The 113093-nt window shown below is 71.0% G+C and carries 95 protein-coding genes (1 of these 95 cut by a window edge); 41 read left to right on the top strand and 54 right to left on the bottom strand.

Features of this window, described 5'->3' with window-relative positions; genetic code table 11:
- Positions 1-770, bottom strand: the start of a protein-coding gene (locus BKK81_RS31325) for an NAD(P)H dependent flavin oxidoreductase family protein (protein ID WP_071021130.1). Its footprint begins 976 nt before the window's first position; 770 of the gene's 1746 nt are visible here — the first part of the coding sequence; its start codon is at positions 768-770; its stop codon lies off the left edge, out of view.
- 120 nt (positions 771-890) lie between these two features.
- Here BKK81_RS31325 and pdxR (BKK81_RS31320) point away from each other — a divergent pair, with 120 nt between their 5' ends.
- Entirely contained in the window at positions 891-2318 is a 1428-nt protein-coding gene (pdxR, locus tag BKK81_RS31320) for a MocR-like pyridoxine biosynthesis transcription factor PdxR (RefSeq protein ID WP_231908151.1), read from the top strand.
- Between the two features lie 38 nt (positions 2319-2356).
- Here pdxR (BKK81_RS31320) and BKK81_RS31315 read toward each other — a convergent pair whose 3' ends face one another.
- The 3 genes from BKK81_RS31315 to BKK81_RS31305 all read right to left on the bottom strand — a co-directional run bounded on the left by BKK81_RS31315 (position 2357) and on the right by BKK81_RS31305 (position 5298).
- Entirely contained in the window at positions 2357-2785 is a 429-nt protein-coding gene (locus BKK81_RS31315; protein ID WP_071021125.1) for a TOBE domain-containing protein, read from the bottom strand.
- 82 nt (positions 2786-2867) lie between these two features.
- The gene (locus tag BKK81_RS31310) at positions 2868-3884 is read right to left on the bottom strand and encodes a serine hydrolase domain-containing protein (protein WP_071021122.1); all 1017 of its coding nucleotides are present in this window, start codon (positions 3882-3884) and stop codon (positions 2868-2870) included.
- Between the two features lie 139 nt (positions 3885-4023).
- The gene (locus BKK81_RS31305) at positions 4024-5298 is read right to left on the bottom strand and encodes a cytochrome P450 (protein ID WP_071021119.1); all 1275 of its coding nucleotides are present in this window, start codon (positions 5296-5298) and stop codon (positions 4024-4026) included.
- A gap of 504 nt (positions 5299-5802) precedes the next feature.
- Here BKK81_RS31305 and BKK81_RS31300 point away from each other — a divergent pair.
- On the top strand, positions 5803-7344 hold the full coding sequence (locus BKK81_RS31300; protein ID WP_071021117.1) for a methyl-accepting chemotaxis protein: 1542 nt from the start codon (positions 5803-5805) through the stop codon (positions 7342-7344).
- Positions 7345-7395: 51 nt separating this feature from the next.
- Here BKK81_RS31300 and BKK81_RS31295 read toward each other — a convergent pair whose 3' ends face one another.
- The 3 genes from BKK81_RS31295 to vapB all read right to left on the bottom strand — a co-directional run bounded on the left by BKK81_RS31295 (position 7396) and on the right by vapB (position 8510).
- On the bottom strand, positions 7396-7764 hold the full coding sequence (locus tag BKK81_RS31295) for a c-type cytochrome (RefSeq protein ID WP_071021114.1): 369 nt from the start codon (positions 7762-7764) through the stop codon (positions 7396-7398).
- Positions 7765-7872: 108 nt separating this feature from the next.
- Positions 7873-8274 (bottom strand): type II toxin-antitoxin system VapC family toxin, encoded by a 402-nt coding sequence (locus BKK81_RS31290; RefSeq protein WP_071021112.1) that lies wholly within the window; start codon positions 8272-8274, stop codon positions 7873-7875.
- Positions 8274-8510, bottom strand: a complete 237-nt coding sequence (vapB, locus tag BKK81_RS31285; RefSeq protein ID WP_071021111.1) for a type II toxin-antitoxin system VapB family antitoxin — start codon at positions 8508-8510, stop codon at positions 8274-8276. The genes BKK81_RS31290 and vapB overlap by 1 nt, the downstream gene beginning before the upstream one ends.
- 241 nt (positions 8511-8751) lie before the next feature.
- Between vapB and imuA the strand changes: the two genes are divergently transcribed.
- The 6 genes from imuA to BKK81_RS31255 all read left to right on the top strand — a co-directional run bounded on the left by imuA (position 8752) and on the right by BKK81_RS31255 (position 15932).
- Positions 8752-9639: a translesion DNA synthesis-associated protein ImuA gene (gene imuA, locus BKK81_RS31280; protein WP_442873406.1), complete on the top strand. Its 888-nt coding sequence runs from the start codon at positions 8752-8754 to the stop codon at positions 9637-9639.
- A gap of 28 nt (positions 9640-9667) precedes the next feature.
- Positions 9668-11215 (top strand): Y-family DNA polymerase, encoded by a 1548-nt coding sequence (locus BKK81_RS36185; RefSeq protein ID WP_071022739.1) that lies wholly within the window; start codon positions 9668-9670, stop codon positions 11213-11215.
- Entirely contained in the window at positions 11212-14583 is a 3372-nt protein-coding gene (locus BKK81_RS31270; protein ID WP_083384625.1) for an error-prone DNA polymerase, read from the top strand. Before BKK81_RS36185 ends, BKK81_RS31270 begins: the two co-directional genes overlap by 4 nt.
- A 176-nt stretch (positions 14584-14759) precedes the next feature.
- A complete protein-coding gene (locus BKK81_RS31265; protein ID WP_071021105.1) occupies positions 14760-15074 on the top strand; it encodes a hypothetical protein in 315 nt (104 codons plus the stop codon).
- 100 nt (positions 15075-15174) lie between these two features.
- Complete coding sequence (locus BKK81_RS31260; RefSeq protein ID WP_071021103.1) at positions 15175-15423, top strand: GlsB/YeaQ/YmgE family stress response membrane protein; 249 nt, start codon at positions 15175-15177, stop codon at positions 15421-15423.
- A gap of 14 nt (positions 15424-15437) precedes the next feature.
- A complete protein-coding gene (locus BKK81_RS31255; protein ID WP_071021100.1) occupies positions 15438-15932 on the top strand; it encodes a hypothetical protein in 495 nt (164 codons plus the stop codon).
- Between the two features lie 117 nt (positions 15933-16049).
- Here BKK81_RS31255 and BKK81_RS31250 read toward each other — a convergent pair whose 3' ends face one another.
- A complete protein-coding gene (locus BKK81_RS31250; protein WP_071021098.1) occupies positions 16050-17060 on the bottom strand; it encodes an AraC family transcriptional regulator in 1011 nt (336 codons plus the stop codon).
- A 152-nt stretch (positions 17061-17212) separates the two neighbouring features.
- Here BKK81_RS31250 and BKK81_RS31245 point away from each other — a divergent pair, with 152 nt between their 5' ends.
- The 3 genes from BKK81_RS31245 to BKK81_RS31235 all read left to right on the top strand — a co-directional run bounded on the left by BKK81_RS31245 (position 17213) and on the right by BKK81_RS31235 (position 20811).
- Positions 17213-18682, top strand: a complete 1470-nt coding sequence (locus BKK81_RS31245; protein ID WP_071021095.1) for an aldehyde dehydrogenase family protein — start codon at positions 17213-17215, stop codon at positions 18680-18682.
- Between the two features lie 89 nt (positions 18683-18771).
- Positions 18772-19908 carry an NAD(P)-dependent alcohol dehydrogenase gene (locus BKK81_RS31240; protein ID WP_071021092.1) on the top strand — a complete coding sequence of 379 codons (1137 nt, stop codon included), beginning with the start codon at positions 18772-18774 and terminating at the stop codon, positions 19906-19908.
- 72 nt (positions 19909-19980) lie between these two features.
- Complete coding sequence (locus tag BKK81_RS31235) at positions 19981-20811, top strand: alpha/beta hydrolase (RefSeq protein WP_071021089.1); 831 nt, start codon at positions 19981-19983, stop codon at positions 20809-20811.
- 700 nt (positions 20812-21511) lie between these two features.
- Here BKK81_RS31235 and BKK81_RS31230 read toward each other — a convergent pair.
- A complete protein-coding gene (locus BKK81_RS31230) occupies positions 21512-22030 on the bottom strand; it encodes a MarR family winged helix-turn-helix transcriptional regulator (protein WP_071021086.1) in 519 nt (172 codons plus the stop codon).
- A 148-nt stretch (positions 22031-22178) separates the two neighbouring features.
- Between BKK81_RS31230 and badH the strand changes: the two genes are divergently transcribed.
- The 4 genes from badH to aliA all read left to right on the top strand — a co-directional run bounded on the left by badH (position 22179) and on the right by aliA (position 26908).
- Positions 22179-22946: a 2-hydroxycyclohexanecarboxyl-CoA dehydrogenase gene (gene badH, locus BKK81_RS31225; protein ID WP_071021083.1), complete on the top strand. Its 768-nt coding sequence runs from the start codon at positions 22179-22181 to the stop codon at positions 22944-22946.
- Between the two features lie 117 nt (positions 22947-23063).
- The gene (gene badI, locus BKK81_RS31220) at positions 23064-23846 is read left to right on the top strand and encodes a 2-ketocyclohexanecarboxyl-CoA hydrolase (protein ID WP_071022734.1); all 783 of its coding nucleotides are present in this window, start codon (positions 23064-23066) and stop codon (positions 23844-23846) included.
- Between the two features lie 138 nt (positions 23847-23984).
- Entirely contained in the window at positions 23985-25136 is a 1152-nt protein-coding gene (gene aliB, locus BKK81_RS31215) for a cyclohexanecarboxyl-CoA dehydrogenase (protein ID WP_071021081.1), read from the top strand.
- Between the two features lie 101 nt (positions 25137-25237).
- Complete coding sequence (gene aliA / locus BKK81_RS31210; protein ID WP_071021078.1) at positions 25238-26908, top strand: cyclohexanecarboxylate-CoA ligase; 1671 nt, start codon at positions 25238-25240, stop codon at positions 26906-26908.
- A gap of 81 nt (positions 26909-26989) precedes the next feature.
- Here the strand turns inward: aliA and BKK81_RS31205 are convergent, their stop codons facing one another.
- The 4 genes from BKK81_RS31205 to BKK81_RS31190 all read right to left on the bottom strand — a co-directional run bounded on the left by BKK81_RS31205 (position 26990) and on the right by BKK81_RS31190 (position 30274).
- Positions 26990-27319, bottom strand: coding sequence for a non-heme iron oxygenase ferredoxin subunit (locus tag BKK81_RS31205; RefSeq protein ID WP_071021075.1), 330 nt, complete (start codon positions 27317-27319; stop codon positions 26990-26992).
- A 111-nt stretch (positions 27320-27430) separates the two neighbouring features.
- The gene (locus BKK81_RS31200; RefSeq protein WP_071021073.1) at positions 27431-27904 is read right to left on the bottom strand and encodes an aromatic-ring-hydroxylating dioxygenase subunit beta; all 474 of its coding nucleotides are present in this window, start codon (positions 27902-27904) and stop codon (positions 27431-27433) included.
- A 1-nt stretch (position 27905) separates the two neighbouring features.
- Complete coding sequence (locus BKK81_RS31195; protein ID WP_071021070.1) at positions 27906-29162, bottom strand: aromatic ring-hydroxylating dioxygenase subunit alpha; 1257 nt, start codon at positions 29160-29162, stop codon at positions 27906-27908.
- Positions 29163-29281: 119 nt separating this feature from the next.
- Complete coding sequence (locus BKK81_RS31190) at positions 29282-30274, bottom strand: FAD-binding oxidoreductase (protein WP_071021068.1); 993 nt, start codon at positions 30272-30274, stop codon at positions 29282-29284.
- A 256-nt stretch (positions 30275-30530) separates the two neighbouring features.
- On the opposite strand from BKK81_RS31190, the gene BKK81_RS31185 reads away from it, so the two are divergent.
- Positions 30531-31433: a LysR family transcriptional regulator gene (locus BKK81_RS31185; protein ID WP_071021065.1), complete on the top strand. Its 903-nt coding sequence runs from the start codon at positions 30531-30533 to the stop codon at positions 31431-31433.
- Positions 31434-31454: 21 nt separating this feature from the next.
- Here BKK81_RS31185 and pdxR (BKK81_RS31180) read toward each other — a convergent pair whose 3' ends face one another.
- Positions 31455-32930, bottom strand: a complete 1476-nt coding sequence (gene pdxR, locus BKK81_RS31180; RefSeq protein ID WP_071021063.1) for a MocR-like pyridoxine biosynthesis transcription factor PdxR — start codon at positions 32928-32930, stop codon at positions 31455-31457.
- Positions 32931-33056: 126 nt separating this feature from the next.
- On the opposite strand from pdxR (BKK81_RS31180), the gene BKK81_RS31175 reads away from it, so the two are divergent.
- Both BKK81_RS31175 and BKK81_RS31170 read left to right on the top strand, forming a co-directional pair.
- A complete protein-coding gene (locus tag BKK81_RS31175; protein ID WP_071021060.1) occupies positions 33057-33710 on the top strand; it encodes an FMN-binding negative transcriptional regulator in 654 nt (217 codons plus the stop codon).
- 255 nt (positions 33711-33965) lie between these two features.
- Positions 33966-36419, top strand: coding sequence for a penicillin-binding protein 1A (locus BKK81_RS31170; RefSeq protein ID WP_071021057.1), 2454 nt, complete (start codon positions 33966-33968; stop codon positions 36417-36419).
- 133 nt (positions 36420-36552) lie between these two features.
- Here the strand turns inward: BKK81_RS31170 and BKK81_RS31165 are convergent, their stop codons facing one another.
- Both BKK81_RS31165 and BKK81_RS31160 read right to left on the bottom strand, forming a co-directional pair.
- Positions 36553-37434, bottom strand: coding sequence for a MurR/RpiR family transcriptional regulator (locus BKK81_RS31165; RefSeq protein ID WP_071021053.1), 882 nt, complete (start codon positions 37432-37434; stop codon positions 36553-36555).
- Positions 37435-37460: 26 nt separating this feature from the next.
- Positions 37461-38810 (bottom strand): aspartate aminotransferase family protein, encoded by a 1350-nt coding sequence (locus BKK81_RS31160; RefSeq protein ID WP_071021050.1) that lies wholly within the window; start codon positions 38808-38810, stop codon positions 37461-37463.
- 186 nt (positions 38811-38996) lie between these two features.
- On the opposite strand from BKK81_RS31160, the gene BKK81_RS31155 reads away from it, so the two are divergent.
- On the top strand, positions 38997-40022 hold the full coding sequence (locus tag BKK81_RS31155; RefSeq protein ID WP_083384623.1) for a Bug family tripartite tricarboxylate transporter substrate binding protein: 1026 nt from the start codon (positions 38997-38999) through the stop codon (positions 40020-40022).
- Between the two features lie 19 nt (positions 40023-40041).
- A complete protein-coding gene (locus BKK81_RS31150; RefSeq protein ID WP_071021047.1) occupies positions 40042-41544 on the top strand; it encodes a M81 family metallopeptidase in 1503 nt (500 codons plus the stop codon).
- Between the two features lie 45 nt (positions 41545-41589).
- Here the strand turns inward: BKK81_RS31150 and BKK81_RS31145 are convergent, their stop codons facing one another.
- From BKK81_RS31145 to BKK81_RS31135, 3 genes are all read right to left on the bottom strand, one after another.
- The gene (locus BKK81_RS31145) at positions 41590-43131 is read right to left on the bottom strand and encodes a PepSY-associated TM helix domain-containing protein (protein WP_156811508.1); all 1542 of its coding nucleotides are present in this window, start codon (positions 43129-43131) and stop codon (positions 41590-41592) included.
- Between the two features lie 125 nt (positions 43132-43256).
- Positions 43257-45716 (bottom strand): TonB-dependent receptor, encoded by a 2460-nt coding sequence (locus tag BKK81_RS31140; RefSeq protein WP_071021041.1) that lies wholly within the window; start codon positions 45714-45716, stop codon positions 43257-43259.
- A 90-nt stretch (positions 45717-45806) separates the two neighbouring features.
- On the bottom strand, positions 45807-46193 hold the full coding sequence (locus BKK81_RS31135; RefSeq protein ID WP_071021039.1) for a DUF2946 domain-containing protein: 387 nt from the start codon (positions 46191-46193) through the stop codon (positions 45807-45809).
- A gap of 411 nt (positions 46194-46604) precedes the next feature.
- On the opposite strand from BKK81_RS31135, the gene BKK81_RS31130 reads away from it, so the two are divergent.
- Positions 46605-47234 (top strand): superoxide dismutase, encoded by a 630-nt coding sequence (locus BKK81_RS31130; RefSeq protein WP_071021036.1) that lies wholly within the window; start codon positions 46605-46607, stop codon positions 47232-47234.
- Between the two features lie 43 nt (positions 47235-47277).
- Here the strand turns inward: BKK81_RS31130 and BKK81_RS31125 are convergent, their stop codons facing one another.
- Together BKK81_RS31125 and BKK81_RS31120 are read right to left on the bottom strand one after the other, a co-directional pair.
- Entirely contained in the window at positions 47278-48033 is a 756-nt protein-coding gene (locus BKK81_RS31125; protein WP_071021034.1) for a GntR family transcriptional regulator, read from the bottom strand.
- Positions 48034-48048: 15 nt separating this feature from the next.
- Positions 48049-49038, bottom strand: a complete 990-nt coding sequence (locus tag BKK81_RS31120) for a tripartite tricarboxylate transporter substrate binding protein (RefSeq protein ID WP_071021031.1) — start codon at positions 49036-49038, stop codon at positions 48049-48051.
- 122 nt (positions 49039-49160) lie between these two features.
- Between BKK81_RS31120 and BKK81_RS31115 the strand changes: the two genes are divergently transcribed.
- From BKK81_RS31115 to BKK81_RS31100, 4 genes are all read left to right on the top strand, one after another.
- Positions 49161-50054 (top strand): isocitrate lyase/PEP mutase family protein, encoded by an 894-nt coding sequence (locus BKK81_RS31115; RefSeq protein WP_071021029.1) that lies wholly within the window; start codon positions 49161-49163, stop codon positions 50052-50054.
- 47 nt (positions 50055-50101) lie between these two features.
- Positions 50102-51508, top strand: a complete 1407-nt coding sequence (locus BKK81_RS31110; protein ID WP_071021026.1) for a 3-isopropylmalate dehydratase large subunit — start codon at positions 50102-50104, stop codon at positions 51506-51508.
- A gap of 9 nt (positions 51509-51517) precedes the next feature.
- Positions 51518-52156, top strand: coding sequence for a 3-isopropylmalate dehydratase small subunit (leuD, locus tag BKK81_RS31105; RefSeq protein WP_071021023.1), 639 nt, complete (start codon positions 51518-51520; stop codon positions 52154-52156).
- A gap of 507 nt (positions 52157-52663) precedes the next feature.
- Positions 52664-53221 (top strand): PadR family transcriptional regulator, encoded by a 558-nt coding sequence (locus tag BKK81_RS31100; protein WP_071022729.1) that lies wholly within the window; start codon positions 52664-52666, stop codon positions 53219-53221.
- A 187-nt stretch (positions 53222-53408) separates the two neighbouring features.
- Here the strand turns inward: BKK81_RS31100 and BKK81_RS31095 are convergent, their stop codons facing one another.
- The 5 genes from BKK81_RS31095 to BKK81_RS31080 all read right to left on the bottom strand — a co-directional run bounded on the left by BKK81_RS31095 (position 53409) and on the right by BKK81_RS31080 (position 58013).
- Positions 53409-54419 (bottom strand): NAD(P)H-dependent flavin oxidoreductase, encoded by a 1011-nt coding sequence (locus tag BKK81_RS31095; protein ID WP_071021020.1) that lies wholly within the window; start codon positions 54417-54419, stop codon positions 53409-53411.
- A 143-nt stretch (positions 54420-54562) separates the two neighbouring features.
- Positions 54563-55006: a nuclear transport factor 2 family protein gene (locus BKK81_RS31090; RefSeq protein WP_071021016.1), complete on the bottom strand. Its 444-nt coding sequence runs from the start codon at positions 55004-55006 to the stop codon at positions 54563-54565.
- A gap of 388 nt (positions 55007-55394) precedes the next feature.
- Entirely contained in the window at positions 55395-55550 is a 156-nt protein-coding gene (locus BKK81_RS35795; RefSeq protein ID WP_156811507.1) for a DUF2474 family protein, read from the bottom strand.
- Positions 55551-55573: 23 nt separating this feature from the next.
- Positions 55574-56578 (bottom strand): cytochrome d ubiquinol oxidase subunit II, encoded by a 1005-nt coding sequence (gene cydB / locus BKK81_RS31085; protein WP_071021014.1) that lies wholly within the window; start codon positions 56576-56578, stop codon positions 55574-55576.
- A complete protein-coding gene (locus tag BKK81_RS31080) occupies positions 56571-58013 on the bottom strand; it encodes a cytochrome ubiquinol oxidase subunit I (protein ID WP_071021011.1) in 1443 nt (480 codons plus the stop codon). Before BKK81_RS31080 ends, cydB begins: the two co-directional genes overlap by 8 nt.
- A 479-nt stretch (positions 58014-58492) precedes the next feature.
- On the opposite strand from BKK81_RS31080, the gene BKK81_RS31075 reads away from it, so the two are divergent.
- From BKK81_RS31075 to BKK81_RS31065, 3 genes are all read left to right on the top strand, one after another.
- Positions 58493-58723, top strand: coding sequence for a DUF3311 domain-containing protein (locus BKK81_RS31075; protein WP_071021008.1), 231 nt, complete (start codon positions 58493-58495; stop codon positions 58721-58723).
- Positions 58720-60270: a monocarboxylate uptake permease MctP gene (gene mctP / locus BKK81_RS31070; RefSeq protein ID WP_071021005.1), complete on the top strand. Its 1551-nt coding sequence runs from the start codon at positions 58720-58722 to the stop codon at positions 60268-60270. Before BKK81_RS31075 ends, mctP begins: the two co-directional genes overlap by 4 nt.
- Positions 60271-60799: 529 nt before the next feature.
- Positions 60800-62437 (top strand): EAL domain-containing protein, encoded by a 1638-nt coding sequence (locus BKK81_RS31065; protein ID WP_156811506.1) that lies wholly within the window; start codon positions 60800-60802, stop codon positions 62435-62437.
- 46 nt (positions 62438-62483) lie between these two features.
- Here the strand turns inward: BKK81_RS31065 and BKK81_RS31060 are convergent, their stop codons facing one another.
- Positions 62484-63416, bottom strand: a complete 933-nt coding sequence (locus tag BKK81_RS31060; RefSeq protein ID WP_071021000.1) for a LysR family transcriptional regulator — start codon at positions 63414-63416, stop codon at positions 62484-62486.
- A gap of 176 nt (positions 63417-63592) precedes the next feature.
- Between BKK81_RS31060 and BKK81_RS31055 the strand changes: the two genes are divergently transcribed.
- Entirely contained in the window at positions 63593-64564 is a 972-nt protein-coding gene (locus BKK81_RS31055; protein ID WP_071020999.1) for a 3-hydroxyacyl-CoA dehydrogenase family protein, read from the top strand.
- Positions 64561-65430 (top strand): 3-keto-5-aminohexanoate cleavage protein, encoded by an 870-nt coding sequence (locus BKK81_RS31050; protein ID WP_071020996.1) that lies wholly within the window; start codon positions 64561-64563, stop codon positions 65428-65430. Before BKK81_RS31055 ends, BKK81_RS31050 begins: the two co-directional genes overlap by 4 nt.
- A gap of 75 nt (positions 65431-65505) precedes the next feature.
- Here BKK81_RS31050 and BKK81_RS31045 read toward each other — a convergent pair whose 3' ends face one another.
- The 7 genes from BKK81_RS31045 to BKK81_RS31015 all read right to left on the bottom strand — a co-directional run bounded on the left by BKK81_RS31045 (position 65506) and on the right by BKK81_RS31015 (position 75085).
- Positions 65506-67104, bottom strand: a complete 1599-nt coding sequence (locus tag BKK81_RS31045) for a TerC family protein (protein ID WP_071020993.1) — start codon at positions 67102-67104, stop codon at positions 65506-65508.
- A 323-nt stretch (positions 67105-67427) separates the two neighbouring features.
- The gene (locus BKK81_RS31040; RefSeq protein WP_071022726.1) at positions 67428-68591 is read right to left on the bottom strand and encodes an enoyl-CoA hydratase/isomerase family protein; all 1164 of its coding nucleotides are present in this window, start codon (positions 68589-68591) and stop codon (positions 67428-67430) included.
- Between the two features lie 52 nt (positions 68592-68643).
- Positions 68644-69414: an enoyl-CoA hydratase gene (locus tag BKK81_RS31035; protein WP_071022724.1), complete on the bottom strand. Its 771-nt coding sequence runs from the start codon at positions 69412-69414 to the stop codon at positions 68644-68646.
- The gene (gene mmsB / locus BKK81_RS31030) at positions 69414-70304 is read right to left on the bottom strand and encodes a 3-hydroxyisobutyrate dehydrogenase (protein ID WP_071020990.1); all 891 of its coding nucleotides are present in this window, start codon (positions 70302-70304) and stop codon (positions 69414-69416) included. The genes BKK81_RS31035 and mmsB overlap by 1 nt, the downstream gene beginning before the upstream one ends.
- A 165-nt stretch (positions 70305-70469) precedes the next feature.
- Positions 70470-71999, bottom strand: coding sequence for a CoA-acylating methylmalonate-semialdehyde dehydrogenase (locus tag BKK81_RS31025; RefSeq protein ID WP_071020989.1), 1530 nt, complete (start codon positions 71997-71999; stop codon positions 70470-70472).
- 113 nt (positions 72000-72112) lie between these two features.
- Positions 72113-73816, bottom strand: coding sequence for an AMP-binding protein (locus BKK81_RS31020; protein WP_071020986.1), 1704 nt, complete (start codon positions 73814-73816; stop codon positions 72113-72115).
- 135 nt (positions 73817-73951) lie between these two features.
- Entirely contained in the window at positions 73952-75085 is a 1134-nt protein-coding gene (locus tag BKK81_RS31015) for an acyl-CoA dehydrogenase family protein (RefSeq protein ID WP_071022721.1), read from the bottom strand.
- Between the two features lie 176 nt (positions 75086-75261).
- Here BKK81_RS31015 and BKK81_RS31010 point away from each other — a divergent pair, with 176 nt between their 5' ends.
- The gene (locus BKK81_RS31010; protein WP_071020984.1) at positions 75262-76275 is read left to right on the top strand and encodes an AraC family transcriptional regulator; all 1014 of its coding nucleotides are present in this window, start codon (positions 75262-75264) and stop codon (positions 76273-76275) included.
- Positions 76276-76308: 33 nt separating this feature from the next.
- On the opposite strand, the gene BKK81_RS31005 is transcribed toward BKK81_RS31010, so the two are convergent.
- The 5 genes from BKK81_RS31005 to BKK81_RS30985 form a co-directional block, all read right to left on the bottom strand.
- Positions 76309-77664 carry a mechanosensitive ion channel family protein gene (locus BKK81_RS31005; protein WP_071020981.1) on the bottom strand — a complete coding sequence of 452 codons (1356 nt, stop codon included), beginning with the start codon at positions 77662-77664 and terminating at the stop codon, positions 76309-76311.
- Positions 77665-77809: 145 nt separating this feature from the next.
- Positions 77810-79027 (bottom strand): GGDEF domain-containing protein, encoded by a 1218-nt coding sequence (locus BKK81_RS31000; RefSeq protein ID WP_071020978.1) that lies wholly within the window; start codon positions 79025-79027, stop codon positions 77810-77812.
- A 254-nt stretch (positions 79028-79281) separates the two neighbouring features.
- Complete coding sequence (locus BKK81_RS30995; RefSeq protein WP_071020975.1) at positions 79282-81702, bottom strand: TonB-dependent siderophore receptor; 2421 nt, start codon at positions 81700-81702, stop codon at positions 79282-79284.
- A gap of 179 nt (positions 81703-81881) precedes the next feature.
- On the bottom strand, positions 81882-82757 hold the full coding sequence (locus BKK81_RS30990; RefSeq protein ID WP_071020973.1) for a FecR family protein: 876 nt from the start codon (positions 82755-82757) through the stop codon (positions 81882-81884).
- 2 nt (positions 82758-82759) lie between these two features.
- Positions 82760-83284, bottom strand: a complete 525-nt coding sequence (locus BKK81_RS30985; RefSeq protein WP_071020970.1) for an RNA polymerase sigma factor — start codon at positions 83282-83284, stop codon at positions 82760-82762.
- Positions 83285-83664: 380 nt separating this feature from the next.
- Between BKK81_RS30985 and BKK81_RS35790 the strand changes: the two genes are divergently transcribed.
- The 7 genes from BKK81_RS35790 (at position 83665) to BKK81_RS30955 (ending at position 94994) form a co-directional block, all read left to right on the top strand.
- Positions 83665-84273, top strand: coding sequence for a hypothetical protein (locus BKK81_RS35790; protein ID WP_156811505.1), 609 nt, complete (start codon positions 83665-83667; stop codon positions 84271-84273).
- Between the two features lie 214 nt (positions 84274-84487).
- On the top strand, positions 84488-86737 hold the full coding sequence (locus BKK81_RS30980; RefSeq protein WP_197524007.1) for a WG repeat-containing protein: 2250 nt from the start codon (positions 84488-84490) through the stop codon (positions 86735-86737).
- A gap of 376 nt (positions 86738-87113) precedes the next feature.
- Entirely contained in the window at positions 87114-87983 is an 870-nt protein-coding gene (locus tag BKK81_RS30975; RefSeq protein ID WP_156811504.1) for a hypothetical protein, read from the top strand.
- Positions 87984-88301: 318 nt separating this feature from the next.
- Complete coding sequence (locus BKK81_RS30970; RefSeq protein WP_071020962.1) at positions 88302-89567, top strand: hypothetical protein; 1266 nt, start codon at positions 88302-88304, stop codon at positions 89565-89567.
- Positions 89568-89738: 171 nt separating this feature from the next.
- A complete protein-coding gene (locus BKK81_RS30965; RefSeq protein ID WP_071020959.1) occupies positions 89739-92726 on the top strand; it encodes a WG repeat-containing protein in 2988 nt (995 codons plus the stop codon).
- An 88-nt stretch (positions 92727-92814) separates the two neighbouring features.
- Positions 92815-93645, top strand: a complete 831-nt coding sequence (locus tag BKK81_RS30960; protein ID WP_071020956.1) for a VanW family protein — start codon at positions 92815-92817, stop codon at positions 93643-93645.
- Positions 93646-94190: 545 nt separating this feature from the next.
- Positions 94191-94994, top strand: a complete 804-nt coding sequence (locus BKK81_RS30955) for a substrate-binding domain-containing protein (RefSeq protein ID WP_071022720.1) — start codon at positions 94191-94193, stop codon at positions 94992-94994.
- Between the two features lie 44 nt (positions 94995-95038).
- Here BKK81_RS30955 and BKK81_RS30950 read toward each other — a convergent pair whose 3' ends face one another.
- The 6 genes from BKK81_RS30950 to BKK81_RS30925 form a co-directional block, all read right to left on the bottom strand.
- The gene (locus tag BKK81_RS30950; protein ID WP_071020954.1) at positions 95039-96472 is read right to left on the bottom strand and encodes an FAD/NAD(P)-binding protein; all 1434 of its coding nucleotides are present in this window, start codon (positions 96470-96472) and stop codon (positions 95039-95041) included.
- A gap of 83 nt (positions 96473-96555) precedes the next feature.
- Positions 96556-97824, bottom strand: a complete 1269-nt coding sequence (locus BKK81_RS30945) for an acyl-CoA dehydrogenase family protein (protein ID WP_083384609.1) — start codon at positions 97822-97824, stop codon at positions 96556-96558.
- Between the two features lie 53 nt (positions 97825-97877).
- Positions 97878-98858 carry an ABC transporter substrate-binding protein gene (locus tag BKK81_RS30940; protein WP_156811503.1) on the bottom strand — a complete coding sequence of 327 codons (981 nt, stop codon included), beginning with the start codon at positions 98856-98858 and terminating at the stop codon, positions 97878-97880.
- A complete protein-coding gene (locus tag BKK81_RS30935; RefSeq protein ID WP_071020949.1) occupies positions 98855-99667 on the bottom strand; it encodes an ABC transporter ATP-binding protein in 813 nt (270 codons plus the stop codon). Before BKK81_RS30935 ends, BKK81_RS30940 begins: the two co-directional genes overlap by 4 nt.
- A complete protein-coding gene (locus tag BKK81_RS30930) occupies positions 99661-100707 on the bottom strand; it encodes an ABC transporter permease (protein WP_083384607.1) in 1047 nt (348 codons plus the stop codon). The genes BKK81_RS30935 and BKK81_RS30930 overlap by 7 nt, the downstream gene beginning before the upstream one ends.
- Positions 100688-101737: an ABC transporter substrate-binding protein gene (locus BKK81_RS30925; RefSeq protein WP_071020947.1), complete on the bottom strand. Its 1050-nt coding sequence runs from the start codon at positions 101735-101737 to the stop codon at positions 100688-100690. Before BKK81_RS30925 ends, BKK81_RS30930 begins: the two co-directional genes overlap by 20 nt.
- Positions 101738-101999: 262 nt before the next feature.
- On the opposite strand from BKK81_RS30925, the gene BKK81_RS30920 reads away from it, so the two are divergent.
- The gene (locus tag BKK81_RS30920) at positions 102000-102995 is read left to right on the top strand and encodes a GlxA family transcriptional regulator (protein ID WP_071020944.1); all 996 of its coding nucleotides are present in this window, start codon (positions 102000-102002) and stop codon (positions 102993-102995) included.
- A gap of 257 nt (positions 102996-103252) precedes the next feature.
- On the opposite strand, the gene BKK81_RS30915 is transcribed toward BKK81_RS30920, so the two are convergent.
- Positions 103253-104314 carry an AraC family transcriptional regulator gene (locus BKK81_RS30915; protein ID WP_071020941.1) on the bottom strand — a complete coding sequence of 354 codons (1062 nt, stop codon included), beginning with the start codon at positions 104312-104314 and terminating at the stop codon, positions 103253-103255.
- Between the two features lie 132 nt (positions 104315-104446).
- On the opposite strand from BKK81_RS30915, the gene BKK81_RS30910 reads away from it, so the two are divergent.
- Positions 104447-105937: a flavin-containing monooxygenase gene (locus BKK81_RS30910; RefSeq protein WP_071020938.1), complete on the top strand. Its 1491-nt coding sequence runs from the start codon at positions 104447-104449 to the stop codon at positions 105935-105937.
- A 61-nt stretch (positions 105938-105998) separates the two neighbouring features.
- Positions 105999-106940 carry an alpha/beta hydrolase gene (locus BKK81_RS30905; protein ID WP_071022715.1) on the top strand — a complete coding sequence of 314 codons (942 nt, stop codon included), beginning with the start codon at positions 105999-106001 and terminating at the stop codon, positions 106938-106940.
- A 315-nt stretch (positions 106941-107255) separates the two neighbouring features.
- On the opposite strand, the gene BKK81_RS35785 is transcribed toward BKK81_RS30905, so the two are convergent.
- The 8 genes from BKK81_RS35785 to BKK81_RS30875 all read right to left on the bottom strand — a co-directional run bounded on the left by BKK81_RS35785 (position 107256) and on the right by BKK81_RS30875 (position 113036).
- Entirely contained in the window at positions 107256-107408 is a 153-nt protein-coding gene (locus BKK81_RS35785; RefSeq protein ID WP_162287350.1) for a hypothetical protein, read from the bottom strand.
- 32 nt (positions 107409-107440) lie between these two features.
- Positions 107441-107590: a hypothetical protein gene (locus BKK81_RS35780; protein ID WP_156811501.1), complete on the bottom strand. Its 150-nt coding sequence runs from the start codon at positions 107588-107590 to the stop codon at positions 107441-107443.
- 123 nt (positions 107591-107713) lie between these two features.
- Entirely contained in the window at positions 107714-108568 is an 855-nt protein-coding gene (gene fghA / locus BKK81_RS30900) for an S-formylglutathione hydrolase (RefSeq protein WP_071022713.1), read from the bottom strand.
- A 16-nt stretch (positions 108569-108584) separates the two neighbouring features.
- Complete coding sequence (locus BKK81_RS30895) at positions 108585-109691, bottom strand: S-(hydroxymethyl)glutathione dehydrogenase/class III alcohol dehydrogenase (protein ID WP_071020936.1); 1107 nt, start codon at positions 109689-109691, stop codon at positions 108585-108587.
- Positions 109692-109864: 173 nt separating this feature from the next.
- Positions 109865-111118 (bottom strand): esterase-like activity of phytase family protein, encoded by a 1254-nt coding sequence (locus tag BKK81_RS30890; RefSeq protein ID WP_083384605.1) that lies wholly within the window; start codon positions 111116-111118, stop codon positions 109865-109867.
- 2 nt (positions 111119-111120) lie between these two features.
- Positions 111121-111768 (bottom strand): LysE family translocator, encoded by a 648-nt coding sequence (locus BKK81_RS30885; RefSeq protein ID WP_071020933.1) that lies wholly within the window; start codon positions 111766-111768, stop codon positions 111121-111123.
- A 133-nt stretch (positions 111769-111901) separates the two neighbouring features.
- A complete protein-coding gene (locus BKK81_RS30880; RefSeq protein ID WP_071020930.1) occupies positions 111902-112465 on the bottom strand; it encodes an FUSC family protein in 564 nt (187 codons plus the stop codon).
- A 76-nt stretch (positions 112466-112541) separates the two neighbouring features.
- Entirely contained in the window at positions 112542-113036 is a 495-nt protein-coding gene (locus tag BKK81_RS30875) for an Lrp/AsnC family transcriptional regulator (RefSeq protein ID WP_071020927.1), read from the bottom strand.
- Between the last annotated feature and the right edge of the window lie 57 nt (positions 113037-113093).

Raw genomic sequence — 113093 nt, 5'->3', positions numbered from 1 at the left:
GCGGTCAGCAGGATGGGGCGCACGCCCGCGAAGCCGGTGCCGGTGGCGAGCAGGACGAGGTCTTGCCCGGCGTCGGCGCCATTCCTGGCTTCCCTGTCCGCCGCCTGCGGGGCAGGCCAGACGCAGTCGCCCTCGGGGCCTTCGAGGTGCAGCGTGTCGCCGGGCGCCAGCGTGCCGAGCGCGCGGTCGGTGAAGGCCCCGCCGGGAAGGCGGCGGATGTGGAATTCCAGTCGGCGCTTGCCTGCCGGTTCGCCAGCCGACTCACTCGCCGACTCACTCGCCGGTTCGCCCGGCACGTTGGCGATGGAAAAGCAGCGCAGGCTGCCGGGTTCCAGGCCGAGCCGCACATGCTGGCCGGCCTGCCAGTCGAACGGCGTCCCGCCCTGCACCTCGACCACCAGCCGCGCGATGGTGCGCGCCACGTACTCCAGCGAGACGACGCGGGCCGTGCGCGGAGCAGCCGCTGCGGCCGGCGCCTGCCAGTGCGGGAAGCGCAGCGTCAGGTCGCTGAGCGCGCGGCACTGGCACAGCAGCAGTTCCTGCTCCTGCACCGGATACGCGTACTCCGAGGGCGGGGCGATCCGTTCGTGCTGTCCGGCCATGACCTGCGCGCGGCACGAGCCGCATTCGCCGCGGCGGCAGGAGAAGGGCACGGCGAGGCCGGCGGCCAGCGCGGCATCCAGCAGGCTGGACTGGCTGTCGGCCGGGAAGCGGCGCGCGTCGGGCGCCAGGGTGCAGAGGAAGGCAGGACGGGTTGGCGAGTTGGCCATGCTTGACTCCGGTGGGGTTCGCGATGGCGCTCAATGTAGGGATAATGTGGACTTGTCAGAAGATCCATATTACAGAAATTGACCAGTCCACTTTCCCGGCGGACGCGCGGTGTCTCCAGCGTGGACCTCGCCACTGACGGGCCGCATCCGGGCGAGGTGAAGCAAGCCTGGGTCTACCGGCAGATCCGTGACGGCATCCTCGGCGGCGCGCTGCCGGCGGGCGCGCGCCTGCCGTCCACGCGCAGTCTCGCCGAGCGCTGGCAGCTGGCACGCATGACGGTCGAGGCGGCCTACGACCAGCTGCGCGGCGAGGGCTACCTGGTCAGCGCGGTCGGTTCGGGCACCTATGTGAGCGCGACGCTGCCGGACCGCTTCGTCACAGCCGCCGCCGCGTGCCCGCCGGCGCGCAGCGGCACGGCCGCTCCCGCTCCCGCTTCCGCCGCAGAGGCGCCGCGCGCGGCGCCGTTCGGCGCGCGGCTGGCGGATGCCGCCCTGTTCCCGCTGGACGAATGGCGCCGCCTGCTGGCCGGCTGCGCGCGCCGCATCACGCCAGCGCAGCTGTCGGCCGACGAGCCGCTCGGTGCCTGGCCGCTGCGCGAGCAGATCGCGCACTACCTGGGCACGGCGCGCGGCATCGCCTGCGACGCCGGGCAGGTGATCGTGCTCAGCGGCATCCGCCATGCGCTGGACCTGAGCGCGCGCCTGCTGCTGTCGGCGGGCGACCAGGTGCTGATCGAGGATCCCGCCTACATGAACGCCGAGCCGATCTTCCGCCAGTACGCCGCGCGCGTGGTGCCGCTGCCGGTCGACCAGGACGGCTTCGCGCCCGCCGCGGCGCGGCGCTACCGGCGCGCGCGCCTGGCCTACGTGACGCCGGCCCACCAGTCGCCGCTGGGCATGGCCATGCCCGCGGCGCGCCGCATGGCGCTGCTCGACTGGGCCGGGCAGAACGACTGCTGGATCCTGGAGGACGACTACGACAGCGAGTTCAACTACGAACGCCTGCCGCTGCCGGCGCTGAAGTCACTGGACGAGGGCGATCGCGTGATCCACTGCGGCAGCTTCAACAAGACGCTGTTCGCCGCGCTGCGCATCGGCTATGCGGTGCTGCCACGCCGGCTGGTGCCGGCCTTCTCGGAGCTGCGCCGCATCACCGGGCGCTCGAACAGCGTGATCGAGCAGCTGGCCCTGGCCGAGTTCCTGCGCAGCGGGGCCTTCGCGCGCCACCTGCGCCGCGCCCGCGCGGCCTACCAGCAGCGGCGCGACCGCGTGCTGCAGTGCCTGCGCGAGGCGGTGGGCGAGGCGGCCTTGCGTGTCAGCGGCGAGCAGGCCGGCTTCCATTTCGTCTGGTGGCTGCCGCCGGGCCTCGACGAGGCGGCCGTGCTGGCCGCCGCGCGGGCGCACGGCCTGCGTCTCGAGTCCCTGTCCGCCTTGTGCCACCGCGTGTCCCTGCCGCCCGGCGTGCTGGTCGGCTTCAGCGCATGGCAGGACGAGGAGGTGGTGGTCCGCCTGGGCGAGATGCTGCGCGGCTTGCTGCGCCGGCGCTGAGGTTCCGACCGGCCGGGCGGGAATTTCCCGGGCGCGGATCAGGTCCGCACCGCCAGCAGGACGCTGGAGGCCTTGAAGATGGCCACGGCGGCGCTGCCGGCGGCCAGGCCCAGGCTGGCTACGCTGTCGTTGGTGATGATGGCGACGACCTCGCCGCCCTGGGGCAGGGCGATGCGCACCTCGCTGTTGACCGCTCCGGTGGCGACATGGCTGACGGTGCCGGCGAGCTGGTTGCGGGCCGACAGCAGCATGCCCGGATCGGGCACGCCGACGATCACCGACGATGCTTTGACCAGGGCCACCACGTCCTTGCCCGTGGCCAGCCCGAGGCGCTCGGTGCTGCTGCGGGTGATGGTGGCGACGATGCGCGCGCCGCCGGGGATCTCGACCTCGATCTCGTCGTGGACCGCGCCCTGGTGCAAGGCGGCGACCTTGCCGTCCCACTGGTTTCTTGCGCTGGTTTTCATCTGGCTTGTCTCCGCAGGGTAGGGGCGCCGCATGGCGCGGCACGGTCAACGATAGCAGAGGAGGGGGGTGGCACCGCCACGTTCATTCGCTGACGCAGGCCTGCAGCCAGCGCACCGCCGCATGCTCGCCGGGCAGTATCCATTGCGCTGCATCGTGCATCAGGCGCAGTCCGCGGTTACTGTTGCTCAGCAGCACCACGGCACGCCGCTCGGCCGGGCTGCCCATGACGAAGGCGCGCACGCCCGGCATCTTGCCCCACTGGAAGAAGGCGCCGCGCGCTGTCTCGATGCCCCAGCCCAGCCCCCAGCCGATGCCGGAGCCGGCAGTGGGCGCCGCTTCCGTCTCGAGCGACAGCACGCTGTCGCGCGGCGCCGGCAGGACCGGCTCCAGCCATTGCCGGTGCATGGCCGGGCGCAGGCGCTCGCCACGCAGCACCGCCTGCGCGAAGCGCGCATAGTCGTGCGCCGTGGTGTGCAGCGAGTACGAGGCATGCGCGCCCGGCGGGTAGTGCTTGGCGGTGCGCTCGTCGTGCTCGTGCGGATGGACGAAGTTGCCGGCGAAGCGCGGCTGCCATTCCAGGCTGGACGAAGCCATGCCGAGCGGGCCGAATACCAGGCGCCGCGCCAGGGCTTCGAGCGGTTCGCCGGTGACGGCTTCGAGCGCGGACTGCAGGTAGCCGAAGCCGACGCTGGAATAGCTGAAGCGCTCGCCCGGGGCGAAATAGGTGCGCAGCGGCTCGCTGCCGCGCAGGTTGGGCAGGCCGCCGGTGTGGCTCAGCACGTGGCGGGCGGTGATGGCCGCGGCGCGCGCATCGCCGGCGACCAGCGGGGGCGTGAAGGCCGCCAGCGGTGCATCGAGGTCCAGCACCCCGGCGTCGGCCAGCTGCAGCACCGCGTAGGACACCAGGGGCTTGGTCAGCGAGGCCACGTCGAACACGGTGCCGGCATCGACCGGCGTGCCGTCGTTGCGGTCGCGCACGCCGCCGCAGGCCAGCAGGATGTCGTCGTCGCGGATGCAGGACAGCGCGGCGCCGGCCACGCCGGTCTCGTGCAGACGGTGGTGCAGGCGGTCCTGCAGGACGGTGGCGGTGAGGGTCATCGGGAGGGGACGGGAACGTGGTGCGGGGCGGCCAGGGCGTGGCGGATAGCGGGACGGAAGCCTGCGGCGGGCCGGGGCGGCCGCCGCCGAAGGCTGGCATGGGACGCGGCGGCAGGGCGCTGGCGCGCCCCGTGCCGGCTCAGCCCGGGATCCGCACCGGCAGGTGCGAGAAGCCGTGCACGAAGGACGAGCGCACCCGCGTCGGCGGGCCCATCACCTCGATCACCGGGAAGCGCGGCAGCAGTTCTTCCCACAGGACCTTGAGCTGCAGCTCGGCGATGCGGCTGCCCACGCAGCGGTGGATGCCGAAGCCGAAGGACAGGTGCTGGCGGGCCCGCTCGCGGTCGACCAGGAAGCGGTCGGGCTCGGCGATCATGCTGTCGTCGCGGTTGGCCGACAGGTACCACATGGCCAGCTTGTCGCCCTTGCGGATGGTCTTGCCGCCCAGCTCGGTGTCCTCGGTGGCGGTGCGGCGCATATAGGCCAGCGGCGTCTGCCAGCGGATGATCTCGGGCACCAGGCTGTCCACCAGGTTGGGATCGGCGCGCAGCTTGGCCATTTCCTGCGGGTTCTGGTGCAGGGCCAGCAGGCCGCCGGTCATGGAGTTGCGCGTGGTGTCGTTGCCGCCGACGATCAGCAGCGCCAGGTTGCCCATGAATTCCATCGGGCCCATCGCGCGCGTGGCCGGGCTGTGGGCCAGCATCGATATCAGGTTCATGCTGGGCGGCGCGTTGACGCGCTCGTTCCACAGGCGCGTGAAATAGGCCAGCATCTTGTGCAGCTCGGCCATGCGCACCTCGGGATCGGGCGCATCGGGGTTGGTGCGCTTGTTGGAAGTGATCATGTCCGACCAGTGCGTCAGCAGGCGGCGGTCCTCCAGCGGGAAGTCGAACAGGGTGGCCAGCATCAGCGTGGTCAGCTCGACCGAGACCCGCTCCACCCAGTTGAAGGTTTCATTGCGCGGCAGGCTGTCCAGCACGCGGCAGGTGCGCTCGCGGATCAGGCTTTCCCAGGCGCCCAGGTTGCCCGGCGAGGCGATCGGGCTGACCACCTTGCGTTCTTCGTCGTGCTTGGGCGGGTCCATGGCGATGAACATCTGCAGGCGCTCCTCGCCCGGCGGGAAATCCATCAGCGTGATGCCGCCGCGTGTCCAGTCGGACGAGAACAGCTCGTGGTGGGTTTCCACGTGCATGATGTCGCGGTAGCGCGTCACCGACCAGTAGTGGCCGATGCCCTCGATCGGGCTGCAGGAGCGGTGGACCGGATCCTCGCGGCGCAGGCGCGCGAAGATGTCGCCGATGGTGTCGTCCACGAACCATTGCGGATCGGCCGGATCGATGCCGTCGAGCGGCATGGTTGCGATGTGCGCGCGTGCATCCTGCGCGGCGGGGTCGGACAGCAGGTTTCCCGTCATGGGCTGGTTCCTCGTGTCAACCTGGATCGATGGCTCCCCCGCTGCAGGATGGTCGAGCCGAAGCCTGGCCGGGAGCCGCCTTGTGCTGCGCCTGCAATTGCGATGGCCGGAGGCGACGCGCGCCGTTCCTGTCCGCCGTTGTTGTCCGTTCTGGTCGATGGCAGGGATGCGCGGGGGCCGGACCGCCAGCCAGAATCTTCCGGCCCGCATCTCTTGTCAAGGCGGGCAAGTGCGGACGGGGGCCGCCTGCCGGCATCGGCAGGCGGCGCGTCGCGCTGCGTCCAGGCGGCTGATTTCGTTAGGCTTCCCGCACTTTGTGCATACATTTTCAGCAATATATCGGGGCTAACCCCTAAGGTATTCCCCGGATTCGTCGTTAACCCTGATGCGCCGTAGGCACGCCCATGAGACTGCCTGCCGCGGCCGGGGGAACGGGCGGAAGGCGGCCTCGCCGATCTTCGCAGCCCGTCGCTGTCAATGTTCGGGTAAGAAGGTAAGAAGAAAATGAAGAATCTTGGAATAGGCGTGCGTCTCGGTATCGGCTTCGGTGTCGTCCTGCTGTTGTCGATGCTGATGACCGGCCTGGGCATCTTCCGACTGCACCAGGTGGCACGGCACACGGAAGAGATGATGCAGGTGCCGCTCGCCAAGGAGCGCATCGTCAGCGACTGGTACCGGCTGATGTACGCCAGCGTGCGCCGCACCACCGCGGTGGCGCGCAGTTCCGACCCGGCGCTGGGCGCGTTCTTCGCCGACGAGACGAAGTTCTCCGCCGACTCCATGGCCAAGCTGCGCGACCAGCTGGGGCCGATGCTGTCGACGGACGATGAGAAGGCCGCACTGGCCAGGATCGTCGAAGTGCGCAATCCCTACAACGCTTCGCGCGACAAGATCACCAAGCTGAAGGAAGCGGGCCAGGCCGACGCCGCCAACGAAGTGCTCGCCAAGGAATTCGTGCCGGCCGGCGAGGCCTACCTGGGCGCGCTGGAAAAGCTGCTGGACATCCAGCGCCGCAGCATCGACGCGACCGCGCGCGACATCAACGGCATCTACGAGTCGGCGCGCAACGGCCTGATCGTGCTGGGCGTCTTCGTGCTGGCCATCGGCGCCGCGCTCTCGGCCTGGCTGACGCGCGGCATCGTGCGGCCGCTGCATCGCGCGGTCGGCGTGGCGCGCACCGTGGCCGCGGGCGACCTGACCAGCCGCATCGAAGCCGAAGGCAAGGACGAGACCGCCCAGCTGCTGCACGCGCTCGGCGACATGAACGAGAACCTGCTGCGCATCGTGCATCAGGTGCGCAGCTGCACGGACTCGATCGCCACCGGCACCGGCCAGATCGCCGCCGGCAATACCGACCTGTCGCAGCGCACCGAGGAGCAGGCCTCGTCGCTGCAGCAGACCGCCGCCAGCATGGAAGAGCTGACCGGCATCGTGCGCCAGAACGCCGACAACGCGCGCCAGGCCAGCGGCCTCGCCGTCAATGCCTCGCAGATCGCCGTGCGCGGCGGCGAGGTGGTGGGCGAGGTGGTCGACACCATGGACCAGATCAACGGCGCCTCGAAGAAGGTGGTGGACATCATCGCCGTGATCGAGGGCATTGCCTTCCAGACCAATATCCTGGCGCTGAACGCGGCGGTGGAAGCGGCGCGCGCGGGCGAGCAGGGCCGCGGCTTCGCCGTGGTGGCGGGCGAGGTGCGCAGCCTGGCCCAGCGCAGCGCCACCGCGGCCAAGGAGATCAAGGCCCTGATCGGCGATTCGGCCGAGCGCGTGGAAAAGGGTTCGCAGCTGGTGGCGCAGGCCGGCCAGACCATGGCCGGTATCGTCGACGCGGTCAAGCGCGTGACCGACATCATGGGCGAGATCAGCGCCGCCTCGCATGAGCAGAGCGCCGGCATCGAGCAGGTCAACCAGGCCGTCACGCAGATGGACACCGTCACCCAGCAGAACGCCGCGCTGGTGGAGCAGGCCGCCGCGGCCGCGGGCTCGCTCGAAGAGCAGGCCAGCCGGCTGACCCAGGCCGTATCGTCGTTCCGCCTGGCCGCCTGAGGCCGGGGCAGGCAGGGCGGGCCGCCCGCAGCGCGTGCCCGCCCGCCAGGGCTAGCGGAAGGTCCGCAGGTAGGCCAGCAGGTTCTCGATCTGCTGCGCGTTGCCGATGCCCCAGAAACGCATGCGCGTGCCCGGCACCACCTTGTCCGGCGACTGGATGAACGCGCTCAGCGTGGCATCCGTCCACACGATGCCCGAGGCCTTCATGGCCGCCGAGTACTGGTAGTCGGTGGTCGAGCCCGCATGCCGGCCGAACAGGCCGTTGAGCTGCGGGCCGAAGGCGCCGCGCGCCGAAGGGCCCACGCTGTGGCAGGAGGCGCAGCGGGTGGTGAACAGGGCTTTGCCGGCCAGCGCGTCGCCGGCGGCGTGCGCGGCGGGCGGCAGGGCCAGGATCAGGGCGCAGAGGAGCGCGTGTCTCATGTGACGGAGAGGAGGAAGGCAGGGGATCACGCGCCGTATTGTAGACGGGCGTGGCCGGGCGGCTTCCCGTCGCCATCCCCGTCGCCATCTCCGTCGCTATCTCCGTCGCTATCCCTGCAGCCAGTTCTCCAGCCGCAGGCCCGGATAGTGCGCGAAGTCTCTTTCGTTGTTGGTGACCAGGACCAGGTCCAGTGCCAGCGCATGGGCTGCGATCAGCTTGTCCAGATGGTCCTTCCTGCGCTCGCGCGTCGCCTGCCGGACGGGGCCGTAGGCCCGCGCCGCGGCCGCCTCGAAGGGCATCACCGGAATGTCCTCGACCAGCGAGGCGAGGTGCAGGCGTTCCCGGGCGGGGTCGGCCGACACGGCGACGCCGTATTCCAGTTCGGCATAGGTGATGGCAGACATCACCACGTCACCGACATAGCATTGCGCAAAGCGTCTCGCCACCTGCTCGGGCTGGTCCCGCATCAGGTAGATGCACATATTGGTGTCGAGCATGAAGCGCGGCATCAGAGGGCCTCGCGCTCGTCCTGGCCGTGCTCGTCGCGGCCCTCGGCCATGAAGTCCGGGCCGAATTTCGCGAACTTCTCCAGAACCCCGGCCAGCGGCCGGCGCGCCGGGCGGATGCGGATCTCGTCGCCGATGCGCTCGATCTCCAGTTCCACGTCGGTGCGGTCGTAGGCCAGGTCGGCCGGAATACGCACGGCCTGCGAGTTGCCGTTCTTGAAGAGGCGTGTGGTGTGCATGGGATGCCTGCTCACGGATGTGCGGTGGATGTACTGGATGTACTATAGGCCGCCGCCTGCCTGATGTAAATCCATGTGTGTACATTGAGGCGGCCGAGCCGGCAGGGACGACGGGCGAACGACGAGCATGCGCGCGTGAGCCCGGCCTGGCCCCCGCTTGCCTCTATCCAGAAATACTGTATAAATATACAGTATCGGATTTTTCCAGCCACCGGCATCAGACAGGTGGCGCACAGCAGACATGATTTCGCCATCGCACGCCATGCCGGCCACCGCCGTCCCCACGCCGGCGCCGGCGCAGGAGGACTGGCTCTCCGCGCCGCCACGGCCATCGCTCCCGTCGCTCCCGTCGCTTTCCCCGGCGCAGCGGATGCAGGCGCTGGACGCGCTGGAACGGCGCTATCCCGGCCTGTGGCGGGCCGGGCAGCTCGGCCAGGCCGCCCGCCTGCCGGTCTGCCCCTGCGGCCATGCCGCGCTGGCGGCCGAGCTGCCCGGTGGCGGCTGGCCGCTCGGTGCCTTGAGCGAGTTGCTGCTGGCCGAGAGCGGGGTGGGGGAACTGCGCCTGCTGCGGCCGGCGCTGCAGGCGCTGGCGGCGCAAGGACGCGCGCTGGCGCTGGTGGGGGCGCCGCACGTGCCCAATGCGGCCGGGCTGGCAGCCTGGGGCCTGCCGGCGCAGCGCCTGTACTGGGTGCGCGCCGGGCGCGGCGCCGACCTGACCTGGGCGGCCGAGCAGATCCTGCGCAGCCAGGCTTTCGGCGGCGTGCTGCTGTGGTTGCCCGGCGCGCGGCCCGAGACCATCCGCCGGCTGCAGGTGCTGGCGCAGGCGGGCGATGCGGCGGTGTGGGTGATGCGGCCGGCCGCGGCACAGCGCGAATCGTCGCCGGCGGTGCTGCGGCTGCTGCTGTCGCCGCTGCCGGGCAATGCCTTGTCGATCGCCTTCCACAAGCGGCGGGGACCGTTGCGCGAGGCGCCGCTGGTGCTGCCGCTGGGCGGCATGGAGGCGGTGCCGTCCGGGCTCGCCGCGGCGCTCGCGGAGGCCGCGCCGGGCCAGCCGGAGGCAGCGGCCGAGCCGGGCGCGCCGGCGCCGGCTGTCGTGCGGCAGGGGGCGGTGCCGGCCGCGGTCGCGTGAGAGCCGGTCGATGTCGCCGATGTCGTCGATGCCGTTCTGGATCGCGGTGCACCTGCCGCGCCTGCCCCTGGATGCCTTGCAGCCGGCCTGGCCCGGCGCGCAGGCGCGGGCCTTGCCCGGCCTGCTGGAGCAGGCCGCGCCGGTGGCCGTGCTGGAGCAGGAGCGGGTCGTGCTGGCCAACGCCGCGGCCATGGCGCTGGGCGTGCGCTACGGCATGCGGCGCGGCGGCGTGCAGGCGCTGTCGGCCGAGGTCGTGCAGCTCGAGCGCGAGCCGGCCGCCGAAGCCGAGCTGATGGCGGCGGCGGCGCTGGCGCTGCTGCGCTTCACGCCGCAGGTGGCCTGCGATGACGAGGGCGCCACCCTGATGCTCGACGTCAGCGCCAGCCTGCGCCTGTTCGGCGGCCATCGCGCGCTGTGCCGCGCGGTGCGGGCCTGCGTGCGGCGGCTGGGCGCGGTGCCCCAGCTCGGCTGCGGCAGCAGCGCGCGGGGCGCGGCCTGGCTGGCCGCGCAGCCGCTGCGGCGCGGCCGGCACGGCGTCGTGGTGCGGCCGCCGCGGCGCGCGCTGCGTCCCGCCCGCATGGCGCGGCTGCTGGACCGGCTGCCGGTCGAGGCCCTGTACCGGCTGGCCGATCCCGCCTGGCTCGACGGCATCGGCTGCCGCACCGTGGGCGAGGTGCGCGCGCTGCCACGCGCCGCGCTCAAGCGGCGCGTGGGGCCGGGCCTGCTGGAGGGGCTGGACCAGGCGTATGGCGAGGCGCCGGACAGCCTGCCCTGGTTCGTCGCGCCGCCGGTCTTCGCCCGCCGCATGGACCTGCCGGGCCGCATCGAAGGTGCCGAGGGCGTGCTGGCCGGCGCGCAGCGGCTGCTGCTGGCGATGGCCGGCTGGCTGGCCGGGCAGCAGGCGGGCGCGACCCGTTTCGTGCTGGTGCTGGAGCACGAGCGCTACCGCGCCGGCGAGGCGCCGCAGGGCACGCCGGTGGAGGTGGCGCTGGCCCAGCCCAGCCGCGATCCCGAACACCTGTCGAAGCTGCTGCAGGAGCGCCTGGGCCAGTTGCGCTTCGGTGCGCCGGTGGTCGGCCTGGGTCTGAAGGTGGAAGCGATGCAGGAGAGCCTGCCGCGCAGCGCCTCGCTGTTCCCCGAGCCCGGCGCCGAGGCGGCCGCGCTGGGGCGTGTGCTCGACACGCTGGTGGCGCGGCTGGGCCGCGACGGCGTGCTGCAGCCGCGGCCGCTGGCCGACCACCGTCCCGAACGCGCCAGCCGCTGGTGCGCGCTGGACGAGGACGCGCCGGGGCCGGCGCTGCCGGCCGGCATCCCGCTGCCCGAGCGGCCGCTGTGGCTGCTGGCCGAGCCGGTGCCGCTGGCGGCGCGGCAGGAGCGGCCCTGCCATGGCGGTCCGATGCGGCTGCTGACCCGCCCCGAGCGCATCGAGTCCGGCTGGTGGGACGGCGCGCTGGCCTCGCGCGACTACTACATCGCCGAGCGTAGCGACGGCGTGCGCTGCTGGGTCTATTGCGTGTACCTCGGCCACGGCGCGGATGTCACCGCGCACTGGTACCTGCACGGCCTCTTCGCATGACGACCGCCGGCGCGCGCGGGGCCGGCGGCCCCGCATCCCCTGCATGGCCCGGCATCGCCGCCGGCGCCGGCGCGGTGGTGGCGCTGCCCGACTACGTCGAGCTGCACTGCCTCTCCAATTTCACCTTCCTGACCGGCGCCTCCCATCCCGCCGAACTGCTCGAACGCGCCTTCGCGCTCGGCTACCGCGGGCTGGCGCTGACCGACGAATGCTCGGTGGCCGGCACCGCGCGCGCCTACCAGGCGCTCAAGGACCTGCGCCGGCGCGAGCAGGAACGGGCGGAAGCCGGCGAGGCGGCGGAGGCCGGGCGCGCGGCCGCCTTCCAGTTGCTGATCGGCAGCCGCTTCACGCTGACCCCGCCTGCGGGCGCGCCGGACGATGGCGGTATGCCGGCGCTGCGCCTGGTGCTGCTGGCGACGGACCGCGCCGGCTTCGGCAACCTGTGCGAACTGATCACGCTGGGCCGCCGCCGCGCGGACAAGGGCAGCTACCGGCTGCACCCGCAGGACGTGGCCGCGTCGGTGGAAGGCGCGGCGGAGGGGGCGGCGGAGGAGGGGGCGGCGGACTGGCAGCACGGTTTGCGCGGCATGCCCGGCTGCCTGGCGCTGTTGCTGCCCGACTACTGCGCCGACCCCGAACGGCTGCTGGCGCAGGCGCAATGGTGCCGCGCGCAGTTCGGCGCGCGCGCCTGGATGGCGCTGGAACTGCACCAGGGCCATGCCGACAACCTGCACCGCGAGCGGGTGCTGGCGGCGGCTGCGCGCAGCGGGCTGCCGCTGGCGGCCAGCGGCGCGGTCACCATGCACGTGCGCTCGCGCAAGCCGCTGGCCGACGTGCTGACCGCGATCCGCCTGCGCCAGCCGCTGTCGGCCTGCGGCCTGGCGCTGGCGCCGAATGCCGAGGCGCGCCTGCGCCAGCGCCAGCGGCTCGGGCGCCTCTATCCGCTGGAGGCGCTGGCGCAGACGGTGCATATCGCCTCGCTGTGCCATTTCTCGCTGGGCGACCTGCGCTACGAGTACCCGGAGGAGCTGGTGCCCGAGGGCCGGACGGCCATCGATTACCTGCGCGAGGAGGTGGACAAGGGCCGGCGGCAGCGTTTTCCCGAGGGGATGCAGGAGTCGTGGGCGAAGCAGCTGGAGGAAGAGCTCAAGCTGATCGAGGCCAAGCAGTACGAGCATTTCTTCCTGACCGTGCATGACATCGTGCGCCAGGCGCGCCACCTGGGCATCCTGTGCCAGGGGCGCGGCTCGGCGGCCAACTCGCTGGTCTGCTACTGCCTCTATATCACCGAGGTCCATCCCGAGCAGACGCAGATGCTGTTCGGCCGCTTCCTCTCGGCCGAGCGCGACGAGCCGCCCGATATCGACGTCGACTTCGAGCACCAGCGGCGCGAGGAGGTGATCCAGTACATCTACAGCAAGTACGGCCGCGACCGTGCCGCGCTGGCCGCCTCGCTGATCACCTACCGCTCGCGCAGCGCGCTGCGCGACGTGGGGCGCGCGCTCGGCATCGACGCCGGCGTGGTCGAGCAGGTGGTCAAGGGCCAGGCCTGGTGGGACGGCGACCAGGCCTTTCTGGAGCGCATCGCGCGCCACGGGCTCGACCCCGGGTCGCCGGCGGTGCGGTCGTGGGCCGAGCTCGCCGGGCAGCTGCGCGGCTTCCCGCGCCACCTGTCGCAGCACGTGGGCGGCTTCGTGATCGCGCGCGGCCGGCTGTCGCGGCTGGTGCCGATCGAGAACGCCGCCATGCCGGACCGCAGCGTGATCCAGTGGGACAAGGACGACCTGGAGTCGCTGGGCCTGCTCAAGGTGGACGTGCTGGCGCTGGGCATGCTGTCGGCGATCCGGCGCGCGCTGGCCATGATCCAGGACTACAGCGGCGCGCACGGGCGCATGGAAGAGCTGCCGCGCGAGGACACGGCCACCTACGACATGATCTGCCGTGCCGAGACCATCGGCGTGTTCCAGGTCGAGTCGCGCGCGCAGCAGACCATGCTGCCGCGCCTGCGGCCGCGCAATTTCTACGACCTGGTGGTGGAGGTGGCCATCGTGCGCCCCGGCCCCATCCAGGGCGGCATGGTCCATCCCTACCTGAAGCAGCGCGAGGCGGCGCGCCGTAACGGCAAGCCGCCGCACTACCTCAACGCGGTCATCGAAAAGGTGCTGGGGCGCACGCTGGGCGTGCCCATCTTCCAGGAGCAGGTGATGCAGCTCGCCATCGACGCGGCCGATTTCACGCCGGGCGAGGCCGACCTGCTGCGCCGCTCGATGGCGGCCTGGCGGCGCAAGGGCGACCTCAAGCGCCACCAGGACAAGCTGGTCGCGGGCTTCGTCCGGAACGGCTACCCCGAAGCGTTCGCGCAGCGCATCTGCAAGCAGATCGAGGGCTTCGGCGAGTACGGTTTCCCCGAGAGCCATGCGGCCAGCTTCGCCAAGCTGGTCTATGTCAGCGCCTGGATCAAGCGCCACCATCCGGCGGCCTTCCTGTGCGCGCTGCTCAACAGCCAGCCGATGGGCTTCTATTCGCCGTCGCAGCTGGTGCAGGATGCCGGCCGCAACGGCGTGCGCGTGCTGCCGGTGGACGTCGGCGAGAGCTGCTGGGACAGCACGCTGGTCCTGCGCGACGGGCAGCCGTGGCGGGAGGGCGCGCCGCCGCCGGACGTGCGGCTCGGCCTGGGGCGGGTCAAGGGCATGCGCAAGGAGGCCGCCGCGCGCATCGAGGCGGCGCGCGCCGCGCGCCCCTTCGCCAGCGTGGAGGACCTGGCCCTGCGCGCCGCGCTGGACCGCCACGACATCGACGCGCTGGCCGCCGCCGACGCACTGGCCAGCCTCGCCGGCCACCGCCGCCAGGCGCGCTGGCAGGCGCGCGCGGCCGCGCTGCAGTCGGCCCACCGCGACCTGCTCTACGAAGCGCCGCCGGCCGAGTCGGCGCTGGCGCTGCCGGCGCCGCGCCTGGGCGAGGAGGTGGCGGCCGACTACACCAGCCTGGGCCTGTCGCTCAAGGCCCATCCGCTGGCGCTGCTGCGCCGCCGCCTGCAGGCCATGCGCTTCGCCACCGCGCGCGAGCTGGCCGACTGCCCCGACGGCCGCCGCGTGCGTGCCTGCGGCATCGTCACCGTGCGCCAGCGGCCGGCCACCGCCAGCGGCACCATCTTCACCTCCATCGAGGACGAGACCGGCGCCGTCAACGTGATCCTGTGGCCGGACCTGATCGAGCGCGAGCGCAAGACCGTGCTGGGGGCCCGGCTGCTCGGCGTCAGCGGGACCTGGCAGCGCCAGGGCGAGGTCCGCCACCTGGTGGCCGAACAGCTGGTGGATCTGAGCGGGCTGCTCGGGCGGCTGGCGGTCAGCAGCCGCGATTTCCACTGAGCGCCGGCCTTATCGATTGCAAACGATTGTCAGCGGCCGCGCGGCTCACCCCGGCATGGACCAGTCCGCCGATACGAACTGTTACACCGATGTGGGCGTTCCGGGTCAACACGCTCTGCAATCCGGCCGTTCTGGCAGATAACGCGCAAGCAAGCGCGTACAACCTGGAGCCTGACATGAAGAAAGCACTCGCCACCCTGACCACCCTGAGCCTTGGCCTGTTCGCCGCCGGCGCTTTCGCGCAGGCACCCGCCACGCCCGCAGCGCCGGCCGCACCCGCAGCGCCCGCGGCAGCCGCCGCACCGGCCACGCCCGCGGCAGCGGACAAGACCGCCACGAAGACGGCAAAGCCTGCCCACAAGGCGCACGCCAGCCACACCAAGCACACCAAGCACGTCAAGCCGATGACGCCGGCGAAGGCGGCGGCACCGGCACCGGCACCGGCGCCGGCCGCAGCCACGCCGGCCGCACCGGCCAAGCCTGCCCAGTAAGCCGCGAAGCAATGAAGCAATGAAGCAGTGAAGCAGTGCGCGACACGATAGACCGGGGCGTGCCAGGCGGCACGCCCGACCTTGCTAGCGAGATTCTTCCATGCACCTGATATGGACCATCCTGATTGGCTTCATCGCCGGCCTTGTCGCGCGGGCCATCACGCCGGGGCGCGGCCCGAGCGGCTTCTTTCTCACCGCCGCGCTGGGCATCGGCGGCGCGCTTGCCGCCACCTTCATCGGGCAGGCGCTGCGCTGGTACCGGCCCGGTCAGTCGGCCGGCTTTCTCGGCGCGGTGGTCGGCGCGGTGCTGCTGCTCGTTCTCTATCACCTCTTCAACAAGAAAGACTGAGCCAGGAACACACGATGGGATGGACAGATCTGTTGCAGCAGGCCGCGGGCGCGCTCGGCGTCGACGGCGGCCAGTCATTCGAGCAGGCAGCGCGCGAGGCGGCGCCCGGTGCGCTGGGGCAGGGCCTGGCCGATGCCTTCCGCTCCGGCCAGACCGCGCCATTCTCCGAGATGGTCGGCCAGTTGTTCGGGCAGTCCAACGGCACCCAGCAGGCCGGCATGCTCAATGAACTGCTGGCCCTGGTGGGGCCGGCCGTGCTGTCGCAGGCCGCCGGCGGCGCGCTGGGCAGCGTGATGGCGCCGGGTGCCACGCAGGTGAGCGCCGAGCAGGCCGGCCAGCTTACGCCGGAACAGGTGCAGGCCATCGCCGCCCATGCCGAGCAGGCGCACCCGGGCGTGGTCGAGCGGCTGGGGCATTTCTATGCCGAGCATCCGACCCTGGTCAAGACGCTGGGCAGCGCCGCGCTGGCCATCGCGCTGGCCAGGCTGAAAGAGCGCCAGCAGGGCTGACGCCGCCACAATGCCACAGGAAGTGGAGCCCTGGCCCCCGCAAGGCCGGGGGCTTCATTCGCAACGGTGCCCGGGGGCACCGTTTTTTTTGCCCTGTCTTGCTCTGTCGCCGCGCACTCAGCGTCGCGCGCGCGTGTCCGACGGCCGTTCGCCGAATGCCTGCCGGTAGTCCGCGGCGAATTGTCCGAGATGGCCGAAGCCCCAGCGTGCCGCGATCTCCGTGACCGAAGCGGGATCATCCGGCGCCTGCAGCGCCGCCCTTGCGCGCTGCAGGCGGACCTCCTTCAGGTAGCGCATCACGCCGATGCCGCGCCACTGCTGAAACGCGCGCTGCAGCGTACGCGCGCTGCAGCGCGCGGCGGTCGCGATGGCCGAGACCGTCAGCGGCTGGCCGGCGCATTCGTCGATGAAGGCGGCCGCGCGCTTCACGCAGGCAGGCGCGATGCCGCCGCCCGCGGGCATCGCCTCGGCGAGCTGTTCGCCGAACAGGCTCATGATCAGCATCTCTTCCGCCAGCGGCAACTGCATCGCCTTCAGCGCCGGTGGTGTGTCGGGATGCAGGAGCTGCCGGAGCGCCTGCACCGACGCAAGCCAGCGCTCACGGCGCCGCGCCTCCAGCAGCGCGCACGATGACAGCGCGCCCGGCGGCTCGCGGCCACACACGCGGCGCCACAGTTCGGCGATCCGCTGCGTGTCGATGCGCACGCCCATCTGCACATTGTCTTCGCTGTAGTGGAATTGCGCGCGTTCGTTCGAGGCGACCAGCACGGTCGAACCGGGGCCACCCGCGTGCGCGAGCCCGCCGCTACGGATGTCCGCATGCCCGGCCAGCGTGGTGAGCACGAGCACGAAACTGCCGAAGATCTCGGGCCGGATGGTGATCTCCGTCCCGTACGCGAACCACGAGAGCGCGCTGCTGTCGCCCTCCAGGTTGAACAGGGTGGCCGGCTTCGCGCGGCGCCGCGCCGCGGTGAAGCGATAGGGGCGGTAGATCCTGCCGATCTCGCGGCGGGCGTGTTCCAGATCGTCCGATTCGAACAGCAGCGCGCCAGGAGGGATGTCGCTGGCACACAGCAGCGGTGCAAATGGCAGTGGGGGCATGCCGGAGCGGGAGAGCAGGTCGTTCACGTTTGTCCCTCCTGGCGGAAGCAGGCACGGGCAGCGGCGGTGCGATGAAAAACGGCGCGTTTCGGATGCCCGTGGCACGGAATCGATAGCTGCCCGGAAACGCGCCGGCGATCATGGAGCCGTGTTGAACCTTGGACGGAGCGTGCGCAGCCATGAAACTTTCGATAGGCAGGAATTATACGGCGTACATCAACGGCGGCTTCGCGCGGCAGGGCGGCGCGACCTTCGCCGCGCTCAACCCTGCGACGGGGGAACACCTGGCGGATATCGCGCGATGCGGTGCCGCCGATGTCGCCGCGGCGGTCGAGGCCGCGCGACGGGCATTTCCCGCCTGGAAGGCGACGAGCTACGAAACGCGGGCCGCGCTGCTGAACCGGCTGGCCGATGCACTGGAGCAGGCGCTGCCGCGCCTCGCGACGATCGACGCGATGGATATCGGCCGGCGTATCGCCGAAACACGTCTCGATCACGAAAAAGCCATTGCTCAATACCGATATTTCGCCGGAGCGATTCTGACGCATGAAGGCTACGGAAGGCCGATTCCCGACGGCTACCTGATCGCGAAGCGTGAGCCGATTGGCGTCGTCGGCCAGATCATTCCCTGGAACGTGCCGGCATTGATGGTTGCCCTGAAGGTGGCGCCGGCCGTGGCGGCGGGCAACACGGTGGTGCTCAAGCCGGATGAGAACGCCTCGCTGTCGACGCTGGCGTTCGCGGAAATCGCCGGCAGCATTTTCCCGCCGGGCGTGATCAATGTCGTGCCGGGGTTTGGCGACGAGGTCGGTGCCGCGCTGACTTCGCATCCGGGCGTGGCGAAACTCGCCTTCACCGGCAGTCCGGAGGTCGGGCGGATCATCGGCCGCGCCGGCGCCGACCGACTCGTGCCGGTATCGCTGGAGCTGGGCGGAAAGAGTCCCAACATCGTGTTCCCGGACGTGGGCAATCTCGACGCGGTCGTCGACGACGCGCTGTTCGCGGCGATGTACTGCAACGGGCAGTCGTGCCTCGCCGGCACGCGGCTCTTCGTGCATGACGACATCTATGCCGCCTTCGTCGACAAGCTGGCGGCCGGCGCGGCAAGCATGAAGGTCGGCGCTCCGCTCGACGAGACGGTTCACCTGAGTTGCCTCGTGTCCGCGAAGCAGGGCGAGCGGGTACTCGACTACATCCGCATCGGCAGGGAAGAGGGCGCGAAGGTGCTGTTCGGCGGCGAGCGCGTGCAGGTGGCCGATTGCGATGCCGGTTACTTCATCGCGCCGACCTTGCTGGAAGTGCGCAACAGCATGCGTGTCGCGCAGGAAGAGATCTTCGGCCCCGTGCTGAGCATCATCCGCTGGAGCGATGTCGACCGCATGCTGGCGGAGGCGAACGACGTGCCGTACGGGCTCGCCGCCGGAATCTACACCACGGATCTCGAACAGGCGATGCGGACGGCCGATGCGCTGGAGGCGGGCTCGGTGTGGATCAACCAGTATTTCAACCTCGCGAGCGGGGTGCCGTTCGGCGGCATCAAGGAGAGCGGGATCGGGGTCGAGCATTGCCACGAAACCCTCAAGCTCTATTCGCAGCTGAAATCCATCACGATCCGCAACCGCATCGGCGAACCGTGGTTCGTCGCCTAGCTTGTTTGTGATGTGACACAGGACGCCAACGACAGACGCGGCCCGTTCCTCCGGTTCAGGGTCGCGCAGATCACTGAGGAGACACGCCAATGAACACGCCCCCTTATCGCGAAATCGTCGCCGCCGTCACCCGTTCCAAGGGTGCGCCATTCCTGCTGGAGCCGGCCCGCCTGCGCGCGCCGGTGGACGACGAGGTGCTGGTACGTATCGTCGCGGCGGGCATGTGCCATACCGACCTGATCATCCGCGACCAGTACTATCCGGTGCCGCTGCCCGCCGTGCTGGGGCACGAAGGCGCGGGCGTCGTCGAAGCCGTCGGCCCTGGGGTCAGGTCGCTGGTGCCAGGCGATCACGTGGTGCTCAGCTACGGCCATTGCGGACATTGCCTGACCTGCGCAGCGGGACGGACGTCGTATTGCGCGGACTTCTACGCGCAGAATTTCGGCGGTGGCGGGCAGGATGGGCGCGGCGCGATCACGGCGCCGGACGGGACGCCGATCCACGACCACTTCTTCTCCCAATCCTCGTTCGCGACGTTCGCGCTGAGCCGTGAACGCAGCGCGATCAAGGTGCCCAGGCATGCGCCGCTGCAATTGCTGGGGCCGCTCGGCTGCGGGATACAGACGGGCGCCGGCGCGGTCATCCATTCACTGAAAGTGACGCCGGGCAGCCGCTTTCTCGTGCTTGGCGCTGGCGCGGTCGGGATGTCCGCGGTGCTCGCCGCCCGGCTCGCCGGCGCCGCAACCATCATCGCGCTCGACATCGTGCCCGGGCGCCTGGCGCTCGCACGCGAGATCGGCGCGACGCATGCGCTCAATAGCCGCGACTCCGGCTGGGTCGATGCCGTTCGCGCCATCACCGGTGGCGGCGTCGATTTCGCGCTCGAGTCGACCGGGCGGCCGGAGATCCTCGCGCAAGGCGTCTCGGCGCTCGCGCCGCTGGGCGTGCTCGGCGTCGTCGGCGCCTCCCCGCTAGGGACCAAGGCGGGATTCGACCTCAACGAGCTGATGATCGCCGGCAAGCGCATTCAAGGCATCTGCGAGGGAGATAGCGTACCCCTCAGATTCATTCCCGAGCTGGTGGAGCTGCATCTGCAAGGCCGCTTCGCCTTCGACAAGCTGGTAACGTTCTACCCGTTCAACGACATCAACCGGGCCGCGGCGGACAGCGAAGCCGGCACGGCGCTGAAGCCGATCCTGCTCATGGATAGCGCCGCCGAGCTTTGAAGCTTTGAGGCCCTGAAGCTCGGGCGCCGGGCAGCACGCTCTTTTCTTGCAAGCAACGATACGCATCCAAACATGACGACCACACTCTATCGCGGCATGGACCGCCCCGCTCTCGACGCCGCCTACGACAACACCAAGGCCATCCCCGACTTTCCCGCCGTGCTGGCGGACTTCCGGGCGCGCAGCGCGGCGCTCTACGCGGCTGCGTCGTGCCGGCGCGACCTGCGCTACGGCGATTGTCCCCGCGAGCGCTACGACTGGATCGCCTGCGGCCAGCCCGACGCGCCGACCTTCGTCTTCATCCATGGTGGCTACTGGCAGAACTGTGACAAGGAGGACTTCGCCTTTATCGCCGGCGGGCCGCTCGCGCGGGGCTTCAACGTGGTCCTGGTCGAGTACACGCTCGCGCCCGAGGCATCGATGACGCGGATCGTCGGCGAGATCGGCCGCCTGCTCGACCACCTGGCGGCGGATCGCGATGGTCTCGGCACCGCTGGCCGCCCGCTCGTGCTGAGCGGGCATTCGGCGGGCGGGCACCTGACGGCGCAGTTCCGCGCGCATCCGGCCGTGACGGCCGCGCTGCCGATCAGCGCCCTGGTCGACCTGGAGCCGATCGCGCTGTCGTGGCTCGATGACAAGCTGAGGCTGTCGGCGCAGGAGGTCGATGCCTACAGCCCGCTGCGCCATGTCGGCAAGGGTGCGCCGACCGTGGTCGCGGTCGGCGGCGCGGAACTGCCCGAGCTCGTGCGTCATTCGGACGAGTATGCGGCAGCCTGTGCCACGGCCGGCGAAGCGGTCGAGCTGATCCACTTGCCGCATTGCACGCACTTTTCGGTACTCGACGACCTGGCGCGTCCCGACGGCCGCTTGCTGCAGGCGCTGTCGGCACGCCGGGTGGAGTGAAGGATGGCGTGATCGGTGCCGGGCGCCACCGGGCGCCACCGGGGTGAACGCCGTGCCGGCAGGGCCGGCGCTGCTGCAATGCGATGGACGGCAGGTGGAACGCCGGCCATGGCAAGGCCGGCGATTCCGTTCGGAACGGTGCCCGTGGGCACCGTTTTTTTTCTTGCATACTCGCCAGGCGGACTTCGCGGCACGCACGAGAGACGCTGTGTGTGCCGCGCGCCCGTCCTGGCGCGCCGCCGGTGCCGATGGCCGGCAGCCAGCGGCGCGGGGGCTCAGCCTGGTGCCGGATCAGAACGCATAGCGCACGCCCAGGGTGCCCTGCAGCGAGTGACCGCTGCCGCCGAACACCTGCATCGGCCGGATGCAAGGCGGTGGCGGCGGGAGGGGAAGGGAAGGGCATGGACATCGCGGAAACTCTGGAGCGGGTGTTGGACGGAGATGCCTGCGGGGGCAGGAGCGGTCCTGGGGACGGCGCGTACGCGCCAAGCCGGACCTGGCGGGAAAGTCCGGCACGCCGCGCGGCTTCGTCGGTCGCCGCCCGTTTCTCTCGCGCCGGGCGGGGTTTCCCCCCGGCTTTGCGCGCGTCGGCTGCCGTGCGTGGACGCGCGCGCATGCCGCCTTCAGTCAGCCAGAAAGTCAGCCAGGGCGGGATGGCCCGCCCGCGCCATCGGCCCCGCCCGCTTCGCCTACGTGGGTCCTACTCCGCATCGGCCGCCGCCGTCTCGGCTGCTCCCGTCTCGCCGTCGATCCGCTTCATGTTGTCCAGGATCTTCAGCAGGTAGTGCAGGGCGTGCGTCACGTCCTCCGTCGAGAAGCCCACCAGCAGTTCGCGGTAGAAGTCGGCGATCTTGGGCTGGGCCAGCACCAGCCAGACGTGGCGCCCGGACTCGGTCATGGTCACGATGCGCGAGCGCCGGTCGGCCGGGTCCGGCGCGATGCCGACATGGCCATCGCGCTCCATGCGGCTGATCAGTCCGGACAGGTTCTGGCGGCTGACCATCAGGTAGCGCGCCAGGTCGCCGATGCTCATGCCCGCCTTCGCCTTGTCGCGCGAGAGCGCGCCGAGCACCGCCCACTGCTGGGTGGTCAGTCCTTCCTCTTCGACGGCACGCGATCCGGTTTTATGCAACATATTTGCACATTGGTAGAGCCGGAAGAACAGGTTGTTGGCCAGCGTCAGCTTAGCGTCTAGCGTCAATTGATTAGGGTTATCCATGGGAATTCCAAAGGCGAGCGACTTGCAATCGGGCGTGGCTATGCCTAATATACGTCAACATATTTACGTTATTGGCTTATCTCACCGACCTGCGATGACGCGCAGGCCGGATCACATCCAGCAATCCGACAAGTCACAAGGAGGCATCATGCAACGATTCGAGGGCAAGACGGTAGTGGTTACCGGTGGTGGCGGAGGCATCGGCGGCGCCACCTGCCGCCGCTTCGGCCGGGAGGGCGCGCGCGTGGCGGTGTTCGACCGCAACGCCGAGACCGCCGAGAGCGTGGCGGCGGCGATCCGCATGGACGGCGGCAGCGCCGAGGCCTTCGCCTGCGACATCACCGACCGCGCCAGCGTGGATGCCGCCGTGGCGGCGACCGCCTCGCGCCTTGGCCCCATCGACGTGCTGGTCAACAACGCCGGTTGGGACGTGTTCAAGCCCTTCAACAAGACCGTGCCGGCCGAGTGGGAGCGCCTGATCGCCATCAACCTGGTCGGCGCGCTGCACATGCATCACGCGGTACTGCCCGGCATGGTGGAACGCAGGTCCGGCCGCATCGTCAACATCGCCTCCGACGCCGCCCGCGTGGGCTCCTCGGGCGAGGCCGTGTATGCAGCCTGCAAGGGCGGCCTGGTGTCCCTGTCCAAGACCCTGGCGCGCGAGCATGCGCGCCACGGCATCACCGTCAACGTGGTCTGCCCGGGCCCGACCGACACCGCGCTGTTCGCCGAGTTCAAGGAGGGCGCGGGCGACCCCGACAAGCTGGTGGCGGCCTTCGCGCGCTCGATCCCGCTGGGCCGCATCGGCCAGCCCGACGACCTGCCCGGCGCCATCCTGTTCTTCGCCGGCGACGATGCCGCCTTCGTCACCGGCCAGGTCCTGAGCGTGTCCGGCGGCCTGACCATGAACGGCTGAGGGCCGCACGCGCCCCCAACGCCATCCCGACGCCATCCGCAAGCCATCCGCAAGCCATCCGCGCGTAACCCAGCACAAACCGAAGCCACCGCAGGCAAGGAGACGACCATGAGCACCATTCCCTTCGAAGACATCCTGTACGAGGTCCGCAACGGCGTGGCCTGGATCACCATCAACCGGCCGGAGAAGATGAACTCCTTCCGCGGCCAGACCTGCGATGAACTGATCCGGGCCCTGAACAAGGCCGGCTATGACAAGAGCGTCGGCGCCATCGTGCTGGCCGGCGCCGGCGAGCGCGCCTTCTGCACCGGCGGCGACCAGTCGGCGCACGACGGCAACTACGACGGCCGGGGCACCATCGGCCTGCCGATGGAGGAGCTGCACGACGCCATCCGCAACGTGCCCAAGCCCGTGATCGCGCGCGTGCAGGGCTTCGCCATCGGCGGCGGCAATGTGCTGTGCACGATCTGCGACCTGACCATCTGTTCGGAGAAGGCGATCTTCGGCCAGGTGGGGCCCAAGATGGGGTCGGTCGATCCCGGCTATGGCACGGCCTTCCTCGCACGGGTGGTCGGCGAGAAGAAGGCCCGTGAGATCTGGTACCTGTGCCGCCGCTATTCGGGACAGGAAGCCGTGGCGATGGGCCTCGCCAATGCCTGCGTGCCGCACGAGCAGCTCGACGCCGAAGTGCAGAAGTGGGGCGAGGAGCTGTGCGAGCGCAGCCCGACCGCGCTGGCCATCGCCAAGCGCAGCTTCAATATGGACACCGCGCACCAGAGCGGCATCGCCGGCATGGGCATGTACGCGCTGAAGCTGTACTACGACACCGAGGAATCGCGCGAAGGCGTGGCGGCGCTCAAGGAGAAGCGCAAGCCCGAGTTCCGCAAGTACGCGAAGTAGGCGCCGATACAAGCGCCGATACAAGCAGCGGAACCAGCGCCCGAGCCGGCGCGACCGCTGCCCGGATCTCACCATGCGGCGCGGCGCGTCCCCGCGCGCCCGCTCCTTTTTGCCCCGCCTTGCCCAGGAGACAAGCCGATGAACCCCTATCTCAATGAAGACCTCGTCACGCTGGGCGACCACGCCCGGCGTTTCGCCACCGAGCGCATCGCGCCGGGCTACCAGGAGCGCGACGACACGCGCGTACTCGACCGTACCCTGATGCGGGAGATGGGCGAGATGGGTTTCATCGCCCCGGAACTGCCGGAAGCGTATGGCGGCCAGGGCCTGGGCTGCCTTGCCGCCGGCGTGATCCACGAGGAGGTGGCCCGGGCCGACCTGAGCCTGTCCTATATCAACCTGCTGGCTTCGCTCAACGGGCAGATCCTGGCGCACCACGGCAGGCCGGAGGTGGTGCGCCCCTGGCTGACGCGGCTCACGCGCGGCGAAGTGCTGCTGGCGATCGCGCTGACCGAACCGCGCGGCGGCTCCGATGCCGCCAACCTGCGGCTGCGGGTCGAGCGCGTCGGCGACGAGTACGTCATCAACGGCGAGAAGACCTCGATCTCGGCGGCCGACCAGGCCGATGCGGCGGTGGTGTTCGGCCGCACCGGCAGCATCGAATCCGCGGCGCACGGCGTGACCGCGCTGCTGGTGCCGATGGACCTGCCCGGCATCACGACCAGCCGCTTCGACTGCCACGGCCAGCGCGCCATCGGGCGCGGCTCGATCTTCTTCGAGAACGTGCGCGTGCCGCTCGACCACCGTCTCGGTGACGAGAACAAAGGCTTCGTGCAGGTGATGCAGGGCTTCGACTTCTCGCGCGCCCTGATCGGCCTGCAGGTGCTGGCGGTGGCGCGCGTGGCGCTGGAGGAGACCTGGGCCTACGTGGCCGAACGGCAGGCGTTCGGCAAGCCGCTGTCGGCCTTCCAGGGCGTTTCGCATCCGCTGGCCGATTTCGACACCCAGGTGGTGGCGGCACGCCTGCTGTGCCTGCAGGCGCTGTGGCTGAAGGACAACGGCGCGCCGCACAGCGCGGAGGCCGCCATGTGCAAGTGGTGGGCCCCGAAGCTGGCCTACGACGTGGTCCACCAGTGCCTGCTGATGCACGGGCATGGCGGCTATGACCGCGGCCTGATGGAGCAGCGCCTGCGCGATGTGCTGGGCTTCCAGATCGGCGACGGCACCGCGCAGATCATGAAGACCATCATCGCCCGCGACCGCGCCGGCCGCGCCGCGGTGCCCGCCTGAGCCGGCGCGCGTTCCCGCGCGGCCTGGCGCGGCCTGACCACGTCATCCCGCCACCCGCCGACACGCGCCACCAAGCCACCACACAAGAAGGGAGACAACACATGGAATTCGACGCCGTCCTGCTGCCGCCGCGCCGTGCCGCGAGCATTGCCCGGGGGGAGTGGCTCGACCGCACCATCAACGACGCGCTCGACGCCTGCGTGCGCGACTGCCCGGACCAGCGCGCGCTGTGCGCGGTCAGCCTCGACCGCGGCGAGACGCGCGCCTTCACCTACCGCGAGCTGGCGGCCCTGGCCGACCGTATCGCCGTGGGCCTGGCACGGCTGGGCGTGGGCCGCAACGACGTGGTGGCCATGCAGCTGCCCAACGGCTGGCACTTCACGCTGCTCTACCTGGCCTGCTCGCGCCTCGGCGCCGTGCTCAACCCGCTGATGCCGATCTTCCGCCAACGCGAGCTGTCCTTCATGCTGCGCCATGGCGAGGCCAAGGTGCTGGTGGTGCCGCGCCGCTTCCGCGGCTTCGACCATGAAGCCATGGCGCGCGCCCTGCTGCCGGAGCTGCCGGCGCTGCGCCGGCTCGTGGTGGTGGATGGGGAGGGCGCCGAGAGCTTCGATGCGCTGCTGGCGGCGCCCGCCTGGGAGCGCGAGCCCGACGCGGCCGCCATCCTCGCCGCCGGCCGGCCCGGCCCGGACGACATCACCCAGCTCATCTACACCTCGGGCACCACCGGCGAGCCGAAGGGGGTGATGCACTCGGCCAATACCCTGTTCTCGAACATCGCGGCCTATGCGCAGCGGCTGCATCTCGGCCGCGACGACGTGATCCTGATGGCCTCGCCGATGGCGCACCAGACCGGCTTCATGTACGGGCTGATGATGCCGATCCTGCTGCAGGCCGGCGTGGTGCTGCAGGACATCTGGGACCCGGTCCGGGCGGCGGCGCTGATTCGCGCGCATGGCATCACCTTCACCATGGCGTCGACGCCTTTCCTGACCGACCTGACCCGCACCGTGCGCGAGGGGGGAACCGGTGGAGAGGGCGGCGAGGGTGGCGAGGGCCTGCCCAGCCTGCGCACCTTCCTGTGCGCAGGCGCGCCCATTCCCGGCCCGCTGGTGGAGCAGGCGCGCCGGGCGCTGGGCGCGAAGATCGTCTCGGCCTGGGGCATGAGCGAGAACGGCGCCGTCACGCTGACCCGTCCCGAGGACGACGACGTGCGGGCCTCGACCACCGATGGCTGCCCGCTGCCCGGGGTGGAAGTGGCGGTGGTCGACGCCGCCGGCGAGCGCCTGCCGCCCGGCGAGGCGGGCCGGCTGCTGGTGCGCGCCTGCTCGAACTTCGGCGGCTACCTCAAGCGGCCGCAGTGGAACGCCACCGATGCCGACGGCTGGTTCGACACCGGCGACCTCGCGCGCCTGGATGCCGAGGGCTACCTGCGCATCAGCGGGCGCAGCAAGGACGTGATCATCCGTGGCGGCGAGAACATTCCCGTGTTCGAGATCGAGGCCCTGCTGTACCGGCACGAGGCGGTCGCGCAGGTCGCCATCGTCGGCTATGCCGACGAGCGCCTGGGCGAGCGCGCCTGTGCCGTGGTGGTGCCCAAGGCCGGCCGCCGGCTCGACTTCGCCGGGATGGTGGATTTCCTCAAGGCCCAGAAGGTGGCCATCCAGTACATCCCGGAGCGGCTGGTGCTGTGCGAGGCGATGCCGGCCACGCCCGCGGGGAAGATCCAGAAGTTCCGCCTGCGCGACATGCTGCGCGATGGCACCCTGTAGCGCCGCGCCGGCCCGCCGCCCGCGGCGGCCGGCGATCTGCAACGCGTATCACGGCGCAGTGAAGTCGGGGCGGCCGCCCGTCTAGGCCCGGCCTTCCAGCGCCACGAACACGCTGCCGTCCTCGATACGGATGGGGAAGGTGCGCAGGTCCTCGCTGAGCGGCGCGCACATGGCCTTGCCGCTGCGCACGTCGAAGCGTCCCTGGTGCAGCGGGCATTCGATCTCGTGGCCTTCGAGGAAGCCGTCGCACAGCCTGGCGTTGCCGTGCGTGCACAGGTTGTCGGTGACGTAGACGGCGCCGTCCACGCCGTAGACGGCCAGTTCGCGGCCGCCGGCCTGCACCGCGACGACATCGTCGGCGGGCACGGCGGCGAGTTCGATCAGCCTGGTCCATTGGGTTGTCGTAGTCATGGCGATTTCCGCGGGTGCGGTGGGTGATGGATGGTGGGTGGCAATCCGTTGCGGGGCGGTCCGGGGCGGGACGGCGCGCTTGCGGCCGCCACGTGTCCCGGCGCGGCGGCTTCAGATCGGGTAGATCAGCGAGTTGGGGATCAGCTCGCTGTCGAACACGCACAGGCGCGCCGCGAACTTCAGGCCGGCCCCGGTGCGCACGATGGTGTCGAGATAGCGTCCCACGTTGAACACGGTGGTCAGCGCGTCCGGCTTGGTGCGGAACACCGCGTAATTGGCCTCGGCGCGGATGCGCTCGCCGTCGTCGGCGAGGATGCGCGGCACGCCGACCACATGGCGCTGGTAGTAGGGGTCATGGAAGATGGTCTCGGTGGCGCCGTAGACCCGGTCCTTGAGCATGCCCTTGCTCTCGAAGGCGAGGGTGGCCAGCGGCAGGCCGCGCTCGTGGTTCTCGCGCGGCTGGACCCGGTAGACGCAGTCCTCGGTGAAGAACTCCGGCCACTGGTCCCAGTCGCCGTTGTCGAGCGCGGCGGCGTAGTCGGCGTAGAGGGCGAGCAATTGCTGGTAGGTGGGGAAGTCGAGCATCTCAGGCCTCCATCACGCGGCGCCAGTAGGCGTACATGGAACGGATCAGGGTTTCGGTGACCATGTGGTCGGCCTCGGCGCTGTCGCGCCCGCCCAGTTCGGCGACGGTGCGGTGCCAGGGCTTCTGCGCGAAGCCTTCCTGCGAGAACTCGATCACCTCGCCGTCGTCGGCGGAGACGAAGCCGGCCGGGCCGAACAGGTTGGCCTGGCGCAGGCGGCGGCGCGTCATGGCCTCGTCGTCGCCGGCAAAGCCGAAGTGGGTCCAGACGAAGTCGAAGGAGCCGTGCCCGTCGGGCTGGATGTGGCGGGTCGAGACCGAATTGACCTGCTGCTGGAGGATGACGCTGGGAAACAGCGTCATCATCACCGCGGTGGGGCCGCCCCACCAGTCCTCCTGCACCACGTCGAGGAAGCGGTCGTCATGCAGCCGCATCTGGTCCTTGAAGCTGGACACGCCGCTGGTCACTTCGCCCTGGCCGCCGCTGCCGCGCGTGGAGATCATGGCGGCGTGGCGGCCGTGCCCGTCCATCTTCAGCGCGGAGCGGTTGTCGGCGCGCCACAGGCCGAAGGTGACGAACCAGGTATGCAGCAGGCCGGGATGGTAGGGGTCCTTGATGTTCTCCTGCATCAGCTTCCAGTTGCCGGGAATGCGCTGCCGGCTGTAGCCGAGGATGGTGAGCGCGCGGCCGTCGAAGACGCGGTCGAAGTAGTGCAGCATGGTGGGGCCGAGGTAGTCCTCCAGCGGCGGTACCGTGTGGTCGAAGGAGGCGAACACCACGCCGTGGCGCGTCGCCACCTTGAGCCGGGTCAGGCCGTGCTCCTTGGGGTCGAAGTCGGCCGGCATGCCGCCGTTGACCTTGCCGTCGAGCTTGACGCCGCGGCGGAACGGCACGCCGACCAGGTTGCCCTTGAGGTCGTAGTTCCACTGGTGGTAGGGGCAGGTGAAATCCTTGCGGTTGCCGAAGCGCTCGCGGCAGAAGCGCACGCCGCGGTGGGCGCAGACGTTTTCCACCACGTGGATTTCGCCGTCGGCCGCGCGCGTGACGATGACCGAGCGCTCGCCGACGACGGTGCGCTTGAAGTCGCCCGGATGGGGAATCTCGGCCTCCAGCGCCACGTAGCACCAGTGGCCGGCATAGAAGAAGCGCTCCAGTTCGCGCTGGTGGATGGCCTCGTCCGTGTAGGCCTGGAAGGGCACGCGGCTGGAGCCGTCGCCTTCCCAGGCGGGCGGGTGGAAGCGCAGCGGGGCTTCGTTCATGTGTGTCTCCTGTGGTCGGCCCGCGTCATGGCAAGGCGTGCGGGCGGGATCGCGAAAGGGAAGGGGAACAAGGCAAACGGGAACGGGACACGCGGCGGGCGGGCCCCGGCCCCGGGCGTTCAGTCGCCGCTGGCGTGGAAGGCGTCGGCGTGGATGCTGGCCGGCGCCACCCCCTTGCGCTGCAGCAGCGCGCTGGCCGCCTCGACCATCGCGGGCGCACCGGCGAGATAGGCGGTCCAGCCCGGCAGCGCCGGCCAGTCGTCGTCGATGGCCTGCGTGACCAGGCCGCCGCGATAGCCGTCGCCGGGTGCCGGCGCGCCGTCGGCGACCACCACGTGGCAGGCCAGGCCGGGCAGTTCGCGCCGCAGCGCCTGCAGCCATGGCTGGCCGTAGACATCGCGTTGCGAGCGCGCGCCGAAGTAGACGTGGACATCATTGTCCATGCCGGCCTCGGCCATGCCGCGCAGGATGGACAGCACCGGCGCCAGGCCGGTGCCGCCGGCCACGCACAGGATCGGGCCGGTGGTCTTGCGGCGCAGGTAGGCGGTGCCGAGCGGCCCGCCGACGCGCACCGCGTCGCCCACCTTCAGCGCGCCGGCGATGTAGGCGGTGACGCGGCCGCCGGGCACCAGGCGCACGTGGAACTCGATCTCATCCGGGTTCGGCGTGACCGCCATCGAGTAGGGGCGCGCGTGCTGCGGGGTGAACTGCAGCATGGCGTACTGGCCCGGCGAGAAGGCGAAGGGTTTGTTCAGCCGCAGGCGCAGCCGCCTGATGTCGTGCGTCAGTGCCTCGATGGCCGTCACCGTGGCCTTGAGCAGGCGGGCAGGGTGGACCACCACCTCGTCGATCTCGGGCAGCTCGACGGCGCAGTCTTCGACCAGGGTGGCCTGGCAGGCCAGGATCTGCTGTCCGGCGCATATCTCGGCCGCCGCGCCGGCGCCATCGGCCACGCGCACCTTGCCGGCGGCGAGGCGGCAGCGGCAGGTGCCGCAGCGGCCGGCCATGCAGCTATAGGAAACGGGGATCTCGTGGGCGCGCAGGGCCTCGAGCAGGTTGGTCCCGGCGGGAACCTCGAGGGCGCGCTGCAGGGGCTGCAGGGTCAATCGCATGCCAGTGTCTCCGGTCTGGTCTTGGGTGGGGGCTGCCGCGCCGGCGCTTGCCGCCGTGCGCCACCGGGCCTGCCACATGCCGTGACGTGCCGCGATGCGTTGCTATGTGTCGCTATGTGTCGCTATGGTGCCGCGCCCTGGGATATAAATAAATCGAAGATCATTGATACGTCATATCACCAGGAGTGATAATGCGAAGCCGCCGGGCACCGCCGGGCACCGCCGACAACCGCCGGCAACCTGAAGGAGGGCAAGCATGGAACTGCAGGATGTCGACCTGAACCTGCTGGTGGTATTCCACGAACTGCTGCGCCGGCGCCGCGTGTCGGCGGTGGCGCAGGCGCTGGGCATGTCGCAGCCGGCCGTCAGCAATGCGCTGAACCGCCTGCGCCGCCTGCTCGGCGACGAGCTGTTCCTGCGTACCGCCAAGGGCATGATCCCGACGCCGCTGGCCGAGCGCCTGGCCAGCCCGATCGGTGAGTCGCTCGATGCCATCCACCACACGCTCAATGCCAGCGCCGGCTTCGAGCCGGCGGCGAGCCAGCGCGCCTTCACCGTGGCCATGACCGATATCGGCGAGATCTATTTCCTGCCGGCCCTGATGCAGAAACTCGGCGAGGTGGCGCCGGGCGTGACCCTCAGCACGGTGCGCAACCAGGGCGACACGCTGCAGGGCGAGATGGAGAGCGGCCGGGTCGACCTGGCGATCGGCTTCCTGCCCGGCCTGCAGAGCGGCTTCTTCCAGCGCCGCCTGTTCCGCCAGCGCTATGTCTGCCTGTTCCGCCAGGGACATCCGCTCGAGGCCGGCGGCATCACGCTGGCGGCCTTCCGCGCCGCCGAGCACGTCTCCATCGTGGCCGAGGGCACCGGCCACGGCATGGTCGACCAGGCCATCCAGCGCGCCGGCGTGGCGCGCCACGTGCGGCTGCGCGTGCCGCATTTCGTCGCGGTCGGGCACATCCTGCAGACCACCGACCTGATCGCGGTGGTGCCGGAGGCCTACGCGCAGCGCACGCTGGCGCCGTTCGGCCTGCAGACGGCGCCTTGCCCGGTGCGCATTCCCGACATCGCCATCCATGTGCTGTGGCACGCCAAGAACCATCGCGAGCCCGGCAACCAGTGGCTGCGGCAACTGGTGGTGGAGACCTTCGCGCGCTGAGCGCGGCCGGGGCGGCGCCGCTCAGCCTGGCTGTTCGAGCACGGCGCGCAGCTTGCGTACGCCCGCTTCCAGCGCTTCGGCGGGGAAGCCGCCGAAGCCCAGCACCAGGCCGGGCCGCCCCGGCCGGCTGCCGTACATCGGCGAGACCGGCCGCACGGCCACGCCGGCCGCCAGCGCGCGGCTGGCGACGTCGACGTCGTCGCGGCCGTGCGGCAGCCACAGCAACAGGTGCATGCCCTGGTCGCTGGGCTGCAGCGTGGCCAGCCCGCCGAGCTGGTCGCCGATGGCGCGCACCAGCGCCGCCCGGCGCTCGCCATAGAGCGCGCGGATGCGGCGCAGGTGCAGGTCGAACGCGCCCTCGCGCAGGTAGGCGGCCACCACGTGCTGGTCAGCGGTGGGCGCGTGCCGGTCGAGGATGGTGCGTGCCCCGGCGAAGGCATCGGCCAGCGGCGGTGGCACGATGGCATAGCCGAGCCGCAGCGCGGGAAAGAGCACCTTGCTGAAGGTGCCGAGATAGATCACGCGGGACGGATCCAGGCCCTGCAGCGAAGGAAAGGGATGGCCGGCGTAGCGCAGCTCGCTGTCGTAGTCGTCCTCGACGATCCAGGCTTCCTGCTCGCGCGCCCAGGCCAGCAGGGCGAGCCGGCGCGGCATGCTCATCGGCATGCCGAGCGGATACTGGTGCGAGGGCGTGACGAAGGCCGCGCGGGCCGCCGGGCAGTCGGCGGTGGCGCGCGCGACGTCGAGGCCGCCGTCGTCGAGCGCGGCGCGGTGCACGCGCACGCCGGCATCGTCCAGCACCGCGCTCAGGCCAGGGTAGGCCGGATCCTCGGCCCACACCGTGTCGCCGGGTTCCAGCAGCACCCGTGCCGCCAGGTAGAGTCCCTGCTGGGTGCCGGCGGTGACGATGACCTGCTCCGGTGCGCAGGCGACCGCGCGCGCCTTGCGCACATGTTCGGCGATGGCCTGGCGCAAGGCCGCCACGCCGCGCGGGTCGCCATAGCCGGCCGCTCCGCCCTCGAGCGCGCGCACGCGCCGGCTCAGGCGCCGCCAGCCCTCGTCCGGCGCGGCGGCCGCGTCCGGCGTGCCGATGGCGAAGGGCACCGGCGGCAGCGGGGCCAGGGCGCGCGCGATGGCGGCGTAGCGTTGCGCCCGCGCCCCCGCACGCGGTGCGGCGGCCGGCGTGCGCGCCGGCTGTGGCGGGACGGCGTCGGCCGCATGGCCGGCCAGCAGCCGCGCCACGCGCGTGCCGGCGCCGACGCGCGCTTCCAGGTAGCCTTCCGCCGCGAGCTGCTCGAACACCTCGGTGACCGTGCCGCGCGCGATGCCCAGCCCGGCCGCCAGCGCGCGGGTCGAGGGCAGGCGTTCGCCGGCCTGGAGCGCGCCCCGGGCGATGGCCTCGCGCAGCAGGCGGGCCAGTTGCTGGCCGACGCGGCCGGCGTTGCGGTCGAGGGCGCCCAGCGCCGGCAGGTCGAGGGTGGTGCGTTGCCTGGGCATTGGAAAGTGGTCCACATCCGGTGGTGTAAATGGACCTCAAATATAGGCCACTTCTGCGCGAGAATGGCGTCTGCGGCAGGGCCGGAGCGGCCCGCCCGAGACGATTCCACCCCACAGGAGTGCCTTATGTACCGCCCGGCCATGTTCCGCGAGGACCGCCCCGAGATCCTGCACGCGCTGATGCGCGCCCATCCGCTCGCCACCCTGGTGACGGCGGGCAGCCAGGGGCTGGAGGCCAACCTGCTGCCCTTCCTGCTGGCCGAGGTGGACGGTGCCTGGGTGCTGCGCGCACACCTGGCCCGCGCCAACGGGCAGCTCGCCGCGCTGCGTGAGGGCGGGCCGGCGCTGGTGATCTTCCAGGGGCCGGATGCCTATGTCAGTCCGGCCTGGTATCCGTCCAAGGCCGAGCACGGCAAGGTGGTGCCGACCTGGAACTACGCCACGGTGCAGGCACGTGGCACGCCGCGCGTGATCGAGGACGCCGCCTGGCTGCGCGCCCAGATCGAGGCGCTGACCGGCCGGCAGGAGGCCGGGCGCGAGGCGCCGTGGCAGGTCGGCGATGCTCCGCAGGATTTCATCGAAGCCACGATGCGCGCCATCATCGGCCTGGAGATTCCCATCGACAGCCTCGAAGGCAAGTGGAAGGTCAGCCAGAACCGTGGCGAAGCCGACCGGGCCGGCGTGGTGGCCGGGCTGCGCCGCGAAGGCGCGCGCACGGGAGACGGCGAAGCGATGGCGATGCTGGTGACCCAGGGCGGCGGCGCGGCGCCGGCGGCCTGAGGCGTTCCGGCCCGGCGCCTGGGAGCCGGGTCACCGGCAAGCCGGGAAGGCTGCGCGCCGGGTCAAGCGTTTTACCGGCCGCGGGCGCCACAAGCGGCGCTGGCGTGGCGCTTGGGCGACAGAGCGGGCGGCGCGGGCGCCACCGGCACGGCGGCGGCCCGCCAGCACGGTCGGTTTTGGTAGCATTCAGGGTTTTCCGCTACCCGGCGCCGCACGGGGTGCCGCCCGGCATCCAGGTTCGGCGGCGCCAGTGCCATGACTCCGGCCCAGATCAAGACCTTTTTCGCCGCCCGGCTGCAGCGCCTGCGGCGTCCCACCCGCCGTGAACTGGCCCTGGGCATCGCCGCCGTGCCGGCGCTGTTCCTGCTCTATGTGCTGGTGCTGATCCCGTTCACGCCGGGCATCAGCGACATCCGCAAGGCCAAGCAGGACCGGCCCGCGCAGATCCTGTCGGCGGATGGCAAGGAGCTGGCGCTGTTCAAGTGGGCCAACCGCGAATGGGTGCCGCTCGACGAGATCTCGCCCGAGGTGGTCAAGGCCCTGGTCGCCACCGAGGACCACCGCTTCTACCAGCACCACGGCATCGACTGGCGCCGCCTCGCCTCGGCCGCCCTGCGCACCGCCTCGGGCGACCGCCAGGGTGGCTCCACCATCACCCAGCAGCTGGCCCGCAATCTCTATCCGGACGAGATCGGGCGCGCGCCGACGCTGACGCGCAAGCTCAAGGAAGCCATCACCGCGCTCAAGATCGAGGCGCTGTACAGCAAGAACGAGATCCTCGAGACCTACCTGAACACGGTCCCCTTCCTGTACAACGCCTTCGGCATCGAGATGGCGGCGCGCACCTATTTCGGCAAGTCGGCCGACAAGCTCGACGTGCTGGAGAGCGCCACGCTGATCGGCATGCTCAAGGGCAACAGCTACTACAACCCGGTGATCAACCCCGAGCGCTCGCTGCAGCGGCGCAACACGGTGCTGGCGCAGATGGTCAAGCGCGGCGTGCTGGACCCGGCCAGGTATGCGCAACTGCAGAAGCGCCCGCTGCGCATCGACTTCGAGCGCCAGGACGAGGAGCCCGGCCCGGCGCCCCATTTCGCCCAGCAGCTGCGCAAGTGGCTGATCGGCTGGGCCGACCGCAACGACTACAACATCTACACCGACGGCCTGGTGGTGCGCACCACCATCGACTCGCGCCTGCAGGCCTTCGCCAACCAGGCGCTGGCGCGCCAGACGCGCCAGCTGCAAGGCATCGCCGACGCGGCCTGGAACGGCCGCACCGGCTGGCGTCCCGAGCAGGAGCTGGTGCGCGCCTTCGTGCGCGAGACGCCGCAGTACCGCGCCGCGCGCGACGCCGGCGCCAGCGCCGACGATGCGCTCAAGCACCTGCTGGCCGACCGCGCCTTCATGCAGGACCTGCGCCAGCAGAAGACCATGATCCAGGCCGGCTTCATCGCCATCGATCCGCGCGACGGCGCCATCAAGGCCTGGGTGGGCAGCCGCGACTTCGCCCTCGACGCCTTCGACCATGTCCAGCAGGCGCGGCGCCAGCCCGGCTCCACCTTCAAGCCCTTCGTCTACGGCGCAGCCTTCGCCCAGGGCGCGCGGCCGGAGGACACCTATCCCGATCAGGCGGTGTCCATCCCCATGCCCGGCGGCGAGGTCTGGAGCCCGAGCGACGAGTCGCCGCCCACCGGCATGCCGATCTCCCTGCGCGATGCCCTGGCGCAGTCGCGCAACCGCATCACCGCGCAATTGATGCAGAGCGTCGGCCCCGACCAGGTGGCGCGGCTGGCGCGCGCCATGGGCGTGCGCCAGAGCCCGCTGGAAGCGGTGCCGTCGCTGGCGCTGGGCACCAGTCCGGTGAGCCTCAAGGAGATGGTGTCGGCCTATGCCACCATCGCCGACGGCGGCGAGTACATCGCGCCGATGATGGTGACCCGCATCGAGGACGCCAAGGGCGAGGTGCTGGCCGAATTCCAGCCGGCGCGCGCGGAGCGGGCGCTGTCCTTCGATGCCACGCAGACCCTGCTCGACGTCATGCGCGGCGTGGTCGACCGTGGCACCGGTACCGCCATCCGTACGCGCTTCGGCATCCGTGCCGACGTGGCCGGCAAGACCGGCACCACGCAGGACAATGCCGACGGCTGGTTCATCCTGATGCATCCGGAACTGGTGGCGGGGGCCTGGGTCGGCTTCAACGACAGCCGCGTGACGCTGCGCAGCGACTACTGGGGGCAGGGCGCGCACAGCGCGCTGCCCATCGTCGGCGATGTCTTCCAGCGCGCGTTGCGCACGCGCCTGGTCGACGCCCGCGTGCGCTTCCCCGAGGAGCAGGAGCCCGGCTTGTTCGGCGCCTGGTTCGCCAAGCTGCGCGAGCGCCTGCGCCAGCTGTTCGCGCCGGCCCCGGCGCCCGAGGCAGCCGCGCCACGCGCGGCGCGGCCAGCGCGCAGCGCGCCGGCCGAAACGCCGGTCCAGGCCGCCAGCGAGGCCGCTTCGGCGCCCGTTGCCGGGCCGGCGCCGGCATCCGATGCCGCGGCCGCCGATGCCGGCCAGCCGGGCCCGGCGGCCGGTGCCATCGCGGCAAGTGCCGCCGCCGCCGCGCCGCCCCAGGCGCCGCCTGCCGTGACCACCGTACCGCCGCCGGGCGCGGGCGCCACCATGCCGGCGCCGGCGGGGACGCCGGCATCGGCTCCGGCTTCGATGCTCTAGGACCTAGGCCCCAGGACCTAGGCTCCGGGCGCCGGCTTTCAGGCTTCCAGGCTTCCAGGCTTCCGGTCCCAGGTTCAACACCAGCCGGCGCCGCGGCGCTCCCCGCGCCCGGACGGGTAGGGCGACGGTCGCGTCAGGCGGGCCGCCGGCCCGCTGCATAGACGTGGAAGCGTTCCAGCTGCGCCTCGCTGTCGGCGATGGCGCGCGTGCCGGCCGCGCCGCTATGCTTGACCAGCAAGGCCGCCAGCGTCTGCGCCACCGCGAGGGCGGGCACCACGGAGGGCAGCAGCGATGGCGTGGCGGTGGCGGCCAGGACCAGCGCGGCGGCGCCGGGCGCGATCGGCGAGACCGGGCTGTCGGTGATGGCGACCACTTGCGCGCCCCGTTCGCGGGCGAACTCGACCGCCGTCACGGCGGCCTGCGCATAGGGCGCGAAGCTGAACGCGGCCAGCGCATCGTCGGGGCCGATCCGCCGCAGTTCGTCGGCCAGCGTGCCGCCCACGCCTGACAGCAGGGTGACGTTGTCCAGGCACATGCCGCAGGCGTAGCTGAAGTAGTAGGCCACCGGATACAGGCTGCGCAGTCCCAGCACGTAGATACGGCGAGCGCGCGCCAGCGCCGCGTGCGCGCGCTTCAGCGCGGGCAGCGCCGCGGCGCCCAGGGTCTGCTCGAGGTTGCCGGCCTCGGCTTCGAGCAGCTGTGCCAGCAGGCCGGCATCGCTGTCGTCGCGCGCCTGCGCCCGCAGCGCGGTGGCGCGGCGCGAGAAGCCGGGCTCGCCGGCGGCCAGCCAGCGGCGGTAGGGCTCGCGGAACGCCTCGTAGCTGTCGAATCCCAGCTGGCGCGCCAGCCGCAGCATGACGCCCGACTGCAGCGCGGCCTTGGCCGCCACCGCGCGCATCGACAACAGGGCGATGTCCTGGGGATGGTCGATGGCATGGCGCGCCGCCTGCTGCAGCTTGGGGGGGAGTTGAGCGAACTGCTGTTCGATCCGTTGGTCGATGTCGGCCTTTTCCATCAGGGCTCCGTGGCTGTCGCGGCAGATTATGGCCGATCGCGCGGCGCCAGCGCCCCGGCCACGGCCAGGTCGATGGCGCGCGCCAGCGTGGCGACGGCCTGTTCCAGCTGTTCCGGGCTGCTGAGATAGGGCGGTGCCAGCAGCACGTGGTCGCCGTGTTCGCCATCGATGGTGCCGCCGCCCGGATAGCACAGCAGGCCGAGCTGCTGCGCCTGGTGCTTGACCGCGGCATGCAGCCGCAGCGCCGGCGCGAAGGGCGTGGCGCCGTGGCGCTCGCGCACCAGTTCCACGGCCCAGAACAGCCCGCGGCCGCGCACGTCCGCCACATGCGGATGGCCGTCGAATTGCCGCGCCAGCAGCGCGCCGAGCGTGTCGCCCAGCCTGGCCACCCGTTCCACCAGGCCGTCGCGCGCGACGATGCGCTGCACCGCCAGCGCGGCCGCGCAGGCGACCGGATGCCCCACATAGGTGAAGCCGTGCTGGAAGGCACCGGAGCCCGCCCGGATGGCCTCGACCACGCGGTCGTGCGCCAGCACCGCACCGATCGGCTGGTAGCCGCCACCCAGGCCCTTGGCCAGCGTGAGGAGGTCGGGCTGCACGCCTTCCTGCTCGAAGGCGTGATAGCTGCCGGTCCGGCCCAGCCCGCACATCACCTCGTCCAGCAGCAACAGCACGCCGTGGCGATCGCACACCTGGCGGATCTTGCGGAAGTACCCGGGCACCGCCGCCACGGCACCCGCCGTGGCGCCCACCACCGTTTCCGCCACGAAAGCCGCCACCGTGTGCGGGCCGAGGCGCTGCAGCGTGGCCTCCAGCTCCGCGCCCAGGCGGTCCCCGTAGGCGGCGTCGGTCTCGCCGGGCTGCCGGTGGCGGAAGGGGAAGCAGGGCGAGACATGATGGCTCTCGATCAGCACGGGTTCGTACCAGGCGCGCCGCGCGGCATTGCCGCCGATCGCCAGCGCCGCCAGCGTGTTGCCGTGGTAGCTCTGGCGCCGGGCGATGTAGCGGTAGCGCTGCGGCTCGCCCCGCTCGACATGGTATTGGCGGGCCAGCTTGAGCGCGGTCTCGATCGCCTCGGAGCCGCCCGCGACGAAGTAGGCGTTGCCCAGCCCGGGCGGGCTGCGCTCGGCCAGCAGCGCGGCGAGGGACTCGGCCGCCTCGGTGGTGAAGAAGCTGGTGTGGGCGTATTCGAGCCGGTCCATCTGTTCCCGCACGGCGGCGCGCACTTCGGCGTGGGCGTGGCCCAGGCAGGACACGGCGGCGCCGCCGGAGGCGTCGAAGTAGCGCTTGCCGTCGCGGTCGACGATATAGGCCCCGTCGCCGTACGCGGCCAGCGGCAGGGGCGAGCGGGGATTGCGGTGGATGATGTGGGTCATGGCGGTGGCGGTGGCGGAAAGGGGAGGCGGCTGGACTCGCGGAAAGATCAAATGGTATATTTTGTGTGTAAATAGATCAAATGGTCTTTCTGGGGGCGGCAGGCCATGCGCATCATCAGAATGCGCAGCACCCTTTCCCCCTTTCTGCCCTTCCCCTTCCAACCTTGGGATTGCTGGAGACTTGCCATGCCTGGATCGAAGCTTCTGCGCTGCCTCGCGGTCGGCGCCCGACTGGGGCGCGCGCTGGCGCGGCCGCTGCAGGTGGCGCTGCTTGCGTCAGCGTTGCCGTTGTCGGCGGGCGCCGCACCGCCGCCGGCCTGGCCCGAGCGCCCGTTGCGGCTGGTGGTGCCGTTCGCCGCCGGGGGCACCACGGACCTGCTGGGGCGCCTGGTCGCGGAAGGGCTGCGCCAGCAGCTGGGCCAGAGCGTGGTGGTGGCCAACAAGGCCGGCGCCGGCGGCAGCCTCGGCGCGGCCGAGGTCGCGCGGGCCGCGCCGGACGGCTATACCTTGCTGCTGGGCACGCCCGGCACGCAGGTCATCAATGCCCTGGTCTACAAGCACGTCGGCTATGACCCGCGCAAGGACTTCGTTCCGGTGGCCTGGCTGGCGGATGTGCCGAACGTCGTGCTGACCCGGCCCGGTTCCGGCCTGAACAGCATGGATGACCTGCTGCGAGCAGCGCGGGCCCGGCCCGGCGCCTTGCACTGGGGCTCACCCGGCATCGGCAGCTCCGGCCACCTGGCGCTGGAAATGGTCAAGCGCATGGGCGGGGTGGAGATCGCGCATGTGCCGTACAAGGGCGCGAGCCAGGCCACCAGCGACCTGCTGGGCGGACAGATCGAACTGTCCGCCGACAACCTGCCGACCGCATTGCCGCTGATCCGCTCCGGGCAGCTGGTGGCGCTGGGCGTGACCAGCCGGGCCGCGGTGCCGGCGGCACCGGGCGTGCCGCCCGTCGCGGCGACCTTGCCCGGCTTCGAGCAGACTTCGTGGTTCGTGCTGATGGCGCCGGCCGGGACGCCGGCGCCGGTGGTGGCCGCACTCAATGCGGCGGCCGAGCGGGTGCTGCGCGATGCGCGCATGCAGCGGCGCCTGGCGGACCTGGCGGCGCAGCCGGTCGGCGGCCCGCCCGAGGCGCTGGCGCGCCACCTGCAGGCCGAGCAGGACAAGTACCGGAAGATCGTCGAAGGCGCCGGCATCCAGCCCGAGTGAGCGTCCAGGGGAGCCGATCATGCCGCAGGAAAAACGCCGCCGCCTGGCCGTGGCCAGGTTCTGGTACGAAGGCAATGCCTTCAGCCCCCTGCCGTGCCGGCAGGCGGATTTCGACCGGCGCGAATGGGCGGCCGGGGACAGCGCGCTGGACGCGGCGCGCGGGACGGCGACGGAACTGGGCGCCGTGGCCGCTTTCGCCGAGGACCGGCCTGACTGGCAGGTGGTGGTGCTGCGCTGCGCCTCGGCCGTGCCGGGGGGGGCGATCGACGACGCCGTCTATCGCGCCTTCTTCGACGAAGTGATGGCGGCCCTGCGCGCGCAGGGCCCGTGGGACGCGGTCTATCTGTCGCTGCACGGCGCGGCCATCACCAGCCGGCGCCAGGCGCCGGACCTGGAGTTCGTGCGGGCCGTGCGCGAGGCGCTGCCCGGCGTGCCCCTGGGCGCCAGCTTCGACCTGCATGCCAACCTCAGCCCGCAACTGGGCCCGCTGCTCGACTATGCCAGCGGCTACAAGACCTATCCGCACATCGACATGCGCGAGGCGGCGCAGCGGGTGCTGCAGGGGCTGAGCGATATCGTCGAGCGCGGGCGGCGCAGCCGCGTCACCGTGGCCAGGCCGGGACTGGTCCTGCCGAGCTTCAATATGCGCACGGACGCGGGGCCCATGCGCACCCTGCAGGAACTGGCCGCGGCCCAGGCCGGCGCCGCCATCCTCGAGGCATCCGTGTTCGGCGGCTTCCCCTATGCCGACACGCCGGATACCGGGGCCGCCGTGGTCGTCGTCAGCGATGCGCTCGCCGATGGCGGGGGCGCAGCGGCCCGGCGTGCCTGCGAGATCCTGCTGGCGGCGCTGCGCGAGCACGCGCCGGCGTTCGCGGCCAGCTTGCCGGCGCCGGCGCAGGGGCTGGCGCAGGCCCTGGCGATCGCCGCGCGCACGCCGGGGCTGGTGGCGGTCACCGATCCGGGCGACAACCCGCTGTCGGGCGGCGCCTGCGATACGCCGGGGCTGTTCGCGGCCTTGCTGCAAGCGCGGCCGTCGGTGCCCACCGTGTTTGCCAGCTTTGCCGATGTGCCGGCCGTGCGCCTGGCGCACGAGGTCGGCGTGGGCGGCGTCTGCGCGCTGGCCCTCGGGGCACGCTGGTCGGACCGTTTCGGCGCGCCGGTGGCGGTGAAGGTGCGGGTGGAGCGGCTGACCGATGGCGTCTTCGTCAACAGCGGGCCGATGGAAACGGGCAGGGTCACGCGCTGCGGCCGCACCGCCCTGCTGACGGTGCTGGGACAGCACGACGTCCGGGTGATCGTGACAGAGGCGGTGGCGCCGGCCAACGACCCGGCCTTCTTCGCCTTGCACGGCATCGACCTCGACGCCTTGCGCCTGCTGTGCGTCAAGGCCAAGAACCACTTCCGCGCGGCTTTCCTGCCACGCTGCGCCGCCATCATCGACGTCGACGCGCCGGGACCGGCCAGCCTCGATCTGCGCCTGCTGCCCTTCCGCCATGTCCGGCTGGCCGGGCCGGACTGACGTCAGGCGCCGGCGAGGCCGGCCGCACCGGTCGCGCAGGGGGGCTCAGTCCGCGCGCAGGGTGCCCGCAGGCCCGTGCTGCCTGCCGGCCCGGGCGATCACCAGGCGGTCGAGCCCCCACACCGCGACCAGGGTCGCGCCCATCAGCGGGAACACCAGTCCCAGCAGGCCCAGGCCCACGGCCCAGGCGCGCATCGGCGGTACCGCGCGCGGCAGCGCGGGCGCGCCCAGCGTGCCGGCGCGCCGGCGCTTGAGCCACATCAGCAGGCCGCTCACGGCGAGCGCCATCAGGCCCAGCGAGATGGCCGCGCACAGGATCTGGTTGGCCAGCCCGAAGTAGCGGCCCATGTGCAACGAGGTGCCGTAGGAGATGGCCTTGGCCACCGGGCCGTAGTCCCGGTAGCCGGTGTCGCGCAGGACCTGGCCGCCGTACTGGTCGAGATGCAGGGTGCGCTCGCCGGTGGGGTCGGCGGGATAGACGGAGGCGGTGAAGACGCCGCTCGGCGAATTCGGCAGTACAAGCTGGTAGCCGCCGGCGATGCCGCGCGCGGCGATCGCTGCGACGACGCGGTCGAGGTCGGCGGGGGGCGACGGTACCCGCGGCGCCTGGCCCGATGGCACGGGCGCCAGGCCGGCCGCCCAGGGCACGTCGGCCAGTGGCAGCGACTCCATGGTGGCTGCCGGGGCGGCCGCCGCGGCTTGATGGTCGCCATGGCCGCCATGTCCCTCGTGTTCCGCATGTTCCGCACGTTCCGCATGGCCTTCGTGGCCCGGCATGGCGGCGGCCTCCCCGGGCGCCGCCGCCATGCCGCCGGGCGGCAGCGAGCGCGGCGGGGCGCCCTTGCGCGGGGCACCGAGGTCGGCGGCGGTGGCGAGCGCCTTGAACTGGCGTCCCCAGGAGGCGGTCCAGGGCAGGCCGGAGAGCACGAAGACGAGCGCGCCCAGCGCCAGCCAGGCGCCCAGGAAGCGGTGCAGTGCCTTCCAGCGTCCGCGCGCGCCGCTGCCGCGGCCGAGGCGCAGGGCGGCGGCGCCGCGCTCGCGCCAGTGCGGCCACCACATGGCCAGGCCGGTGGCGATCATCACCAGCGTCCAGCAGGCCGCCAGCTCCATCAGCAGTTCGCCCGGCTTGCCCAGCATCAGCGCGCGATGCAGCCGGCGCACCTGCTTCATCAGGCGGTCTTCCACGCTCAGGCTGCCGAGGTAGTCGCCCGTGTACGGATCCAGGTAGAGGCTCTCGCTCTTGCCCGAGGCGAGGCGGAAGACGAACTCGGCGCTGGCCGCCGGCGCGCTGTTGACCGTGTAGGTGGTGGCCGTGGCGCCCGCCGGCGCGGCGGCGCGCGCGCGCTCCAGCAGCGCCTGCGCCGGCAGCCGCGCCGGCCCGGGGGCGACGCGCAGCAGCTCCGGATAGAGCAGCGGCTCGATCTGCGGCTGGAAGCAGTACAGCGTGCCGGTGACCGCCAGCACGATCAGCCAGGGCATGACGAACAGGCCGGCATAGAAGTGCCAGCGCCACAGCATGCGGTAGGCCGCGGCGGATGGCGGGCCCGCCGGCGTGGCGGGGCGGGACGGGGAGGGTTGTGGTGCCATGGTGGGTCGTTCCTGCATGAGCGGGACAGGTGCCGGGGCGCGCCCGGAAGCGCCCGCCCCGCGCGCGGGGGGGCACGGCGGACGGGGCGCGCCGGCCCGGGCCGAGCGGGCTCGGATGGTGTACCTCAGATGGTGTACTTCAGGCCCAGGTAGAAGGTGCGCTGCGGGAAGGGGTGGTAGAGGAAATACTTGCGGTTGTTGAGGTTGTCCACGCCCAGCGACGCGCTCCAGTGCTGGTCGATCTGGCAGTTCACGCGCGCATCCATCACGAAGAAGCCCTGGAAACCCTGGTAGGTGGCCGGATTGATGTCGGTGTTGTCGACGGTGGCGTAGACGCGGCCGCTGTAGCGCGCGGCCAGCGTATAGGCCCAGCGGTTGTCCGGCCGGTAGGTCGCGGCCAGCGTGCCGCGCCAGGCCGGCACGTAGGGCACGCGCTTGCCGACCGCGCTGGCGCCCGGCGTGGTGGCCACGTAGCCAGGGTCGGACAGGATGGTCGCGTCGACGTAGGTGACGTTGCCCGACAGCGTCAGGCCGCGGATGCCCACATTGTCCTGCTGGCCCGCCAGTTCGACGCCGAGCTGGCGCGTCTTGCCCACGTTCTGGGTGAACGAGACCGGCGTGGCGAAGCCCGGGATGGTGGAGGTCTGCGAGATCAGCGCGTTGCTCACGTACTCGTTGAACAACGACAGGCGCAGCTTGCCGCTATCGGTGTGGCGCTCCAGCGCCAGCTCGCCCGCGAGAACGCTCTCCGGCTCCAGGTAGGGGTTGGCCTGCAGGTAGGTGGCACCCGTCTGCACGCTCTGGTACAGCTCGCCCACGGTGGGGAAGCGCAGCGCCTTGCCGAAGGAGCCGGTCAGCGACCACATCGGGGTGGCATCCCAGGTCAGCGAGGCCTTGGGCGAGAAGCCGGACTTGTCGATGCCCGGCTGGTGGATCGCCACGCCGGCGCCGTTGCTGCCGAGGTTGTAGTTATAGCCGTCGTAGGCGCGCCAGGTCTCGTAGCGGCCGCCCAGCGTGGCCTGCAGGCGCGGGGCGAAGCGCCACACGTCCTGCAGCCACAGCGCGGTGGTCCGGGTCTTGCCCAGCGAGTTGCTGTACAGCGCGCCCGCGCCGCCCGAGAGCCAGTCGCCGGTGTTGTAGGTGGGGCTGTTCAGCTTGTACTGGTCGAAGTGGGCGCCGAAGCTGGCGATGTGCGCGCCGGCCACGCCCTGCGGGCGCCAGGTGCCCTTGAGGTCGAGCGTGGTCCAGCCGGTGCCGCCCATGTCGGTGATGCGGCCGGCGCCGCCGCCGATGGCGGCCGGGTAGAGGCCGGTCGACTGGCGGTTCTGGTCCTGCAGGTAGTAGAAGTTGCTGAGCACCGCTTCCCAGTCGAACACGCCCTGGGTATGCGTCTCCACCTTCAGGCTCTGCATCAGGTGCTGCTGCTCGACATGGCTGCTGGAGAACTGGCCGGCGATGGTGCCGGCGCTGTAGCTGTAGCCGCCGATGTTGACGTTGCCGCTCGCGGCGCCGTAGTAGGGGGTGCCGGCGGCCGTGCTGAGGTAGCTCTGCGCGCCGGCCTTGGCGCTGTTCTGCCAGTAGCCGAGCGCATAGGTGGCGCGCAGCGCGGGGGTGAAGTCATAGGCCAGCTTGAGCGCGGCGTTGTCCTGCAGCGTGTGCACGAAGTTGCCGGCGCCGATCACCTGGATCGCGCCGCCGCTGCGGTTGCGGTCGGCGAAGGCACCGCCGATGACCGGCAGGCCGGGCCCGGCGACGGTGGTCGACTGGCTGAGCGTGCCGAAGGTGATGGGCTGGCTGAAGCTGTTGAGGTGGCCGGCGTTGAACCACCAGGACAGCTTGCCGACGCGGTCGCCCAGCGTGACGGCATATTGTTGCGACGGCTCGGTGTCGCTGGTGCCGTACAGCTTGAAGCGCTGGATGGCGGCATTCATCTCGATGCTGCCCTCGAACTTCTGCGGCATGCGCGTGGTGATCTGCGCCACCGCGCCGTAGGAGTTGCCCGGGTACTGGGCCGCGAAGGGGCCGTACATCACGTCGACGCGCTCGATCTGCTGCGGCGCCACCATGAACCACTGCGGCGAGCCGTTGCCGTTGTTGTTGTTGACCAGGGTCGACAGCAGCACGTCGTCGGCGTAGATCAGGCTGCGCGCGCTGGCGTTGACGCCGGTGGTGCGGGTCGCCATCGGCGCCTGCGTGTCGCCGATGTAGCGCTTGCGCACCAGCACGTCGGGCAGGTACTTGAGCGTGTCCTCGGCGTTCATCACGTTGATGGTGGCGGTGGCCTCCTCGCGCGTGACGCCGGCGGTGGTCTGCGGCAGCAGCTGCTTCTCGGCGAAGCTGCGGGTCTGCGTCACCGAGACGGCCGGCAGGCTCGGCGCGTCCTGGGCATCCTGGCCGGGCGCGGCGGTCCGGCTGCCATCGGTGCCGGTCTCGTTTGCCTTGTTTGCCTCGCCTATCTCGTTGGCGCCGCCGGCGGCATGGGCAATGCCGCCGATGCCCATCAGGGCCAGGGTGAGCAGGGTGGGAGCGAAGGCGGGTGCGGCCTCGCGCAGGGCGGCCGCGCCCTTGTTCAACATCGTTCGCATCGGAAGAAGTGCCTCGTGGACAGGCCCGCCGCGCGGCGCCCGTCGGTCAACGTCCGGCCGCGGCGGCAACGGCGTGCGCGCAGCGGCAGTTCAACAGGAAAGAGAGAAAGGGACGGAACGAGGCGAAGCGGGCGGGCCCCTGGGGCGGCCCGAAGGGAAGGCGCCGAGCGGCACCGGGGCGAGCGGCGGCAGCATGACCGCGGCAAACAGCAGCACCAGCGCCAGCACCGGCAGCGCGGCCGGCAGCGGCGGCGCCGCGGCATGGCCCGCGAGCAGGTCGCAATAGCCGCAGGCCGACAGCGGCGCGTGCTGGCCGCTGCCATCCGCCTCCGGCTGGGCGGCCGAACAGATGAAGCCGGACGGGTCCGCGGCATGGCGGGCGGCCACCCACTGGCTCACCAGCGGCGCGAGCACGAGCAGGCACATGGCGAGCAGGCCAAGCCAAGCGGTGCGGTGGTTGCGTTGCCGGGAAGTCATGGTGGGGTGCGGGGTAGCGTTGCAGTCTAACCGAGGTGCCCGAGCGGCCGGATGCGCGGGGGTGCGGCATTTTGACGCGCGCAGCGGCCGGAACTGCCTGGTGGTGGCGCCGGCGCCGCACGGCGCGGCCAAGCGCGGCCAGACCCGCTCAAGCGCTGCCTGCGCGGCCGGCACCACTATGATGAAGAGCGAGGCATGGCAGGTTCCTGCGAGGACGCATGCCGCGCGCCTTGCCCCGGGGCCGTGCCGCCCCGCGCCGGCGGCTTTCCCCGAACCCGTCCGGCACGCCGTGGGCGCGCCCGCCTCCGCGTTCTCCCATCAGGAGGTCCTATGGCACTCCAGCAAGCTCCCGGTCGACGGGCATTCCTCGGGACGGCGTCCGGCGCGGCCCTCTGGCTGGCGCTGGGTGGCATGCCTGCGCGCGCGCGCGCTGCCCGGCCGGCGCCCGCCTTCGCCCTGCCGCCGCTTCCCTACGCCGAGAATGCGCTGGAACCGGTGATCTCGGCCAGCACCATGGGCTACCACTACGGCAAGCATCACCGCGCCTATATCGACAACCTGAACCGGCTGGCGGCGGGCACCGGACTGGCCGGCCTGCCGCTGGAAAAGATCATCGCGGCGAGCGCCGAGCGCGCCGATGCGGTGGCGCTCTTCAACAACGCGGCCCAGGCCTGGAACCATGCCTTCTACTGGCACAGCCTGCGCCCGGGCGGCGGCGGCACCCCGCCGGCGGCGCTGCGGCCGCACATCGAAGCCGCCTTCGGCTCGGTCGATGCCTGCAGGAAGTCGCTCGCCGCCGCCGCCACCGGCCAGTTCGGCAGCGGCTGGGCCTGGCTGGTGATGGACGGCGGCAAGCTGCGCGTGGTCAGGACCACGAACGCCGACCTGCCGCTCACCAAGGGCATGCAGCCCTTGCTGACCATCGATGTGTGGGAGCACGCCTACTACCTCGATTACCAGAACCGGCGTGCGGACTACGTCGAGGCGGTGATCGACAAACTGCTCAATTGGGATTTCGCCGCGCAGAACGCGCGCGTGTGAAGGCGGTCGCCGCCGCGCCCGCCGATGCCGACACCGCCGCGTCTCAGCCGAACACGGCGTGTCCGCCGTGCACGGCGAGGCCCGCGGCGTCGGACGGCCCCGCGCCGAGCGCGCGCACCAGCACGTCGCGGTTGGTCAGGATGTGCTCGCGCATCAGCGCCTCGGCGCGCCCGACTTCGCGCTGCGCCAGCGCGTCGACGATGCGGTAGTGCTCGGCGAGCGCCTGGCGGCTGTGGTCGCGCTGGAAGAGCAGCGCCAGCGCCGCCTGGTCGTGCGGGCGCGACTTGCTGTCGAAGATGATCGGCAACTGGCGCGCGCGCCGCACCGCGTCGGTGAGCCAGTCGTTGTCGGCCAGCTCCAGCAGGGTGTAGTGGAAGTCCAGGTTCATGTCCTGCCAGCGCAGCGCCTGCTGCGCGTCCCACTCCTGCTCGTGCAGCACCTGCCGCTGCGCCTCGAGCTGCGCGGCCAGCCGTTCCTGCTCGGGGTGCAGCAGGCCGCGTTCGCCGATCAGGCGGCAGCCCAGGCTTTCCAGCGCGGCCCGCACCGTGAAGGCATCGCGCACGTCCTTGGGCTGGAAGCGGCGCACCAGGAAGCCCCGGTTGGGCTGGTAGGTCAGCAGTCCTTCGTCGGCCAGCCGTGCCAGCGCATCGCGTACCGGCGTGCGCGACACCCCCAGCTCCTGCGCCAGCGTGACCTCCATCAGGTGGGAGCCCGGCGGGATCTCGCCGTCGAAGATGCGGTTGCGCAGCACGTCGGCGACGGAGAGCGCGCGCGTGCGGGAAGACTCGGGGGATGCCATGGCTCGTTACGGGGTTCAGTCAGCGTGGATGTGGCGGCTGCGGATGAGATTACCCCATAAAGTCCGCTCGTCCGCAAGGAAGCGCGCCGTCTGCGCGGGCGGGGGCGAGAAGGTCTCGGCGCCGCTGGCGGCGATGGCCTGCGCCAGGCGCGGGTCGTCGAGCGCCCTGGCCAGCGCCGCGCGCAGCCGCGCGGCGAGGTCCGGCGCGGTGCCCGCGCGCGTGAACAGGCAGGTCCAGCTGTAGATCTCCACCGGCACGCCGGACTCCGCCAGGGTGGGCACGTCCGGCAGGGCCGCGACGCGCGTGCGCGAGGTCACCGCCAGCGCGCGCAGCGCGCCGCTGCGGATGTGCGGCAGCACCGTGGCCGGGTTGGAAAACATCATCTGCACCTGGCCGCCGATGGTGTCCGCGATGGCCGGCGCGTTGCCGCGATAGGGAATGTGCGTCAGCGCGATCCCGGCCGTCTGCGCGAACAGCTCGCCCGACAGGTGGGAGGTATTGCCGTTGCCCGCGCTGGCGAAGTTGATCTGCGCCGGCCGCGCGCGCGCCAGGCGCAGCAGCTCGGCCACGTTGTGCGCGGGCAGCGACGGGTTGACCACCAGCACATTGGGCCCGCGGCTGACGCAGCCGACCGGGCTGAAGTCGCGCGCCGCGTCATAGGGCGGGCGCGACAGCATCAGCGGGGCATTGATCTGGTCGGCCGGCGTGCCCAGCAGCAGGGTGTAGCCGTCGGCCGGCGCGCGCAGCACCTGCGCCGCGCCGAGCGTGCCGCCGGCGCCGCTCTTGTTTTCCACGATCACCGACTGGCCCAGCTGGCGCGACAGATTGTTCGAGAGCAGGCGGGCGATGGTGTCGGTGGTGCCGCCCGCGGGAAAGGGCACCACCAGCGTGAGCGGCCGCGCGGGCCAGGTTTCGGCATATGCGCAGGGGCCGAAGGTGAATGCGGCGGCCATGCCGAGGAGCAGGCAACGGGTGGCGCGGCGGGCTTTTCCAAACGGATGCATCACAGGTCTCCTTTGTCTGTATGCATGCATGATAGCCTTAAACTGGCATGAAACACGAATTATTCGATTGTAAATTCCCAATCATGTATGCATACTGTTCGTAGTTCGATCAGGAGACGGAAATGCGAAAGACCACCAGGTTGTCCCAACTCATCCATGCCCCGGAGCTGCTCGTGATGCCGGGTGCATTCGATGCGCTCTCGGCGCGCATCGTCCAGGAGGCCGGCTTCGCGGCCGTGCAGTGTTCCGGCTTCGGTATTTCGGTGAGCCGGCTGGGCCTGCCGGATTACAGCTTCCTGGCCTTCTCGGACATGGTCGAGGCCACCCGCCGCATCGTCGATGCGGTCGAGCTGCCGGTCATGGCCGACGGCGATACCGGCTTCGGCAATGCGGTCAACGCCTGGTACGCGGTGCGCGCCTTCGAGCGCATCGGCTGTGCCGGCGTCAACATCGAAGACCAGCTCATGCCCAAGCGCTGCGGCCACCTGGAGGGCAAGTCGCTGATCCCGCTCGACGAGGCCGTGCAGAAGATCCGCGCCTGCGCAGAGGCGCGCACCGATGCCGATTTCGTCATCAATGCGCGCACTGACGCGCTTGCCGTGGGTGGCATCGGCGAAGTGATCCGGCGCGGCAATGCCTACCTGGAGGCGGGCGCCACCATGGTCTTTATCGACGGCATGACGTCCAAGGCGCTGGCGCGCGAGGCGGTGGCCGGCATCCGCGGCCCGGTGGCGATCAATGTGGTGGAGGGCGGCAAATCGCCCGAGGCCTTCACTTTTGCCGAGATGGAGGCGATGGGCATCGCGCGCGTGAGCCTGCCGGGCACGCTGATGCTGGCCGCGATCCAGGGCATGCGCGATGCCCTGGCGGCGGTGCGCGCCAACGGCTATGCCGGCGGCCCCGGGGCGCGGCTGGCGGATTTCCGCGCGCAGCTCGACCTGGTCGGCTTCGCCGAGGTGTTCGCGCTGGAGCAGCGCTACCTGTCCGCGCTGGCGGCGCCGGCCGCGGTGCAATGAAGGCGCCGCGCGCGCTGGCTGACCGGCACCCGCCGAGGAGGAATCCCATGCAGGCAAGACCCCGCAACATCATCGAGAAGATCTGGGAGCAGCACGTGGTGGCCGAGCTCGAACACGAGCAGGCGCTGCTGCACGTCGACCGCATCCTGCTGCACGACCGCGCCGGCCCGCGCGTGCTGGCGGCGCTGCGCGAGGCGGGCCGCGCCGTGGCCCGGCCCGGCCTGGTGTTCGGCACCATGGACCATATCATCGACACCCAGCCCGGGCGCGGCGACGACACGCTGGTGCCCGGCGGCCGGGCCTTCATCGAAGGGCTGCGCGCCGAGGCGCGCGGCGCCGGCATCCGGCTGTTCGACCTGGGCGATCCGCAACAGGGCATCGCCCACGTGATCTCGCCCGAGCTGGGCATCGCGCTGCCCGGCACCACGCTGGTCTGCTGCGACAGCCATACCTGCACCGTCGGCGGCATCGGCGCGCTGGCCTGGGGCATCGGCACGACCGAGGGCGAGCATGCGGTGGCCACCCAGTGCCTGGTGCGCGCCCGTCCGCGCACGCTGCGCGTGACGTTGCACGGCCGCCCCGGGCCCGGCGTCTCGGCCAAGGACATGGTGCTGGCGCTGATCGCCCGCTTCGGCGTGCGCGGCGGCGACGGCCACGCCATCGAGTTCGACGGCGAGGCCGTGCGCGCGCTGGAGGTGGAGGGCCGGCTGACGCTGTGCAATATGGCGGTCGAATTCGGCGCCTGGACCGGGCTGGTGGCGCCCGATGCGCGCACCGTCGAATGGCTGGCCGGGCGCCCCTACGCGCCGGCCGGCGCGGACTGGGAGGCGGCCGTGGCGGACTGGGAGGCGCTGCGCTCGGACGAGGGCGCGCACTGGGACCGCGTCCTCGAACTCGACTGCGCAGGGCTGGCGCCGCAGGTCAGCTGGGGGACCAATCCCGGCCAGGCCGGCGCCATCGACGCGGCGGTGCCGCAGCCGGCCGACGCCGACGCGCGGCGCGCGCTGGACTACATGGCCGTGCAGCCGGGCCGGCCGCTGCAGGGCATCCCGATCGACGCGGCCTTCATCGGCTCCTGTACCAACAGCCGCCTGCCCGACCTGCGCGCGGCCGCTGCCGTCGTGCGCGGCCGCCGCGTAGCGCCGGGGGTCAAGGCCATCGTGGTGCCGGGCTCCAGCGGGGTCAAGCGCGCGGCCGAGGCCGAAGGGCTGGACCACGTCTTCCGCGCGGCCGGTTTCGAATGGCGCGAGAGCGGCTGTTCACTGTGCTTCTTCGCCGGCGGCGACCACTTCGACCAGCCGGACCGGCCGGGGCGGCGCGTGATCACCAGCACCAACCGCAATTTCGAGGGCCGCCAGGGGCCCGGCGTGCGCTCGCACCTGGCCAGCCCCGCCACGGTGGCGGCGTCGGCCCTCGCCGGCTGCATCGCCGACCCGCGCCCGCTGCTGTCCTGAGGAGACATCATGGAACCTTTCGTCACACTGCGCGGGCTGGCCGCGCCGCTGCTGCGCGCCAATATCGATACCGACCTGATCATCCCCTCGCGCGAGATCACCTCGCCCGGGGCCGACGGCTACGGCGACAAGCTGCTGTCGCCGTGGCGCTACCAGACCGGCGCCGACGGGCAGCGCCGCGAGCGCCCGGAGTTCGTGCTCAACCGCGCGCCGTTCCGGCAGGCCACCATCCTGCTGAGCGGCGAGAACTTCGGCAGCGGCTCCTCGCGCGAGGCGGCGGTATGGGCGGTGCGCCAGTTCGGCTTCCGCTGCGTCATCGCACCCTCGTTCGGCGCCATCTTCCAGAACAACTGCTACCGCAACGGGGTGCTGCCGGTGGTGCTGGCGGCCGATGTGGTCGGCGCGCTGGCGCAGGAGGCCGAGGGCGGCGCGCTGTGGCTGGAGGTGGACCTGCGGGCCTGCCAGGTGCGGCATGCCGACGGGCGCGGCTGGACCTTCGCGGTGCCCGCCAGCGAGCGCGCCATGCTGCTGGAGGGGCTGGACGCGATCGGGCTGACGCTCAAGCGCCAGGCGCAGATCGAGGCCTACCAGGCCGCGACACGCGCCGCGCGGCCGTGGATCTGGGCCGTCGAGGCGCGCGGGCGGTGAGGTGATGCGACGCAGGCGGGCGGATGCCGGGCGCGGCTCTCGCGCAGGCCGATGCCGAAGGCGATCGCGCCGCTGCCGCCGCCGCTGACCTGGTGGTCCGGATGGCGGACCGCCCTCCATCCACTGCAAGCGGCAGCGGCATTCGCTCGGCCCGCTCGGCCCGCTCGGCCCGCTCGGCCGGCAAAAAAAATGCGCCAGGCGGGTTGGCCTGGCGCGAGTCGGGAGGATTGCCATCGAGGGGTAGGTTCGATGGTGTGTGAAGCCTAAGGCATCGGCACCGGGCCTGTGTTTCAGAATGTAAGGCGCAGCGCCGGCGTGCGGATGCCCGTGCGCGCACCAGCGTCGCTGGTGGCGTGGGGAACGCGCTCGCATCGGGTTCGCCAAAAATGACAAGAAATGTTACGAAGATAAAAAATACTGAATTCAGCAATGCATGGCATCGATGGCCGCCTGCCGCCCGGCCACGGCGCATATCCAGGGACCAAGGCCTCAGGTATATTTCGGCGCATGTCCGTCCAACATGCCCTCCTTACCTCGCTGCTGGAACAGCCGTCCTCCGGTTATGACCTGGCCCGTCGCTTCGACCGCTCCATCGGCTATTTCTGGCAGGCCACGCATCAGCAGATCTATCGCGAACTCGGCCGCATGGCCGAAGCCGGCTGGGTCGCGGCGGAGGACGATGAAGAGGGCGCGGGCCGCCGCAAGAAGGTCTATCACGTGCTGCCCGCCGGCCGCGCGGAACTGGCGCGCTGGGTGCTGGAGCCGGCCGCGCCGGGCGAAGGCCGGCGCGCGCTGCTGGTCAAGCTGCGCGCCGAGGCGGCCATCGGCCCGCTCGGCCTGGACCAGGAGATGGAGCGCCAGATCGCCGAGCACCGCGCAACGCTGGAGCTGTACCTGGCCATCGAACAGCGCGACTTCTCCGCGCCGGACCTGAGCGTGCCGCAGCGACTGCAGCATGCCGTGCTGCGCTCGGGCATCCTGGGCGAGCAGGTCTGGCTGCAATGGGCGCACGAGGTGCTGCCGCTGCTGCGCCGGGCGGCGCCGCAGGAGGGCGGCGCCGCCTAGTCCACTGCGCTTTTTCTGATGCAGTGGTGCTCTGACGCAGTGGATTCGTGCCCTGAATTCAAGGCCCCGGGGCGCTGGCGGGCGCGCCACAACGAAAGCGAAAACGAAAACAGGCCGCTGCCTGTCCGGCGCGGCCTGCCGGCCGCCACGGCGCGGCCGTGGCGGGTCATGCGTGTGCGGCGTGCCGTCAGGCCTGCGCCGCGGCCGTGCGGCCGGTGCTGCGCGTGGTGCCGGCAGCCAGGCCCAGCCGATGCCGCGCGGCTTCGTACTCCTCGCTGAAACGCTGCACTAGTTCTCCTGCCGGCACGATGCGCTTGATCGCGCCGATGCCCTGGCCGGCGCCCCAGATATCGCGCCAGGCCTTGGCCTTGGTGTTGCCGCCCGAACCGAAGTTCATCTTCGACGGATCCGACACCGGCAGGTCGTCGGGATCGAGGCCGGCGTTGACGATGCTCTGGCGCAGGTAGTTGCCGTGCACGCCGGTGAACAGGTTGGAGTAGACGATATCGCCCGCGCCGCTGTCGACGATCATCTGCTTGTAGCCCTGCGCCGCGTTGGCTTCCTCGGTGGCGATGAAGGCCGAGCCGATGTAGGCCAGGTCCGCGCCGGCCGCCTGCGCCGCCAGGATGGCGTTGCCGTTGCCGATGGCGCCCGACAGCAGCAGCGGGCCGTCGAACCACTCGCGGATCTCATGCAGCAGCGGGAAGGGCGACTGCACGCCGGCGTGTCCGCCGGCACCGGCCGCCACCGCGATCAGGCCGTCCGCGCCTTTCTCGATCGCCTTCTTGGCGAACTTGTTGTTGATGACGTCGTGCAGCACGATGCCGCCGTAGCTGTGCACCTGCTGGTTGACCTCCTCGCGCGCCCCCAGCGAGGTGATGGTGATGGGCACCTTGAACCTGGCGCAGACCTCCAGGTCGTGTTCCAGCCGGTCGTTGGACTTGTGCACGATCTGGTTGACCGCGAAGGGCGCGGCCGGGCGGTCGGGATGCTTGGCGTTGTGTTCGGCCAGTTCGGTGGTGATGCGGTCCAGCCACTCTTCCAGCACCGGTGCCGGGCGCGCGTTCAGCGCCGGGAAGGAGCCGACCACGCCGGCCTTGCACTGGGCGATCACCAGGTCGGGATTGGAAATGATGAACAGGGGCGAGCAGACCACGGGCAGCGACAGGCGGCCTTCGAGGATGGCGGGCAGGGACATCGGGTTCTCCGGTAAGGCTGGGCGGACCGTCGACGACGGTCGGCAGAAGTCAACAATCAACAGCGGTCAAAAACGAACTGCAGTCGGAAGCAGATGGGGAAGCCAGGTGGCAAGCGCGGGCGCCCCCGCTCGCCTGCCCGGCATCATGCGGCGGGCGCGGCGCCGGCGAGCAGGTCCTTGTACTGGGCGAGGCGGGCGCCCATTTCGGCGCCCAGCGCCTGCAGGCCGCTCATGGGCCGCACCATGACCTCGAATTCCTCGATGAGACCCGCCTCGTCGAGGCGCAGCATGTCGATGCCCTTGAGGGCCTTGCCGGCGACGTTGGCGCTGAATTCCAGCACGATGCTGCGGCCGTCCTCGCTGACGAAGCTGCGGTGGTAGCGGAAATCCTGGAACACCGTGTTGACGGTCTTCAGCACCAGCTTGATGGCGGCGCGGCCGGGATAGGGGGTGTGCGCCACCGGCGAGCGGAACACGATCTTGTCGGACAGCAGCGGATCGAGCTCTTCCATGGCATTGCGCTCGAGGATCTTGTGCCAGGCGGCCAGGGTGCGCTGCGCGGCGTCCGACAGGGGTTTGGCTTGCATGCGGGTCTCCATTTCCGGCGGTGCGGCGGCTTGCCGCGCCGTGTCCTTGATGTCGCGTCTTGCGATGAGAATATGCAACGCGTTGCATAAGAATAGCAGCGGCCTTTTTGATATGCAACTGGTTGCATGACCGCTGCATGGTCGCCGCGTGATCAGGCGCGCGAGGTCATCCGGGAGGGGAGGCCGCCTGAGACGTCGCCTTCAGGGCTCGTGGGTGACGTAAATAGCCCTTTCGGGTTCGGGAGATGGCGCTGGCAAGAGCGGGAAGAGACAGGGAAGAGGCAGGGAAGAGGCAGGGAAGAGGCAGGGAAGGGGCGGCAGCGGTGGCTTTCTCCTGGACGGCTGGGGGGAAGATCCCCTTCCCCCCGCCCGGGAGCCTTGGCGCCGCTCAGCGCACGAACCGCATCGCGCAGCGCATCAGCGTGGCGAGCAGGCCCAGCGACAGCACGCCGGCCAGCCACAGGCCGGCAAACCACAGCGCCTGGCGCAGCCGGCCGGGCCTGGCGGCCGCCGGGCCGGCGGCGGGCGAATCCTGACAGGACATGATGGTGCTCCGTGCTGCCGTTTTCAGTGGTAGCCCGCGTCGCCCGCGTGCACCTTGCCGCGGAACACCCAGTAGCCCAGCGCGGTGTAGGCGAGGATCACGGGGAGGATGAGCAGCGCGCCGACCAGGGCGAAGGCCTGGCTGCTGGCCGGTGCCGCCGCCTGCCACAGCGTGACCGAGGGCGGGATCATATGCGGCCAGATACTGATCAGGAAGCCGGCGTAGCCGAGCGCGGTGATCGCCAGCGCGAGGAAATAGGGCGCGCGCTCGCGGCGCTGCGCCACCGCGGCGCAGATGCGCCAGGCGCACAGCGCCACCGCCGCCGGCACCGGCAGGAACCAGAACAGGTTGGGCAGGCGGAACCAGCGCTGCGCGATGGCCGGGTCGACCAGCGGCGTCCACAGGCTGACTACCGCGATCATCGCCAGCAGCAGGCCGGTCAGCGGCCGCATCAGCGCGAACATGCGGCGCTGCAGTTCGCCTTCGGTCTTGATCAGCAGCCAGCCGCAGCCCAGCGTGGCATAGGTCGCCAGCAGGCCGAGGCCGGTGAACAGGCTGAAGGGGCTCAGCCAGTCGAAGCCGCCGCCGGCGAACTCGCGCCCGGACACCGGGATGCCCTGGATATAGCCGCCCAGCGCCACGCCCTGGAAGAAGGTCGCGGTGGCCGAGCCGGCGATGAAGGCCAGGTCCCACAGATGGCGCGTGCGCCTGGCCTTGGCGCGGATCTCGAAGGCCACGCCGCGGAAGATCAGGCCGACCAGCATCAGCGTCAGCGGCAGGTAGAGGGCGGACAGCACCGCGCCGTAGACCACCGGGAAGGCGGCGAACAGTCCCGCGCCGCCCAGCACCAGCCAGGTCTCGTTACCGTCCCAGACGGGGGCGACCGTGTTCATCATCACATCGCGGTCCTGCTCACCGGGGAAGAAGGGGAAGAGCAGGCCGATGCCAAGGTCGAAGCCATCCAGCATCACGTAGAGGAACACGCCCAGGGCGATGATGGCGGCCCAGATCAGCGACAGGTCAAGCATGGCCGGCCTCCTCGGCAGGGGGGGAATCGATGCGGTCGTCCGCGCCCGCGAGCGGACGGCGGCCGGAATAGGTGGTGAGCGTGCCGAGCGTCTCGCGCATGCCGGGCGGCGAGTGCTCGCCGGCATGGGGCCCCTTGCGCAGCAGCTTCAGCAGGTAGTGGATGCCGGTGCCGAACACCAGCAGGTAGACCACGACGAAGATCAGCAGCGAGACGCCGACCTGCTGCCGGCTGACCGGCGAGGCGGCTTCGGCGGTGCGCAGCAGGCCGTACACCACCCAGGGCTGGCGGCCCGCCTCGGTGGTGATCCAGCCGGCCAGCAGCGCGACGAAGCCGGCGGGACTCATGGCCACGCAGAAGCGGTGGAACCAGCCGGCCTCGTACAGCCGCCGGCGCCGCTGCAGCAGCAATGCCAGCGCGGCCAGCAGGATCATCAGCAGGCCCAGGCCCACCATCACGCGGAAGGACCAGAACACGACCCGCGCATCGGGGCGGTCCTGCGGCGGGAAGTCCTTCAGGCCGCGGATCTCGCCGTCCCAGCTATGGGTCAGGATCAGGCTGCCGAGGTGAGGCACCGAGAGCGTGTAGCGGGTCGTCTCGGCCGCCATGTCCGGGATGCCGAACAGCTTGAGCGCGGTGCCGCCGGCCTCCGTTTCCCACAGGCCCTCGATGGCGGCGATCTTGGCCGGCTGGTAGCGCAGGGTATTGAGGCCGTGCGCGTCGCCCACCAGCGCCTGCAGCGGGGCGAGCACCGCCAGCATGCCGAGCGCCATGGCGAAGCTGGTCCGGATGGCCGGGTCGCGGCGCCGCCGCAGCAGGTGCCAGGCGGCCGTGCCCGCCACCAGCAGCGCGGTGCAGAGGAAGGCCGCCAGCGCCATGTGCGCCAGGCGGTAGGGGAAGGACGGGTTGAAGACGATGGCGAACCAGTCGGTCGGCACCACGCGGCCGTCGACGATGGCATAGCCGGTGGGCGTCTGCATCCAGCTGTTGGAGGACAGGATCCAGAACATCGAGATCAGCGTGCCGACCGCGACCATCACGGTGGCGCCGAAGTGGGCGCGCCGGCCCACCTTGTCCCAGCCGAACAGCATGATGCCGAGGAAGCCCGCCTCCAGGAAGAAGGCGGTCAGCACCTCGTAGGCGAGCAGAGGGCCGGTCACGCTGCCGGCGAAATTCGAGAAGGCGCTCCAGTTGGTGCCGAACTGGTAGCTCATCACCACGCCGGACACCACGCCCATGCCGAAGGCGACGGCGAAGACGCGCGACCAGAAGCGGCACAGGTCGAGGTAGACCTGGCGGCCGGTCTTCAGCCACAGCCCTTCGAGCACGGCGATGAAGCTGGCCAGGCCGATGCTGAGGGCGGGAAAGATGATGTGGAAGGATACGGTGAAGGCGAACTGGATGCGGGCCAGCGCGACGGCGGAGAGGGCTTCCATCTAGCGCTCCCGCCGGGCGCCGGCCAGGCTGGCGGCGCAGGGTGGACGGGTGGCGACGGCGGCGCGCGCGGGCGCTTCGGCAGCGGACGGATACATGGCAAGACACATGGCAAGACACGGGCTGGTGACGATGCGGTCAGTGTGCGCTGCAACACGAATGCATAACAGCATCAGAAATGGACAGTTTTTGCGTATCAGTTTGGCGGGGTGGGAAATCCCGGTCCACGCTGGCGGCAAGGGTCCTGCCCGAACGGGGTGGAGTGCGCCACAGTGCGCACGCAGGCAGGACGGGCCACCCCCGGCCTGCCATCGGCTGCACGCCGGCGTGCCCTCTGCAGCCGTAGCGCGGCGACTGCGTGTGCAGCGACATCCCCGCCTTGACCCTGCAATATGCGGTCCTATACTCGCGATGGACGGATTGCGACAGATGCGTCGCCCGCGCCGCCCGCGCCGGACAGGTGACGGGACAGGAGACAGCCATGACGGATCGCGACGCCCCGCGACGGGGCAACAGGCACTGGTTGTGGCTGCTGGTGCTGCCCTGGATCGCCATGCTGTGGGTGCCTTCCTACAACGCCGCCGAGCCGGCGTTGTTCGGTTTCCCCTTCTTCTACTGGTACCAGCTGCTCTGGGTGCTGCTCAGCGCGGTGATCACCGCGCTGGTCTACTTCAAGACCCGGGGCGTGCATGGCGCAGGAGGGCCGCAATGAACCCCGTCGCCACCACGGTCTTCGTCTTCTTCTTCGCCCTGGTGACCGTGCTGGGCTTCGTTGCCGCGCACTGGCGCAAGGGCGATCTCAACCATCTCGACGAATGGGGCCTGGGAGGGCGGCGCTTCGGCACCATCGTGACCTGGTTCCTGCTCGGCGGCGACCTGTACACGGCCTACACCTTCGTCGCCGTGCCGGCGCTGGTGTTCGGCGCGGGGGCGACCGGCTTCTTCGCGCTGCCTTACACCATCCTGATCTATCCCTTCGCCTTCGTGGTGTTCCCCAAGCTGTGGAGCGTGGCCAAGCGGCACGGCTACGTGACCGCGTCCGACTTCGTGCGCGCGCGCTACGACAGCCGCGCGCTGGCGCTGGCGGTGGCCGTGACCGGCATCGTGGCCACGCTGCCCTACATCGCGCTGCAGCTGGTCGGCCTCGAAGTGGTGATCGGCGGGCTCGGCTTCAACACCACCGGACTGGTGGGCGATCTGCCGCTGGTCATCGCCTTCGCCATCCTGGCCGCCTACACCTATACCTCCGGCCTGCGCGCGCCCGCCATGATCGCCGTGGTCAAGGACCTGCTGATCTACATCACCATCGCCGTGGCCATCGTGGTGATCCCGCTGCAGCTCGGCGGTTTCGGCCATATCTTCGGCACGGTGCCGCCGGCCAAGCTGCTGCTCAAGGCTCCCGACGCCACCAGCCTGAACGGCTACAGCGCCTATGCCACGCTGGCGCTGGGCTCGGCGCTGGCGCTGTTCCTCTACCCGCATTCGGTCACCGCCATCCTTTCCTCGTCGTCGGGCAACACCATCCGGCGCAATATGGCGCTGCTGCCGGCCTATTCGCTGGTGCTCGGCCTGCTGGCCCTGCTCGGCTACATGGCGCTGGCGGCGGGTGTCAAGGACATGCCGGAGTTCGCGCCGTACTTCAAGGCCTACGGCGCCAATTTCGCCGTGCCGGCGCTGTTCCTGCATTTCTTCCCCCCCTGGTTCGTCGGGCTCGCCTTCGCCGCCATCGGCATCGGCGCGCTGGTGCCGGCGGCGATCATGTCGATCGCGGCGGCCAACCTGTACACGCGCAACATCCACAAGGAGTTCATCAACCCGGGCATGACGCACAGCGAGGAGACCGCAGTGGCCAAGCTGGTGTCGCTGGTGGTCAAGCTGGGCGCCGTCGCCTTCGTGCTGGGCCTGCCGCTGACCTACGCCATCCAGCTGCAGCTGCTGGGCGGCATCTGGATCATCCAGACGCTGCCGGCGGTGGTGCTGGGACTCTACACGCGGCTGCTCGATCCGCGCGGGCTGCTGCTCGGCTGGGTTGCCGGCATCGCCGCCGGCACCTGGATGGCGGCCTCCCTCAAGCTGGCCAGCTCGATCTTCCCGATCCATCTCGGCGGCCTGGCGGTGCCGGGCTACGCGGCGGTATGGGCGCTGCTGGTCAACCTGGCCGTGTCGATCGTGGTCAGCGCCGTGCTGCGCATGCTCGGCATGGCCGATGCCGCCGACCAGACCCGGCCCTCGGACTACCTGGACGTGGTGGAAGGCTAGCTAGACCATTGCGTCAGAGAAAGCGCGCCCGAGCGGCGGAGCCTTTCGCATGACGCCTGACAACTCGTGCTCTGCATCACAAGTCGTGCAATGCGTCGTCACGATTGCCCGCAAGGCTCCAGTCTTGCTGCGCTTCGCTCCTGGCCTCGCACGACTTCCCGGCAGACTGAGTGATTCCACGAATTGAAGAATCAGGACACCAGGTGGTCCGCTGCGTCGCCAAGGCGTCGCCCCGGGCCGCCGGGAAGCCGCGCGCCCGCTTCTTTCCCGGCTGGCTTACCTTCTGAACGGATTCCAGGCTCGGGACAGCAGGCGGTTGCCGTGACGCTTCGCGCCGGCGGCGCACCAGGCGGGTGGCTTTGCCGAAGCACGGCAAGGGCAGGTACTATCTCGTCTCAGAAGCGGTGGCAGTTGCGCCGCACAACTGGGTCAAGAATTCTCTCCCGCCCGCGCAAGCGTGCGCGAGACCGGATGCCGGGACGGGAAGGTGTGTCCGGCGGCGCCGCGAGGTGGCGGTCAGGAGTATCCATTGGGTAGTCGATTCCTGCGTGCCAGGACCTTGCTCCTGCACGCCTTGCTCGTGCTGCTGGCGGCCTTGCTGCCGGTTGCCATCGCGCTGCTGCTGATCCGGGCGGAGGCGGACCAGCTCGCGCACGAGAGCAGTGACGAGGCCGCGCAGGTGGTGATCCGGCAGGCGGACGCCATCCTGGCGCAGGCCATGGCCGTGTCGGACCACCTGCTGCCGCTGGCGGGGCGGCCGTGCGCCGAGACCGCGCCCAGGCTGCGCGAGACCAGCGGCCTGCTGCCGCACCTGCACGCCGTCCTGATCGCCCCCGCGCATCCCTACTATTGCTCCGGCCAGGGCGCCATGCCGCGCGCACCGCTGGATGCGCTGCTGCACGACGCGCTGCCGGCGGAGAGCGATGGCCATGCCTTGCTGGTGGTGCAGGATTCGCCCATCGTGCCGGGGCAGCCTGCCCTGCTGGTCGTGCGCAGCCAGGCCGACGGGCGCCGCGTGCTGGTCGCGCTCGACGGCCGCTACCTGCTCAACTTCCTCGGCGCCGCGGCGCCGGCCGAACGCTACCGCCTGGCGGTCACGGCGCGCGGGCATGACGGCGCGCTGCGGCGCGGCACCGGCGGCGCAGAGGCGGCAGGCACGAGGGGGCGCCTTGCCTATGTGGCAACGATCGATTCCCAGCGCTTTCCCTATGCGGTCCAGGTCGGCGTGCGCGCGTCCTTGCTGGCCGAGCGCAGCGCGCGGCTGCTGCACAGCTACGCGCCGGTGATCGTCCTGTGCTCGTTGGGCCTGGGCCTGCTGATGCGCCGCGTGCTCAAGCGGCAGCTGTCGATGGCCGCCGAGATCCGCCGCGGCATCGCGCGCGGCGAGTTCCACGTGCAGTACCAGCCAGTGGTGGCGCTGGACTCGGGCCGCTGCGTCGGCGTGGAGGCGCTGATGCGCTGGAACCGGGCCGGCATGAGCGCGGTCCGGCCCGATATCTTCTTCTCCGTTGCCGAGACCAACCATCTGGCCGTGCCGCTGACGCGCCACCTGTTCGAGCTGGTCGCGCGCGACCTGCACGGGCGCTGGCTGCCGCTGGATTTCCACGTCGGTGTCAACATCACGTCGGAACACCTGGAGAGCCCCGAGATCCTGGACGACGTCGCGCGCCTGTCGCAGGCACTGGCGCTGCAGGCGCCCCGGCTGACCCTGGAGGTGACGGAACGCCAGGTGCTGCCCGGTACGCCGGCCGTGCTGGAGCATATGCGACGGCTGCGCGCCGCCGGGGTGCGGCTGGCGATCGACGATTTCGGCACCGGCCACAGCGCGCTGGCCTACCTGGAGCGTTTTCCGGTCGACTACCTGAAGATCGACCGCCTGTTCGTCTCGGCCATCGGCACCGGCGCCGTCAATGCGCCGGTGCTCGACCTGATCATCGCGCTGGCCGCGCGCCTGGGCGTGGCCCTGGTGGCGGAAGGCATCGAGGATGCGTCGCAGGCCGCCTACCTGCGCGCCGAAGGGGTCGGCTTCGGACAGGGCTTCCTGTTCGCGCCGCCGATGCCGGCCGACGCCCTGGTCGCGTGGCTGGAATCGCAGGCCGCGGCCAGCGGTGGCGCGGCGCCGCCGGGACACGCGACCGGGCCGGCGGTGGTCCCGCCGCTGGCCTGAAATAGCGGGGCGGCAGGGCGTCGCCCCGGTGCTCCGGCCGGCGGCGTCAGCCGGCCCCGGCGGGGGCGGCCGCCTCGCCGGCCGCCGCCAGGTGGCGGCGTACCGCCTCGGCCAGTTCGGCCGCCGCCGGCGACAGGCTGCGGTGGCGCAGCGTGACCAGGCCGATCGAGCGTTCCGCCACCGGGCCGGTCAGCAACCGCTCGACGATGCCCGGCTGGCGCACCGTGCCGGCCGCGATCTCCGGCAGCGCGGCCACGCCGAAGCCGCACTCGACCATGGCGGCGATGGTGGCCAGATGCTCGGCCTCGAACACCGGCTGGAAGCGGATGCGGTTCTGCAGGAAGGCCCATTCGGCGTACTGGCGCACGCTGCTCGGATGGGTCATCGAGACATGCGGCGCGTTGGCCGTGTCGCTCCAGCGCAGCGGGCCGCCGGCGCGCGCCAGCGGGTGCCCGGCCGGGATCAGCAGCACGAAGCGGTCCGACAGCAGCGGCTCGTAGTGCAGGTCGGCCTGCTGCGGATCGGCCGCCGTCAGGGCGAAATCCACCTCGCCGGCGCGCACCAGGTCGAAGGCCGGCCCCGACAGCGTGTCGAAGACCTTGAGCGCCACCTCCGGGCGCTCGCGCCGGAAAGCCATCAGCACCCGAGGCAGGATGCGCGCGGCCAGCGAAGGCAGCGCCGCCACCGCCACCTGCCCGCGCTCCGCGCTGGCGATGCCGCCGACCGCGTCGATGGCGTCGCGGAAGGCCGACTGCAGCAGCGCCGCCTGTTGCAGGAAGACCTTGCCGGCAGCGGTCAGCCGCACCGTGCGCGTGGTGCGGTCGAACAGGCGCACACCCAGCGTTTCCTCGATGCGCAGCACCTGGGTGGACAGCGCCGACTGCGACAGGTGGAGCTGGCCGGCGGCCTGGCGGAAGTTGAGCGTGCGGCCGAGCACCAGGACGGTCTCGATGTCGCGCATGGACAGGTTGATCTTCATGGCGGGGGGCTCACAGGGCCCAGGGTGCGGGCGATTGATCTGGTTTGTCGATCATTCTATAGAGAAAATCGACTTCCTCTATCAAAGCGCCTTCTCTACACTGCGCCGGTCATCGCGTCGCCGCCGCCGTCTCCGCCTTGCCGGCCGGCGCCGCGCCCCTTACCCGAGGAGACTTCATGCAGAACCCGAATCCGGCCGCCGCCGTGCTGGCCCGCCCCGGCGCCGCGCACGCGGTGGTGGTGGGTGGCGGCACCATGGGCGCCGACGTGGCCGTGGTGCTGACGCGCGCCTTGTGCCGTACCACCGTGGTGGAACCCGACGCGGCGCGCGGCGCCGCGCTGCCGGCGCGCGTCGCCGCAAACCTGGCCGCGATCGGCCGCGAGGATGGTGCCGCGGCGCTGCAGGTGGCCGCGGACCTGGACCAGATCGACTGGAGCACGGTCGACCTCGTCATCGAGTGCATTCCCGAGCGGCTCGACCTCAAGCAGGCCCTCTTTGCCGAACTGGTGCGCCGCGCGCGGCCCGATGCGGTGCTGGCCAGCAACAGTTCCAGCTTTCCCATCAGCGCCATCGGCGCCGGCCTCGACACGCGCGCGCGCATGCTCGGCCTGCATTTCTTCATGCCGGCGCACCTGGTGCCGCTGGTCGAGGTGGTGATGGGCGAAGGCAGCAGCGAGGACGGCGCCGACGCGCTGATCGCCTTCATGCGGCGCTGCGGCATGGTGCCGGTCAAGGTGCGCCAGGACCTGCCCGGCTTCCTCGCCAACCGGCTGCAGCATGCGTTGTCGCGCGAGGCCTTCAGCCTGATCGACCGCGGCATCGCTTCGCCCGGGGACGTGGACGCGGCGGTGCGCTTCGGCTTCGGCTTCCGCTTCCTGGCGGCCGGCCCGGTGCTGCAGCGCGACCACGCCGGCATCGACGTGCACGCTGCCGCCGGCGCCACCATGTACCCGAGCTTCTGCAACGACGCCGAGCCCGCGCGCTGCCTGGCCGAGCGGGCCGCCGACGGCCGCCACGGCATGAAGCGTGGCGAGGGCTTCTATGCCTGGACGCCCGAGACCATCGCCGCCGAACGCGCCCGCTACGACCGCCTGCTGCGCGCCGGCCTCGACCTGATCGCCACCGAACTGCCCGCCATCGAACCATGAACCCGACCGAGCAAGCCCCCGCCGCGGCCCGCCCCGCGGCGCTGGCAGAATCCCCGCTGATCGTCACGGTGGCGCCCAACGGCGCCTACAAGCGTGCCGCCGACCACCCGGCGGTGCCGCTGACGCCGGCGGCGCTGGCGGCCGAGGCCAAGGCCTGCCTCGATGCCGGCGCGGCCATGATGCATATGCATGTGCGCCATCCCGACGGCAGCCATTCCCTCGACGTCGAGGCCTACTGCGCGGCGCTGGCCGCGGTCCGCCAGGCGGTGGGCGAGGCCCTGCTGGTGCAGGTGACCAGCGAGGCCGCCGGCGTCTACCGTGCTCCCGAGCAGATGGCCATGGTGCGCGAGCTGCGTCCCGAGGCGGTCTCGATCGGCCTGCGCGAGATCGCCGTGCCCGAGATCCCGGAGGGCGAGCTGGCGGCCTTCCTGGCCTGGCTGGCGCGCGAGCGCATCCTGACGCAGATCATCCTGTACGACGCGGCCGATGTGTCGCGCTGGCAGTCGCTGCGCGCGCGCGGACTGGTGCCGCCGGGCGCCTGGTCCGAACTCTATGTGCTCGGCCGCTACGCGGCCGGCCAGCAGTCCTCGCCGCACGACCTGCTGCCCTTCCTGGACCTCGCCGACGGCTCGCTGCCGTGGGCGGTGTGCGCGTTCGGGCGGGAAGAGAATGCCTGCGTGACGGCGGCGGCGGCCTTCGGCGGCCACGTCCGCGTCGGCTTCGAGAACAACCTGCTGCTGCGCGACGGCAGCACGGCGCCGGGCAATGCGGCGCTGGTGGCCCAGGCCGTGCAGGGTGGCCTCACGCTGGGCCGGCCGCTGGCCGACGCGGCCGCGGCGCGCCGCATCTACGGCGCGGTGCGCTGAGGCGGGGGCCGCCGGGAGCGGCACCCGGGTAGCGTGGAGGTCGTGCCGAGGCAGCAGGCAGCGCCCAGGTAGTGCTCAGGCACTGCCGCCGGTGGCCGCCGTCGCCCGGGCGTCGCCGTGATCCGCCGCTGCCGCGCCGGTGGCGATGCGGCGTACCTCGACCCGCTCGATGCGCCGCTCGGAGACCTCGCTCACGGTGAAGCGGAAGCCGGCCAGTGCCAGCGCGGCGCCAACCTGCGGCAGCGCGCCGAAATGCGCCAGCAGCAGCCCGCCGAGCGTGGCGTAGGGGCGCTCGGGCCCGGCCAGTTCCAGGCTCGCGTCGAGCGCTTGCTCCACGCTGTGCAGGTCGGCCGCGCCGTCCATCAGCCAGTGGCCGGGGCCGGCCGTCACGATGTCCGGGGTTTCGTCCTCGTCGGGGAACTCACCCGCGATGGCTTCCAGGATGTCCACCGGCGTGACCACGCCGAGGATGGCGCCATACTCGTCGCTGACCAGCACGAGCTGGCCGCGTGAGGCGCGCAGGGTGTCCATCAGGCGCAGGATGCCGATCGATTCCGGCACGATGATGGGCGGGCGCAGGCTGGCCGGATCGATCGCGCCCCGGTCGGTCAGGTCGAGGATCAGGTCCTTGGCGCGGCCGACGCCGGCGATCTCGTCGAGCTGGCCGCGGCAGACCGGGAAGAGGCTGTGCGGCGCGGCCAGCAGGCGCTCGCGCTGCGCCTGCGGCGGCTCGTCCAGGTCGACCCAGGACAGCTCGGTGCGGTTGGTCATGACCGAGCGCACCGAGCGCTCGGCCAGCTTCAGCACGCCGCTGACCATATTGCGCTCCAGCGGCGCGAAGGCCGGGGTGCCGGCGGCGGGCGACGGCGCCTGGTCCTGCCCGTCGTCGGCGGCGCGGCGCGCGCCCAGCAGGCGCAGCACGGCGTCGGCCGTGCGCTCGCGCCGCGGGCGCCGGGCCTCATGGCGCAGGGCATTGCGCTGCGCCACCTGGTTGAAGAACTCGATCAGGACGGAGAAGCCGATGGCGGCGTAGATGTAGCCCTTCGGGATATGGAAGCCCAGGCCTTCGCATACCAGGCTCAGGCCGATCATCAGCAGGAAGCTCAGGCACAGCACCACCACGGTCTGGTGGGCATTGACGAAGCGCGTCAGCGGCTTGGAAGCGAACAGCATCACGCCGATCGAGATCACCACCGCCGCCATCATCACGCCCAGGTGGTTGACCATGCCGACCGCCGTGATGACCGAATCCAGCGAGAACACCGCGTCGAGGATGACGATCTGGGCCACCACGGTCCAGAAGCCGGCGTGCGCGCCCTTGTTGCCGCCGGCGTGCGGCAGACCCTCCATGCGCTCGTGCAGTTCCATGGTGGCCTTGAACAGCAGGAACAGGCCGCCTGTCAGCAGGATCAGGTCGCGCGCCGACAGTGACAGCGGTCCGAGCGTGAACAGCGGGCGGGTCAGCGTGATCAGCCACGAGATGATGGACAGCAGGGCCAGCCGCATCAGCAGCGCCAGCGACAGTCCCAGCACGCGCGCCTTGTCGCGCTGGGCCGGCGGCAGCTTGTCGGCCAGGATGGCGATGAAGATCAGGTTGTCGATGCCGAGCACGATCTCGAGCACCACCAGCGTCGCCAGGCCGATCCAGATCGACGGGTCAGTCAGCCATTCCATGGTCGGGTTCCGGTTGGGGAGAGGGGGCGGGCCGGCGCGGCCGTTGGCGATGAGAGGCCACCGGCGCCGGCGGTCCGGCTACTTTACCGGAAAGCAGGTCGCCGCCGGCCATGCATCGGCGCACGGCGGCGGGCAGGAGAGGGGTGGCAGAGCCGGGGAAGAGGGAGGAGGGAAGAGGGAGGAGGGAAGAGGGAGGAGGGAAGAGGGAGGAGGGAAGAGGGAGGAGGGAAGAGGGAGGAGGGAGGCCGAAGGCAGAAGAGAGAGAAAGAGAGAACAACCGGCGCCGGCGGCATCGCCGCCGCGCCGGCGTCGCTACGCTTGCCTCAGGCCGGCTTGCCGAGATCGGCCAGCGGATCGGCGCCAGCGGCCCAGGGTGCGTCGAAGAAGCGCTGCACCGCGGCCGGGTCGACCGCGTCGGCGCCGGCCACGCGCCAGCGTGGCGCATTGTCCTTGTCGACGATCAGCGCGCGCACGCCTTCGATGAAGTCGCCGTCGGTGAAAGCATGCGAGACGGCCACCAGCTCCATGCGGAAGCAGTCGGCCAGGTCGAGCCGGCGTCCGCGCAGCAGCAGTTCGCGCGTCACCGCGGTCATCAGCGGCGAGCGGCTGCGCAGGGTGTCGAGGGTGCGCGCGGCCCAGGCGCCGGCCTCGCTGTCCGTGGCGGCTTCGGCCGCCAGGCTGTCCAGCAGCTGCGGCAGCGTGCGGTCGGCGCGGAAATGCCGCAGCAGCGCGGGCAGGGCCGGCAGCAGCGGCGCCTCGGCGGCGCCCAGCGTGGCCTGCGGCGCGAGCGCGGCGCGCAGCGCGTCCAGCGGCGCGCGCGCGCCATCGTCCCAGCGGATCGCGGCGAGCCGCTGGCCGGCGTCGGCCAGGGTCGCGCTCTCCACCGCGACGTCCGCCAGGCCGCACAGCAGGGTGTCGGCCGCGCCCAGCGAGACGCCCGTCAGGCCGACGTAAAGCGCCAGTTCCACCGGCATCTTCGACAGGAAATGGCTGGCGCCGACGTCCGGCACCAGGCCGATGCCGGTCTCGGGCATGGCGATGCGCGAGCGTTCGGTGACGATGCGCAGGTGCGCCGCCTGGGCCAGGCCCATGCCGCCGCCCATGACGATGCCGTCCATCAGCGCCACCACCGGCTTGGGGTAGCGGTGCAGCGCGTAGTCGAGGCGGTATTCGTCGACGAAGAAGCGCTGGCGCAGCGGCGTGCCGGCGTGGAAGCTGTCGTACAGTGCGCGGATGTCGCCGCCGGCGCAGAAGGCCTTGGGGCCGGCGCCGCGCAGCAGCACGGCGGCGATGTCGCCGCGTCCGGCCCATTCGCGCAGGCGGGCCTCCAGCAGGCCGATCATCGGATAGGAGAGCGCGTTGAGCTGGCGCGGACGGTTCAGCGTGATCACGCCGACCCGGTTGATTTCCTCGAACAGCACCTCCGGTTCGGCGCCGGACGCGCCGGCATCGCCCGCGGCGGGGGCATTATCGGTCTGGTTTCGCATGGTCATGATTGGCTGGGACGAGCGCGGCAGCGGCGCCGCCGCGCCCGTCCGGTCAGTCTCCGCGCCACTGGGGCGCGCGTTTCTGCAGGAAGGCGCTGACACCCTCACGCTGGTCCTCGCCGTCGAACAGGTCGACGAAGCGCTCACGCTCCAGCGCCAGCGCCGGCGCGCGCGCCACGCCCTCGCGCGCCAGGTGCACCAGGCGCTTGCTGTCAGCGGCCGCGCGCGGGCGCAGCGTGGCGGCACGCTCGGCCAGGCGCAGCGCGGCCTGCAGCGACTGTCCCGCCGGCACCACTTCTTCCACCAGGCCGATGCGCAGCGCGGTGGCGGCATCCACGCGCTCGTTGGTCAGGATCATGCGCTTGGCCCAGCCCTCGCCCACCAGCCAGGGCAGCGTCTGCGTGCCGCAGCCGCAGGGCAGCAGGCCCACGGCGGCCTCGGGCAGCGCCATCTGGGCATGCTCCTCGGCGATGCGGATATCGCAGGCCAGCGCGCATTCGAGCCCGCCGCCCATGGCATAGCCGTTGATGGCGGCGATCACCACCGGGCGGGCATTCTGCAGGGCCTCGAAGGCCGCGCCGAAACGCTGCGCCATGTGGCGCGCGTTGGCACGGTCGCCGTCGGCGAAGCCGTTCAGGTCGGCACCGGCGCTGAAGAACTTGGGGCCGTCGCCGGTGATGACGATGGCGCGCACGCGCGCATCGTCGTTCAGCGTGGCGACGAGCTGGCGCAGCTGCTCCAGCCCTTCGGCATGGAAGGCGTTGGCCGGTGGCCGCTTGAGGGTGAGACGGGCGGTGTGCCCGTCGATGAGGTGTTCGATCATCATGCCTGCTTGCCGCGGTACTGGCGGATCACGCCGGAGAAGTCGAGCGCACCCTCGCCGAGCTGGGTCATGGACTGGTAGACCTGCTGGGCCTGGGCGCCGAGGAAGAGCGGCTGGCCCACGCTGCGCGCCGCGTCGGCGGCGAGGCCGAGGTCCTTGAGCATCAGCGCCGCGCCGAAGCCGCCGCTGTAGCCGCGTCCGGCCGGCGCGGTCTCGATCACGCCAGGGAAGGGGTTGCAGGTGTCGGATGCCCAGCAGCGGCCGGTGGAGGTATTGACGATGCCCGCCAGCACCTTGGGATCGATGCCCAGCTTCTCGCCCAGGGCCATGGCCTCGGCCACGCCCACCATGGAGATGCCGAGGATCAGGTTGTTGCAGATCTTGGCCACCTGGCCGGTGCCGGTGCCGCCGCAGTGGACCACGTTGCGGCCCATGCCCGCCAGCACCGGCTTGATCTGCTCGAACAGCGCCGCTTCGGCGCCCACCATGAAGGTCAGGGTGCCCGCCTGGGCGCCGCCGGTGCCGCCGGAAACCGGGGCGTCGGCCATCGGGTTGCCTTGCGCCGCCGCGGTCTTGGCCAGTTCGCGGATGGTGGCGGGATCGATGGTGGACGAATCCACCAGCGGCACGCCGGCGCGCACGCCGGCGAGCACGCCGTCGCTGCCCAGGTAGGCGCTGCGCACGTGCGCGGCCGCGGGCAGCATGGTGATGACGAAGTCCGCCTCGGCGGCGGCCGCGCGGGCGCTGGCCGCGCTGGCAGCGCCGGCGTCGCGCAGGTCGGCGACGGCCTGCGCGTTGAGGTCGAACACGGTCAGGGCATGGCCGGCCTTGAGCAGGTTGCGCGCCATGGGCGCGCCCATGTTGCCGAGGCCGATGAAGGCGATGTGCATGGGGTCTCCTCTTTCGGGGGTGTCAGGTTTCGGCGCAGGCTGGCGGCCTTGCCGTGCGGGATGGATGGTGGCGGGGAGGGCAGCTTGTCGCGCCGGCGCCCGCCATGGCGACGCCCTGCCGTTGCCCGCGGGAGCATGGGCATCATCCGCCGCCGCCTTGCGTCCTTACTTCAGGCTGATCGTCGTATTCACCCCGTCGTTCACCGTGGCATCGTCGAACCAGCGCGCGGTGACCGTCTTGGTCTGGGTGTAGAACTGCACCACCTGCTTGCCGTAGGGGCCGAGGTCGCCCAGCTTGGAGCCGCGCGAGCCGGTGAAGCTGAAGTAGGGCACCGGCACCGGGATGGGAATGTTGATGCCGACCTGGCCGACGTCGATCTCGGTCTGGAACTTGCGCGCGGCGGCGCCGCTCTGCGTGAACACGCCGGTGCCGTTGCCGAAGGGGTTGCGGTTGACCAGGGCGATGGCCTCGTCGAGCGTGTCGACGCCGATCACCAGCAGCACCGGGCCGAAGATCTCATTGGTATAGATGCTCATCTCGGTGCCCACGTCGGTGAACACGGTCGGGCCGATGAAGTTGCCCTGCGCATAGCCCGGCACCTGCACGCCGCGCCCGTCCAGCGCCAGCGTGGCGCCTTCGCGCTCGCCGGCGGCGATCAGGCCCAGGATGCGCTCCTTGGCCGCCACCGATACCACCGGGCCGACGTCGGTGCCCGGCTCGGCACCGGCGCCCACCTTCAGCGTGCGGGCCTTGGCGATCAGCTCCGGCACCCACTCGCGCGCCGCGCCCACCAGCACCGCCACCGAGGTCGCCATGCAGCGCTGGCCGGCGGCGCCGAAGCCGGCGCCCACCAGTGCGTTCAGCGTCTGTTCCTTGTGCGCGTCGGGCAGCACCACGGCATGGTTCTTGGCGCCCATCATCGATTGCACGCGCTTGCCGTGCGCGCCGGCCAGGTTGTACACGTGGGTGCCCACCGCGGTCGAGCCGACGAAGGAGACCGCCTTGATGTCCGGGTGGGTGCACAGGGCGTCGACCACGTCCTTGGCGCCGTGCACCACGTTCAGCACGCCGGCCGGGATGCCGGCCTCGATGGCCAGCTTGACCAGCTCCATGGTGGACAGCGGATCCTGCTCGGAGGGCTTGAGGACGAAGGTGTTGCCGCACACGATGGCCATCGGGAACATCCACAGCGGGATCATGGCCGGGAAGTTGAACGGCGTGATGCCGGCGCAGACGCCGATCGGCTGCTGCAGCGTGTAGGTGTCGACGGTGGCCGCCACGTTCTCGGCGAAGCCGCCCTGCTGCAGGGTGCCGATCGAGCAGGCGTGCTCCACCACCTCCAGGCCGCGGAAGATGTCGCCCTCGGCGTCGGCCAGGGTCTTGCCCTGTTCGGCGGTCAGGATGGCGGCGATGCGCTTGCTGTGCTCGCGGATCAGTGCCTGGTAGCGCAGCATGATGCGCAGGCGCGCGCCGATCGGCGTGTGGCGCCAGGTGGCGAAGGCCTGCTGGGCGGCGCCGACGGCCGCGTTGACCTCGGCAGCGGTGGCCTGCGGCACGCGCGCCAGCACTTCCTGCGTGGCCGGGTTGACGACCTGGCGGAACTCGGTGGCGGCGGACTCGACCCACTCGCCGTTGATCAGCAGCTTGACGGTCGGCGCCGGCTGGCCGGCGGCGGGGGTGGTGGTGGCGTTCATCTGGCTTGTCTCCTTCGATGGGCGATGGGTCGTATCGGAATCGATATCGGGATCGGATTCGGTGCGGATTCGGTGCGGATTCAGGGGGCGGTGCCGGCGGCGGGCCCGGGGGCTCAGGGCTTGAGGTCGGCGAAGTCCTCTTCCCAGTATTCGCCGGGCATGCGCTGCGCGGTCTCGTCGCCGCGCGCCATCTCCTGGCGCCGCAGCTCCACGCGGCGGATCTTGCCGGAGATGGTCTTGGGCAGCTCGGCGAACTGCAGCCGGCGGATGCGCTTGTACGGCGCCAGCCGCTCGCGCGAGAAGCGGAAGATCTCGCGCGCCAGCTCGGCGCTGGCGACGTGGCCCTGGCGCAGCGAGACATAGGCCTTGGGCACCGACAGGCGCACCGGGTCGGGGCTGGGCACCACCGCCGCCTCGGCGATGGCGGCGTGCTCGATCATCACGCTTTCCAGCTCGAACGGGCTCAGGCGGTAGTCGGAAGACTTGAAGACGTCGTCGGCGCGGCCGACGTAGACGTAGCAGCCGTCCTCGCGCCGCAGCGCGATGTCGGATGTGCGGTAGTGGCCGTCGCGCATGGCGTGCGCGGTGGCGTCCGGGTTGTTGGCATAGCCGCGCATCAGGCCGGCCGGGCGCGTGGCGCCGCCGTCCAGCGGCAGCGCGATCTCGCCTTCCTCGGCCGGCTTGCCGTCGGGGTCGAGCAGGGCGATGCGGTAGCCCGGCAGCGGCCGGCCCATCGAGCCCGGCACCACCGGCTGCCCGGGCGGGTTGCCGATCATGCAGGTGGTCTCGGTCTGGCCGTAGCCGTCGCGGATGGTGATGCCCCAGGCGTGGCGCACGCGCTCGATGATCTCGGGGTTGAGCGGCTCGCCGGCGCCGACGATCTCGCGCAGCGCGGTGCGGTAGTCGGCCAGCGGCTGCTGCACCAGCATGCGCCACACCGTGGGCGGCGCGCACAGGGTGGTGACGCCGCAGCGCACCAGCGTGTCGAGCACAGCCTGCGGCTCGAAGCGGGCGTAGTTGTAGGCGAACACGCAGGCCTGGGCGTTCCAGGGCGCGTAGAAGCAGCTCCAGGCATGCTTGGCCCAGCCCGGCGAGCTGATGTTCCAGTGCACGTCGCCGGGTTGCAGGCCTACCCAGTACATGGTCGACAGGCTGCCGACCGGGTAGGTCCGGTGGGTGTGCTCGACCAGCTTGGGCTTGGAGGTGGTGCCCGAGGTGAAGTAGAGCAGCATCGGGTCGTCGGCGTCGGTGGCGCCGTCCGGCACGAAGTCGGCGGGCGCGGCGTAGCCGTCGCCGAAGGTGTGCCAGCCGGGGCGCGGCGCGCCGGCCACGAAGCGGGTCAGCGGCAGCTCCAGGCCGTCGAACTTGGCGGCCTCGTTCTCGTCGACGATGGCGAAGCGCGCGCCGCCGAGCTGCACGCGGTCGCGCACGTCCTCGGCCGACAGCTGCGTGGTGGCGGGCAGCACCACCGCGCCCAGCTTCATCGCCGCCAGCATGGCGTCCCACAGCTCGACGCGGTTGGGCAGCATCAGCAGGATGCGGTCGCCGCGGCCGACGCCGGCGCCGCGCAGGTAGTTGGCGACGCGCGCCGAGCGCTCGGACATCTGCGCGAAGGAGTACTGCGTGCCCGCGCCGCCCTCGGCGCCGACGATCCACAGCGCAGGCTTGTCGTTGCCGCGCGCGATGGCGTCGAAGTAGTCGAGCGCCCAGTTGAAGGCGCCGAGCTGCGGCCAGCGGAAATCGCGGCAGGCGGTGTCGTAGTCGGTACGGTGGCGCTGCAGGAAGTCGCGCGCCGCGAGGAATGCCTGTGCAGTCATGGTGTCGTCTCCATCCGTTCTGCGGCCGGGCGGCCGCGGCAGCGCGTGCCGCTCACCGGTGCATTGCCGGTGCGTCGTCGGGGTATCGTGGGGAATCGCCGGTGAACCGTCGCTGTTACGCTTGCGCGCGGCGCATCACAACTGCCGCGCGATCACCATCCTCTGCACTTCGCTGGTCCCCTCGTAGATCTGCGTGATCCGGGCGTCGCGGTAGTGGCGCTCGACGTCGTAGTCGGCGAGATAGCCATAGCCGCCATGGATCTGGATCGCATCCGAGCATACCGCTTCGGCCATCTCGGAGGCAAACAGCTTGGCCTGGGAGGCCTCCGACAGGCAGGGGCGGCCGGCGCTGCGCAGCCGCGCCGCGTGGTGCACCAGCAGGCGCGCGGCGTTCAGGCGGGTGGCCATGTCGGCCAGCTTCTGCGCGATCGCCTGGTGCTCCATCAGCGGCTTGCCGAACTGGGTGCGCTCGGTGGCGTAGACCTTCGCCTTCTCGAACGCGGCGCGGGCGATGCCGACCGCCTGCGCGGCGATGCCGATGCGTCCGCCTTCCAGGTTGGACAGGGCGATGCGCAGGCCGTCGCCGCGCGCGCCGAGCAGGGCGTCCTCGGGGATCGCGCACTGGTCCAGGGTGATCGGGCAGGTATCGGAGGCGCGGATGCCCATCTTGTTCTCGGGCTTGCCGACCACGAATCCCGGCGTGTCGGTCGGCACCAGGAAGGCCGACAGGCCGCGCTTGCCGGCCTCGGGGTCGGTCACGGCGAAGACCACGGCCAGGCCGGCGCGCGCGCCGTTGGTGACGAACTGCTTGCTGCCGTCGAGCACCCAGCGGCCGTCCTGCAGGCGGGCGCGGGTGCGCAGGTTGTGCGCCTCGGAGCCGGCCTGCGGCTCGGTCAGGCAGAAGGCGCCGACCAGTTCGCCGCGCGCCAGGCGGCCCAGGTAGCGGTCCTTCTGTGCTTCGGTGCCGTAGTGCAGGATGGGACCGCAGCCTACCGAGTTGTGCACGCTCATCAGCGTGGCGCAGGCCGCGCAGCCGGCGGCGATCTCCTCGATGGCGAGCGCGTAGGCCACGTAGTCGGTATAGGTGCCGCCCCACTCCTCGGGCACGATCATGCCCAGCAGGCCGAGCGCGCCCATCTCCTGCACCACCTCCGGCGGCAGCGCGCCCGCCTCGTCCCACTGCGCGGCGCCGGCGGCCAGCCGCTCGCTGGCAAAGGCGCGCGCGGTGTCGCGGATCATGATCTGTTCTTCGGTGTAGTCGTGGGGCATGGTGGAGCGCTGGGCAGGTTGGCGCGCGGCGGCGCGCATCGATACGGGGCAGTGTAGGAAGCGTGGCCTGCCGCTCCTATGCCAAAATCCGCCAATCTTGCTGAACTCCCAAGCCACTGCCCCGCGCCCGGCCGCCTCCGCCGGGCGGCGGCCGGCCCGGCTCTGCTCCGCCACCCATGGAAAAAGGCACCGTCGCCATCTGTTTCGTCCATCAAGCCATCGCCGGCCTGCGCGCGCGCGGGCTGCCGCCCGAGCCCGTGCTGCGGGCCGCCGGGATCGCCCCGGCCCTGCTGGAGGCGCTCCAGGCGCGCGTGTCGGCCGACAGCTACAGCGCCCTCTGGCTGGAAGTGGCGCGCGTGCTCGACGATGAATTCTTCGGCCAGGACTCGCGCCGGATGAAATGCGGCAGCTTCACCATGCTGTGCCACGCCGTGGCCGGCAGCCAGACGCTGGGACAGGGGCTGGAGCGCGTGGCGCGTTTCTTCGGCCTGCTGCTGGACGATATCGGCGTGCGCCTGGAGCGGCCGAGTGCGGCGGCAGGCGCGGCCGCGCTGGTGCTGACCACGCCTTCGGCGCGCCGTCCGGGCGTGTTCGCCCAGGAGACGCTGCTGATCATGCTGCACGGGCTGATGAGCTGGCTGGCGCGCCGGCGCGTGCCGATCCAGCAGGCCAGCTTCGCCTACCCGGAACCGGACTACAGCGCCGAGTACCGGGTCATGTACTCGCGCCGCCTGGCCTTCGGCGAACCGAGCACGGCGCTGTGGTTCGATGCGGCCTGGCTGGCGCACCCGGTGCGCCACGACGAGCGCAGCCTCAAGGTGTTCCTGCGTGCTGCGCCGCACAACCTGGTGGTCAAGTACTCGGACCGCGCCGGCATCGTGGCGCGCATCCGCCGCTTGCTGCGACAGTCGCGCCCGGAGGCCTGGCCGACCTTCGAGCAGCTCGCGCAGGACATGCACCTGTCGGCCTCCTCGCTGCGGCGCCGGCTGATGGACGAGGGGGCGACCTACCAGCAGCTCAAGGACGAACTGCGCCGCGACCTCGCCATCGAGGCGCTCAGCCATTCGACGCAGCCCATCGTGGCCATCGCGGCCGAGCTGGGCTTCGCCGAGCCGGGCGCCTTCCACCGCGCCTTCCGCCGCTGGACCGGCTCGCGGCCGGGGGCCTATCGGGCGGTACCGGCGCCGTAGCGGCACCGTAGCGGCGCGGCGCCAGCCCTGCCGCTACAGCGGCGGCCGGCCGGCGGGCTCGGGGAAGGCCGGAGAGGCCGGGGAGGCCGGGGAGGCCGGAGAGGGGGACGGCCGCGGCGACGCCTGCTGCGCGGCGGCGTCGGCCAGCCACTGCGACCGCATGCCGCCCAGGTCGGCGCCGGACGGCGCCTGGTACAGGCGCAGGCCCATCTCCGGCAGGATCGCCAGCAGGTGGTCGAAGATGTCGCCCTGGATGCGCTCGTACTCCATCCACGCCGTCACCGCGGTGAAACAGTAGACCTCGACCGGCACCCCCTCGGAACCCGGCTCCATCATGCGCACGTTGAGCAGCAGGTCGTGGCGGATCTCGGCATGCTGGCGCAGGTAGGCCATGGCATAGGCGCGGAAGGTGCCGAGATTGGTCAGGCGGCGCCGGTTGACCGGCTCGTCGGCCGAGGCGCCCAGTTCGCGGTTGGTGCGCTCCACCTCGGCCTGCTTTTCTTCCAGGTAGTCGTGCAGCAGGCGCAAGCGCATCAGGCCGGCGATCTCGTCGTCGCGCAGGAAGCGCACGCCGCTGGCGTCGATGCGCAGGGTGCGCTTGATGCGGCGCGCGCCCGACTCGAACATCTGGCGGTAGTTGCGGTAGCTCTCCGAGAACAGCTTGTAGGTGGGCACCGTGGTGACGGTGTTGTCCCAGTTGCGCACCTTGACCGTGTGCAGCGCGATGTCCTGCACGAAGCCGTCGGCATTGGACTGCGGCATCTCGATCCAGTCGCCGATGCGCAGCATGTCGTTGGATGTGAGCTGGGTGCTGGCCACCAGCGACAGCAGCGTGTCCTTGAACACCAGCAGCAGCACCGCCGACAGCGCGCCCAGGCCGGACAGCATCCACAGCGGCGAGCGGTCGAGCAGGATGGACAGCACCAGCACGCCGCAGATCAGGGCGAGCGCCAGCTTGCCCATCTGGATATAACCCTTGATGGAACGGGTCTGGGCCCGCGTGCTGCCGGAGTAGACGTCCTGCCAGGCGCTCAGCAGGCTGTGCAGCGCCATGAAGACGCAGATCCAGGCGCCGGCATGCGCCACGCGCTCGATCAGGTGGGCGCTGTGGTCGAGGTGAGGTACCTCGCCGATGCCCAGCGCCACCACTGCGAACGGCGTGGCGAACCACAGCCGGTGGTAGGCGCGGTGGCGCAGCAGCGCCACGTTCCAGGCGCCGTGGCCGCTCAGGTCGAGCAGGCGGTGGGCCAGGTAGAGGATGGTGCGCGTCACCACCCATTGGGCCAGCACGGCGGCCAGCGCCAGCAGGCCGAGGTTGAGCGCGAGTTGGGCCCACGGATGGCGGGGCACCAGGTTCGTCAGGGTATCGAGCAGGACTTCCGGATTCATTGACCTTGCGAAGGAACGGCGGAGATGGCGGGAAGGGCCGGGCCGGCACGCGCCGGTGGCGCACGAGGTGCAGCGGGCGCGCAAGGCACGCCAGGCGCACCCCGGGATTCTAGCCGGTGGCGGCAGCCGCCCTCCGCCGGGCAGCTCAGTGGGGCTGCGGCGTGCGCGGCTGCGCCGGCGCGGAGCCCGCCGTGGCCGGGCGGGCCGCCGCCGGCGTGGCGCTCGCCAGCATGCGGTTGCGGCCGGCCAGCTTGGCGGCGTAGAGCGCCGCATCGGCGCGCCCGGTCAGGCGCGCCAGCGACTCGCCCGGCAGCCAATGCGCCACGCCGCCGCTGATGGTGTAGTGCAGCGAGCCGAAGCTGCCGTCGACGCGGCCGGCCTCCGCGCGCGCGCGCAGCCGCTCCGCCACCAGCAGGGCGTCTTCGAGCGCGGTGGCCGGCAGCAGCACGGCGAACTCTTCCCCGCCCAGGCGGCCGATGCGGTCGCCGGGGCGGACGGCATCGCGCGCCATGGCGGTGAAGGCGCGCAGCACCTCGTCGCCGGCGGCGTGGCCGTGGTTGTCGTTGACCGCCTTGAAGCGGTCGATGTCGAGCAGCAGCAGCGCCGGCGCGCTGTCGCCGCGGGCGGCGCGCGCCAGCTGGCGCGTGGCTTCGTCCTCGAAGGCCTTGCGCGACAGCACGCCGGTCAGGAAGTCGGTGTTGGCGATGAGTTCGAGCCGGTGCACCAGGCGGTCGTGGACCATCAGCACCGCGCCCATGGTCAGCGCCGGCACCGCCAGCGCGCCAAGCAGCAGGAACAGGATGTGCATGCCCGGCGGGCTGGCGCCGGGCGGGCCCTGCAGGGCCGCCTGCAGCGACAGCGCGCCGCGCAGCGCATGCGCCGCGGCGAAGAACAGGGCGAAGACGGCGGTGGTGACATAGTGGCCGCCGGCCCGCCCCGGCAGGCGCGCGCGCAGCAGGGTCCATCCGCAGGCGGCGCACAGGGCGGCGTGGAAGACCGAGACGATCGCCACCCGCACGTTGAAATCGTCGAAGTGGAAGTGCCACAGCGCCACCGCGGCAGCCAGCGCCAGCACGCCCGCGACCAGCGCGCGCCAGGGTGGCGCGCGGCCGCAGAAGCGCTGCACGCCTGCGTACATCTGCGCCATCGCCCACGCCAGCAGGGGATTGCCGAGGCCGATCACCAGCCCGTCGGGCAGCCGCCCGCGCAGCGCGAACAGCACCAGCGCCAGCGCGGCGGCCAGGTTGGCGTAGAACCAGTGCCCCACCCCGGGCAGGCCGCAGCGCCGCAGCGACCAGATGATGGCCAGCATCATGGCGCCGAGTGCGGCGGTGACGATCTGCATGGCAAGCGCGGCTTGCATCGGCGCGGGGATTCTCCGGATGGGGCGCGGGCGGCCGCGCGGCGGGACAGGGAAGCGGCGGGCGCGCGGCGGCGCATCGCCGGGCTCCATGATACGGCGCGGCCCGGCGATGCGCGAGCGGCCGGGGGATTGACGGGCGGTAAAAGGACCGCCGCGGTGGGGGGAAAGAAGAGGGGTAAGGCAGAGGGGATGCCGCGCGGGGCCGGCTGGCCGGCCCGCTGCACGCATGCCCCCTGGCGTGGTCCGCCGCGCGCTTACCAGCTGTAGCGCGCGCTCGCGATCACGGTGCGGCCGTTGCCGTAGATGCAGCGCGTGGCGTCGTAGCAGCCCGAGATGTACTCGCGGTTGCCGAGGTTGGTGCCGTTGAGGGCGAAGCGCCAGTGCGGGATGCGGTAGGTGATGGCGGCATCGAACAGCGCGTAGCCGGGCACGTGCAGCGAGTTGTCCGGGGCGCCGGCGGTCGGGCTCACGTAGCGCACGCCGGCACCGAAGCCCAGGCCCGCCAGCGGCCCGCCGCGCAGCCGGTAGTCGGCCCACAGCGCGGCCATCTCGCGCGGGATGGGGATGGCGATCGGCCACTTGTTGAGCGTGTCATCGTTGGCCTTGGTGTTGCGCACGTCCTGGTAGGTGTAGCTGGCGATCAGGTTCAGCCCCGGCACCACCTCGGCGATGGCCTCCAGTTCGACGCCCTGGGAGCGCACTTCGCCCGCCTGCGTGCTGTGCGCGCCGGTGGGATCGGCCAGATCCGGGGTCAGCACGTTGCGCTGGTGGATCTGGAACAGCGAGGCGGTCACCGAGAGCTTGCCGTCCGGGCGCGTGTACTTGACGCCGGCCTCGACCTGCCGGCCCTGGGTGGGCTTGAAGGCCTGGCCGTTGCGGTCGGTGCCGGAGGTGGGATTGAAGGAGGTCGAATAGCTGAGGTAGGGCGCGAAGCCGGACGGCATCAGGTAGACCAGGCCGACGCGGCCGGTGAAGGCGCTGTCGCGCTGGCTGCTGGAGCTGCCGGCGAGCTGGTCGGTGGTGCGGGTCTCGGTCCAGTCCTGGCGTCCGCCCAGCGTGACCACCCAGCGCTCGGCCAGCTTGATCTGGTCCTGCAGGTAGAGGCCGACCTGGCTCTGCGTCTGGCGCACGTCCTGCGGATAGGCGCCCGCGCCGGTGAAGATGGACAGGTCGGTGGGGGCGTAGACCGGGTGGTAGAGGTCGAGCGAGGAGGTCAGCGCGTAGTTTTCCGGGTCGAGCGTGCGCTGGCGCTGGTAGTCGAGGCCCAGCAGCAGGGTGTGGTGCAGCGCTCCGGTGTCGAATTTCGCCTGGGCCTGGGTATCGACGTCGAAGCGACCGTAGCTGGGCTGGGCGATGCCGGCATAGCGCAGCATGGTGCGCTGGGTCGGGTCGGACGGGTCGAGGCCGACGCCGTAGCTCATGCGGTCATCCAGGCGCAGGTGGTTGTAGCGCAGGTTCTGCCGCACCGTCCAGGTATCGTTGAAGCGGTGTTCGAACTGGTAGCCGAACGAGTACTGTGTTTTCTCGTAGCTGTCGAAGTCGGGCGAGCCGGTGAACAGGCGCGACGAGATGTGTCCGTTCGGATTGGGCAGGATGGTGCCCTGGGCGGGCAGGAAGTTGTCCGAGGAATTGGTCTTGTCGCGCAGGTAGCTCGCCATCAGCGTCAGCGAGGTGTCGGCATCGGGGCGCCAGGTGAGCGAGGGCGCCACCATCAGCCGCTGGTCCTTGAAGGGGCCGAAGGGGAGGTTGCCGTCGCGCGCGAGCGCGGTCAGGCGGTAGGAGAACTTGCCGTCCTCGTCCAGCTTGCCGCCGAAGTCGCCGGCGATCTGCTTGCGCGCGTGGGTGCCGTACTGGACCTCGAGCTCGCGCACCGGCTCCAGCGTGGGCAGCTTGGAGACCATGTTGATGGTGCCGCCCGGATCGCCCTGGCCGTACAGCACCGAGGCCGGCCCGCGCAGCAGCTCGACCCGTTCCAGCTGCCAGGGGTCGACGCGCCAGCTGGCGAGATTGATGGTGTTGGGCAGTTGCAGCCCGTCCAGGTAGGTGCTGGGCACGAAGCCGCGCACCGCGGTGTACCAGTCCGAGCGCGTGCCGGCGCCGTACGACGATACCGAGGCGGTATAGCGCAGGGCCTCGTTGACGCTCTGCGCGCCCTGGGCCTCGAAGCGGTCGCGCGTGACCACGCTGATGGACTGCGGCACTTCGTCGAGCGACGCATCGGTCTTGCTGCCGGTGGCGCTGCGCGTGGCGATGTAGCCGATCACCGGGCCGTTGGCGGTCTCGCGCTGGGCCGCGGCGCTGACCGTCACCACCGGCAGTTCGGCCTCTCTGCGCGGTGCCTCGGCCGGGCCGATGGTGAAAACGTGGTCGGCCTGCCGGCGCGCGGCCAGGCCGCTGCCGGCCAGCAGGCGGTCGAGTGCCTCGCCGACGGTGAAGTTGCCGTGCAGGCGCGGGGCCTGCTTGCCGTCGGTGATGGCGCTGGCGAAGACGATCTGGGTGCCGGACTGGCGGGCCAGCGTCTTCAGCGCCTGCTCCAGCGGCGCCGCCGGCAGGTCGAGCGCGACCTGCCCGCCCTGCGCCAGCGCCGCGCCGGCCAGCAGCATGGCGGCGGCCAGGGCGGACAGGCGCGCCAGCGGCCGCAGCGCGGTGCGCCGGGGCCCGCTTGCGGCGGGCATGCCGGTGCGCCTGGCGGCGTAGTGTGTCGATCGATGTGTCGTGTCGTGCTGCGTTGCGTCCGTGGCGGCGCCCGCGCGGTGGCTGCGATTCACTGCGTCACTCCCCTTCATTGTGTGTGGCTGTCGAAGGGAATGACGAGCGGGCGCGGCAGGTCCCCTACCTCGCCACGCAAAAAAGTTCAGGGTTCGGCGCGGGCGCGCACCGTGACCGTGTCGTCGGGCGCGCGTGCCACGGTGACCGGCAGGATGGCGGGCAGCAGGTCGAGCAGGACGTCGGTGCCGGCGCTGTCGAACACGCCGGAAATGCGCAGGTCCGCCAGGCGCGCATCGGCCAGCGTGACCGGTGCGCGCCGGTAGCGGGCGATTTCCGCCAGTGCCTCGGCGAGCGGGGTTTGCGTGAAGACCAGCTTGCCGTCCTTCCATGCCAGGCGGCTGGCGGCCTGCTCGGCGCCGACCGCGGCGACGGGCTCCAGGCGCCCGGGCGCGGCCCAGGTCGCCTCGCCGGCGCCCAGCAGCACCGAGTGGCCGCCCTCGCTGACCTGCACGCGTCCGCGCAGCACGGTGACGCCGACGCGCTCGCGCTCGCGCCGCACGTCGAAGGCGGTGCCCACCACGCGGATGGCGGTGCTGCCGGCCTGCACCAGGAAAGGCCGCCAGGCGGCGTGGGCGACGTCGAACAGCACCTCGCCCTCCTGCAGCGCCACGCGGCGCGAACGCAGGTGCCAGCCGACCTCCAGCGCGCTGCGCGTATTGAGCACGAGCTGGCTGCCGTCGGGCAGCGTGACGGTCTTGCGCGCGCCGGCGGCGGTGGCGTAGCGGGCGCTGTGCAGCGGCGGATCCAGCCACAGCAGGCCGGCGGCCAGCGCGACGGCGAGGCCGGACAGGCCCGCCAGCGTGGCGGCGCGCGCGCGGCGCGGCCGGCGCGGCGGTGCGCCGGCGCCGGGGCGCGCGAAGCGTTGTTGCAGCGCCGCGCGGTGGCGGGCCAGCGCGTCTTCCTCGCGCTGGAAATCGTCTTGCTGGCTGTCTGGCTGAACGTTCTGCTGGGGAGGGGACATGCTCAGGATCCGAGCTCGCGCTGCAGGGCCGCCCGGCAGGCGGCCAGGCCCAGGCGGACATGCTTCTCCACCGCCTTGCGCGAAATGCCCAATGTTAACGCCACCTCGGCCTGCGGCAGTTCGTGGACCTTGTGCAGGACGAAGACTTCGCGGCAGCGCGGCGGCAGCGTCTCGATGGCCGCCGCCAGGCGCTCGAACTCGCGCGCCGCGTCGAGCCGGCGCGCCTGGCCGGGCGCCTCGCTGGCACCGTCCGGCAACTCATCCATGGACAGCACCCAGGCCGCGCGCGCGCGTTCCACGCGATGGCGGTCGATGGCCAGGTTCAGCGTGGCGCGCCGCAGGTAGGCGATCGGGGTCAGCACCGGCTGGCGCGGCGGCTCGGCGAGCAGGTTGACGCAGACATCGTGGACCACGTCGCGCGCGAAGCCGCGGTCGGCGCCGAAGCGCCGGCGCAGGTGCTCGACCAGCTCGTCGTAGTGGCGCACCAGGGCGGCTATCAGGGGCGGGTAAGTCTGCTCGCGGGGCACCGGTCGTCGCCTTGGCCGGGATCCGGCAACGGGTTGGGAGATGAAAGTGTTGAATTGTAAATGAGAATGATTGGTATTTGCAATAATAGAGAGAGTACCAGGGCCGGCGAGCCCATTCGCCTCGACCCCCACGCCTGCTCATCCATCGGCCTTAGGGCCATGCCGGCATTGCGTCCCGCCTCGGACCGTGCGGCGCCGAGCCTTGAAGAGGGGGGGCCGGGTTCAGCGGCTGCTACCGCGTCGAGAGCATCTGGCCTTGGATCTTGGCCAGGTGGTCCGGTCATCGTCCTGATGCCCCTGAGGCGGTCCTCTGACGGGCACGTTGAGCGCCTTTCCTGCAGAAAGACCGGAAACCTCCTGTATCACCGGCAAGGGCGGCCATGCAATATGAAGAGGTAGCAAGTCCAGGGAAGTCCGCAGCGATTGCTGGAGGGGCCGCACCATGCGTCGTTTGCACAGAGATTTCCAGCCTTCTAAAAGGGAGAAGCGTCACTTGGATCTGGCCATCGGCGCGTTTATCGCATCTAGCATTGCCATACTGGCAATTTTCTCCAATCCTCGACGCCAATATCTACGCCGACCGTCTAGCCAAGAAAATGATCGGAATTGGCTGCGCGCTCATCGTGGTGGCGCTTGTGCCAGCGCTCAAATTCGGCGGAGTCGGTCTGGGCGGCGGCGTATTCTCGGCATCTCTCATGCTCATTGCGACGGGAAAATCCAGGCGGTCAAACGCTTATCTCCGGTTCGATGCGGGCCACTTCGAAACGAAGCTGACGCTTGCTTCCGGGCGGCAGAAGGTGCTTTACAGCGCAGTCACCAGCTGTGATGTGAGCGATAAGCTGGTTGTCGTTCACTATCGCGAGCACGGCCAACCCGCCGGTTCGAAGCCGAAACGAATCTACATCCCTCTTGGCGAACTTCGCGCCGACGATCGTCCCTTGTGTATCGATGCGTTTCGTACGCGTTTGCGGTCGGCCTCATCCGCCTGACGTGTGTCCGATGAACGGGGTGGGTCCAGATCTGACACGGTGGCGGATCAGGAAGTCGAGTTGGTTGGTCCTCGCAGGCACCTGCCGGCGCGTGCTGCCAGGACGGAGCGCTTCGGCCGCATTGCTCTGGCTGGCGCTGGCCAGCGGCCCTGCACGGGCGGAGTCTTGCGAGGCGCCATTGAGCGATCATTCGGCCGTCCAATACTCATGCGACATGCATGAAGGCATGGCGCGCTTCAGGATCGATGGCGCATGGGGTTTCATCGACAAGTTCGGCAAGCTGGCGGGGGCGCCTCCATTCGACCATGCGGATGACTTTTCGGAAGGCTTGGCCGCCGTCAAGTTGGGGGAGCACTGGGGCTTCGTCGACAAGACCGGTGAACTGGTCATTCCTCCCAGGTTCGGCTCCGTCCATCGCTTCTCCGCCGGCCTGGCCGCCGCAATGGGGGAAGGCGGCAACTGGGGCTACATCGACCGCCATGGCCAGTGGGTGATCGCGCCGGCCTACGAGCAAGCCGGCCGCTTTCAAGATCGGACCGCGATGGTCAGGGAACGTCGCCAGGGCTCTCTGCTGATCGACCGGCGTGGACAGGTGGTCAAGCGTTTCGAGGCCGGCCTGTCGGTCGACCTGGACCCGGATGCCCGGGGGCTCTACAGGGCCGAGCGCCAAGGCGCGCGCTGGCTCTGGCATCGCGAAGGCGGGCTGTTCCCGATGCCGGAGGCGTTGCAACGCTACGTGCAGATCGACGGCGACGGCCTGATTCCAGTCAGCCACGAGTCGAACGGCGGCGATGTGCTGTGGGGGGCGATGGATATCCAGGGGCGCTGGGCCGTGCCCGCGCGCTTCGCATCGATCGGGCCGTTTCAAGCGGGTCTGGCTGTCGCACAGCCGGCAGAACCAGCTGGCGGGGATGTCGAAGGCGGCAGCCTGGCGGGACGTCGCCTCGGACTGATCGACCGGCAGGGCCGGTTCGTAGTCCCCCCGCAGTATGAGCGGATCACGCGGCAAGCCTGGGGCGGCTACCAGGCCACCCACGCGGGAGAGGCTGGCAGCGACATCATTGGCCGGGACGGACGGGTGCTGTTGGCCGCCGCCACGTGTCCAGGCTTGCGCAAGGTGTTGGTCGCCCTGTCGGTGGAGAAGGCGCAGTGGAGCGTCGTGGCGGGTTGCGGGCGGAGCTGGGCATTTCATGCCCGTGCGGGCATGGTCCGCAGCCGTATCGCGAAGCCCGCGGCCTATGCCACCGGCACCCATCTCATGCTCGAGGGCGCCCTCAGTGGTACGCAAGCGCCGCTGCCTTTTGACATTTTCGACGCGGCGGGCCGCCGGGTGGTTTCGAGCGAAGACCGGGCGTTACAAGGCGATCAGGCATTGACGCGCGGGGATCTGGTGCTCCTCGTGCCGTCTGGCGAGGCCACTGCCGAGCACAGCCGCCTGGATCTGCTGCCTCTGGCCGTGGTGGTACGGAAGCGCAACGAGACGCAGATCATCACCCGGGACGGCAAGCTCATTTCCAATCCCGGCTGGCACTATCGCGCCGAAATGAACCAGGGTCACTTTGTCTTGAGCGGGCCCGGCGGTCCTGGCGGCAAGCCGCTCGACGGGCCGCTGGTGATGTCCACCCCTGGCGAACCGTTCGATGAGCCGTCTGTGTGGCTCTTCTCGGGTGACGCCCCGCCGGACCGCACCCGCTGGGGCGCCATCGACGGGCGGGGGCGGTGGGTCGTCCAGCCACAGCATGGCCACTATCTATCTTCTTTCCGGGATGGCGCAGTGGTTGACTGGGACGGCACGCAACCGATGGTGGTGGAGCGCGATGGCAAGCGCCACCTATGGCCCCAGGATGTGCAGCGAATCACGCGCGTGAGCCAGCGTGCTTTCATCGGCTCACCCCGCGATCCCGGGGACCCGCTTGTGCGCCTGGAACTGGGTACCGGGAACATAACCCGGATCACTTTCCCCGCCAAGGTGAACCTCGAGGATTTCCACGATGGCCTGGTCAGCGCCGGTGATCCGGAGGGCCTGCGGTGGGGGCTGCTGGACGACCAGGGCGAATGGGCCGTGCCGCCACGTTTCGACAGTCGCCTCGATCCGGTCCGGGACGTGCAGGGCCGTCTGCTCGGCTGGCGAAGCGCCAGCAGGTTTTTCGACGGCGACAGCTCCCGCCTCCGGCTCGGCTGGCTCGACGCGGAAGGCCGGGAACTGGTGGCGCCCGGCTACAGCGCTATCGAGTATGACGCCAAGCACGGCATGTTGCTGCTGACCAAGGATGAAGAGTATAAGGGGCTGATGGCGCCGGACGGCCAGGTCCTGCTTCCCGTGCAGTACGAGGACATTCGGCAGTTGGGGGAAATCTTCGTGGTGAAAGAGCCCACGCAGTACGGCCTGCTCGATGCCCGGGGAGAGTGGTCCGCACCGCTGGCACCGCCGGTAAGGCCGCGGGGGGGATGGCCTGTCCCATGAGGAGACGCGCTCAGGCGCGGAGCGCGTGCTGGCCGGCCTCCGCGGCGCTCCATGGCCGGCGCGCAGTTGCCGCTTGCCATTGCGCATGAAGATCCGTCGCAACGCTGGCGACCCACGCACCGAGGCCCCGGGGGGGCGTCACGTTCTACGGCTGCGACTTCAAGGAGCGCGTGCGTCTTCAATGTGCGCAGCGCTCCGCCAACCGCGGAAGCCCTGGCAAGCGCAAGGCATCGCAACGTCCCGCTAAGCGAATTCATTGCTTATGAATCAACGTCCTATCCCTTGGGCCGAACTCAGCCTGTTCGCCAGACGCGTTGCCGCGTTGCACGCAAGTGATCCTCCCTTGGGCGTTGAGCCTGCCGCGGATAACAACGTGATGAAGGTCACCGAAGACTGCCTGTTCATGCGGACATCCTCGGGCAGAGCGTGGGGCGGAAGAGGTAGTTGGAGCTGGATATGCACGCTGGCGATGCCTCTTGTCTTCGCTCTACTCTCCCTTGTCGAAGATTCGACCCGCATGGACGATTGTGAGCACAGGGGAGACGCCGCCGGAGCCCTGGCGCACTATCTGGAGCACCTCGGCAATGCGCTGGGCATGACCGCTGTGCTCTTCCTGGGTTCCGCCTGGACCTTCTTCCTCTGGCGACTGCAACTGCCCATCATCTTCAACCGCAAGACGCGTAAGGTCGCCTGCATCCTCCAGGGAAAATGGGTCTACCAGTCGTGGGATCACCTGCAAGCCTCGATCGAGGACCGAATCCGTTTTGCAGCAGGTCGCGCACCGGCAGTCGATATCGAGCTGACACTGCTTCTGCCCTATGCCAATCCCGACCGCCCGTATGCCGATGGCCGCCTGCGCATCGGCATCGCCGCCACCCGGGATCACCCGGATGCCATCGCCAGGCCGGGTATTTATGGCGCGGCCCAGGTCTGGGAGTACATCCGCTTGTATATGCAAGAGGGGGCCGCGGCATTGCCGCCGAACAGTTCACGCGGGCCATATCGCCTATCTCGGGTAGGCGAGGCTGTACGCTACTTCAACCCCTTGAAGGCGCTGAAGGTCAGCCACCCGGCCTGGCTCCTGCTTGCCGTTCCCTTCTTCGTACTCGTCGCGTTGCCGGTTGCGCCGCTGCTGATGCTGGGCGACGTCTTTTACATGGGACTGGAGCGCATTCTGCCCCGCCGCAGATGGCCGAAGGAACTCATCGACGCTTGCGATGGCATATGGGACGGGAGGGAGGATTGAGTCAATCCCGGTAGTGCTGCGCCGGCAGCAGAGGTCTTGGTAAATATCGGCATTCTTTTCAGATTCATCTCATAGGAAGACTGGCGAGGCGGGCCCTACACTGCGGCGGGTCTGCAGGTTGCCGCGCATTACTCTGCGGCGCCGATGGGCATGGCGCCGATCCGCCGCACTGTCCGCCGGCCGCAGGATGCATTGCGCAGATGCATCGCAGATGCCATCCCCACGCGAAGATCGGGCGGCTGGACGACCGGCTGACATCCCACGTGCCACGTGCCAGGTGCCTGGGACCTGACGAGACGAAGTGAACTGCTCCAAGCTATGAAAAGCACCCTCCGACGCTGGCTGACAGCAAGCAGCCTGCTGGCACTGATATGGGGCCCCAACGCGGCAGCCGACGAGACGGATTGGCTCTACTTCCCGATGTACGCGAGGGATACGGCGCACGCGGTGGATCTGCAGGCGCTGCGGTGGCGGCCCGATGGACTGCTGGTGTCGGCGACACGCTACCCGCGCCATTCCGGGGAGCCATGGACCGAAGAGGAGTCCAGCCGCGGTTGGTACAACTACGAACGGCGGCTGATCGACTGCAGCCTGGGCTTCTATGTGTCGACAGACATTCAGTTGCTCGCGCGCGACGGCACCGTGATCGCCTCGCGTTCCTATGCACCTGCGGAGTGGGTCGACCGTCTGGAGGGACAGTTGCTCGAGAGCCGGCAGAATTCCTGGCCGCAAGGCAACGAGATCCTGCTCGCCTGCGCGGCGGCGTCGAGCCCCGACTTGAAGGCGCGGCGTGCCAGGATGGCGCGCAAAGTGTCGCCGCTGATCACGTTCAAGCCCATCACGCAGGATCTTGCCGCGGAAAGCGCGGACCTGATGGGCCTGGCGCGTCCAAACCTCACCCGCGAGGCGTTGCGCCTGAAGCCGGGCATGACGGCGGCAGCCCTGTTCGACCGCATGCGCCGGCAGTATGCCGACTGGCGGCGCTCGGTTGCCGGGCCGCATGCAGGGCCGGCAGATCCGGCGACTGCGCGCCGCAGCGAGGTCGAGCGCCTGTTCGGCAGCTATCTGCAGCAAGCGACGGCTGGCCGCATCAGCGCCATGCGCCTGCTGCCTTCCGACGTCCTGGAGTATTCGCGGGCGCTTTCCTTCTACGAGTTTCCCGAATTGCGTCCCGGCGAGGCGGTACGTGTCGGCGACGCGTACCGTGTGGCACGGACCGAGCGCCTGGATTGCCAGAGTGGCGTGGTGCTGCCCGTGGCATGGGTCTGGCGAGGCCGTGACGAGCAGGTGCTGCTCACAAGACGCGCTTCGGCCGAAGAGGCGTTCGGCCCGATTGGCGCTGGTTACCGCGATGCCGGCGGCGGGTGGGACTTGCGCTGGGGGGGCTGGAGCGATGCGACATTGCCGGGTGCGCTCTGTCAGGCGCTGTTCCGCCTGAAGGCTGGCAGGGAGCCCGCTGGTGAGCCCACCGAGGAGCGGACGTCAGCCCCGTTCGGGCTGACGGCGCAACGTCTCATGCAGCAGGGCACGCCCGAGGCGATGCTGCTGGCGATCCGTGCCGCCTGGCGCGCGGACTTGCCTTGACCATCGGCCGGCCTGCCGCAGGCTCGTTTTCACATTCCCCGGATACCTATGTGTATGACCTCATCGCGATCTTCATGGCTGGCTCTCCTGCGTGTCTGTCATAGCCACCGTATCCGTCGTATCCGTCGTATCCGTCGTAGCCGCCCTGGCCGTCGGCGTGCGGGGGCTTCGATGGCGCTGTTCTGGCTGGCGCTGGCCGGTGGCGTGGCGCAGGCGGCGCCGTGCGAGATGCCGTCGAGCGATGACTCGGCCATCCAAGCCTTGTGCGCCGTGCAAGAGGGCATGGCGCGCTTCGAGATCGGCGGCGGGTGGGGCTTCTTGGATAAGTCCGGAAAACTGGCCGGCGAGCCGCGTTTCGATGATGCGCGTGATTTTTCGGAAGGTTTGGCGGCAGTCAAGCTGGAAGGGCTCTGGGGCTTCGTCGACAAGACCGGCGAACTGGTCATTCCTCCCAGGTTCAGCTACGTCCACGATTTCTCCGGCGGCTCAGCCGCTGCCATGGGGGAGGACGATGCCTGGGGCTACATCGGCCGCCACGGCCAATGGGTCATCGCGCCGGCCTACGAGCAGGCAGGGCCCTTCCGGGGGGAAACGGCCGTGGTCAGCGAGCGTGGCCAAGGCTACCTGCTGATCGATCGGCAGGGACAGGTCGTCAAGCGCTTCGAGGCCGGCCTGGAGGTCGACTTGTTTCCGGATGCCCGGGGTCTCTACCGGGCCAAGCGCGAAGGTGCGAGCTGGATCTGGCGTCGCGATGAAGGGCTGTTGCCGGTGCCGCAGGCCATGCGTGCCTTCTACGACGAAGGCGAGGACCTTTTTCCCGCGGCGCAGCCTGGACAGAGCGGCGCCGATGCGCTCTGGGGCGCGGTGGACATCCAGGGACGCTGGGTGGTGCCCGCGCGTTTCGCCGCGATCGGGGCGTTTCAGGATGGCCTGGCCATCGCACAGGCAGCCGCCCCGGCGCACGCGGGGGCCGATGGCAGCAGCCAGTCCAGGCCAAGCGTCGGGCTGATCGACCGGCATGGCCGCTTCGTACTGCCCCCGAAGTACGAACAGATCACGCGGGACACCTGGGGCGGCTTCCAGGCCAGCTATGCCGAGGAGGGCGGCAGCGACATCATCGGCCAGGACGGACGGGTACTGTTGTCGGCCGCCACCTGCCCGCGCCTGCAGGCGGTGCAGGTCCAGTTCCCCGTGGGGCCGATGCAATGGCATGTCGTGGCGGGCTGCGACCGGAGCTGGGCATTCCATGCCGCGGCGGGCATGGTTCGCAGCCGTATCGCCATGCCGGCTGCGTATGCATCGGGCACGCATCTCCTGTTGGTCGAGAAGGTGTCCGAAGACGAGTCGGCCGCCACGGACGAGGACGACAAGCGCGCGCCGCTGCAATTCGAAATCTTCGACACGGCAGGCCAGCTGGTCTTTTCCAGCGAAGCCCCCGCCTTGCAAGGCGATCAGGCGCTGACGGGGCGGTATGACCGCGTGTTCCTGATGGCTTCCGGCAAGGCGGCGACAGCAACAGACGGCAGCCGACCCGAACTGTTGCCTCTGGCCCTGGTGGTCAGGGGCTACAGCGAAATCCAGGTCATCACCCGGGACGGCAAGCTCGTTTCCGATCCCGAGTGGACCTACGACAGCGATGTGCTCGATTACCGCCAGCCTTCCTCGGGAGGCGAGGGGGTCGAGGGGCCGCTGGTGATGTACACGATGGGAGGGTGGGGCGCCATCGACGGGCGCGGCCAGTGGGTCGTCCCGCCGCAGTATCGCCGCCTGTCCCCGTTTCACGATGGCGCCGCGCTCGCCCGCGAGGGCGAGCGGCTGGTCGTGGTGGAAGACGATGGCAAGCGCCACCTCTTGCCCGAGGATGTACAGGGAGTCAGGCGAGCGAGCCAAGGTGTCTTCCTGGGGCAGGCCGGCCATGACGACGACGGGCTTGTCCGCTTGGATCTGGCGACTGGCGAGATCACCCGGATCACCATGGCCGGCGTGGCGGAACTCAAGGATTTTCATGATGGCCTGGCCAGCGCTCGCGCTCCGGACGCCCGACGCTGGGGGCTGTTGGACGACAAGGGCGGGTGGGTCGTGCCTCCGCGTTTCGACAACCGCCTGGAGCCGGTCCTCGACACCGACGGCCGCCTGGTCGGCTGGCGTAGCGAGGCCAACTTCACGGATGGCGAAACCTACGGTCGCCTGTTCGGTTGGCTGGACCCGAAAGGCCGGGAGCTGCTGGCGCCCGGCTACAGTGCCATCGAGTACGACGACGAGCACGGCATGCTGCGCTTGACCCAGGATGAAAAGCACAAGGGGCTGATGGCGCCGGACGGCCAGATGCTGCTTGCGGCGCAATACGAAGAGATTCGGCCCGCGGGAAAGATGTTCACGGTAGTCGAGCCCGCGCAGTACGGCCTGCTCGATGCCCGGGGCGAGTGGTCGTCGCCACTGGCAACGCTGGTGCTGTCGGGGGAGGGGGATTTGCCCTACGAGCAGACGCGTTCGGGGGCGGAGCGCGTGCTGGTCGACATCCACGGGCGCCGTTCGACGGCCAGCGCGCCGCTGCCGCTCGCTATCGCGCACGATGATCCATCGCAATGGTGGTGGTCGCGTACCGAGAACGCGTACCTGGACGATGAAGTCACCGTGTTCTACGGCTTTGACTTCAAGGAGCGGATGCGCCTGCCCGGCCAGGTGCCTTGGTACAGCCGTTTTTCCGAGGACGTCATCACTTTCACGCCCCGCAACGCCCGGGAGAAGAATGCGGTCGCCCTGGCCGATCGGTTCGGCAACGTGCTGGGTCAGTATCCCTACAAGAAGATTGACGCCATGAGCGAAGGCCTTGCCGCGTTCGAGCAGGTGGCTGGCCGCCATCCGTCGGAGCGGCGCAATCGCGCGCGACAGGGAGACGATGCGGAAGACCCGCCGATCCGGATGGGCTTCCTGGACCGCCGGGGCAAGGTCGCCATCCCGCCGGTGTTCGAGCAGGTGCAGGCTTTCTCTGAGGGACGGGCGGTCGTGCTGCGCCAAGGCAATATCGGCCTGATCGACACGCGCGGCAAGCTGGTCGCGCACAGTGCCTGGCTATGCGGGCGCGTGCCTGTGATTCTCGACGCCGGCGGCCGCGTGCAGTGGCCTGCCGCCGCAGTGAAGATCCGGAAGTGTGGTTAGCGCGCGATGGAGGGCACAGGCATCCGCGCACAGCGCGCTTGTGGCGGGCGCGCGCCGTCCGCAGGTCGCACCGGCACCAGGAAAGTCCATGCGTAAGCCCCTGTCTCTATACCATCCCGCCTTGTACGCGCTGCGCGTCTGGCAGCGGAGACTCTTCCGCACCATTGGCTGGCATGTTTCCCGGCGCCGCTACGCCCGGCTGGGAGCCTGCCGGGAACACCTGCCGTACCGCCACATCAAGCACACCTCCAAGCTGATTCGCCGCCTCGGCGACAGCGACCTGGTCCTGCAGTACAACAAGGTCGTGAACCTGCGCCTGGCTGTCGCCTGCATGGATGGTGTGACCATTGCGCCAGGCGAGTATTTTTCCTTCTGCCGCCTGCTCGGCCGGCCGAGCAGGGCGCGCGGCTTCGTCGACGGCATGGAACTTTCGTTCGGCAAGGCACGCCAGGGCGTCGGCGGCGGCATCTGCCAGTTGAGCAACCTGATCCACTGGATGGCGCTGCATTCTCCCCTCCAGCTGGTCGAACGGGCCAATCACAGCTTCGACCCGTTTCCCGACGAAGGACGGGTGCTGCCCTTCGGTTCCGGCGCAGCCATCTTCTACAACTTCGTCGACCTGGTGCTCTACAACCCGACGCAGGCATGCTTCCAATTGCGGCTCAAGGTGGCCGAGCATCAACTGGAGGGCGAATTGCTATCGGACACGGAGCGGGCCGTGCGTTATCACGTCTACCAGAAGCATCACCGCTTCGTGCGCGAAGGCGGCGAGGTGCTGCGTATCAACGAGATCTGGCGCGATATTCGTGAGAAGGGACATCAGGGAGCGCTGCTTGTCGCCCAATGTCTTTATCGCAATCGGGTCCGGGTGATGTATCCCGTGGCAGAAGCGCAGATCGAGGAGCCCTGCGCGCCATGACACAAGGAAATCCCAACGCCATGACGCCGGTCCCGGTCGCCGGCAGATCGCCGATTCTTGCACCGCGCATGCGCCGGCAGCGTCGCTCTCGCTGCGGCTTATCACGATCTTCTTGAAGGCGACCATAGTGTGTGGCTGGCTGCGCAGCAGACCTTCTTTCGGGCGATGTGAGCGCGGCCGGCATGATGCTCAGTCCCCCGCCTCTCGGTGATTTACCATCGGACCAGCGTCGGCGAGCTTTCGCTGCCGGGCTCTTCCTTGCCGGCCTGGCGGTCGAGCATCCCGATCGTGTCCCGGCCCCGTCACGCGCCTGGGGCGCACCGTTTTCCCTTAGGCTGGCGGCATCGGTCGGCGGGTTCACCGTGTACGTCTTCTGTGCATCGTTGCTGGCGGCCGGCGGCCAGTCGTGGCACGATAGACGGCTTCGCTGCGAGTGCCGCCGCGGCGTTCCGCGCGTCCTTGCGCGCCGATACCAAGACCAAAGCCAACACGGAGACAAGATGACAATGCCGACCACCCGCGCAGGGCAATGCCGCCATGACACGATCCCCTCCCGCGCGCGGCGTACCGCCGTGGCCGCCCTTGCCGCGCTGGCTGCCGCCGCGGCGCTGGGCCTGCCGGCCGGCGCGGCCCGGGCAGGGGACGTCAAGGTGATGAACTCGGGCGGCTTCACCGCCGCCTACAAGGCGCTGGCGCCGAAGTTCGAGCAGGCCAGCGGTGACAAGCTGGTGACCGAGTGGGGGCCGTCCATGGGCCAGTCACCCCAGGCCATCCCCAACCGCCTGGCGCGCGGCGAGAAGGCCGATGTGGTGATCATGGTGGGCGAGGCGCTGGACGACCTGATCCGCGCCGGCAAGGTCGAGCCGGGCAGCAAGGTGGACCTGGCCGATTCCCGCATCGGCCTGGCGGTGCGCGCCGGAGCGCCGCGGCCAGACATCGGCACGGTGGATGCGCTGCGCGACACCTTGCTGCGCGCCCGCTCGATCGCCTATTCGGACAGCGCCAGCGGTGTCTACGTGGAGCGCGAGCTGTTCAAGCGGCTCGGCATCGAGGACCAGGTCAAGGGCCGCGCGCACAAGATCGAGCGCATTCCGGTGGCCAGCGTGGTGGCCAGCGGCGACTACGAGGTCGGCCTGCAGCAGGTCAGCGAGATCCTGCCGGTGGCCGGCGCGCAGTATGTCGGCAAGATCCCGGAGGCGGTGCAGAAGGTGACCACCTTCTCCGCCGGCATCCCGGTCGGCGCCGAGCATCCCGAGGCCGGGCGCGCGTTGATCCGCTTCCTCGCCTCGCCCGAGGCGCGCGCCGATATCGAGCGCAGCGGCATCGACCCGCGCGCGCCGGCGCGCTGAGGCTGGGGCGCCGGGGCGCCCCGGGTCTTCTGCCCTGCCATCCTTCAGGCCGCCTGCGCCTCGTCGGCGCCGGCATGCAGCTGCAGTTCCCGCGCCAGCCGCGCGGCCAGCGCGGCGGCCTGGTTGCGCACGTCGATGATGGTGCCGGACTCCCACAGCGCGCCGCGCAGCGGCGCGCCGATGGCGCTGAGGCCGGGCACGATGCGTCCGCCACGGTCGAACACATGGCCGTGCGCGTCGCCATCGATGCCGGTGCCGGCCGCCGCCTGGCGCACCAGGCCGCCGGCCAGCAGCTGGCGCACCAGCGGGCGCGGGCTGGCGGCATTCCAGCCATAGTCGGCGCCGGTGCAGTTGACCGCCGCGTCGACCGCCGGCGGCGCGTCGGCGAGCGGACGCGACAGCGCCAGGCCGACGCCGCCGTCGCGCTCGGCGAGCGCGCTGACCCGCGCCGGGTGCAGGTGCAGCCGGCCTTGCGCGCGCACCTGTTCCAGCACCGCATGGGTGGGCGCGGCGGCGCGATGCAGCAGGTTGTCCCAGAAGGGCCGCACGTGGCGCAGGAAGCGGCGCCGCTCATCGGGCGAAGCCGCCGCCCACAATGGCGCGATATGGTTGCGCAGGGCGCCGGGAATGGCCTGCCAGTCTTCGCCGCGCGCCACCAGCGCGTCGCGCTGGCGCCGCACGCGCCGCACCAGGTCGCGCGCACGCGGGGCCGCCAGGGCCGCCGCGCCGGCCGCGGCGAGGAAGTCCTCGCCGGGACCGACCGGATGGCGCAGCCAGGGCAGCAGGGCGCGCCGCGAAAAGGCATGGTACTGGCCGCGGAAGCCGTGGCGTTCCAGGGTCGCCACCACGTCCAGCATGGTCAGGCTGCTGCCCAGCAGGGCGACGCTGCGCGCCGCCGCCAGCCGCGCCAGCGCGGCCGGCTGCCAGGGATCGGGCACGTAGCGGCCGTCGGCGGCGAGCGTCTCGCCGTCGCCGAGCCGGGGGCGGGCCGGATGAATGCCAGTGGCCAGCACGATATGGTCGGCCTCCCAGGCGCGGCCATCCACCGCCTGCACGCGATGGGGGGCGCCGATGGCGATGCCGCCGATCTCGGCGCGCACATGCTCGAAGCTGGCGTTGCCGGCGGCACGGGCGCTGGCGCGCGCCAGCATATCGCGGATGTAGTCGCCATAGGCATGGCGCGGCACGAAGGCATCGGCGGCGCCGGCGGCGTCGGCCAGCCCGCGCTGCACCAGCCACTGCGCGAAGTGCTCCAGGTGTTCGGGATACAGGCTGAAGTTCTGCGCCGGCCCGTTCAGGTAGTGGGCCGGGTCGGTGGTGCCGTAGGCCAGGCCGCGCCCGGCTTCGGCACGCGGCTCGAACAGGCGGATGGCCAGCGCGGCCTGGCTGGTCTCGAGCAGGCGGATGGCGGTCAGGGTGCCGGCCATGCCGCCGCCGATGATGGCGACGCGGCGTGGCGTGTTGGGATGCAGGCTCATGTTGGTCCTCGCAGGGTATCGGTGACGGGCGGGGTGGCAGGCGGAGGCTGGCGGGGGCTGGCGGGGTGGCCGGCGCCGCGCCTTCAGGCCGCCCGCGCGGCGGCGCGCTCGCGCAGGGCCTGGGCGCCGGCGGTGGTCAGGATGACGTCGTTCTGCGGCGTATGGATGCGGCTGCACAGCACGTCGCGGTAGTGGCGCTCGAGCGGGTTGCCGCGCGCCAGCGCCGGATTGCCGGCCAGCCTGACCGCCAGCTCGACGGCGGCGATGGCGTTGTCGGTCACGTTCAGCTTGAGCAGGTGGCCCTGGGCCAGCGGCGGCGGCTCGCCGCGGTCGGTGTCGGCGGCGCAGCGTTCCAGCAGCAGGCGGCTGGCGAGCTGCCAGCCGTCGATGCGGCCCACCGCTTCCTGGAAGCGCGGCAGCGTCGCCAGCGGCGCGCCCAGGCTGGCCGGAGCGCGCTGGTTGAGCCAGTCGACGAACCAGTCGCGGGCATTGCCGGCCACGGCGTGATAGAGCGTGCCCAGCAGGGTGGCGGTCCAGGCAGCGTGCACCGGATCCTGGTGCGCGGCCCAGGCGGCCGGGGCGCGCAGGTCGACCGCCGCATCGGCGTCGAGCGGCGTCGCCTCGAACAGCACGTCGTGGCTGCCGGTGGCGCGCATGCCGAGGTGGTCCCAGGTCGGCACCACGCGCACGCCCGGCGCCTCGCGCGGCACCAGGAAGACGCCGGTGCGCGGCTGTGCTTCGTCGGTGCGGGCCCACACCGCCAGCCAGCGCAGGGCCGGGATGCCGGTGGCGTAGATCTTGTGGCCGTCGAGCCGCCAGCCGCCGCCGGTGCGGCGGGCCACGGTGGCGGGCAGGCCGCCGCGCGAGGGCGAGCCCAGCTCCGGTTCCACCCGCAGCGAGTTGATCAGGGCGCCCGCGCTGACGGCGCTGCGCTGCACCTGCTCGCGCTGCGCGGCCGGCCAGTGCGTGTCGCGCGCCAGGCCGTGATGGCTGAGCAGTTGCATCACCAGCACCAGGGCGGTGGCGGCGTCGCCGCCGGCCACGTGGTGGACCACGCGGCGCGCATCGTCCAGGCCGGCGCCCGCGCCGCCCAGCGCGCGCGGCACCGTCAGCGCCAGCAGGCCGTGCCGGTGCAGGTCGGCGAAGTTCTCGTGCGGGAAGCTGCCCTCGCGGTCATGGGTGGCGGCGCGGCGGGCGAAACGCGCCGCCAGCTCGCGCAGCGTGTGTTCGGACGGGATGGCAGCGGGCGGCGTGCCGATGGCGCCGGCCGTGCCGGGGACGGCCGGCGGCGCGGCAGGGTGGCCGTAGGCGGAAGCGGGCGCGGACGCCGGGGCTGGGGAGTGGCGGGTCATGGGTGGCGAAGGTTTCCTGTGGAGTCGGAGGGCGGCGGGTTGGCGCGCCGCGTTCAATGGCAGATCAAGCCGCTCTCGACCAGCATCACCTGGAAGGCGGTGTCGGCCGCGCCGTCGCGTGCCAGCGCCGCCAGCCGGCCGCTGCGCGCCAGTTCCTGCAGGCGGGCTTCCAGGTAGCGCGCCGAGCCGGCATCGGGCGCGCGCAGGCGCAGCGGTACCGGCGGCGCGCTCAGCAGCAGCGGGGCGGCGCGGAACACGCGCCATTCCGGCAAGGCCAGCAGCCGCCGCGCCAGCGCGCCGTCTTCGGCCGCCACCGCGCACTCGCCGCGGCGGAAGGCGAGCAGCGCCTGCAGTGGCGAGGGATAGCGCCGCAGCGTGGCACCGGCGTCCTGCAGCAGCGTGGCGTAGGGACTGGCGTGCGCCACGCAGGCGGTCTTGCCGGCCAGCGCGTCGAGCCGGAGCACGGGGGCGAAACGCAAGGACAGCAGTGCCCCGCGTGCGCGGCCGGGCGGAGTCGCCAGGGTGGCGCGCGGCGGCGCCGCGCCTGCCGCCGGGGGCGGCCCGCCCAGTACCAGGTCGACGCCGGGCGGCAGCGCCTCGCCAGCAGCAGCGGCGCCGGCCGGCATGGCGCGCAACTCCAGGCGTACCCCCAGCGCGCCGGCCAGCCATGCCGCCAGCGTGGCCTGGCGGGGGTCGGGTTCGGGCGCGAGCGGTTGGCCGGGCGGCACGGGGCGCGGATAGGCCGGCACGCCCACCACCAGCACGCCACGTGCCTGCGCCTGCCGCAGCAGGGGACCAGGGCCCGGCAGGCGCGGCTGCGGCGCGACGGTGGCAGCGTGCGCGGCCCGGCCTCGGCTTTGGTCTCGGCCCGGGTCCGCCAGGCCGCGCGGCGGCAGCCAGGCCAGTGCGGCGAGGCAGGCCAGCATGGCGACGGCGGCCAGCGCCAGGCGCGCGTCGGCCGGCCAGGCAGCCGCCGGGCGGCTCAGGCGCGCGCTCATGCGCATCGCGGCGTGCATGCCCGGACCATGGCTCACCAGCCCCGCTGCAGGCCGAGCAGGCCCAGGATCTCGCGCCGCAGCCGGATCAGCTCGGGATCGTCGCGGTGGCGCGGGTAGGGCTGCGGCACCGGCAGTTCGGCGGTGACGCGGGCCGGCCGCTCGCTGAAGACGATCACGCGCGTGGCCAGCAGCAGCGCTTCTTCCACGTCGTGGGTGACCAGCAGCGCGGTGAAGCCGGCGCGTTGCCACAAGGCCAGCAGCTCGCCCTGCATGCTGAGGCGGGTCAGCGAATCGAGCTTGCCGAGCGGCTCATCCAGGATCAGCAGGCGCGGCTCGTTGACCAGGGCGCGGGCCAGCGCCGCGCGCTGGGCCATGCCGCCGGAGAGCTGGCGCGGGTAGGCGCGCGCGAAGTCGGACAGGCCCACGCGCGCCAGCGCGGCATCGACGCGCTCGCGCTGGCTGGCCAGCAGCCCGCGTGCTTCCAGGCCCAGCGCCGCGTTGTCCCAGACCGTGCGCCACGGATAGAGGGTCGGGTCCTGGAATACCACCACGCGGCTCGGATCGGGGCCGGCGATCGGCGCGCCGTCCACCTTGAGGCTGCCGCGGCGCGGCGCTTCCAGTCCGGCCACCAGCCGCAGCAGCGTGGACTTGCCGCAGCCGGAGGGGCCGAGCAGGGCGACGAATTCGCCGGGCTGCGCGCTCAGGCTGACACGGTTGAGCACCGGCAGCACCTGGCTGCCGAGGGCGAAATGATGGCTGACCTGCTCGATGTCGAGACGCACGCCGGCCTGGGCGGGCGCGGTGTCCTGCCGCGCGGCGGCCGTGGCGGAGGCGGTGCTCACCATTTGACCACTCCCTTCTGCCAGGCCAGCAGGCGGTCGCGCGAGCGGAACAGCAGCGTGATCAGGCCTGAGAACAGCACCGCCATCACCAGCAGCGCGGCGTACATGCTGGCGTAGGCGGCCCAGCCCTGGGCCCACTGCAGGTACCAGCCGAGGCCGGATTTCACGCCCAGCATCTCGGCCACCACCAGCACCGAGAAGGAGGCGCCCAGGCCCATGAAGAGGCCGACGAAGACGCTCGGCAGCGCCGCCGGCACGGCGACCTTGAGCACCAGGAAGCGGCCCTTGGCGCCCAGCGTGCGGGCCACGTCGTAGTAGGCCGGGTCGACCGCCGCCACGCCGGACCAGGTCAGCACCGTGACCGGGAACCAGGTCGCCAGCGCCACCAGGAAGGTGGCCGCGCTGGCGCTGCTGGGAAAGGCGAAGAAGACGATCGGCAGCCAGGCGGTGGCGGGCAGCGGCCCGAGCAGGCGCAGCACCGGATGGACCCAGTAGCCGGCGCGGCTCGACCAGCCGATCGAGACCCCGGTCAGGAAGCCCGCCAGCGCGCCGAGCAGGTAGCCGCTGGCGAGCAGCCGCAGCGAATGCGCCACCGCCTCGGCCAGGCGGCCGTAGTCCTCGCCGAAGACCTCCAGCAGCGATTGCGGCGGCGCGAAGAAGGGGCGGGGCAGCAGCAACAGCTTGGCGGTGACGATCTCCCAGGCGATGGTCAGCGCGGCCAGCGCCACCAGCCACGGGCCGGCGCGCCGCAGCGCCGCGCCGAGCGCGCCCAGGTGCTGGTGGGCGACGGCCAGCACCAGCAGCGCCAGCGCGAAGGCGGCGAACAGCAGCGCGGTCTCCTGCGTCAGCGGCCAGTCTTCCGGCTCCGGCCAGTAGCGCACCACGGCGGCGGCGGCCAGCCAGGCCGCGCCGGCGAGCAGGCCGCCGCGCCACAGTCGCGGCACCGGCGGCGCGTCGGCGGCGGCGCTGGCCGGGAAGTCGTCGAGGCCGTCCAGCGGCACGGTGCGGCTGGCCGCCAGGGCGTCAGCTGAGAACGTCGGCATAGATGCGCTCCGCGAACTTGGTGGAATCGGTGCCGGGGCGGATCACGGAGACCAGCTTGAGCTCTTCCGTGTACAGCGCCAGTTCCTTCTTCAGGTCGCCGCCCACCGGGTGGTGGCCGTGCGTATGGCTCTTCAGCATGGCGACCACGTCGGCCTGGCTGGTCTTGGCGAACTCGGCGAAGTGCCGCGCCGCGCCCTCGGGATTGGCCACGGTCCAGTCCTGGGCCTGCAGGACCGCATGCGTCAGCGCGGCGGCGGTGGCCTTGTCCTCGCGCACCAGGCTGCCGCGGATGCCGAGCACGCAGCAGGCGCGCCTGGCGTACTCGTCCGACAGGTTGGTCGCCACTTCGACCAGGCTGCGCTCCTTGCGCAGCAGGTAGGTGCGGGGATCGCCGTCGGCCGCGGCCTGCGCCTCGCCCTTCTCCAGCGCGATGCCGAGCAGGTCGGCCGGATATTGGCGCCACTGCACGTCGCGGACCGGGTCGATGCCGCGCTTGGCCAGCAGGATGGAGAAGAAATTCTTGGCCGGGCTGGCCATGTCGCTGACCGCCACCGTCTTGCCCCTCAGGCTCTTGAGGTCGGTCACGCCCGAGTTGCGCGTGGTCAGCAGGCGCATGCAGCCGCCGTGCGTGGCCGCGGTGAGCTTGACGTCGAAACCCTGTTCCAGCGGCTTGAGCCAGCGCAGCGCCATGCCCACGCCAGCGTCCGCCTTGCGCGTGGCGATGGCTTCCAGCAGCTGGTCGGTCGAGCCGCCGAAGTTGATCAGCTCGACGTCGAGCCCGTGGTTGCGGAAGATGCCCTCCTTGAGAGCCGACGCCACCGGCGACAGGCACACCGAGCTGGCGTTCCAGGCCAGCTTGATGGGCTTGGGCTGGCCGCTGGCGGCGCGCGCCCCGGAGCTCAGCACGAAGGGCGCGGCGCCGCCGGCCAGGGCCAGCGCGCCGGCGGCGCGCAGCCAGCCGCGGCGGCTGGTGCCGGCGGGCGGGGATGGTGGTGGCGGGGCGGCAGCGGTGTCGGCATCGTCATGCATGGCAGTCCTCGATCGTCGGGGTGGGCTGGTGTCCTGAATCACGAATTCCAGGACACCAGAGTGGTGGCAGCGGAGGGCGATGCACCATGCTAAGAACTGGCCGAGGCCGATTGAACGAATTGTTTGGTACAAGCTTGCACGCGGTCCGACTAAGGCGCTGGGCGCATAAGAACCGGCGGCGGTGGCGGGGCGATGGCGGGGCGGTGGCGGGGGTGGGGACGCCGCTGCGGTAAACTCGCCCGGTTTCCTTCCGCTCAGATCGATGCAAGCCCAGGCAGAAACCGCGCTCCGGCGCGTGGACATCGTGGTGTACCCCGGCTTCAAGGCCATGGAGGCGGTCGGCCCGATGACGGTGTTCGACTACGCCAACCTCCAGCTGGCGCGGCGCGGCCTGCCGCCGGCCTATGCCGTGCGCGTGGTCTCGCTCGAGACCGGTCCGGTGCGCTCCGACACCTTGATGACGCTGGAGGCGACCGGCCGGCTCGATACCGTGCTGCTGCCGGATATCGCGCTGATCGTCGGCGCGCGCGACATCGAGCGCGCGCTGGCGCAGGCGCCCGCCATCGTGCCTTGGGCGCGTGCCGTCGCGCCGCGCATCGGGCGCCTGATCGCGCTCTGCTCCGGCACCTTCTTCCTGGCCGCGGCGGGACTGCTGGACGGGCGCCGCGCGACCACGCACTGGAGTGTCGCCGGCCTGCTGCACCAGCGCTTTCCCGCCGTCGAGGTCGATGCCGACGCCATCTTCATCCGCCAGGGCAACCTGTGGACCTCGGCGGGCGTCACCGCCGGCATCGACCTCGCCCTGGCCGTGGTGGAAGAGGACCTCGGCCGCGAGATCGCCCTGGACCTGGCGCGCGAGCTGGTGGTGTTCCTCAAGCGGCCCGGCGGGCAGTCCCAGTTCAGCGTGCACCTGGCCAGCCAGGCTACCGCCCATGGCGGCATCCGCGGCGTGCAGGACTGGATCCTGGCCAACCTCGGGCGCGATTTCACGCTGGCCGAGCTGGCGGCGCGCGCCGCCATGAGCGAGCGCAACTTCCGCCGCGTGTTCACCCGCGAGACCGGCAGCAGCCCGGCCGCCTTCATCGAGGCAGCCCGCGTGGAAGCCGCGCGGCGCCTGCTGGAACAGGGCGGCATGGCGCTCAAGGGCATCGCCGCGCAGGCGGGCTTCGGTTCGGACGAGGCGCTGCGGCGTGCTTTCGTCCGCCAGGTCGGCGTGACGCCGCGCGAGTACCGGGAGCGCTTCGGCGCCGGGCGCTGAGGGGCTGGTGCCTGCCGGCCTTCCTGCCGACGCGGGCGATCCGGGGGTAAGCACCGCCCGCTCCAGGCGCGCCAGGTGCTTCAGGTGCTTCAGGTGCTTCCAGCGCTTCGCCGTACCGCCGCCGGGCCGGCGTTCCCAGCGCGATGCCCGCGAGGAACATCGTCATCGCCGGCCGCAGCGTGCCGTCCGGGCGCTCGCCCGATACGGGCCGGGCGCGGCCGCGGGGTTCGACCGGGCTGTGTTTTGCATGGCGGCCATTACCTGGTGAGGGACGCCGCCCCCTGGCGCAAGCGCCTGGGGGCGGCGCCGAACCAGCGCCGGCAGGCGCGCGTGAGCACCGATTGGTCCGAGAATCCCAGCAATTGCGCGATATGCGGCAGCTTGAGACCGGGCTGGGCCAGCAACTGGCGCGCCCACACCATCCTGGCCGCGTCCCGCAACTGCTCGAACTGCACGCCTTCGGCATGCAGCCTGCGCTGCAGGGTCCTGGGGTGCTGTCCCACCGCGCGCGCGACGGTCGCCAGGTCTGTCATGCCGATGCGGACCAGGTTGCCCAGCACATTGCCGACCTGTTCGGCGACCGAAGCCTCCTGGCCGGACGACGGTCCGAGCAGGAAACGCTCGACGAAGTCCTGCAGCAGCCGGTTGTGCCGCGGCAGTTTCTGGCGCCAGGCGAGGGGATCGATCGAGATGCCGTCGAACTCGGCGTGGAAGCGCGGGACCTGGCCCAGGTGCTGCCGATAGCGGGCGCTGCCGGCGATCGGGCCATGGCGGAAATGGATCGCGGCGGGCTGCAGCTTGCCATCGGACAGCATGGCGATCAGGCGGCACTGGTAGGCCACGCAGATCTCCGTGACCTGCGGCAACTCCGGCAGCTCCGGCAACTCCGGCAGGCCCGGCTGGGCCTGCATGCGCTGGAACACCTCCACGCATTCCAGCCCGCTGGCCGGATCCATGAAGATCCGGTACCCCAGCCCGGCGTTGTGGAAGTGGACGTACTTGGCGCCCAGCATGAGTCCCTCGCGCACGCTGGAGGCGGATTGCATGATCAGCACCAGCAGGCCCAGGGCCTCCAGCTCCTGCGCGGCCGACAGGCGCAGGCCGAAATCGCCCACGCCCAGCGTGGTGGCAGCGGCTTCGATCGCCTGCGCCACATGGCGGCCGGGGAGGTAGCGGTCGGGATCGGCGAGGTCGCGCGGATCCAGCGCGCAAGCGCGCAGGATGGCGTCGGGATCACCGCCGAGATCGCGGACCAGCCGCTGGAAGCCGGCCAGCGCGGCCGCGCGGACGAGATTGGCGTGTGGCGAATCAGGGGCCATCGCGGGATGCCTGTCGTGGAACATCAAAATCTTGTCGCGTAAAGCCAAAATCGACCAGAGGTTTAACCCTAGCATTGGCTCGGTCGGCAGCGCTCGACACAGAACAGACAGACCAGACAGGAGACAGATCGCATGGACACGCAAACCGGCCGGCAGGATGCCGCGGAGCACTTCGACTTCCTTATCATCGGCGCCGGCATCTCAGGCATCGGCGCCGCCTGGCACCTGCGCCGGCGCTTTCCCGAAAGCCGCTTTGCCGTGCTGGACGCCATGGACGGGTTTGGCGGGACCTGGTGGACGCATCGCTATCCGGGCGCACGCTCGGACAGCGACCTCTATACCTACGGCTATGGCTTCAAGCCCTGGCGCGGCCGCTCCATCGCCACGGCCGAGGAGATCCGCCGCTACCTGGGCGAAGTGATCGAGGAAAACGAGCTGGCGCCGCACATCCGCTACGGGCACAAGGTCACGGCGGCGGACTGGTCGTCGCAGCAGCGGCGCTGGACGCTGGAGGTCGCGCGCAAGGCCGCGGGGGACACGGTGACGATCACCGCGGGCATGCTATGGATGTGCTCGGGTTACTACGACCATGGCAAGGGCCACACGCCGCAATGGCCGGGCATGCAGGACTTCAAGGGCCAGGTGGTGCACCCGCAGCACTGGCCGCAGGACCTGGACTGCACCGGCAAGCGGGTGGTCGTGATCGGCTCGGGTGCCACCGCGGCCACGCTGATTCCCGCCCTTGCCGATGACGCAGCGCACGTGACCATGCTGCAGCGCTCGCCGACCTTCTTCTCGGCCGAGCCGTGGTCCCACCCGCTGGAAGCGCCGCTGCGGGCGCTGGACCTGCCCGAGGACTGGATGCATGAAATCCTGCGGCGCGCGCATATTGCCAAGTCCGCCGAGGTGGTGCGCATGTCGTTCGAGCAGCCCGAAGACCTGCGCCAGTTCCTGCTCGAGCAGGCCCGCAGCCGCCTGCCCGGCGATTTCGACGTGGACAAGCATTTCAACCCGCGCTACCGCCCCTGGCAGCAGCGCGTGGCCGTGGTGCCGGACGGCGACCTGTTCACGGCGATCGGTGGCGGCAAGGCGTCGGTGGTCACCGATACCATCGAATGCTTCGACGACACCGGCATCCGGCTGAGCAGCGGCGAGCACCTCGATGCCGACATCGTCGTCACCGCCACGGGCTTCAATATGCGCTTCTTCGGCGGCGTGCCCTTCCGCGTCGACGGCGCGCCGGTGGACTTCACGCAGCGCGTCACCTATCGGGGCCTGATGATCGAGGGCGTTCCCAATATGGTCTACACCCTGGGCTACTTCCGCGCGAGCTGGACCTTGCGCTCGGACCTGGTCTGCGACCTGGTGTGCCGGGTGATCGCGCACATGCGGCAGCATGGCCTGACCATGGTCGAGCCCGCGCTGCGCGCCAGCGACGCCGGCATGCCGCGCCTGCCCTGGATGGACGCCACCAACTTCAATGCCGGCTACGTCATGCGGGCGCAGCACCACCTGTTCCGCCAAGGCGACCGCGCCCCGTGGACGCACCAGATGGAGTACGCCGAAGAGCGTTCCATCCTGCCCGCGGTGCAGCCCGACGACGAAGCGCTGAGGTATCGTTGAGCGCCGCTGCGCCTGCTTTTCCTTCCCCAGAAAAACCATCCGATCCAAGGAGACAATGACCATGGCCCTCGATCCCCACCTCGCCGGCGCCCTGCAGATGATGACCGGCGCAGGCGCCAGGCCCCTGCACGAAGGCTCGCCCGAAGAAGGGCGCGCCGCCTACCTGGCGCTGACCATCGGCACGCGCACGCCCGAGCAGCTGGTGCCGGTCGGCAGCGTGCAGGACACCACCGTCGACGGCGCCGCCGGCCCGCTGAAGGCGCGCATCTATCGCCCCGAGGGCGCCGGCCCGTTTCCCACCGTCGCTTTCTTCCATGGCGGCGGCTTTGTCATCGGCGACCTCGACACACATGACAATATGTGCCGCGACATCTGCCGGGGCGCACGCGCGGTGGTGGTGGCGGTGGACTACCGCCTCGCGCCCGAGCATCCGTTCCCCGCCGGCATCGAGGACGCGCTGGCTGCCGCCCGGTGGGTCGTGTCCCACGCCGCCGACCTCGGCGGCAGCAGCACCGTCGGCGTGGCGGGCGACAGCGCGGGCGGCAACTTCTCGGCCGTGGTGGCGCAGCAGCTGCGTGACCAGGGCATCCGGCTGGCCGCGCAGTTCCTCATCTATCCGGCGGTGGACCACGTCGGCGCGGTCTACCCCAGCATGGAGCAGAACGCCAAGGGCTACTTCCTCGAAGCCGACACCATGGCCTGGTTCTACGGCCACTATGCGGGCGGCTTTGGCCAGACCCTGGATCCGCGCCTGGCACCGTTGCAGGCCGCGAGCCTGGCCGGCTTGCCGCCGGCCGTGGTAGTGACGGCCGAGTTCGATCCCCTGCGCGATTCGGGGGCCGCCTACGCCGAGGCCCTGCGGGCCGCCGGTGTCGAGGCCGACTACATCGCCGGCCCCGGCATGATCCACGGCTTCTTCGACATGGGGCGCTGGTCGCCCGGCGCGCAGGCCATCATCCAGCACGCCGTCCGCCGCTTCGGCGAGGTGCTGCGCGGCGACTGAGGGTTGCGCGGCCGTCGCCGGGGCGGCAGACGTCCTGATGAAGCGAAGGCGCCTCCGGCGACGGCGCGGCGGGAGACGTTGGCATCACCTCCGGGGCCGGCGCGCGTACGCGCGAGCGTGGCGGTGTACGGCGGGGGCATGGACTTCGCCGCGCGCCGCGTCCGACCGTCCGCGCGCGATCTTCATCACGCCATCGCACCAGAATCCGAGCGGCGTGCCGATGCCGGTGGCGCGCCGGCACGCCCTGCTGCGCCGCACGGCTTCTTCCTGGGCCTCGGGCCAGGGCCGGAACCAGGGCGGGGACTAGGGCGGGGACTAGGGCAGGTCCTGTGCAACCCGCCGCGCCCACCAGTAGCGCAGCGGATGGTCGAGGTCGGGGTAGAGCACGGGCTGGCTGAAGCAGCCGGCCTGCACCATCAAGCGGTGGGCGCCGAGGATGGTTGCGGCGTAGACGATCACTTCGAGCATGGCGGCCACCGTGAAGCGCGTGCGTGGTGGCGCTACTGCCTGTGATGGATCAGCCGGTTCCACCAGTAGCGGACGGGGTGCTCGTGCTCGGGATAGAGCAGGGACTTGTGGAAGAACTCGGCCCGGATGGCGAACACGTAGAGCGCGACGATGACCGCCGCAAGAACGAGCGCGGTAAGCATGGCGGTCTCCTGTACGAGCGACCATTTTCATTCTAGGCACGCGCGCGCCCAACCGCCAGGCGGGTGCCTGGCGGATGGGCGATCAGGATCGGGATCCGGGACCGGCGCCCGCGCCGGCCGGGCTCAGGCGGCGAGCTGCGCCGCGTGGTGGCGCAGGTGGTCGTCGATGAAGGTCTCGATGAAGTAGTAGCCGTGGTCGTAGCCCGCATGGCGGCGCAGCGTCAGCGGCTGCCCGGCCGCGGCGCAGGCGGCCTCGAAGGCCTCGGGATGCAGTTGCTCGGCGAGGAATCTGTCGGCCAGGCCCTGGTCGACCAGGATGCCGCGCGGGAAGGGCGCCGCCGGCTGCGCCTGCATCAGCGCGCTGGCATCGTGCCGGGCCCAGCGCGCGCGGTCGGCGCCGAGGTAGCCGGTGAAGGCCTTCTCGCCCCAGGGGCAGCGCGACGGCGCCGCGATCGGCGCGAAGGCCGACACCGAGCGGAAGCGCTGCGGATGGCGTTGCGCCAGCACCAGTGCGCCGTGTCCGCCCATCGAGTGGCCGCACAGGCCGACGCGCTCGCGGTCGGCCGGCAGCACGGTGGTGGCCAGCGCGAACAACTCGTCCACGATATAGCTTTCCATGCGCCAGTGGCGCGACCAGGGCGCCTCGCTGGCATCGAGGTAAAAGCCAGCGCCCACGCCGAAATCCCAGCTGTCGGCCTCGCCCGGCACGCCGGCGCCGCGCGGGCTGGTGTCGGGCGCCACCAGCATCAGGCCCAGCTCGGCGGCCAGGCGCTGGGCGCCGGCCTTGATGGCGAAGGTCTCTTCGGTGCAGGTCAGGCCGGCCAGGTAGAACAGGGCCGGCACGCGCGGCGCGCCGGCGGCGAGCGCCTGCGGCGGCAGGAAGACCGAGAAGCGCATCGGCAGTCCGATGGTCTCCGCGTCATGCCGGTAGAAGCGCTGCACGCCTCCGTGGCAGCCGTGCTCCGAGATCAGTTTCAGTGCCACGGCGGCCTCCTCAATACAGCACCACCGAACGGATCGATTCGCCGCGCTTCATCAGGTCGAAGCCTTCGTTGATGCGTTCCAGCGGCAGCGTATGGGTGATCAGGTCGTCGATGTTCAGCTTGCCTTCCATGTACCAGTCGACGATCTTCGGCACGTCGGTGCGGCCACGCGCGCCGCCGAAGGCCGAGCCTTTCCACTCGCGTCCGGTCACCAGCTGGAAGGGGCGGGTGGAGATCTCGGCGCCGGCCTCGGCCACGCCGATGATGATGGACTTGCCCCAGCCCTTGTGGCAGCACTCCAGCGCCTGGCGCATGACCTGGGTGTTGCCGATGCACTCGAAGGAGTAGTCGGCGCCGCCGTCGGTCAGCTGCACGATGTGGTCGACCACGTTGTCGACTTCCTTCGGGTTGACGAAGTGGGTCATGCCGAACCGGCGCGCCATGGCTTCGCGCCCCGGGTTGATGTCGACGCCGATGATCTTGTCCGCGCCCACCATCTTCGCGGCCTGGATCACGTTCAGGCCGATGCCGCCCAGGCCGAACACGACCACGTTGGCGCCCGCCTCGACCTTGGCGGTGAAGATCACGGCGCCGACGCCGGTGGTCACGCCGCAGCCGATGTAGCAGACCTTGTCGAAGGGGGCATCGGGGCGGATCCTGGCCAGCGCGATCTCCGGCACCACGATGTGGTTGGCGAAGGTGGAGGTGCCCATGTAGTGGAAGATGGGCTTGCCGTCGAGCGAGAAGCGCGAGGTGCCGTCGGGCATCAGGCCCTTGCCCTGGGTGGCGCGGATGGCCTGGCACAGGTTGGTCTTGCGCGACAGGCAGAACTTGCACTGGCGGCACTCGGGCGTGTAGAGCGGGATCACGTGGTCGCCCGGCTTGAGCGAGGTCACGCCCGGGCCCACGTCGGTGACGATGCCGGCGCCTTCGTGGCCGAGGATGGCGGGGAAGATGCCTTCGGGATCGGCGCCGGACAGCGTGTAGTAGTCGGTGTGGCAGATGCCGGTGGCCTTGATCTCGACCAGCACCTCGCCGGCGCGCGGGCCGTCCAGGTCGACGTCTTCGATGGTCAGCGGGGCGCCGGCTTTCCAGGCGATGGCGGCTTTGGTCTTCATCTCGGGCTCCTTCGGGGGTAGGGCGGCACGCCGGCGGCGCGCAGTGGACTAGGACTATACGCGCGTGCCGCCGCGCCAGGACCGCCCGTGTGCCAACATGGCCCGGCCTGCGGCAAAGTTGGCCGGCCGCGCGGGCCGGCCGCGCCGATGCCCGGATGCCCGGATTGCCGGCGCTAGCGCGGTGCAGCCGGTGCGCCGGCGCGGCACAGTCCGCTGGCCGGCAGTACATCGAAGGCCAGCAACTGCGTCACCTGGGCCGGGTTGAAGTTGTCGTCGGAGACCAGTACAAGGGTGGCGCAGCCGTCGCCCACGCGCGGTCCCCAGGCCATGCCCTCCAGGTTGTCCAGCCGCGCCAGCGGCAGCTCCGACAGGTCGAGCACCAGCCGCTTGCGCACCGGCCGGTAGGCGGCGCCCTGCAGGGCGGGCAGTGCCTGGATGTCGCTGGCCTCGCGCAGGTCGAGCTCGTACAGGCGCAGCGACATCAGGTAGCGGCCATCGGGCTGCCGCACCGCGGCGCGTTCGAGCGTGAGCAGGTGGTCGTCGTCGACGGCCAGGATCTCGCTGACGCCGTTGACGGCGGACGGGTCTTCGGCCGGTGTGTCGGGCAGCGCGTCGAGCGGGTAGGCCACCTGGCGCAGCACACCGCCGGCGCGCGTGAACTGCGTCAGCCGCGTGACGCTGCCCTGGCCGCGCGCCGGCACCGGGCCGTCCTGCCACAGCGGGCCTTCCATCGACACCCACAGCGAACGGCCGTCGCGCGCGAACGTCAGGCCTTCGAAGGCCAGGTTGTCGCGCGTGCCGGTGCCGGCGCGGCGGCACAGGTCGAACATGGCCGGGCCTTCGAAGCGCGACAGCGTGCGGCCGTCGCGCGCCAGGTGCAGCAGCGCGGGATTCTCGCGCACCGCGCAGCCGCCCTCGCTGCCGATCCACAGGCTGCCGTCGGCGGGATCGATCCGGATCGACTCGAAGTCGGGCACCTCGCCGCCGCGCGCCGCTTGCTGGCGGCGATTGGGAAAGAGGCTGCCGTCGGGCTGGCGCAGCAGGGTGACGCCCTCCAGCCGCAGCCCCGTGAAACCGTGGCTGCCGTAGTCGAGCGTGGCGGTGTAGAAGCGCGCCGGGGAGAACACCGAGCGGTCGTCGCTGACCATGACCCAGGTGCCGCTGCGCGCATCGTAGTCGATGCCGGACAGGCCACCGACGACGGTGTCGCCGAAGGCCTGGCGCCAGGCGAGGCGCTGTTCGCCGAGCAGGCGCAGGCCGCCGCGCTCGGGCGCCGGACCCTGCTGCGCGCCGGCGCAGGCACCGAGCAGCAGCGCGGCCGCCAGGGCGGCGAGGGGGGCGATCGAACGGGCGATCGAACGGGCGATCCAGGGGCCGATCGGGCGGGACCAAGCGCGCGCCGGCGCGCCGGCCAGGCGGCGGCCCATGCTCAGGCCTGCGCGCGGCGGAACAGGGCGAGCGAGGCGGCCAGGCCGATCAGGGCCGCGCCGGAGATACGGTTCAGCCAGCGCATGCCGCTGGCGCGCAGCCGGCGCATCATGTGCGCGCCCAGCATGGCGTAGCCCAGCATCGCCAGCACATTGAGCAGGGCCAGCAGGCCCATGATCAGCGCGTACTGCGGCAGCAGCGCGGCGCGCGTGTCGATGAACTGCGGCAGGAAGGCCGACATGAACAGCAGGGCCTTGGGATTGGTCGCCGCCACCAGGAAGCTGCGCAGGAACAGCGCATGCGCGCGGGCGCCGTCGCGGGCCTCCGCCAGGCCCGGCTGCGGCGCCAGGGCGCCGGCCTCCGGCGCGGGGGCGCGCAGCAGTTTCCAGCCGACATAGGCCAGGTAGGCCGCACCCGCCCACTTCAGCGCGCGGAAGGCGAACTCGGAGGCCGCCAGCAGCACGCCCAGGCCGGCCGCCGTGATGGTCACCAGCATCACGTCGGCGGCGACCGCGCCGGCCATGCCCCAGCAGGCCGCACGCACGCCATAGCGCGAACCGTTGTTGAGCGCGAGCAGGACGGTGGGGCCGGGCGTCACGATGGCGAGCGCGGAGGCGAGCACGAACAGCAGCAGGGTGGAGAGCGTCATGATGGGTCGTGAGTCGTGGAGCGTGGAGCGTGGAGCGTGGAGTGGGCAGCGGCGGTCCGGGCGGGGCAGCGCGGGCGGCGGGCACAGCATGCCGGCCGGCCGGATGTGGCGCCGGCGTGGCACGGACGTGACGCTATTGTTGGGCCAGCAGCCGCTTTTCCGCAAGGCCGATCAGCCAGCTCACGGCCAGCGCGGAGAGCGTGCCCAGCGTGACCTGGCCCAGCCGCAGCAGCGCGATCTCCCAGGCCGGGCCGGCGCTCGGCACCAGCAGCATGATGGTCGCGGTGACCCCGCCCAGGCGCGCCGCGCTGCCGATATTGATGATCCAGCAGATCAGGATGGCGGCGGCCACCGCCGCCCCGTAGGCCAGCAGGCTGCCATGGCCCAGCACGGTGGCGCCGAGTCCGCAGAAGGCCCCGATCATGGCGCCGACGAACTGGTCGCGCGACAGGTGGCGGGTATCGGCATAGTGGTGCTGGGACACCGCGATGGCCGTGATGGCCGCCCAGAATGCCTGCTCCGTGTGCAGGTAACTGCCGACCTGGTAGGCGAGGCTGGCCCCGCCCACCGCCTGCAGGGCCATGATGCCGCCCTCGGCGAGGCGGTCGTGCAGCGGCAGGGACTTGAACAGGTCGAGCAGCGTGGTCGCCGCCGCCGTACGGCGCTGGCGCTGTGCCTGGCTGTCCGGTGTGGGCATGGCGCGGGATCTCCTGGTAACGGGTCGGCGCCCATTCTGTCGGCGCGTGCCGCACGGCGCAAGCGGCGGGCCGCCCTCAGTCCGGCGCACCGCGTCCGGCAACCGGCGCATTGCCTTCGAACTTGGCGCGGTGGGTGGAAAAGAAGGTGCGCACATTGCGCACATTGGCCATGGCAGTGAACAGCCGGCGCGCCAGCGCATCGTAGGCCGGCATGTCGGCCAGTTCGGCCATCACCACGAAGTCCGGCCCCGGCGAGACCCGGTAGCACTGCGTCACCGCCGCCTCGGCGCAGATATAGGCTTCGAAGGCGGCGTAGTCCTCCGCCGCCTGGCGGTCCAGCGTGATCTCGATGATGGCGGTCAGCGTGGCGCCGAGGCGGGCGGCGTCGAGCAGCGCGATCTGGCGCTGGATCAGGCCAGCCTCGCGCAGCCGGCGCACGCGCCGCAGGCAGGTCGGCGCGGAGGCATGCACGTGCTCGGCCAGCGCCGCGTTGGACAGTGAGGCGTCGTGCTGCAAGGTGCGCAGGATGCGCAGGTCGAGGTCGTCGAGCGGGAATGCCGGCTGGCTCATGGCAATCGGGAGTGGCGTCGATGCAGTGAAAGAAAATTTCACTGCCATTCGGATGGT

The organism is Cupriavidus sp. USMAHM13 (assembly GCF_001854285.1).
In the GTDB taxonomy this organism is placed as follows: domain Bacteria; phylum Pseudomonadota; class Gammaproteobacteria; order Burkholderiales; family Burkholderiaceae; genus Cupriavidus; species Cupriavidus malaysiensis.
Note: the sequence above shows the minus strand (reverse complement) of the source record. Positions and strands in the feature narration are given on the sequence as shown.

Coding starts and splice junctions, on each gene's coding strand:
- BKK81_RS30895 (WP_071020936.1), bottom strand. CDS start 109,691: ATGAAGACCAAAGCCGCCATCGCCTGGAAAGCCGGCGCCCCGCTGACC.
- BKK81_RS31265 (WP_071021105.1), top strand. CDS start 14,760: ATGAAGAAAGCACTCGCCACCCTGACCACCCTGAGCCTTGGCCTGTTC.
- aliB (WP_071021081.1), top strand. CDS start 23,985: ATGAACCCCTATCTCAATGAAGACCTCGTCACGCTGGGCGACCACGCC.
- BKK81_RS31040 (WP_071022726.1), bottom strand. CDS start 68,591: ATGCGAAACCAGACCGATAATGCCCCCGCCGCGGGCGATGCCGGCGCG.
- BKK81_RS30935 (WP_071020949.1), bottom strand. CDS start 99,667: ATGGTGAGCACCGCCTCCGCCACGGCCGCCGCGCGGCAGGACACCGCG.
- vapB (WP_071021111.1), bottom strand. CDS start 8,510: ATGCACACCACACGCCTCTTCAAGAACGGCAACTCGCAGGCCGTGCGT.
- BKK81_RS31010 (WP_071020984.1), top strand. CDS start 75,262: ATGGAAAAAGGCACCGTCGCCATCTGTTTCGTCCATCAAGCCATCGCC.
- BKK81_RS31055 (WP_071020999.1), top strand. CDS start 63,593: ATGCAGAACCCGAATCCGGCCGCCGCCGTGCTGGCCCGCCCCGGCGCC.
- BKK81_RS31110 (WP_071021026.1), top strand. CDS start 50,102: ATGCAGGCAAGACCCCGCAACATCATCGAGAAGATCTGGGAGCAGCAC.
- BKK81_RS31075 (WP_071021008.1), top strand. CDS start 58,493: ATGACGGATCGCGACGCCCCGCGACGGGGCAACAGGCACTGGTTGTGG.
- BKK81_RS31290 (WP_071021112.1), bottom strand. CDS start 8,274: ATGCCGCGCTTCATGCTCGACACCAATATGTGCATCTACCTGATGCGG.
- BKK81_RS30925 (WP_071020947.1), bottom strand. CDS start 101,737: ATGCATGACGATGCCGACACCGCTGCCGCCCCGCCACCACCATCCCCG.
- BKK81_RS35780 (WP_156811501.1), bottom strand. CDS start 107,590: ATGCTTACCGCGCTCGTTCTTGCGGCGGTCATCGTCGCGCTCTACGTG.
- leuD (WP_071021023.1), top strand. CDS start 51,518: ATGGAACCTTTCGTCACACTGCGCGGGCTGGCCGCGCCGCTGCTGCGC.
- imuA (WP_442873406.1), top strand. CDS start 8,752: ATGATTTCGCCATCGCACGCCATGCCGGCCACCGCCGTCCCCACGCCG.
- BKK81_RS30970 (WP_071020962.1), top strand. CDS start 88,302: ATGAAAAGCACCCTCCGACGCTGGCTGACAGCAAGCAGCCTGCTGGCA.
- BKK81_RS31175 (WP_071021060.1), top strand. CDS start 33,057: ATGTACCGCCCGGCCATGTTCCGCGAGGACCGCCCCGAGATCCTGCAC.
- BKK81_RS31120 (WP_071021031.1), bottom strand. CDS start 49,038: ATGCATCCGTTTGGAAAAGCCCGCCGCGCCACCCGTTGCCTGCTCCTC.
- BKK81_RS31235 (WP_071021089.1), top strand. CDS start 19,981: ATGACGACCACACTCTATCGCGGCATGGACCGCCCCGCTCTCGACGCC.
- BKK81_RS35790 (WP_156811505.1), top strand. CDS start 83,665: ATGCAATATGAAGAGGTAGCAAGTCCAGGGAAGTCCGCAGCGATTGCT.
- BKK81_RS31090 (WP_071021016.1), bottom strand. CDS start 55,006: ATGCAAGCCAAACCCCTGTCGGACGCCGCGCAGCGCACCCTGGCCGCC.
- badH (WP_071021083.1), top strand. CDS start 22,179: ATGCAACGATTCGAGGGCAAGACGGTAGTGGTTACCGGTGGTGGCGGA.
- BKK81_RS31255 (WP_071021100.1), top strand. CDS start 15,438: ATGGGATGGACAGATCTGTTGCAGCAGGCCGCGGGCGCGCTCGGCGTC.
- BKK81_RS31015 (WP_071022721.1), bottom strand. CDS start 75,085: ATGCCCCACGACTACACCGAAGAACAGATCATGATCCGCGACACCGCG.
- BKK81_RS31165 (WP_071021053.1), bottom strand. CDS start 37,434: ATGGAAAAGGCCGACATCGACCAACGGATCGAACAGCAGTTCGCTCAA.
- BKK81_RS31315 (WP_071021125.1), bottom strand. CDS start 2,785: ATGAAAACCAGCGCAAGAAACCAGTGGGACGGCAAGGTCGCCGCCTTG.
- BKK81_RS31260 (WP_071021103.1), top strand. CDS start 15,175: ATGCACCTGATATGGACCATCCTGATTGGCTTCATCGCCGGCCTTGTC.
- mmsB (WP_071020990.1), bottom strand. CDS start 70,304: ATGCACATCGCCTTCATCGGCCTCGGCAACATGGGCGCGCCCATGGCG.
- BKK81_RS30950 (WP_071020954.1), bottom strand. CDS start 96,472: ATGAGCCTGCATCCCAACACGCCACGCCGCGTCGCCATCATCGGCGGC.
- BKK81_RS30915 (WP_071020941.1), bottom strand. CDS start 104,314: ATGGCCCCTGATTCGCCACACGCCAATCTCGTCCGCGCGGCCGCGCTG.
- BKK81_RS31045 (WP_071020993.1), bottom strand. CDS start 67,104: ATGGAATGGCTGACTGACCCGTCGATCTGGATCGGCCTGGCGACGCTG.
- BKK81_RS31140 (WP_071021041.1), bottom strand. CDS start 45,716: ATGCGAACGATGTTGAACAAGGGCGCGGCCGCCCTGCGCGAGGCCGCA.
- BKK81_RS31205 (WP_071021075.1), bottom strand. CDS start 27,319: ATGACTACGACAACCCAATGGACCAGGCTGATCGAACTCGCCGCCGTG.
- BKK81_RS31050 (WP_071020996.1), top strand. CDS start 64,561: ATGAACCCGACCGAGCAAGCCCCCGCCGCGGCCCGCCCCGCGGCGCTG.
- aliA (WP_071021078.1), top strand. CDS start 25,238: ATGGAATTCGACGCCGTCCTGCTGCCGCCGCGCCGTGCCGCGAGCATT.
- BKK81_RS31130 (WP_071021036.1), top strand. CDS start 46,605: ATGCCTGCGCGCGCGCGCGCTGCCCGGCCGGCGCCCGCCTTCGCCCTG.
- BKK81_RS30980 (WP_197524007.1), top strand. CDS start 84,488: ATGCATGAAGGCATGGCGCGCTTCAGGATCGATGGCGCATGGGGTTTC.
- BKK81_RS31095 (WP_071021020.1), bottom strand. CDS start 54,419: ATGTCCCTGCCCGCCATCCTCGAAGGCCGCCTGTCGCTGCCCGTGGTC.
- BKK81_RS31310 (WP_071021122.1), bottom strand. CDS start 3,884: ATGACCCTCACCGCCACCGTCCTGCAGGACCGCCTGCACCACCGTCTG.
- BKK81_RS31245 (WP_071021095.1), top strand. CDS start 17,213: ATGAAACTTTCGATAGGCAGGAATTATACGGCGTACATCAACGGCGGC.
- BKK81_RS31135 (WP_071021039.1), bottom strand. CDS start 46,193: ATGACTTCCCGGCAACGCAACCACCGCACCGCTTGGCTTGGCCTGCTC.
- BKK81_RS31005 (WP_071020981.1), bottom strand. CDS start 77,664: ATGAATCCGGAAGTCCTGCTCGATACCCTGACGAACCTGGTGCCCCGC.
- BKK81_RS31150 (WP_071021047.1), top strand. CDS start 40,042: ATGCCGCAGGAAAAACGCCGCCGCCTGGCCGTGGCCAGGTTCTGGTAC.
- BKK81_RS31190 (WP_071021068.1), bottom strand. CDS start 30,274: ATGCGATTGACCCTGCAGCCCCTGCAGCGCGCCCTCGAGGTTCCCGCC.
- BKK81_RS31100 (WP_071022729.1), top strand. CDS start 52,664: ATGTCCGTCCAACATGCCCTCCTTACCTCGCTGCTGGAACAGCCGTCC.
- BKK81_RS30995 (WP_071020975.1), bottom strand. CDS start 81,702: ATGCCCGCCGCAAGCGGGCCCCGGCGCACCGCGCTGCGGCCGCTGGCG.
- mctP (WP_071021005.1), top strand. CDS start 58,720: ATGAACCCCGTCGCCACCACGGTCTTCGTCTTCTTCTTCGCCCTGGTG.
- BKK81_RS31230 (WP_071021086.1), bottom strand. CDS start 22,030: ATGGATAACCCTAATCAATTGACGCTAGACGCTAAGCTGACGCTGGCC.
- BKK81_RS36185 (WP_071022739.1), top strand. CDS start 9,668: ATGCCGTTCTGGATCGCGGTGCACCTGCCGCGCCTGCCCCTGGATGCC.
- cydB (WP_071021014.1), bottom strand. CDS start 56,578: ATGCTTGACCTGTCGCTGATCTGGGCCGCCATCATCGCCCTGGGCGTG.
- BKK81_RS31125 (WP_071021034.1), bottom strand. CDS start 48,033: ATGGCATCCCCCGAGTCTTCCCGCACGCGCGCGCTCTCCGTCGCCGAC.
- BKK81_RS31020 (WP_071020986.1), bottom strand. CDS start 73,816: ATGACTGCACAGGCATTCCTCGCGGCGCGCGACTTCCTGCAGCGCCAC.
- BKK81_RS30920 (WP_071020944.1), top strand. CDS start 102,000: ATGCAAGCCCAGGCAGAAACCGCGCTCCGGCGCGTGGACATCGTGGTG.
- BKK81_RS30990 (WP_071020973.1), bottom strand. CDS start 82,757: ATGTCCCCTCCCCAGCAGAACGTTCAGCCAGACAGCCAGCAAGACGAT.
- BKK81_RS30965 (WP_071020959.1), top strand. CDS start 89,739: ATGGCGCTGTTCTGGCTGGCGCTGGCCGGTGGCGTGGCGCAGGCGGCG.
- BKK81_RS31240 (WP_071021092.1), top strand. CDS start 18,772: ATGAACACGCCCCCTTATCGCGAAATCGTCGCCGCCGTCACCCGTTCC.
- BKK81_RS30880 (WP_071020930.1), bottom strand. CDS start 112,465: ATGCCCACACCGGACAGCCAGGCACAGCGCCAGCGCCGTACGGCGGCG.
- BKK81_RS31160 (WP_071021050.1), bottom strand. CDS start 38,810: ATGACCCACATCATCCACCGCAATCCCCGCTCGCCCCTGCCGCTGGCC.
- BKK81_RS30885 (WP_071020933.1), bottom strand. CDS start 111,768: ATGACGCTCTCCACCCTGCTGCTGTTCGTGCTCGCCTCCGCGCTCGCC.
- BKK81_RS30905 (WP_071022715.1), top strand. CDS start 105,999: ATGGCCCTCGATCCCCACCTCGCCGGCGCCCTGCAGATGATGACCGGC.
- BKK81_RS31300 (WP_071021117.1), top strand. CDS start 5,803: ATGAAGAATCTTGGAATAGGCGTGCGTCTCGGTATCGGCTTCGGTGTC.
- BKK81_RS31305 (WP_071021119.1), bottom strand. CDS start 5,298: ATGACGGGAAACCTGCTGTCCGACCCCGCCGCGCAGGATGCACGCGCG.
- BKK81_RS31155 (WP_083384623.1), top strand. CDS start 38,997: ATGCCTGGATCGAAGCTTCTGCGCTGCCTCGCGGTCGGCGCCCGACTG.
- BKK81_RS31170 (WP_071021057.1), top strand. CDS start 33,966: ATGACTCCGGCCCAGATCAAGACCTTTTTCGCCGCCCGGCTGCAGCGC.
- BKK81_RS31080 (WP_071021011.1), bottom strand. CDS start 58,013: ATGGAAGCCCTCTCCGCCGTCGCGCTGGCCCGCATCCAGTTCGCCTTC.
- pdxR (WP_071021063.1), bottom strand. CDS start 32,930: ATGCCCAGGCAACGCACCACCCTCGACCTGCCGGCGCTGGGCGCCCTC.
- BKK81_RS31200 (WP_071021073.1), bottom strand. CDS start 27,904: ATGCTCGACTTCCCCACCTACCAGCAATTGCTCGCCCTCTACGCCGAC.
- BKK81_RS30945 (WP_083384609.1), bottom strand. CDS start 97,824: ATGACCCGCCACTCCCCAGCCCCGGCGTCCGCGCCCGCTTCCGCCTAC.
- BKK81_RS30930 (WP_083384607.1), bottom strand. CDS start 100,707: ATGCCGACGTTCTCAGCTGACGCCCTGGCGGCCAGCCGCACCGTGCCG.
- BKK81_RS30910 (WP_071020938.1), top strand. CDS start 104,447: ATGGACACGCAAACCGGCCGGCAGGATGCCGCGGAGCACTTCGACTTC.
- BKK81_RS31185 (WP_071021065.1), top strand. CDS start 30,531: ATGGAACTGCAGGATGTCGACCTGAACCTGCTGGTGGTATTCCACGAA.
- BKK81_RS31035 (WP_071022724.1), bottom strand. CDS start 69,414: ATGATCGAACACCTCATCGACGGGCACACCGCCCGTCTCACCCTCAAG.
- BKK81_RS30960 (WP_071020956.1), top strand. CDS start 92,815: ATGCGTAAGCCCCTGTCTCTATACCATCCCGCCTTGTACGCGCTGCGC.
- BKK81_RS31295 (WP_071021114.1), bottom strand. CDS start 7,764: ATGAGACACGCGCTCCTCTGCGCCCTGATCCTGGCCCTGCCGCCCGCC.
- BKK81_RS30875 (WP_071020927.1), bottom strand. CDS start 113,036: ATGAGCCAGCCGGCATTCCCGCTCGACGACCTCGACCTGCGCATCCTG.
- BKK81_RS35795 (WP_156811507.1), bottom strand. CDS start 55,550: ATGTCCTGTCAGGATTCGCCCGCCGCCGGCCCGGCGGCCGCCAGGCCC.
- BKK81_RS30975 (WP_156811504.1), top strand. CDS start 87,114: ATGAAGGTCACCGAAGACTGCCTGTTCATGCGGACATCCTCGGGCAGA.
- BKK81_RS31145 (WP_156811508.1), bottom strand. CDS start 43,131: ATGGCACCACAACCCTCCCCGTCCCGCCCCGCCACGCCGGCGGGCCCG.
- BKK81_RS31000 (WP_071020978.1), bottom strand. CDS start 79,027: ATGCAAGCCGCGCTTGCCATGCAGATCGTCACCGCCGCACTCGGCGCC.
- BKK81_RS31270 (WP_083384625.1), top strand. CDS start 11,212: ATGACGACCGCCGGCGCGCGCGGGGCCGGCGGCCCCGCATCCCCTGCA.
- BKK81_RS31060 (WP_071021000.1), bottom strand. CDS start 63,416: ATGAAGATCAACCTGTCCATGCGCGACATCGAGACCGTCCTGGTGCTC.
- BKK81_RS30890 (WP_083384605.1), bottom strand. CDS start 111,118: ATGGGCCGCCGCCTGGCCGGCGCGCCGGCGCGCGCTTGGTCCCGCCCG.
- BKK81_RS35785 (WP_162287350.1), bottom strand. CDS start 107,408: ATGCTCGAAGTGATCGTCTACGCCGCAACCATCCTCGGCGCCCACCGC.
- BKK81_RS31115 (WP_071021029.1), top strand. CDS start 49,161: ATGCGAAAGACCACCAGGTTGTCCCAACTCATCCATGCCCCGGAGCTG.
- BKK81_RS31025 (WP_071020989.1), bottom strand. CDS start 71,999: ATGAACGCCACCACCACCCCCGCCGCCGGCCAGCCGGCGCCGACCGTC.
- BKK81_RS31195 (WP_071021070.1), bottom strand. CDS start 29,162: ATGAACGAAGCCCCGCTGCGCTTCCACCCGCCCGCCTGGGAAGGCGAC.